Source organism: Pseudomonas sp. P39-UII1, assembly GCF_039672635.1.
In the GTDB taxonomy this organism is placed as follows: Bacteria; Pseudomonadota; Gammaproteobacteria; order Pseudomonadales; family Pseudomonadaceae; genus Aquipseudomonas.
On the sequence record NZ_JBDFPP010000003.1, the window covers coordinates 169,058 to 281,761 of the forward strand.

Annotated in this window: 109 protein-coding genes (2 of these 109 only partly in view); 42 read left to right on the plus strand and 67 right to left on the minus strand. The window is 59.1% G+C overall.

The annotated features are described in order from the left end of the window. Positions 1-317 carry the start of an FAD-dependent oxidoreductase gene (locus ABEH27_RS05935; protein ID WP_346612667.1) on the minus strand. Its footprint begins 832 nt before the window's first position, so only the first 317 of its 1,149 coding nucleotides appear in the window; the start codon lies at positions 315-317; its stop codon lies beyond the left edge, outside the window. A 32-nt stretch (positions 318-349) separates the two neighbouring features. Then, complete coding sequence (locus tag ABEH27_RS05940; protein WP_346612668.1) at positions 350-517, minus strand: rubredoxin; 168 nt, start codon at positions 515-517, stop codon at positions 350-352. Between the two features lie 127 nt (positions 518-644). Here ABEH27_RS05940 and ABEH27_RS05945 point away from each other — a divergent pair, with 127 nt between their 5' ends. Together ABEH27_RS05945 and ubiA are read left to right on the plus strand one after the other, a co-directional pair. After that, positions 645-1,199, plus strand: coding sequence for a chorismate lyase (locus ABEH27_RS05945; RefSeq protein ID WP_346612669.1), 555 nt, complete (start codon positions 645-647; stop codon positions 1,197-1,199). Then, entirely contained in the window at positions 1,199-2,095 is an 897-nt protein-coding gene (gene ubiA, locus ABEH27_RS05950; RefSeq protein WP_346612670.1) for a 4-hydroxybenzoate octaprenyltransferase, read from the plus strand. The genes ABEH27_RS05945 and ubiA overlap by 1 nt, the downstream gene beginning before the upstream one ends. 114 nt (positions 2,096-2,209) lie before the next feature. On the opposite strand, the gene ABEH27_RS05955 is transcribed toward ubiA, so the two are convergent. Beyond that, positions 2,210-2,581, minus strand: coding sequence for a hypothetical protein (locus ABEH27_RS05955; RefSeq protein ID WP_346612671.1), 372 nt, complete (start codon positions 2,579-2,581; stop codon positions 2,210-2,212). 174 nt (positions 2,582-2,755) lie between these two features. Here ABEH27_RS05955 and phoB point away from each other — a divergent pair, with 174 nt between their 5' ends. The 3 genes from phoB (at position 2,756) to ABEH27_RS05970 (ending at position 6,258) form a co-directional block, all read left to right on the plus strand. Beyond that, a complete protein-coding gene (phoB, locus tag ABEH27_RS05960; RefSeq protein WP_003253341.1) occupies positions 2,756-3,445 on the plus strand; it encodes a phosphate regulon transcriptional regulator PhoB in 690 nt (229 codons plus the stop codon). A gap of 48 nt (positions 3,446-3,493) precedes the next feature. Beyond that, a complete protein-coding gene (gene phoR / locus ABEH27_RS05965) occupies positions 3,494-4,801 on the plus strand; it encodes a phosphate regulon sensor histidine kinase PhoR (protein ID WP_346612672.1) in 1,308 nt (435 codons plus the stop codon). Positions 4,802-4,917: 116 nt separating this feature from the next. After that, positions 4,918-6,258, plus strand: a complete 1,341-nt coding sequence (locus ABEH27_RS05970; protein ID WP_346612673.1) for a hemolysin family protein — start codon at positions 4,918-4,920, stop codon at positions 6,256-6,258. 39 nt (positions 6,259-6,297) lie between these two features. Here ABEH27_RS05970 and ABEH27_RS05975 read toward each other — a convergent pair whose 3' ends face one another. From ABEH27_RS05975 to ABEH27_RS06060, 18 genes are all read right to left on the minus strand, one after another. Then, positions 6,298-6,597, minus strand: a complete 300-nt coding sequence (locus ABEH27_RS05975; RefSeq protein WP_346612674.1) for an addiction module antidote protein — start codon at positions 6,595-6,597, stop codon at positions 6,298-6,300. Then, positions 6,594-6,896, minus strand: a complete 303-nt coding sequence (locus ABEH27_RS05980) for a type II toxin-antitoxin system RelE/ParE family toxin (RefSeq protein WP_346612675.1) — start codon at positions 6,894-6,896, stop codon at positions 6,594-6,596. The genes ABEH27_RS05975 and ABEH27_RS05980 overlap by 4 nt, the downstream gene beginning before the upstream one ends. 41 nt (positions 6,897-6,937) lie before the next feature. Beyond that, positions 6,938-7,840 (minus strand): M23 family metallopeptidase, encoded by a 903-nt coding sequence (locus tag ABEH27_RS05985; RefSeq protein WP_346612676.1) that lies wholly within the window; start codon positions 7,838-7,840, stop codon positions 6,938-6,940. A gap of 238 nt (positions 7,841-8,078) precedes the next feature. Then, positions 8,079-8,972, minus strand: a complete 894-nt coding sequence (locus tag ABEH27_RS05990) for a response regulator (protein WP_346612677.1) — start codon at positions 8,970-8,972, stop codon at positions 8,079-8,081. Between the two features lie 165 nt (positions 8,973-9,137). After that, positions 9,138-9,908, minus strand: coding sequence for a phosphate signaling complex protein PhoU (gene phoU, locus ABEH27_RS05995; protein WP_346612678.1), 771 nt, complete (start codon positions 9,906-9,908; stop codon positions 9,138-9,140). A 79-nt stretch (positions 9,909-9,987) separates the two neighbouring features. Then, positions 9,988-10,821: a phosphate ABC transporter ATP-binding protein PstB gene (pstB, locus tag ABEH27_RS06000; RefSeq protein ID WP_346612679.1), complete on the minus strand. Its 834-nt coding sequence runs from the start codon at positions 10,819-10,821 to the stop codon at positions 9,988-9,990. A gap of 72 nt (positions 10,822-10,893) precedes the next feature. Next, on the minus strand, positions 10,894-12,564 hold the full coding sequence (gene pstA / locus ABEH27_RS06005) for a phosphate ABC transporter permease PstA (RefSeq protein ID WP_346612680.1): 1,671 nt from the start codon (positions 12,562-12,564) through the stop codon (positions 10,894-10,896). A 17-nt stretch (positions 12,565-12,581) separates the two neighbouring features. Beyond that, a complete protein-coding gene (locus ABEH27_RS06010) occupies positions 12,582-14,870 on the minus strand; it encodes a phosphate ABC transporter permease (protein WP_346612681.1) in 2,289 nt (762 codons plus the stop codon). Between the two features lie 138 nt (positions 14,871-15,008). Further along, positions 15,009-16,007 (minus strand): phosphate ABC transporter substrate-binding protein PstS, encoded by a 999-nt coding sequence (locus ABEH27_RS06015; protein ID WP_346612682.1) that lies wholly within the window; start codon positions 16,005-16,007, stop codon positions 15,009-15,011. Positions 16,008-16,171: 164 nt separating this feature from the next. Then, positions 16,172-17,686, minus strand: a complete 1,515-nt coding sequence (locus tag ABEH27_RS06020) for an S-type pyocin domain-containing protein (RefSeq protein ID WP_346612683.1) — start codon at positions 17,684-17,686, stop codon at positions 16,172-16,174. 27 nt (positions 17,687-17,713) lie between these two features. Next, entirely contained in the window at positions 17,714-18,226 is a 513-nt protein-coding gene (locus tag ABEH27_RS06025; protein WP_346612684.1) for a DUF6392 family protein, read from the minus strand. Between the two features lie 67 nt (positions 18,227-18,293). After that, a complete protein-coding gene (locus tag ABEH27_RS06030; protein ID WP_346612685.1) occupies positions 18,294-18,449 on the minus strand; it encodes a bacteriocin immunity protein in 156 nt (51 codons plus the stop codon). 135 nt (positions 18,450-18,584) lie between these two features. After that, a complete protein-coding gene (locus tag ABEH27_RS06035) occupies positions 18,585-19,097 on the minus strand; it encodes a DUF6392 family protein (protein ID WP_346612686.1) in 513 nt (170 codons plus the stop codon). 358 nt (positions 19,098-19,455) lie between these two features. Beyond that, complete coding sequence (locus tag ABEH27_RS06040; RefSeq protein WP_346612687.1) at positions 19,456-19,968, minus strand: DUF6392 family protein; 513 nt, start codon at positions 19,966-19,968, stop codon at positions 19,456-19,458. Between the two features lie 67 nt (positions 19,969-20,035). Continuing rightward, positions 20,036-20,290: a bacteriocin immunity protein gene (locus tag ABEH27_RS06045; protein WP_346612688.1), complete on the minus strand. Its 255-nt coding sequence runs from the start codon at positions 20,288-20,290 to the stop codon at positions 20,036-20,038. Positions 20,291-20,320: 30 nt separating this feature from the next. Beyond that, the gene (locus ABEH27_RS06050) at positions 20,321-20,833 is read right to left on the minus strand and encodes a DUF6392 family protein (RefSeq protein WP_346612689.1); all 513 of its coding nucleotides are present in this window, start codon (positions 20,831-20,833) and stop codon (positions 20,321-20,323) included. Continuing rightward, positions 20,830-21,732, minus strand: a complete 903-nt coding sequence (locus ABEH27_RS06055; RefSeq protein ID WP_346612690.1) for a hypothetical protein — start codon at positions 21,730-21,732, stop codon at positions 20,830-20,832. The genes ABEH27_RS06050 and ABEH27_RS06055 overlap by 4 nt, the downstream gene beginning before the upstream one ends. Before the next feature lie 201 nt (positions 21,733-21,933). Further along, positions 21,934-23,223, minus strand: a complete 1,290-nt coding sequence (locus tag ABEH27_RS06060; RefSeq protein ID WP_346612691.1) for an MFS transporter — start codon at positions 23,221-23,223, stop codon at positions 21,934-21,936. A 361-nt stretch (positions 23,224-23,584) separates the two neighbouring features. Between ABEH27_RS06060 and ABEH27_RS06065 the strand changes: the two genes are divergently transcribed. Both ABEH27_RS06065 and ABEH27_RS06070 read left to right on the plus strand, forming a co-directional pair. After that, complete coding sequence (locus tag ABEH27_RS06065) at positions 23,585-23,983, plus strand: acyl-CoA thioesterase (RefSeq protein ID WP_012274860.1); 399 nt, start codon at positions 23,585-23,587, stop codon at positions 23,981-23,983. A gap of 71 nt (positions 23,984-24,054) precedes the next feature. Then, positions 24,055-24,951 carry a D-hexose-6-phosphate mutarotase gene (locus ABEH27_RS06070; protein ID WP_346612692.1) on the plus strand — a complete coding sequence of 299 codons (897 nt, stop codon included), beginning with the start codon at positions 24,055-24,057 and terminating at the stop codon, positions 24,949-24,951. Positions 24,952-25,093: 142 nt separating this feature from the next. Here ABEH27_RS06070 and ABEH27_RS06075 read toward each other — a convergent pair whose 3' ends face one another. The 5 genes from ABEH27_RS06075 to ABEH27_RS06095 all read right to left on the minus strand — a co-directional run bounded on the left by ABEH27_RS06075 (position 25,094) and on the right by ABEH27_RS06095 (position 28,769). Next, entirely contained in the window at positions 25,094-25,627 is a 534-nt protein-coding gene (locus ABEH27_RS06075; protein ID WP_346612693.1) for a DUF3299 domain-containing protein, read from the minus strand. Between the two features lie 48 nt (positions 25,628-25,675). Then, the gene (locus ABEH27_RS06080) at positions 25,676-25,921 is read right to left on the minus strand and encodes a GlsB/YeaQ/YmgE family stress response membrane protein (RefSeq protein WP_027592121.1); all 246 of its coding nucleotides are present in this window, start codon (positions 25,919-25,921) and stop codon (positions 25,676-25,678) included. 108 nt (positions 25,922-26,029) lie between these two features. After that, positions 26,030-27,112 carry a 5-(carboxyamino)imidazole ribonucleotide synthase gene (locus ABEH27_RS06085; protein WP_346612694.1) on the minus strand — a complete coding sequence of 361 codons (1,083 nt, stop codon included), beginning with the start codon at positions 27,110-27,112 and terminating at the stop codon, positions 26,030-26,032. A gap of 10 nt (positions 27,113-27,122) precedes the next feature. Continuing rightward, complete coding sequence (gene purE, locus ABEH27_RS06090) at positions 27,123-27,614, minus strand: 5-(carboxyamino)imidazole ribonucleotide mutase (RefSeq protein ID WP_003253304.1); 492 nt, start codon at positions 27,612-27,614, stop codon at positions 27,123-27,125. A gap of 240 nt (positions 27,615-27,854) precedes the next feature. After that, positions 27,855-28,769, minus strand: coding sequence for a LysR substrate-binding domain-containing protein (locus tag ABEH27_RS06095; RefSeq protein WP_346612695.1), 915 nt, complete (start codon positions 28,767-28,769; stop codon positions 27,855-27,857). A gap of 182 nt (positions 28,770-28,951) precedes the next feature. Between ABEH27_RS06095 and aspA the strand changes: the two genes are divergently transcribed. The 4 genes from aspA (at position 28,952) to ABEH27_RS06115 (ending at position 33,887) form a co-directional block, all read left to right on the plus strand. Further along, complete coding sequence (aspA, locus tag ABEH27_RS06100) at positions 28,952-30,376, plus strand: aspartate ammonia-lyase (protein ID WP_041168153.1); 1,425 nt, start codon at positions 28,952-28,954, stop codon at positions 30,374-30,376. A gap of 156 nt (positions 30,377-30,532) precedes the next feature. Beyond that, positions 30,533-31,525: an AraC family transcriptional regulator gene (locus ABEH27_RS06105; protein WP_346612696.1), complete on the plus strand. Its 993-nt coding sequence runs from the start codon at positions 30,533-30,535 to the stop codon at positions 31,523-31,525. Positions 31,526-31,740: 215 nt separating this feature from the next. Continuing rightward, entirely contained in the window at positions 31,741-32,781 is a 1,041-nt protein-coding gene (locus tag ABEH27_RS06110) for a histone deacetylase family protein (protein ID WP_346612697.1), read from the plus strand. Between the two features lie 2 nt (positions 32,782-32,783). After that, on the plus strand, positions 32,784-33,887 hold the full coding sequence (locus ABEH27_RS06115) for a polyamine ABC transporter substrate-binding protein (RefSeq protein ID WP_346612698.1): 1,104 nt from the start codon (positions 32,784-32,786) through the stop codon (positions 33,885-33,887). 124 nt (positions 33,888-34,011) lie between these two features. Here ABEH27_RS06115 and ABEH27_RS06120 read toward each other — a convergent pair whose 3' ends face one another. Then, positions 34,012-35,541 carry a PLP-dependent aminotransferase family protein gene (locus tag ABEH27_RS06120; protein ID WP_346612699.1) on the minus strand — a complete coding sequence of 510 codons (1,530 nt, stop codon included), beginning with the start codon at positions 35,539-35,541 and terminating at the stop codon, positions 34,012-34,014. Positions 35,542-35,631: 90 nt separating this feature from the next. Between ABEH27_RS06120 and ABEH27_RS06125 the strand changes: the two genes are divergently transcribed. From ABEH27_RS06125 to ABEH27_RS06135, 3 genes are read left to right on the plus strand one after another with little or no spacing between them, the layout of a single operon-like run. Next, on the plus strand, positions 35,632-36,261 hold the full coding sequence (locus ABEH27_RS06125) for an FMN-binding negative transcriptional regulator (protein ID WP_346612700.1): 630 nt from the start codon (positions 35,632-35,634) through the stop codon (positions 36,259-36,261). A 12-nt stretch (positions 36,262-36,273) separates the two neighbouring features. Then, entirely contained in the window at positions 36,274-36,720 is a 447-nt protein-coding gene (locus ABEH27_RS06130) for a GNAT family N-acetyltransferase (RefSeq protein WP_346612701.1), read from the plus strand. Positions 36,721-36,726: 6 nt separating this feature from the next. After that, complete coding sequence (locus tag ABEH27_RS06135; RefSeq protein ID WP_346612702.1) at positions 36,727-37,398, plus strand: GNAT family protein; 672 nt, start codon at positions 36,727-36,729, stop codon at positions 37,396-37,398. A gap of 78 nt (positions 37,399-37,476) precedes the next feature. Here ABEH27_RS06135 and oadA read toward each other — a convergent pair whose 3' ends face one another. Together oadA and ABEH27_RS06145 are read right to left on the minus strand one after the other, a co-directional pair. After that, positions 37,477-39,285, minus strand: a complete 1,809-nt coding sequence (gene oadA, locus ABEH27_RS06140; protein WP_346612703.1) for a sodium-extruding oxaloacetate decarboxylase subunit alpha — start codon at positions 39,283-39,285, stop codon at positions 37,477-37,479. A gap of 11 nt (positions 39,286-39,296) precedes the next feature. After that, on the minus strand, positions 39,297-40,712 hold the full coding sequence (locus tag ABEH27_RS06145) for an acetyl-CoA carboxylase biotin carboxylase subunit (RefSeq protein ID WP_346612704.1): 1,416 nt from the start codon (positions 40,710-40,712) through the stop codon (positions 39,297-39,299). 203 nt (positions 40,713-40,915) lie between these two features. On the opposite strand from ABEH27_RS06145, the gene ABEH27_RS06150 reads away from it, so the two are divergent. Beyond that, the gene (locus ABEH27_RS06150) at positions 40,916-41,863 is read left to right on the plus strand and encodes a LysR family transcriptional regulator (protein WP_346612859.1); all 948 of its coding nucleotides are present in this window, start codon (positions 40,916-40,918) and stop codon (positions 41,861-41,863) included. On the opposite strand, the gene ABEH27_RS06155 is transcribed toward ABEH27_RS06150, so the two are convergent. Together ABEH27_RS06155 and hexR are read right to left on the minus strand one after the other, a co-directional pair. Continuing rightward, a complete protein-coding gene (locus ABEH27_RS06155; RefSeq protein WP_346612705.1) occupies positions 41,805-42,023 on the minus strand; it encodes a hypothetical protein in 219 nt (72 codons plus the stop codon). The genes ABEH27_RS06150 and ABEH27_RS06155 overlap by 59 nt on opposite strands. Positions 42,024-42,136: 113 nt before the next feature. After that, the gene (gene hexR / locus ABEH27_RS06160; protein ID WP_346612706.1) at positions 42,137-43,003 is read right to left on the minus strand and encodes a transcriptional regulator HexR; all 867 of its coding nucleotides are present in this window, start codon (positions 43,001-43,003) and stop codon (positions 42,137-42,139) included. A 103-nt stretch (positions 43,004-43,106) separates the two neighbouring features. Between hexR and zwf the strand changes: the two genes are divergently transcribed. The 5 genes from zwf to ABEH27_RS06185 all read left to right on the plus strand — a co-directional run bounded on the left by zwf (position 43,107) and on the right by ABEH27_RS06185 (position 48,868). Continuing rightward, positions 43,107-44,549 carry a glucose-6-phosphate dehydrogenase gene (zwf, locus tag ABEH27_RS06165; protein WP_346612707.1) on the plus strand — a complete coding sequence of 481 codons (1,443 nt, stop codon included), beginning with the start codon at positions 43,107-43,109 and terminating at the stop codon, positions 44,547-44,549. 140 nt (positions 44,550-44,689) lie between these two features. Further along, positions 44,690-45,007 carry a hypothetical protein gene (locus ABEH27_RS06170; RefSeq protein ID WP_346612708.1) on the plus strand — a complete coding sequence of 106 codons (318 nt, stop codon included), beginning with the start codon at positions 44,690-44,692 and terminating at the stop codon, positions 45,005-45,007. Positions 45,008-45,143: 136 nt separating this feature from the next. After that, positions 45,144-47,333 carry a DNA helicase II gene (gene uvrD, locus ABEH27_RS06175; protein ID WP_346612709.1) on the plus strand — a complete coding sequence of 730 codons (2,190 nt, stop codon included), beginning with the start codon at positions 45,144-45,146 and terminating at the stop codon, positions 47,331-47,333. Positions 47,334-47,491: 158 nt separating this feature from the next. Next, positions 47,492-48,346 (plus strand): TIM44-like domain-containing protein, encoded by an 855-nt coding sequence (locus tag ABEH27_RS06180; protein WP_346612710.1) that lies wholly within the window; start codon positions 47,492-47,494, stop codon positions 48,344-48,346. A 114-nt stretch (positions 48,347-48,460) separates the two neighbouring features. Then, positions 48,461-48,868 carry an SMI1/KNR4 family protein gene (locus ABEH27_RS06185; protein WP_346612711.1) on the plus strand — a complete coding sequence of 136 codons (408 nt, stop codon included), beginning with the start codon at positions 48,461-48,463 and terminating at the stop codon, positions 48,866-48,868. Positions 48,869-49,000: 132 nt separating this feature from the next. Here ABEH27_RS06185 and ABEH27_RS06190 read toward each other — a convergent pair whose 3' ends face one another. Beyond that, entirely contained in the window at positions 49,001-50,761 is a 1,761-nt protein-coding gene (locus ABEH27_RS06190; RefSeq protein ID WP_346612712.1) for a cation:proton antiporter, read from the minus strand. A gap of 322 nt (positions 50,762-51,083) precedes the next feature. Between ABEH27_RS06190 and ABEH27_RS06195 the strand changes: the two genes are divergently transcribed. Next, the gene (locus ABEH27_RS06195; protein WP_346612713.1) at positions 51,084-51,569 is read left to right on the plus strand and encodes an acyl-CoA thioesterase; all 486 of its coding nucleotides are present in this window, start codon (positions 51,084-51,086) and stop codon (positions 51,567-51,569) included. Here ABEH27_RS06195 and pdxY read toward each other — a convergent pair. Then, positions 51,566-52,438, minus strand: coding sequence for a pyridoxal kinase PdxY (gene pdxY / locus ABEH27_RS06200; protein ID WP_346612714.1), 873 nt, complete (start codon positions 52,436-52,438; stop codon positions 51,566-51,568). The genes ABEH27_RS06195 and pdxY overlap by 4 nt on opposite strands. Positions 52,439-52,558: 120 nt before the next feature. On the opposite strand from pdxY, the gene ABEH27_RS06205 reads away from it, so the two are divergent. After that, positions 52,559-52,951, plus strand: coding sequence for a DUF3301 domain-containing protein (locus ABEH27_RS06205; protein ID WP_346612715.1), 393 nt, complete (start codon positions 52,559-52,561; stop codon positions 52,949-52,951). Here the strand turns inward: ABEH27_RS06205 and ABEH27_RS06210 are convergent, their stop codons facing one another. Genes ABEH27_RS06210 through zigA form a run of 3 tightly spaced genes read right to left on the minus strand, consistent with a single transcriptional unit; the run spans position 52,952 to position 55,794 of the window. Beyond that, positions 52,952-53,923: a CobW family GTP-binding protein gene (locus tag ABEH27_RS06210; protein ID WP_346612716.1), complete on the minus strand. Its 972-nt coding sequence runs from the start codon at positions 53,921-53,923 to the stop codon at positions 52,952-52,954. A 39-nt stretch (positions 53,924-53,962) separates the two neighbouring features. Further along, positions 53,963-54,589 (minus strand): DUF1826 domain-containing protein, encoded by a 627-nt coding sequence (locus ABEH27_RS06215; RefSeq protein WP_346612717.1) that lies wholly within the window; start codon positions 54,587-54,589, stop codon positions 53,963-53,965. After that, the gene (gene zigA, locus ABEH27_RS06220; RefSeq protein WP_346612718.1) at positions 54,586-55,794 is read right to left on the minus strand and encodes a zinc metallochaperone GTPase ZigA; all 1,209 of its coding nucleotides are present in this window, start codon (positions 55,792-55,794) and stop codon (positions 54,586-54,588) included. Before zigA ends, ABEH27_RS06215 begins: the two co-directional genes overlap by 4 nt. A 112-nt stretch (positions 55,795-55,906) precedes the next feature. Here zigA and ABEH27_RS06225 point away from each other — a divergent pair, with 112 nt between their 5' ends. Beyond that, positions 55,907-56,287, plus strand: coding sequence for a glutamine synthetase (locus ABEH27_RS06225; RefSeq protein WP_346612719.1), 381 nt, complete (start codon positions 55,907-55,909; stop codon positions 56,285-56,287). Positions 56,288-56,314: 27 nt separating this feature from the next. Then, positions 56,315-57,202 carry a GTP cyclohydrolase FolE2 gene (gene folE2 / locus ABEH27_RS06230; protein ID WP_346612720.1) on the plus strand — a complete coding sequence of 296 codons (888 nt, stop codon included), beginning with the start codon at positions 56,315-56,317 and terminating at the stop codon, positions 57,200-57,202. A gap of 4 nt (positions 57,203-57,206) precedes the next feature. Here folE2 and ABEH27_RS06235 read toward each other — a convergent pair whose 3' ends face one another. Then, positions 57,207-57,734, minus strand: a complete 528-nt coding sequence (locus ABEH27_RS06235) for a DUF3617 domain-containing protein (protein WP_346612721.1) — start codon at positions 57,732-57,734, stop codon at positions 57,207-57,209. A gap of 131 nt (positions 57,735-57,865) precedes the next feature. Between ABEH27_RS06235 and cls the strand changes: the two genes are divergently transcribed. Continuing rightward, on the plus strand, positions 57,866-59,305 hold the full coding sequence (gene cls, locus ABEH27_RS06240) for a cardiolipin synthase (RefSeq protein WP_346612722.1): 1,440 nt from the start codon (positions 57,866-57,868) through the stop codon (positions 59,303-59,305). Positions 59,306-59,341: 36 nt separating this feature from the next. On the opposite strand, the gene cfaB is transcribed toward cls, so the two are convergent. Further along, a complete protein-coding gene (cfaB, locus tag ABEH27_RS06245) occupies positions 59,342-60,532 on the minus strand; it encodes a C17 cyclopropane fatty acid synthase CfaB (RefSeq protein ID WP_346612723.1) in 1,191 nt (396 codons plus the stop codon). A gap of 199 nt (positions 60,533-60,731) precedes the next feature. Between cfaB and lpdA the strand changes: the two genes are divergently transcribed. Then, entirely contained in the window at positions 60,732-62,132 is a 1,401-nt protein-coding gene (gene lpdA / locus ABEH27_RS06250; protein WP_346612724.1) for a dihydrolipoyl dehydrogenase, read from the plus strand. Positions 62,133-62,201: 69 nt separating this feature from the next. Here the strand turns inward: lpdA and glmS are convergent, their stop codons facing one another. The 21 genes from glmS to rpmH form a co-directional block, all read right to left on the minus strand. Continuing rightward, on the minus strand, positions 62,202-64,037 hold the full coding sequence (glmS, locus tag ABEH27_RS06255; RefSeq protein ID WP_346612725.1) for a glutamine--fructose-6-phosphate transaminase (isomerizing): 1,836 nt from the start codon (positions 64,035-64,037) through the stop codon (positions 62,202-62,204). 2 nt (positions 64,038-64,039) lie between these two features. Continuing rightward, on the minus strand, positions 64,040-64,816 hold the full coding sequence (locus ABEH27_RS06260) for a DeoR family transcriptional regulator (protein ID WP_346612726.1): 777 nt from the start codon (positions 64,814-64,816) through the stop codon (positions 64,040-64,042). Between the two features lie 160 nt (positions 64,817-64,976). Next, positions 64,977-66,344: a bifunctional UDP-N-acetylglucosamine diphosphorylase/glucosamine-1-phosphate N-acetyltransferase GlmU gene (gene glmU, locus ABEH27_RS06265; RefSeq protein ID WP_346612727.1), complete on the minus strand. Its 1,368-nt coding sequence runs from the start codon at positions 66,342-66,344 to the stop codon at positions 64,977-64,979. Between the two features lie 124 nt (positions 66,345-66,468). Further along, a complete protein-coding gene (locus tag ABEH27_RS06270) occupies positions 66,469-66,888 on the minus strand; it encodes a F0F1 ATP synthase subunit epsilon (protein WP_016489909.1) in 420 nt (139 codons plus the stop codon). Between the two features lie 43 nt (positions 66,889-66,931). After that, positions 66,932-68,308 carry a F0F1 ATP synthase subunit beta gene (atpD, locus tag ABEH27_RS06275; protein ID WP_016489910.1) on the minus strand — a complete coding sequence of 459 codons (1,377 nt, stop codon included), beginning with the start codon at positions 68,306-68,308 and terminating at the stop codon, positions 66,932-66,934. A 27-nt stretch (positions 68,309-68,335) separates the two neighbouring features. After that, complete coding sequence (atpG, locus tag ABEH27_RS06280; RefSeq protein WP_016489911.1) at positions 68,336-69,196, minus strand: F0F1 ATP synthase subunit gamma; 861 nt, start codon at positions 69,194-69,196, stop codon at positions 68,336-68,338. A 48-nt stretch (positions 69,197-69,244) separates the two neighbouring features. Further along, positions 69,245-70,789: a F0F1 ATP synthase subunit alpha gene (gene atpA / locus ABEH27_RS06285; RefSeq protein WP_021785310.1), complete on the minus strand. Its 1,545-nt coding sequence runs from the start codon at positions 70,787-70,789 to the stop codon at positions 69,245-69,247. A gap of 21 nt (positions 70,790-70,810) precedes the next feature. Further along, complete coding sequence (locus tag ABEH27_RS06290) at positions 70,811-71,347, minus strand: F0F1 ATP synthase subunit delta (RefSeq protein ID WP_003253191.1); 537 nt, start codon at positions 71,345-71,347, stop codon at positions 70,811-70,813. A 12-nt stretch (positions 71,348-71,359) separates the two neighbouring features. Further along, a complete protein-coding gene (locus tag ABEH27_RS06295) occupies positions 71,360-71,830 on the minus strand; it encodes a F0F1 ATP synthase subunit B (RefSeq protein WP_172225118.1) in 471 nt (156 codons plus the stop codon). Positions 71,831-71,886: 56 nt separating this feature from the next. Further along, positions 71,887-72,144: a F0F1 ATP synthase subunit C gene (gene atpE, locus ABEH27_RS06300; RefSeq protein WP_003097235.1), complete on the minus strand. Its 258-nt coding sequence runs from the start codon at positions 72,142-72,144 to the stop codon at positions 71,887-71,889. Positions 72,145-72,287: 143 nt separating this feature from the next. Then, positions 72,288-73,157, minus strand: coding sequence for a F0F1 ATP synthase subunit A (atpB, locus tag ABEH27_RS06305; protein WP_016489912.1), 870 nt, complete (start codon positions 73,155-73,157; stop codon positions 72,288-72,290). 16 nt (positions 73,158-73,173) lie between these two features. Beyond that, complete coding sequence (locus ABEH27_RS06310; protein WP_012316950.1) at positions 73,174-73,581, minus strand: F0F1 ATP synthase subunit I; 408 nt, start codon at positions 73,579-73,581, stop codon at positions 73,174-73,176. A gap of 149 nt (positions 73,582-73,730) precedes the next feature. Beyond that, the gene (locus ABEH27_RS06315; protein WP_346612728.1) at positions 73,731-74,603 is read right to left on the minus strand and encodes a ParB/RepB/Spo0J family partition protein; all 873 of its coding nucleotides are present in this window, start codon (positions 74,601-74,603) and stop codon (positions 73,731-73,733) included. Positions 74,604-74,612: 9 nt separating this feature from the next. Then, positions 74,613-75,404: a ParA family protein gene (locus tag ABEH27_RS06320; RefSeq protein ID WP_016394317.1), complete on the minus strand. Its 792-nt coding sequence runs from the start codon at positions 75,402-75,404 to the stop codon at positions 74,613-74,615. 18 nt (positions 75,405-75,422) lie between these two features. Beyond that, positions 75,423-76,073: a 16S rRNA (guanine(527)-N(7))-methyltransferase RsmG gene (rsmG, locus tag ABEH27_RS06325; protein ID WP_346612729.1), complete on the minus strand. Its 651-nt coding sequence runs from the start codon at positions 76,071-76,073 to the stop codon at positions 75,423-75,425. Continuing rightward, the gene (mnmG, locus tag ABEH27_RS06330) at positions 76,070-77,962 is read right to left on the minus strand and encodes a tRNA uridine-5-carboxymethylaminomethyl(34) synthesis enzyme MnmG (RefSeq protein ID WP_346612730.1); all 1,893 of its coding nucleotides are present in this window, start codon (positions 77,960-77,962) and stop codon (positions 76,070-76,072) included. Before mnmG ends, rsmG begins: the two co-directional genes overlap by 4 nt. A gap of 512 nt (positions 77,963-78,474) precedes the next feature. Next, positions 78,475-79,845 (minus strand): tRNA uridine-5-carboxymethylaminomethyl(34) synthesis GTPase MnmE, encoded by a 1,371-nt coding sequence (gene mnmE / locus ABEH27_RS06335; RefSeq protein ID WP_346612731.1) that lies wholly within the window; start codon positions 79,843-79,845, stop codon positions 78,475-78,477. Positions 79,846-79,931: 86 nt separating this feature from the next. Beyond that, positions 79,932-81,614, minus strand: a complete 1,683-nt coding sequence (yidC, locus tag ABEH27_RS06340) for a membrane protein insertase YidC (protein ID WP_346612732.1) — start codon at positions 81,612-81,614, stop codon at positions 79,932-79,934. Between the two features lie 2 nt (positions 81,615-81,616). After that, entirely contained in the window at positions 81,617-81,862 is a 246-nt protein-coding gene (gene yidD / locus ABEH27_RS06345; RefSeq protein ID WP_080516506.1) for a membrane protein insertion efficiency factor YidD, read from the minus strand. Continuing rightward, the gene (gene rnpA, locus ABEH27_RS06350; protein WP_346612860.1) at positions 81,855-82,259 is read right to left on the minus strand and encodes a ribonuclease P protein component; all 405 of its coding nucleotides are present in this window, start codon (positions 82,257-82,259) and stop codon (positions 81,855-81,857) included. Before rnpA ends, yidD begins: the two co-directional genes overlap by 8 nt. A gap of 13 nt (positions 82,260-82,272) precedes the next feature. Beyond that, a complete protein-coding gene (rpmH, locus tag ABEH27_RS06355; RefSeq protein WP_003253163.1) occupies positions 82,273-82,407 on the minus strand; it encodes a 50S ribosomal protein L34 in 135 nt (44 codons plus the stop codon). 598 nt (positions 82,408-83,005) lie between these two features. On the opposite strand from rpmH, the gene dnaA reads away from it, so the two are divergent. The 9 genes from dnaA to ABEH27_RS06400 all read left to right on the plus strand — a co-directional run bounded on the left by dnaA (position 83,006) and on the right by ABEH27_RS06400 (position 96,009). Then, complete coding sequence (gene dnaA / locus ABEH27_RS06360) at positions 83,006-84,541, plus strand: chromosomal replication initiator protein DnaA (RefSeq protein WP_346612733.1); 1,536 nt, start codon at positions 83,006-83,008, stop codon at positions 84,539-84,541. A 40-nt stretch (positions 84,542-84,581) separates the two neighbouring features. Beyond that, positions 84,582-85,685: a DNA polymerase III subunit beta gene (gene dnaN, locus ABEH27_RS06365; protein WP_346612734.1), complete on the plus strand. Its 1,104-nt coding sequence runs from the start codon at positions 84,582-84,584 to the stop codon at positions 85,683-85,685. A gap of 15 nt (positions 85,686-85,700) precedes the next feature. Further along, positions 85,701-86,804, plus strand: coding sequence for a DNA replication/repair protein RecF (gene recF / locus ABEH27_RS06370; RefSeq protein WP_346612735.1), 1,104 nt, complete (start codon positions 85,701-85,703; stop codon positions 86,802-86,804). A gap of 4 nt (positions 86,805-86,808) precedes the next feature. Further along, positions 86,809-89,229: a DNA topoisomerase (ATP-hydrolyzing) subunit B gene (gyrB, locus tag ABEH27_RS06375; RefSeq protein ID WP_346612736.1), complete on the plus strand. Its 2,421-nt coding sequence runs from the start codon at positions 86,809-86,811 to the stop codon at positions 89,227-89,229. A gap of 838 nt (positions 89,230-90,067) precedes the next feature. Continuing rightward, complete coding sequence (locus ABEH27_RS06380; protein ID WP_060515839.1) at positions 90,068-90,706, plus strand: TnsA endonuclease N-terminal domain-containing protein; 639 nt, start codon at positions 90,068-90,070, stop codon at positions 90,704-90,706. Further along, the gene (locus ABEH27_RS06385; protein ID WP_346612737.1) at positions 90,687-92,645 is read left to right on the plus strand and encodes an integrase; all 1,959 of its coding nucleotides are present in this window, start codon (positions 90,687-90,689) and stop codon (positions 92,643-92,645) included. Before ABEH27_RS06380 ends, ABEH27_RS06385 begins: the two co-directional genes overlap by 20 nt. Continuing rightward, on the plus strand, positions 92,642-93,601 hold the full coding sequence (locus ABEH27_RS06390; protein ID WP_181718135.1) for a TniB family NTP-binding protein: 960 nt from the start codon (positions 92,642-92,644) through the stop codon (positions 93,599-93,601). The genes ABEH27_RS06385 and ABEH27_RS06390 overlap by 4 nt, the downstream gene beginning before the upstream one ends. Before the next feature lie 75 nt (positions 93,602-93,676). Then, positions 93,677-95,593: a TniQ family protein gene (locus tag ABEH27_RS06395; protein WP_346612738.1), complete on the plus strand. Its 1,917-nt coding sequence runs from the start codon at positions 93,677-93,679 to the stop codon at positions 95,591-95,593. Positions 95,594-95,649: 56 nt separating this feature from the next. Next, on the plus strand, positions 95,650-96,009 hold the full coding sequence (locus ABEH27_RS06400; protein ID WP_346612739.1) for a histone-like nucleoid-structuring protein, MvaT/MvaU family: 360 nt from the start codon (positions 95,650-95,652) through the stop codon (positions 96,007-96,009). 425 nt (positions 96,010-96,434) lie between these two features. On the opposite strand, the gene ABEH27_RS06405 is transcribed toward ABEH27_RS06400, so the two are convergent. Beyond that, a complete protein-coding gene (locus ABEH27_RS06405; protein WP_346612740.1) occupies positions 96,435-96,746 on the minus strand; it encodes a hypothetical protein in 312 nt (103 codons plus the stop codon). Positions 96,747-97,070: 324 nt separating this feature from the next. On the opposite strand from ABEH27_RS06405, the gene ABEH27_RS06410 reads away from it, so the two are divergent. Further along, on the plus strand, positions 97,071-97,994 hold the full coding sequence (locus ABEH27_RS06410; RefSeq protein ID WP_346612741.1) for a hypothetical protein: 924 nt from the start codon (positions 97,071-97,073) through the stop codon (positions 97,992-97,994). Positions 97,995-98,199: 205 nt separating this feature from the next. Then, positions 98,200-98,463, plus strand: a complete 264-nt coding sequence (locus ABEH27_RS06415) for a hypothetical protein (protein WP_346612742.1) — start codon at positions 98,200-98,202, stop codon at positions 98,461-98,463. A gap of 132 nt (positions 98,464-98,595) precedes the next feature. Here the strand turns inward: ABEH27_RS06415 and ABEH27_RS06420 are convergent, their stop codons facing one another. The 4 genes from ABEH27_RS06420 to ABEH27_RS06435 form a co-directional block, all read right to left on the minus strand. Further along, positions 98,596-98,724 (minus strand): hypothetical protein, encoded by a 129-nt coding sequence (locus tag ABEH27_RS06420; protein ID WP_003253468.1) that lies wholly within the window; start codon positions 98,722-98,724, stop codon positions 98,596-98,598. A gap of 285 nt (positions 98,725-99,009) precedes the next feature. Continuing rightward, entirely contained in the window at positions 99,010-99,552 is a 543-nt protein-coding gene (locus ABEH27_RS06425) for a hypothetical protein (protein ID WP_049696546.1), read from the minus strand. A 185-nt stretch (positions 99,553-99,737) separates the two neighbouring features. Then, the gene (locus tag ABEH27_RS06430) at positions 99,738-101,135 is read right to left on the minus strand and encodes a hypothetical protein (protein WP_346612743.1); all 1,398 of its coding nucleotides are present in this window, start codon (positions 101,133-101,135) and stop codon (positions 99,738-99,740) included. Positions 101,136-101,215: 80 nt separating this feature from the next. Next, a complete protein-coding gene (locus ABEH27_RS06435; RefSeq protein ID WP_346612744.1) occupies positions 101,216-101,617 on the minus strand; it encodes a hypothetical protein in 402 nt (133 codons plus the stop codon). Between the two features lie 313 nt (positions 101,618-101,930). Here ABEH27_RS06435 and ABEH27_RS06440 point away from each other — a divergent pair, with 313 nt between their 5' ends. Continuing rightward, positions 101,931-102,974: an ATP-binding protein gene (locus ABEH27_RS06440; RefSeq protein ID WP_346612745.1), complete on the plus strand. Its 1,044-nt coding sequence runs from the start codon at positions 101,931-101,933 to the stop codon at positions 102,972-102,974. 134 nt (positions 102,975-103,108) lie between these two features. Next, on the plus strand, positions 103,109-105,412 hold the full coding sequence (locus ABEH27_RS06445) for a S8 family peptidase (RefSeq protein ID WP_346612746.1): 2,304 nt from the start codon (positions 103,109-103,111) through the stop codon (positions 105,410-105,412). Between the two features lie 107 nt (positions 105,413-105,519). Here the strand turns inward: ABEH27_RS06445 and ABEH27_RS06450 are convergent, their stop codons facing one another. After that, positions 105,520-105,879: a hypothetical protein gene (locus tag ABEH27_RS06450; RefSeq protein ID WP_346612747.1), complete on the minus strand. Its 360-nt coding sequence runs from the start codon at positions 105,877-105,879 to the stop codon at positions 105,520-105,522. 430 nt (positions 105,880-106,309) lie between these two features. Between ABEH27_RS06450 and ABEH27_RS06455 the strand changes: the two genes are divergently transcribed. Together ABEH27_RS06455 and ABEH27_RS06460 are read left to right on the plus strand one after the other, a co-directional pair. Continuing rightward, positions 106,310-106,603, plus strand: a complete 294-nt coding sequence (locus ABEH27_RS06455) for a hypothetical protein (protein WP_326431792.1) — start codon at positions 106,310-106,312, stop codon at positions 106,601-106,603. A 1,951-nt stretch (positions 106,604-108,554) separates the two neighbouring features. Then, positions 108,555-109,406: a hypothetical protein gene (locus ABEH27_RS06460; protein ID WP_346612748.1), complete on the plus strand. Its 852-nt coding sequence runs from the start codon at positions 108,555-108,557 to the stop codon at positions 109,404-109,406. 685 nt (positions 109,407-110,091) lie between these two features. On the opposite strand, the gene ABEH27_RS06465 is transcribed toward ABEH27_RS06460, so the two are convergent. Next, positions 110,092-110,517: an RcnB family protein gene (locus ABEH27_RS06465; RefSeq protein ID WP_346612749.1), complete on the minus strand. Its 426-nt coding sequence runs from the start codon at positions 110,515-110,517 to the stop codon at positions 110,092-110,094. A 122-nt stretch (positions 110,518-110,639) separates the two neighbouring features. Then, positions 110,640-111,932 carry a sigma 54-interacting transcriptional regulator gene (locus tag ABEH27_RS06470; RefSeq protein WP_346612750.1) on the minus strand — a complete coding sequence of 431 codons (1,293 nt, stop codon included), beginning with the start codon at positions 111,930-111,932 and terminating at the stop codon, positions 110,640-110,642. A 222-nt stretch (positions 111,933-112,154) separates the two neighbouring features. Between ABEH27_RS06470 and ABEH27_RS06475 the strand changes: the two genes are divergently transcribed. Next, positions 112,155-112,704, plus strand: partial view of an MBL fold metallo-hydrolase gene (locus tag ABEH27_RS06475; RefSeq protein WP_346612751.1) — the 5' portion only. It continues 335 nt past the right edge of the window; 550 of the gene's 885 nt are visible here — the first part of the coding sequence; it begins with the start codon at positions 112,155-112,157; its stop codon lies beyond the right edge, outside the window.

A 112,704-nucleotide genomic window follows, 5' to 3' on the forward strand; every position in this document is an offset into this window, starting at 1 on the left:
GCCAGCACCAGGTCGCGGTACTCCACCGCCTCTTCACCGATCCACAGCCGCTTGTGGCCGGGGTCGATGCCGCTGATACGGGTGTGCGTGCGGACCTCGGCCTTCAGCTGCGCGGCCATGGCGCCCGGCTCGGCCATGCACAGGCCGTCTGCGTCCTTCTGCTTGGCAAAGCCTGTGGAGAGCATGGGCTTTGAATAGGAGCGGCCGTCGTCGGCGGTAATCAGCAGCAGCGGCGTCTCGCCATCAAGCTTGCGAAATTCACGGGCCAGGTTGTAGCCGGCCAGGCCGGTACCGATGATCACCACGGGGGACGTCATGTCGTGCTTTCCTCTGTTTAACGGAAGTGCGATCAGCCGATGGCGATCATTTCAAAGTCGCTTTTGCCGACGCCGCAGTCGGGGCACAGCCAGTCTTCAGGCACATCTTCCCAGCGGGTGCCCGGCTCGATGCCATCGTCCGGCCAGCCTTCGGCTTCGTCATAGATCAGGCCACAGACAATACATTGCCACTTCTTCATCGATTCTGGTTCCTCGGTGTTCAGGCTTTGTTATTCGGGCTCGTGGCCCGTTCACGGGCATTATGCAAGCAGTCGAGGCAATCATGCTAAGCTCGCCGCCTCTCTGGCTGTAACAAAGCATACCGACGTGTCGTACGAATCCCCGCAAGCAGCCGCTGTCGCGTGGCTGCCGTATTCACAGCTGGCGAATATCGACCAGCCTACTCTCGACTGGCTGTTCGACGAAGGTTCCCTGACTCGCCGCCTGACCCGCCTGTCCCACGACCACTTCAGCGTCACGCCCTTGTTCGAAGGCTGGCAGCCGCTGCGCGATGACGAATGCCTGGCGCTGGGCATCGTACCGGGCGCAGAAGGCTGGGTGCGCGAGGTGTACCTGCGCGGCCATGGCGAGCCTTGGGTGTTCGCCCGCAGCGTGGCCAGCCGCAGTGCGCTGGAGCGCGGCGGGCTGGACCTGGAAACCCTGGGCAGCCGTTCGCTGGGCGAACTGCTGTTCTGCGACCAGGCGTTCGTCCGCCACCCCATCGAGGTGTCCACTTATCCACAGCGCTGGTTGCCTGCCGAAGCAGCCCATGAAGGGTTATGGGGGCGGCGTTCGCGCTTCGAACGCGACGGCCTCGACCTGCTGGTGGCCGAAGTCTTCCTGCCGGCATTGTGGCGAGCGGCCAAGGAGGATAACCGCTGATGTACCTGCAACTGCTCAAATCCCTCAACCGCGTGCACCCACGCGCCTGGGACTTCGTCCAGCTCAGCCGCATGGACAGGCCGATCGGTATCTACCTGCTGCTGTGGCCGACCCTGTCGGCGGTGTGGATTGCCGGGCAAGGTTCGCCCAGCCTGGCCAACGTGCTGATCTTCGGCCTCGGCGTGGTGCTGATGCGCGCCGCTGGCTGCTGCATCAACGACTTCGCCGACCGCAAGGTGGATGGCCACGTCAAACGCACCGCCGACCGCCCACTGGCCAGCGGCCGGGTCAAACCGCGCGAGGCATTGGCGCTGTTCGCCATCCTGGTGGCCGTGAGCTTCCTGCTGGTGCTGTGCACCAACAGCCAGACCGTGTGGCTGTCATTCGGTGCGGTGGCCCTGGCGTTCTGCTACCCGTTCATGAAGCGCTACACCTATTACCCGCAGGTGGTGCTGGGCGCCGCGTATTCCTGGGGCATTCCCATGGCCTTCACCGCCGCCGGCGGCGAGCTGCCGGCCAGTGCCTGGCTGCTGTACATCGCCAACCTGCTGTGGACGGTGGGCTATGACACCTATTACGCCATGGTGGACCGCGACGATGACCTGAAGATTGGCGTGAAATCGACCGCGATTCTGTTTGGTGATGCCGACCGGAGCATCATTCTGACCCTGCAGCTGCTGTCGCTGGGTTGCTTGCTGCTGGCGGGTAGCCGCTTCGAGCTGGGTGGCTGGTTCCACCTGGGGCTGCTGGGTGCGGCGTTGTGCTTTGCCTGGGAATACTGGTCCACGCGCAAGCTGGACCGCGAGTCGTGCTTCAAGGCGTTTCTGCACAATCACTGGGCGGGGCTGCTGGTGTTCATCGGGGTAGTGCTCGACTACACACTGCGTCAAGGCTGATGGCCCTATCGCCGGCAAGCCAGCTCCCACAGGTACAGCGCTGCCTGCGAGGCCTGCACAAAAACTGTGGGAGCTGGCTTGCCGGCGATGGGCCGCGAAGCGGCCCCGGCAGGCTCAAGGCTTGGCGACATGCCAGACGTCTTTCACCCCGTCACCGGTCATGTCACCGGCTTTCTTGTCCTTGACGAAGGTGTACAGCGGTTTGCCATCGTAGGCCCACTGCATCGAGCCGTCATCGCGCGTGACATGCGTCCACTTGTCTTTCGGCGCTTCATCATCCTTCTTCACAATCAGTGGCGGCCAGTTCTTGGCGCAATCGGCATTGCACACCGACTTGCCGTTAGCGTCCTTGTCGAAGGTATACAGCGTCATGCCGTCGTGATCGACCCACATGCCGTCCTTCTCCATGGCATGGTGGGCCGACGCCACCCCTGGCAGCGCCAGCGCAGCGAAAAGGGCCATCCAGCTCAGCGTGTGTCGTGTCATTGGAATCACCATAAATTCGGGGGTGGAGAGTGTTCAGGTTGCCGCCGCGGCGGCCCTTTCAAGCCTAGCCCAGTCATGCAATGTCGCCAGAACGGCCAACCCTCTGTCACACAGCTGCAATAATTCCGTTATCTAATGCGGGCCAGACACGATATTCCAGGAGAGGTTTAGAGCATGGTTGGCAGAAACATTCTGATCGTCGACGACGAAGCACCTATTCGCGAGATGATCGCCGTTGCCCTGGAAATGGCCGGCTATGACTGCCTGGAAGCCGAGAACTCGCAGCAGGCCCATGCGATCATCGTCGACCGCAAGCCTGACCTGATCCTGCTCGACTGGATGCTGCCCGGCACCTCCGGCATCGAACTGGCCCGCCGCCTCAAGCGCGATGAGCTGACCGGTGATATTCCGATCATCATGCTCACCGCCAAGGGTGAAGAGGACAACAAGATCCAAGGCCTGGAAGTCGGTGCCGATGACTACATCACCAAGCCGTTTTCGCCACGCGAGCTGGTAGCGCGCCTGAAGGCCGTGCTGCGCCGCACCGGCCCCAGCGACAGCGAAGCGCCGATCGAAGTCGGTGGCCTGCTGCTCGACCCGATCAGCCACCGCGTGACCATCGACGGCAAACCGGCCGAAATGGGCCCCACCGAGTACCGTCTGCTGCAGTTCTTCATGACCCACCAGGAGCGCGCCTACACCCGCGGTCAGTTGCTCGACCAGGTTTGGGGCGGCAACGTCTACGTCGAGGAGCGCACGGTCGACGTGCACATCCGTCGCCTGCGCAAGGCGCTGGGTGAAGCGTATGAAAATCTGGTACAAACCGTCCGGGGCACTGGCTACCGCTTCTCGACCAAAAGCTGATCGAGCACCTGAGCGCAAGCCTGCACGTCGTTGTACAAGGACCGTCAATTGAACCAGAACTGGCACGCGACCCTGATTCGCCACTTGTTGCTGCTGATCACCGTCTGCCTGATTGGCGGCCTGGTCAGCGGCTATTACGGCTGGAGCCTCGCCATCGGCCTGGGCTTCTACCTGGGTTGGACCCTCAAACAGCTGCTGCGCCTGCACGACTGGCTGCGCAACCACAAGCCCGATGAAGCACCGCCCGATGGCTATGGCCTGTGGGGCGAGGTATTCGACAGCATCTACCACCTGCAGCGCCGCGACCAGCGCGTACGCGGCCGCTTGCAGGCGGTGATCGACCGGGTGCAGGAGTCCACCGCCGCCCTGCGTGACGCGGTGATCATGCTCGACAGCGACGGTAACCTGGAGTGGTGGAACCGCGCAGCCGAAACCCTGCTGGGCTTCAAGACCCCACAGGATGGCGGCCAGCCGGTCACCAACCTGGTGCGCCACCCACGCTTCAAGGAATACTTCGAGTCGGAAAACTACGCCGAACCGCTGGAAATCCCCTCCCCGATCAATGACCGCATGCGGGTGCAGCTTCACCTCACCCGCTATGGCAACAACGAGCACCTGATGCTGGTGCGCGATGTCACCCGCATCCATCAGCTCGAGCAGATGCGCAAGGACTTCGTGGCCAACGTCTCGCACGAGCTGCGTACGCCGCTGACGGTGATCAGCGGCTACCTGGAAACCCTGCTGGATAACGTCGAGGACGTGAACCCGCGGTGGAGCCGGGCGCTGCAGCAGATGAGCCAGCAAGGTTCGCGCATGCAAACGCTGCTCAACGACCTGCTGCTGCTGGCCAAGCTGGAAGCCACCGACTACCCCTCGGACAACCAGCCGGTGCCGGTCGATGCGTTGCTGGCCGCGATCAACAACGACGCCCAGGCGCTGTCCGGCCCCCGCAACCAGCGCATTACCCTGGAGACCTCGCCCGGCCTGCGTTTGAAGGGCAGCGAGTCGGAACTGCGCAGCGCGTTCTCCAACCTGGTGTTCAATGCGGTGAAATACACCCAGGACGCCGGCAGCATCCGCATCCGCTGGTGGGCCGACGAACAGGGCGCCCACCTGTCGGTGCAGGACTCGGGGGTCGGTATCGACGCCAAACACCTGCCACGCCTGACCGAACGCTTCTACCGCGTCGACTCCAGCCGAGCCTCCAACACCGGGGGTACCGGGCTGGGGCTGGCGATCGTCAAGCATGTGCTGATGCGCCACCGCGGGCGCCTGGAGATCAGCAGCGTGCCAGGCCACGGCAGCACGTTCACCTGTCACTTCCCGCTGGCACAATTGGCCAACGACAAGGGTTGATGCCAAGGGCCACTTTGCTTTTGTCGCCCCAGCCGCTACATTGGATCCCCTGTGCCAGCAAACGCTGGCACTTTTCTTTCTACCTTTTCTAAGACGGACCCCGTAAAAACTCCATCATGGACCCTTCCCCTGGTATCAGCCTCACCTCGCTCTTCGCCGATTTCGGCATGATCCTTTTTGCCTTGTTCCTGGTGCTGCTCAACGGCTTCTTCGTTGCCGCCGAGTTCGCCATGGTCAAGCTGCGCTCCACGCGCGTCGAGTCCATTGCCGAACAACACGGCTGGCGCGGCAGCATCCTGCGCAAGGTACACAACCAGCTCGACGCCTACCTGTCGGCCTGTCAGCTGGGCATCACCCTCGCCTCGCTGGGCCTTGGCTGGGTCGGTGAACCGGCATTCGCCCACCTGCTCGAACCATTGCTGGCCTATTTCGGGGTCGATACCCCCGAACTGATCAAGGCCGTGTCGTTCTTCGTCGCCTTCTTCGTCATCTCGTACCTGCACATCGTGGTCGGCGAGCTGGCGCCCAAGTCCTGGGCGATCCGCAAGCCCGAGCTGCTGTCGCTGTGGACGGCCGTGCCGCTGTACCTGTTCTACTGGTTGATGTACCCGGCCATCTACCTGCTCAACGCCAGCGCCAACACCATCCTGCGCATTGCTGGCCAGGGCGAGCCAGGCCCGCACCACGAGCACCACTACAGCCGCGAAGAGCTCAAGCTGATCCTGCACTCCAGCCGAGGCCAGGACCCAAGCGACCAGGGCATGCGTGTGCTGGCCTCGGCCGTGGAAATGGGCGAGCTGGAGGTGGTCGACTGGGCCAACTCCCGTGAGGACATGGTCAGCATCGACGCCCATGCACCGCTCAAGGAAATCCTCGCCTTGGTGCGCCGCCACAAGTTCAGCCGCTACCCGCTGTACGACGCCGAGCGTGAAGAGTTCACCGGGCTTCTGCACATCAAGGACCTGCTGCTGGAGCTGGCCGAGCTGGAACACCTGCCGGAAACCGTCGACCTCGAAGACCTGGCCCGTCCGCTGGAGCGCGTGTCGCGGCATATGCCGCTGTCGCAGTTGCTGGAGCAGTTCCGCAAGGGTGGCGCGCACTTCGTGCTGGTCGAGGAAGCCGATGGCAAGGTGATCGGTTACCTGACCATGGAAGACGTGCTGGAAGTGCTGGTGGGTGACATTCAGGACGAGCACCGCAAGACCGAGCGCGGCATCCTCGCCTACCAGCCGGGCAAGCTGCTGGTGCGTGGCGACACGCCGCTGTTCAAGGTCGAGCGCCTGCTAGGCATCGACCTTGACCACATCGAGGCGGAAACCCTGGCCGGGCTGATTTACGAGACCCTCAAGCGCGTGCCTGAAGAAGAGGAAGTGCTGGAGGTCGAGGGCCTGCGCATCATCATCAAGAAGATGAAAGGGCCGAAGATCGTGTTGGCCAAGGTGCTCAAGCTCGATTGACGCAACCGGGCCGCATCGCGGCCCCATGGATAATGCTGGTCAGTGTGCAGGTTTTATGTGCTTGCGGGTCGTCAGGTCCAAACCAACCGCTCGCATCACCGCCAGCATTGTTTTCAAGGTGGGGTTGCCCTTTTCCGAGAACGAACGGTAGAGGTGCTCCCGGGAAACGCCTGCCTCATTCGCTATGGCCGACATTCCCTTAGCGCGAGCGACCACACCAAGAGCCTGCGCGATGTAGGCTGCATCACCCGTTTCGAAAGCGTCCTCCATAAACACGGCGATTGATTCTGCGTCCGTCAGCGCTTCGGCTGGATCATAGTCATAGAACTGTTCTTTCATTCGTCGTCACTCCACTGGCTGGCCAGGGTTTTCGCTGTCTCGATATCGCGTGCCTGGCTGCTCTTGTCTCCACCACACAACAACAATACCAGCTGATGTCCACGCTGCTGGAAATACACGCGGTAACCGGGGCCGTGGTGGATACGCAGTTCACTAATGCCTTGACCCACAGGCTGAACATCACCTAGCAATCCATGCGCCAGACGAAAAATACGTGCGGCGATGACAGCCCTTGCCTGCTTGTCCCGAAGCTTGCGTTCCCAATTCCTGTAGGTGGCAGTTTGTTTGATGCTCTTCATACAGCACTTGTAGCTTATAAATCACACACGAGCAAGTATCCTCAAGGGTTGCCGGCCGTGAAGTCCGGCAGCCCGCCGATCGGCCGGTCGAACTGAAAGGGTATCGACTCCAGCGCCAGCCCGACGTTGCGCTGCACCACGAAGTGCAGGTGTGGCCCGCTGCTGTTGCCGGTATTGCCCGACTTCGCCAGCGCCTGCCCCAACGCCACCTGCTGCCCCTCGGCTACCACTACCGAACCGCGCATCAGGTGCAGGTACACGCCCATGGTGCCGTCCGGGTGCAGAATGCGCACGAAATTGCCTGAGGGGTTGGTGCCTCGCCCGGTCTGGTTGTTCTCGACTTTCACCACCATCCCGCCCCGCGCCGCAATGATCGGTGTGCCTTCCGGCATGGCGATGTCCATGGCGTAACGGCCCTTGGGGCCGAAATGGCTGAAGCGGCCGTTGGGCCCCTGGCTGAGCCGGAACGGCCCGCCTTTCCACGGGAAGGGGTAGCGATAGGCCTGCGAACGCTGGCCAGGGTCGCCCATGGCGTATTGAAAGTTGCTGGCATACTTCAGCGGCCCGCCGGGCGCCGCCAGCACCGAGCTGAGCACCTTGGTAGAGCGCGGCCCGACCACGGCACGTATCAGCCGCGGGCCATTGCCGCCGAAGGCATTGGCCAGCTGGTCGATGCGCAGCTCGACCTGCATGGGCACGTAAAGCTCGTTACGCACCACGAAGCGAACGCCGCCGGGGAACGGCTCGGTCTGCAGGCGCACCTGGCGGTCCAACCGCTCGAACATCGGCTCGCGCAGCTCGAAGGCTTTTGCGCCTGGGCTGGGCCGCTCGGAATAGGACGCCACGCCGAAATTGTCGGTGGTCTTGTAGATGGTCATGCCCAAACTCGACGCCGAGGCCGAAAGCAAGGCACACAAAAGCAGCAAGCGGGCGATGGCGGGCATGATAGTGGCTTTTTGACAGATGACGTTCTGTCGAAGCCTAGCAGCGGGATTTGCGCAGCGGTATGACAGTTGGTCGGATGCCGGCTCCCAGAGGGTAGCCACAGACTTCAGGCCCGCAAGCGCGCCGCATACCCTGTAGGAGCGGCTTCAGCCGCGAAGCAGGCGCCGCGGTGAATGGCACCGGCTTCGCCGGTGTTCGCGGCTGAAGCCGCTCCTACAGGATCCCCGGAAGGCCAGATCAGGCGCCGGGGGTGAAATGCTTCTGCGCCGTACCACGGGCGATCAACCGCGACAGGTAATCGAGCTTCTGCGCATCCTGATCGACGAACTTGAACGTCAGCTGCAACCAGTCGCTGTCAGGCTTAGGCTCCAGCGCTGCCACGGCATGCAGGTAACCATTCAACCGCGCCACCTCGGCGCTCTCGCCCTGCTCCAAGTCGAGCACCGCCCCTTCCAGCACCTGTGGCAGGTTGGCACTGCGACGCACCACCAGCAGCGCCTCCTTGAGGCTCAGGGCCTTGATGACGCAAGGCTGGGTGCCGCTGGACAGGCGCAACTGGCCTTGGCCACGGCCGGACTGTGCAGCAGCGGCTGCAGTCTGCGGCTGCGGAGCGTTGATCAACGGTTTGGCCGCTGCAGGTGCCGCAACCTTGACCGCTTCAGGCTTGCCACCAGTCAGCGCGCTCAAGGAGTCGTTGGCAAATGCCGAGTTGACCCGCGCCGGGCCGCCTGCCATCAGGCTGTCGAGCTTGCCGATCCTGGTCAGGGCCTTTTTTACCTTGGTCAGCAGCTGCTCATTGGTGAACGGCTTGCCGACGAAGTCGGACACGCCGGCCTGGATGGCCTGAATCACGTTCTCCTTGTCGCCACGGCTGGTCACCATGATGAACTGCAGGCTCTTCATCTCTGGCTGCTGACGGCACCAGGTGAGCAGCTCCAGGCCGGACATTTCCGGCATCTCCCAGTCGCACAGCACCAGGTCGAACTGCTCTTTGCCCAACAGGGTCATGGCCTTGCGGCCATTGACCGCGTCTTCGATGACCATGCCGGGGAAGGCATTACGCAGGCACTTCCTTACCAGATCACGAATGAACGGCGCGTCATCCACGACCAGCACATTGACTTTACTCATCGATACTCCTCTTGAACCCGGACTAGCCTACCGTCGATTGGTGGCCATTTGCCAATACCTGGGCCACGCCGGGACTTCTTTGCATCGTTCGCGGGTGCCTGCTGACTGCTCTGGCGCAAACGAAAACGCCCGGCGAAGGCCGGGCGTCGATGCTCGGGAGCAATCTTATTTATCGTCCGGTTCAGCCGGAACATTAGCGATTTCGGCCTCATCCAGCGCAGTACCCTGGACTTCTGCCTTCATGCGCTTGAGGCCCATGTGGCGCACATCGGTGCCGCGAACCAGGTAGATCACCAGCTCGGAGATGTTGCGCGCGTGGTCGCCGATACGCTCCAGCGAACGCAGGGCCCAGATGACGCTCAACACCCGCGAGATCGACCGCGGGTCTTCCATCATGTAGGTCACCAGCTCGCGCAGAGCGGTCTTGTACTCACGGTCGATGGTCTTGTCGTACTGCGCCACCGACAGCGCCAGGTCGGCGTCGAAGCGGGCGAAGGCGTCGAGCGCATCACGCACCATGTTGCGTACCTGGTCGCCGATGTGGCGCACCTCGACGTAACCGCGCGGCGACTCCCCTTCCTCGCACAACTGGATGGCGCGGCGGGCGATCTTGGTCGATTCGTCACCAATGCGCTCCAGGTCGATCACCGACTTGGAGATGCTGATGATCAGCCGCAGGTCGGAGGCCGCCGGCTGGCGACGGGCGAGGATGCGCACGCACTCCTCGTCGATGTTGCGCTCCATCTGGTTGATCTGCTCGTCGACTTCACGCACCTGCTGGGCCAGGCCCGAGTCGGCCTCGATCAGCGCGGTGACCGCGTCGTTGACCTGCTTTTCGACCAGGCCGCCCATGGCCAGAAGGTGGCTGCGCACCTCCTCCAGCTCGGCGTTGAACTGTTGGGAAATATGGTGCGTCAGGCTTTCTTTGTTGATCATCGTTTCGCTCCGCGAAGAAGCTGCAAGCTTCAAGTAGTTCGTATCGTTCCCTGGCCCCCGCTCCCACGGGGAGAGGTGCCTAGCCGTAGCGACCGGTGATGTAGTCTTCGGTCTGCTTCTTCGCCGGGTTGGTGAACAGGGTGTCGGTATCACCGAATTCGACCAGTTTGCCCATGTACATGAAGGCGGTGTAGTCCGAAACACGGGCCGCCTGTTGCATGTTGTGGGTCACGATAACGATGGTGTACTTGGATTTCAGTTCGTAGATCAGCTCTTCGACCTTCAAGGTCGAGATCGGGTCAAGTGCCGAGCAAGGTTCGTCGAGCAGCAGTACTTCAGGCTCCACGGCGATGGTACGGGCAATCACCAGACGCTGCTGCTGGCCACCGGACAGGCCCAGAGCCGAGTCGTGCAGGCGGTCCTTGACCTCGTCCCACAGGGCGGCGCCCTTCAGGGCCCACTCGACGGCCTCGTCGAGCACGCGCTTCTTGTTGATGCCCTGGATCCGCAGGCCGTAGACCACGTTCTCGTAGATGGTCTTGGGGAACGGGTTGGGCTTCTGGAACACCATGCCGACGCGGCGGCGCAGCTCGGCCACGTCCTCGCCCTTGCGGTAGATGTTGTTGCCGTACAGGTTGATGGCGCCTTCAACGCGGCAGCCGTCAACCAGGTCGTTCATGCGGTTGAAGGTACGCAGCAGGGTCGACTTGCCGCAGCCGGACGGGCCGATGAAAGCGGTCACGCGCTGCTTGGGGATATTCAGGCTGACGTCGAACAGGGCTTGCTTGTCGCCATAGAACAGGCTCAGGCCCGGTACTTCGATGGCAACGGTTTCTTCGGCCAGGCGCAGGCTCTGCTTGTCGCGGCCCAGGGCAGACATGTCGATGCCGTGGGTGTGGGATTCTTGCTGCATGGTCAACTCCATACGCTATCAATTCGTTTCAAAGGGCCGCCCGGCTGCGGGCGGCACGCTTGCAAATCAGGCTCAGTGGTCGAGCGCCTTGTACTTCTCGCGCAGGTGGTTACGGATCCACACCGCCGAGAGGTTGAGGGTGGCAATCACCATTACCAGCAGCAGCGCGGTGGCGTACACCAGTGGCCGCGCGGCCTCGACGTTGGGGCTCTGGAAGCCGACGTCGTAGATGTGGAAGCCCAGGTGCATGATCTTCTGGTCCAGGTGCAGGTACGGGTAGTTGCCGTCCAGCGGCAACGACGGCGCCAGCTTCACGACACCCACCAGCATCAGCGGCGCCACTTCACCGGCAGCGCGGGCCACGGCGAGGATCATGCCGGTCATCATCGCCGGGCTGGCCATCGGCAGCACGATCTTCCACAGGGTCTCGGCCTTGGTCGCACCCAGCGCCAGCGAACCCTCACGGACCGTGCGTGGGATGCGCGCCAGGCCTTCTTCGGTGGCCACGATCACCACCGGCACCGCCAGCAGCGCCAGGGTCAGCGATGCCCACAGCAGGCCCGGGGTACCCAGGGTCGGTGCCGGCAGCGATTCAGGGAAGAACAGCCGGTCGATCGAACCACCCAGCACGTAAACGAAGAAGCCCAGGCCGAACACGCCGTAGACGATCGCCGGAACGCCCGCCAGGTTGTTCACGGCGATGCGGATCAGGCGGGTCACCGGGCCTTGCCTGGCGTATTCACGCAGGTAGACCGCGGCCAGTACGCCGAACGGTGTAACGATCACGGCCATGATCAGGGTCATCATCACGGTACCGAAGATCGCCGGGAAGATACCGCCCTCGGTGTTGGCTTCACGCGGGTCGTCGCTGAGGAACTCCCAGACTTTGGCGAAGTAGGTGCCCATCTTGGTCAGCCCGGACATGCCGTTCGGCTGGATGGCATGCACCACCTTGCTCAGGTTGATCTCCACTTCGCGGCCGTTGCCGTCGCGGGCAACCAGGCTGTCGCGGGCGAACGCCTGGTGCAGGCCGCTGAGGCGGTCTTCGATGGCCTTGTAGCGGCTGTTCAGCTCGGCACGCTCGGCGTCCATGTCGGCCTGGGCAGCAGCGTCCAGCTTGCCTTCCAGCTCCAGCTTGCGACCGTGCAGGCGCAGGCGTTCGAGGCCATGGTTGATGGCACCGATGTCTTTCTTCTCGAGCTGCTGCAGTTCGCCGTTGAGTTGGTTGGCGCGCTTGAGGCGGGCTTGCAGCTCATTCCAGGCATCAGCGCCTTGGGCAACGACACGGCCTTCTTCCTTGACGCTGACCAGGTAGCCATAGAAGTTGCCCCACTCGCGGCGCTCCAGGGCGATCAGGTCGGCTGGGTGCTGTTCATCGACCAGCCAGTCGCCGACCACCCAGGTGAAGTCGCTGCCGTTGAGGTCGCGGTTGCCCACCTTGATCAGCTCGCGAGTCATGAACTCCGGGCCTTCGTCCGGTACCGGCAAGCCGGCACCTTTCAGACGGGCGCGGGGCACTTCTTCCTTCTGTACCACTTCACCGACCACGATATGGTCAGCCTGGCCCGGCACCTTGTAGGTTGCCTGGACCAGGTCGGCCGGCCAGAAGTGGCCCAGGCCGCGCACGGCGATCACAGCCAGCAGGCCGACGGTCATGATCACCGCCATGGCCACCGCGCCACCGCTGATCCAGACGCCGGGGGCGCCGCTCTTGAACCAGCCTTTGAGGGAATCCTTTTTCACGGATCTCTACCTTTCTATCAAAGCGACGAGTATTTCTTGCGCAGACGCTGGCGAATCAGCTCGGCCAAGGTGTTCATGACGAAGGTGAACATCAGCAGCACGAGTGCAGCGAGGAACAGCACGCGATAATGGCTGCCGCCGACTTCCGACTCGGGCATCTCGACCGCCACGTTGGCGGCCAGGGTGCGCATGCCTTCGAACAGGTTCATCTCCATCACCGGGGTGTTGCCGGTGGCCATCAGCACGATCATGGTCTCGCCCACTGCACGGCCCATACCGATCATCAGCGCCGAGAAGATACCCGGGCTGGCGGTCAGGATGACCACGCGGGTCAGGGTCTGCCACGGCGTCGCACCCAGGGCCAGGGAGCCCAGGGTCAGGCTGCGCGGCACACTGAACACGGCGTCTTCGGCGATCGAGTAGATGTTCGGGATAACCGCGAAGCCCATGGCGATACCCACTACCAGGGCGTTGCGCTGGTCGTAGGTGATACCCAGGTCGTTGGTGATCCACAGGCGCATGTCACCGCCGAAGAACCAGGTCTCCAGGTACGGGCTCATGGTCAGGGCGAACCAGCCGGTGAACAGGATCACCGGGATCAGGATCGCAGCTTCCCAACCATCCGGCACACGCAGGCGGATCGACTCCGGCAGGCGGCTCCAGATAAAGCCCGCCAGCAGGATGCCGAACGGCATCAGCACGAACAGGCTGAACACACCCGGCAGGTGACCTTCCAGGTACGGTGCCAGGAACAGGCCGGCGAAGAAGCCGAGGATCACCGTCGGCATCGCTTCCATCAGTTCGATCACCGGCTTGACCTTGCGGCGCATGCCCGGGGCCATGAAATAGGCGGTGTAGATCGCAGCGGCAATGGCCAGCGGTGCCGCCAGGATCATCGCGTAGAACGCGGCCTTGAGGGTACCGAAGGTCAGTGGCGACAGGCTCAGCTTGGGCTCGAAGTCGGTGTTCGAAGCGGTCGACTGCCAGACGTACTTGGGCTCGTCGTAGTTCTCGTACCAGACCTTGCCCCACAGTGCGCTGAAGGACACTTCAGGGTGCGGGTTCTTCAGGCTCAACGGCAGCAGCTTGCCACCTTCTTCGATGATGATGCGGTTGGCGCGTGGCGACAGGGCCAGGATGCCAGCCCCTTCGGCAGCCGGCTCCACCAGCAGCGTACGGTGTGCAGTGCTGTGGAACACACCAAGCTTGCCGTCGCTGTCCAGGGCGATGAAGCCCTTGCGGCGCTCTTCGGCATCGATCTGCACAACCGGCGCCTTGCCCATCTGGAAGGTGCGGATCTGCTTGAAGCGCGATTCGCCATCCGGGTCGCGGGCCATGAACCACTGGGCCAGGCCACCTTTGGAGTCACCCACGATCAGCGAGATGCCGCCGACCAGTTGCGCGGTGGCGGTGATCTCGGTGTCGGCGCTCTCGGACAGCTTGTAGCGGCCGTTGAGGCTCTTGTCGCGCAGGCTGAAAACGTCTGCGGTGGCACGGCCGTTGATCACGTACAGCCACTGCTGGCGCGGGTCGATGAAGATGTTCTTCACCGTCTCGGTCATCTGCGGCAGTTCGATGCGGTTCTCTTCGGTGGTGACCTCGTCGGTCATCATGTTCTCGGTGCGCGTCAGCTCGAGCACCTGCAGGTGCGCGCCGGTAGAGCCGGCCAGCAGCAGGGTATCGCCGTTGACGTTGACGCTGACGTGTTCCAGCGCACGGCCTTGGTCATCGAGCACGAAGGGCTCCTGGCCGTACGGGTAGTCGATGCCGGGGGTGATGGTCTTCTTGTTGTCCGGGTAAGTGATCTTGTAGGTGTGGTGGAACACCAGCGCCTTACCGTTGGACAGCCCCAGCACCACCATCGGGCTACCCGGCTGGTCGGTGCTGATCGAACTGACTTGCGTGCCTGCTGGCAGCGGCAGGTCGACACGCTTGAGCTCATTACCGGTCTTGGTATCGAAGAACAGTGCCTGACCCTTGTCCGAAACGCGCATGCCGACCAGGTTCTGCTCTTCAAGGGCGATCATCAGCGGCTTGCCGGCATCCTGCTGCAGCCAGGTCGGCTCCAGTGCCTTCTTGCTGGTCAGCTCGGCGCCCTGGAACAGCGGCAGCACCACGTAAGCCAGATAGAAGAAGATCAGGGTGATGGCTGCCAGCACGGCAAGCCCGCCCACCAGTACATACCAGCGGGTCAGGCGATCCTTCAGAGCGCGCATGCGGCGCTTGCGTTGCAACTCGGGCGTATTGAAATCAATCCGCACGGGAGGGGAATTTTGGGTCATTGTGGAGTTGGCCAGATCATTCATGCGCACACCCTAGCGGTCCCGTATGACAAAAACATGACAGTGCATTGACGCAAAAAAGCCCGCCGCTCAGGAACCCTGGCTTCGGACCGAGAATTCGTGGAGGAGGCCAGCAGCAGTGCCGGCCTCTTCCTCAGTTACTTACTTCTTTGCAACGTTACCGGCGTGGGACAGCCCCAGGTCAGCCAGGGTCTTGTCGACCACCTTGGCCGGCAGCGGGATGTAACCATCCTTCACCACGACCTGCTGGCCAGCTTGCGACAGCACCAGCTTGATGAACTCGGCGTCCAGCGGGGCCAGAGGCTTGTTCGGGGCTTTGTTGACGTAGACGTAGAGGAAGCGCGACAGCGGGTACGAACCGTTCAGGGCGTTGGCTTCGTTGTCTTCGATGAACTCACCGCCTTCTTTCTTGGCCAGGGCCACTGTCTTGACGCTGGCGGTCTTGTAGCCGATGCCCGAGTAGCCGATGCCGTTCAGCGAGGAGCTGATCGACTGCACGACCGAAGCCGAACCAGGCTGTTCGTTGACGTTAGGCTTGAAATCGCCTTTGCACAGGGCTTCTTCCTTGAAGTAGCCGTAGGTGCCCGACACCGAGTTACGGCCGAACAGCTGCACTGGCTTGTTGGCCAGGTCGCCGGTCACGCCCAGGTCACCCCAGGTTTTGACATCGGCCTTGGCGCCGCACAGGCGGGTGGACGAGAAGATCGCATCGACCTGGGCCATGGTCAGGCCTTTGATCGGGTTGTCCTTGTGCACGAATACGGCCAGGGCGTCGACGGCAACCGGGATGGCAGTCGGCTTGTAGCCGTACTTCTGCTCAAACGCCTGCAGCTCGACGTCCTTCATCTTGCGGCTCATCGGGCCGAGGTTGGCGGTGCCTTCGGTCAGCGCGGGTGGCGCGGTGGAGGAGCCGGCAGCCTGGATCTGGATGTTTACGTTTGGATATTCCTTCTTGTAGGCCTCGGCCCACAGAGTCATCAGGTTGGCGAGGGTGTCCGAACCGACGCTGGAGAGGTTGCCCGAAACACCGGTGGTCTTGGTGTAGGTCGGGATTGCTGGGTCGACAGCGGCTACCGCATTGGCGGTTGCTACGCCAGCGGCGGCGAAGGTAAGGGCCGCCATCAAACGCTTCAGTTTCATGCCTTGCTCCTAGCAGGAATATTGGGGGTGTTGGATGGATCGGGCCCAAGTATCTGCAGGCCGCATGAACACGATATGACTTCAATATGACAATTGGATGAAAGGCCATCACCGAATGCCAGAGATGGCCTTTTCAAAATGTTGCTGGGAGAGGCGGCCGTGCGCTATAGCTCCCGGCGGTCTCTGAACATCAAGTACAAAGGTTCTATACCCGATTCCGGTGCAAAGACCACGATGTAGTCGTCGAACTGCACCTCGGCCAGGTTCTCGAAAGGTTCTATCAGCGGGACCTTGGGCATTCTGAAGAATCCAATGCTTGGGGGTCGGGAGAGATCCGCGGGCGCGTGAACGCTACCGTTCTGCCACGCGACCGTGACAGGCGAATCACCGTCGCTGGTGAACACGTATGCCTGTTGCATGGCATTCCAAGCTGCACTGCGCACCTTTACACGCGATGGGACAACACCACCCTGAGTGAGGGTCATGATGACATGGGAGTAGCGAGTAAAAGGCTTGACGCCAGTGCTGGTGGCCCCACTGGCAGCGCGTACGGTGGAACACAAGCGCACCGGCAATGCCACTTCCGCACGCGCTTGAGCCAAAGCCACCCAGTCATGCGGCTCGCTGTCGAACAACTCAACCAGCGGAATCGTAACTGCAAAGCGCGGATCGGCACTGGGAGTACTCAGCACGAACTCGGCAACATCTACAAAAGAGCCCGGATGCTTTCCTTCCAATGAAGTCGATTGCCACTCCAGCTCAGCCACAGCCGAGCGAAAACTCTTGTTCAAATGATGCAGCTGCTCGGCTACTTCACGGCTCAAGCCTTGCGCAGTCAACACCGCAGGATGCAGGCTGGCCGTCTGTGCCGCCGCCATTAACGTAAGCGCACCATGGTCTGGGCCGGACGCACTGGCTTTGGCAAGCTGGGCGATCCGTACCTCCAGGCTTTCTATCAGCGTGGCCCCACGGTCGTACAAAGCGGGGTGACGCGCCTGCGCTGCGGCCAAGGCAACAGCATGGCGCTGGCTGCCCTGCGTGATCTCCTGCAGCACAACGGCCTGGGTCGCAGGGTCCAGAAATGAATTGGCGGCATCGCGTTGTGCACCCTCGAGGGCAAACTTGACCGACATCTGCAAGCGTTGAAGCTGGTCGACGGCGCGTTTGGCCTGATGCTGTGCCAGTACCAGGGCACGTAACGTTTCCACACTGGCGGTAAGTTCCTGCTCAGGCGCTGCCCCGGCAAGGGTGAGCTGATGCTCCAGCGTCGCCAGTTTTTGCTCTGCCTCCCCCTCTGATGAATGAATGTCGGCAACCAGTTTTCGTACCTTCTCCAGATTGCGGATGGAGGACTGGGTGGCGCGCTGTTCGCGGGTCAAGGTTTGCGGAACCGGCGGTGGTTGTAGCGTTTGGTCTTTGAAAGCTGCACGGCCGTTTTGCTGATGCCAGGCTTTGATGGTTGCAACTATATATTCGGGGGAATTTATAGCGCCGACTTCATCGGCCCCTGAGTAGAACAGAAGGTCGCTGCCGGCAGGATGGCCGACGATATTACTGAAGTGGGTGATCAACGTATCATGCGAAACTTTGTCTGTCTCTACCTGCCATATATCGTCAACCAGTCGAAGAAAAGACTGCTCTTCGTAATGGTCCAGGCTTGATCTCAAGTCCATAATCATTTCCTCATACGCATAGAGATAGAGTATTCATATTTCGACTGGGTGCTCGAATTCCTCCCTAAGGCGGTCGTAGCCCGACTTAGCAAGTGCAAAGGCTAGTCCTTCGACTTTCATATGCACATCGTAGCTGAAGAGAACCACTAACCCGGGATGGCCCTGACCCTCGAGGCTAAACTTATCCCACCCCCCAATCTGGCCCATGGGTAATGGCATTTTGAATGGGCCTTTCGACTCAACGGGGTTGCCGAATACTCTCAACGCGGCCTCTCGGGTTACACAATTGGCATACGGCTCTGGAAGCCCTTGCGAATAGACGGCCTTCGACGTGGTCGTTTCAGCGAGCGATAGAATCACGGACTCAAATCGCTTGTCTTCAGCCCAAAAGCGCAGTTCCAAACCTGGGCTGAGCGTCAAGTATACTGACCATGAGCCGGGATAGATCTCTATAAGATGATCAGACGGAACCACATCATTAGCCACAAGTTCGGGGTGAAATTTCCCAAGATTAAGAAGATAAGATTGCAGCTGTTGAGCATTCATTCGTATATTCCTTTCTGTTGATGCAATGCATGCAATTGCTGCCCAGCAGCTTCTATCCCATTGGTCTTTAAAAGCTGCACGGACGTTTTGCTGATGCCAGGCTTTGATGATTGCAACTATATCTTCGGGGGAATTTGATACCGCCGAATTCATCGATTTCCGGGTAGAACAGAAGGTTGCTGCCGGCAGGATGGCCGATAATATTACTGAAGTGGGTGATCAACGTATCATGAGAAACTTTGTCTGCCCCTACCTACCATATATCGTCAACCAGCCGAAGAGAAGACTGCTCTGCGTAATGATCCAGGCTTGATCTCAAGTCCATAATCCTCACCTCACACGCCTACAGGTAGAGTATTCATATTTCTACTGGGTGCTCGAATTCCTCCCTAAGGCGGTCGAAGCCCGACTTAGCCAAAGCAAAGGATAGGCGTTTGATATTCATATGCACATCATAGCTGAAGATAACTACTAACCCGGGATGGCCCTGACCCTCAAGGCTAAACTTATCCCACCCCCCAACCTGGCCCATGGGTAATGGCATTTTGAATGGGCCTTTCGACTCAACTGGGTTACCAAATACTGTCAACGCGGCCTCTCGGGTTACACAACTGGCATACGGCTCTGGAAGCCCTTGCGTATAGACAACCTTCGAGATGGTGGTTTCAGCGAGCGAAAGGATTACTGACTCAAATCGCTTGTCTTCAGCCCAAAAGCACAGCTCCAAACCTGGGCTGGGCTTCAAGTAAACAGTCCATGAGTCGGGATAGATCTCCATAAGATGATCAGCCGGCACCACATCATTAGCCACGAGGTCGGCATGAAACTTTCCAAGATTAAGAAGATAAGATTGCAGCTGTTGAGCAGTCATTCGTACATTCCTTTCTGTTGATGCAACGCATGCAATTGCTGCCGAGCAGTTTCTATCCCATTGGGCTTTGAAAGCTGCACGGCCGTTTTGCTGATGCCAGGTTTTGATAATTGCAACTATATCTTCGGCGGAATTTGATACCGCCGAATTCATCGATTTCCGGGTAGAACAGAGGGTCGCTGCCAGCACGATGGCCGATAATATTACTGAAGTGGGTGATCAACGTATCATGAGAAACTTTGTCTGCCCCTACCTACCACATATCGTCAACCAGCCGAAGAGAAGACTGCTCTGCGTAATGATCCAGGCTTGATCTCAAGTCCATAATCCTCACCTCACACGCCTACAGGTAGAGTATTCATATTTCTACTGGGTGCTCGGATTCCTCTCTAAGGCGGTCGTAGCCCGACTTAGCCAGTGCAAAGGATAGGCGTTTGACATTCATATGCACATCGTAGCTGAAGATAACTACTAACCCGGGATGGCCCTGACCCTCGAGGCTAAACTTATCCCACCCCCCAACTTGGCCCATGGGTAATGGCATTTTGAATGGGCCTTTCGACTCAACAGGGTTGCCGAATACTGTCAACGCGGCCTCTCGGGTTACACAACTGGCATACGGCTCTGGAAGCTCTTGCGAATAGACAACCTTCGACGTGGTCGTTTCAGCGAGCGATAGAATCACTGACTCAAACTTCTTGTCTTCAGCCCAAAAGCGCAGTTCCAAACCTGGGCTGAGTTTCAAGTATACTGACCATGAGCCGGGATAGATCTCTATAAGATGATCAGACGGAACCACATCATTAGCCACAAGTTCGGGGTGAAATTTCCCAAGATTAAGAAGATAAGATTGCAGCTGTTGAGCATTCATTCGTATATTCCTTTCTGTTGATGCAATGCATGCAATTGCTGCCCAGCAGCTTCTATCCCATTGGTCTTTAAAAGCTGCACGGACGTTTTGCTGATGCCAGGCTTTGATGATTGCAACTATATCTTCGGGGGAATTTGATACCGCCGAATTCATCGATTTCCGGGTAGAACAGAAGGTCGCTGCCGGCAGGATGGCCGACGATATTACTGAAGTGGGTGATCAACGTATCATGCGAAACTTTGTCTGTCTCTACCTGCCATATATCGTCAACCAGTCGAAGAAAAGACTGCTCTTCGTGATCCAGGCTTGATCTCAAGTCCATAATCCCTTCCTCACACGCATACCGGAGTATTTATATTTCTATTGGGTGCTCGAATTCCTCACTAAGGCGGTCGAAGCCCGACTTAGCCAATGCAAAGGCTAGCCCCTCGACATTCATATAAACATCGTAGCTGAAGATAACCACTAATCCGGGGTGGCCCTGACCCTCAAGACTAAACTTATCCCACCCCCCAACCTCGCCCATGGGCAATGGCATTTTGAACGGGCCTTTTGACTCAACTGGGCTACCAAATACTGTCAGAGCGGCCTCTCGGGTTACACAATTGGAATACGGTTCTGGAAGCCCTTGCGAATAGACAACCTTCGACGTGGTCGTTTCGGCGAGCGAGAGAATCACTGACTCAAATCTCTTGTCTTCAGCCCAAAAACACAGTTCCAACCCTGGGCTGGGTTTCAAGTATACAGTCCATGACCCGGGATAAATCTCTATAAGATGACCAGACGGGACCGCATCACTCGCCAAAAGTTCTGGATGAAACCTCCCAAGATTAAGAAGATAAGATTGCAGCTGTTGAGCATTCATTCGTACATTCCTTTCTGTTGATGCAGAGCATGCAATTGCTGCCGAGCAACTTCTATCTCATTATCCGAGAATCCGTACTCAAGCAACCCCGGCTTCAAGGCATCCAAATTACTATCAACGGCTTCCCTGATATTTGACGCATCTTTCAATTGCCTGGCTTTATTGTTCCTACCACCATAGGTTTCGCTAAACTTTCTGTGCACTTCCGCCGGGATTACTATGCTTGGCGCCGTCTCCAAGAATGGCTTGATTGCATCCATTGACAACTGTGGCCTATTCCTGGCCAAGTACCTCTGATAGGCTTTGGGTGACACAATATGGTCTACATCCATCAGGTCATTGATGCTTCGCCTGCTCAAATCCTTATACTCCCCAACTTCCAGAGACTTGGCAGGCTCATAATTGATCAAGCCCGGAGATGGCAGGTCAGTATCGCCGCCGAACCCAGGGATTATGGCCCCAGTCTCTCCCGGATTCGCGCCCGGAAGTATTTCAAGACTTGGCCCTGCCGGGTCTATCGCCCCTCCCGGAAGGACACCTGGCAACGGCGGAGCCTCTGGCAGCAGCGTTGGCCCGAGCAACTCGGCACCAGGTGCCACCAGGGGCTTCCATGTGCGCGGGGGTTGCCCCTCGACGACTGCGGCATCGAATGCCAACGCCACTCTGCTGGCGAACCAGGGTTCGAAAGGCTGGACTACCGTCAGAACGCCTTGGGTGCTCCCAGGGCTGTGGATGCTCAGCTGGTCGAGGTCATAAAGCCCTGAACCCACCCCGCCTGCAGCGAGATGACGCAGTTCGAATTCACTTCGCGAACCGGCCCAGCTTGCTTTCGGAGCTACCGGAGCAAAGCCGTTGAGAATGCGCCGCTGGTTCAGTTCATCGAATTGCCCAAGCAGCACCTGGTCTGGCGGTGGTAGTAGTTATTAGCGGGAGCGGGCTTACCCCGCGAATGGGCACGCGCAGTGCCTGGCACCGGCTTCGCCGGTGTTCGCGGGGCAAGCCCGCTCCCACCGATTTAATGAGTCAACCAATGACTTGGAAGTTGTTCTATGGACGCAATATATTGTTCGAAATAATTGCGCCCACTGGGGTTTAATTCATTATCGTTTATTGGCAAACAGATACACGCCCACAACCAGCCCGACGGCACACAGCCCCGCCACATAATAAGCCGGCGCCATTGGGCTTAACTTCAACAGCGCGGTAACCACCATCGGCGTCAACCCGCCGAAGATCGCGTAGGCCATGTTGTAAGAGAAAGACAACCCGCTGAACCGCACTACCGGCGGGAAGGCCTTGACCATCACGTAGGGCACGGCACCGACAATACCGACGCACAAACCGGTCAGCGCATACAGCGGGAACAGCAGGTCGGGGCGGGTCGGCAAGCTGTGGTAGAAGGTCCAGGAGCTGGCCAGCAGCAACAGGCTGCCAACGATGAATACGCGCCCGGCGCCGAAGCGGTCGGCCAGGCGGCCGGCTGCGATGCAGCCGAGGCTGAGCAGGACGATGGCCAGGCTGTTTGCCTTGAGCGAGTCGGTGGGGCTGACCTGGTAGAAGCTCTGCAGCAGCGCCGGGGTCATCAGGATCACCACCACGATGCCGGCCGACAGCAGCCAGGTCAGCAGCATCGACAGGACGATCGCGCCACGGTGGTCACGCAGCACCGCACGCAGCGGCAGCTCTTCGGCCAGCGCCTTGCGCTGCTGCATCTCGGCGAACACCGGGGTTTCGTGCAACCAGCGGCGCAGGTACACCGAGAACAGGCCGAATACGCCTCCGAGCAGGAACGGGATGCGCCAGGCGTAATCCGCCACCTCAACGGGGGTATAGACACTGTTGATCAGCGTGGCGACCAGCGAGCCCAGCAGGATGCCCGAGGTCAGGCCAGCCGTCAGCGTGCCGCAGGCGTAGCCAGTGTTGCGTGCCGGTACGTGCTCGGAGACGAACACCCACGCGCCCGGCACCTCGCCACCGATCGCCGCCCCCTGAATCACGCGCATCAGCAACAGCAGGATCGGCGCCCACAGGCCGATCTGTGCATAGGTCGGCAGCAGGCCCATGATCAACGTCGGCAGGGCCATCATGAAGATGCTCAGGGTGAACATCTTCTTGCGCCCGAGCAGGTCGCCGAAGTGGGCCATGACGATCCCGCCCAGCGGGCGGGCCAGGTAGCCGGCGGCAAAGATGCCGAAGGTTTGCATCAAACGGAGCCATTCGGGCATGTCGGGCGGGAAGAACAGCTTGCCGACCACCGTGGCGAAGAACACGAAAATGATGAAGTCGTAGAACTCCAGGGCTCCGCCGAGGGCGGACAGTGAAAGGGTCTTGTAGTCACTGCGGGTCAGCGGCCGCGAGGGCTGCTCGATACTGCTCGGCACGGAGGTCATCGCTCGTTCTTCTCTTGTAGGTCATGCAGGCCGCTTGGGGCGCGGCTTCTGGATTGCTGGGACAGGCGAAGATAGCAAATTGCCGAGCCGTGCCGAAAGCGATACAAAATCCATACAGATATTCATGAATGTGCGGTCGTCGCTGGGCGTTCGGCTATATATACTGGCCGCTCGTAGGAAAACGTTGCTGCCCACCTGGGATGTTGTGCGAAAACGCCGGTCTTTACTGTCAGACGGTTTCGCAGAGTTTCCCTATGGCCGTCCAGCGAAACGAAATCGGCGTAGTATGTTTCAAGCTGAATCGTTTACCCGGCCTTTGCGCCACACCAACGAAAGCGTCACGGGTCAGAGGCCCCACCGCATGATTGAGCTCGAACAAGAAGATCCTATACCGCAAGGCGATCTGGCCTTGCAGATTACTGCGTTGCCCCGCGAAACCAACGGTTTCGGCGACATTTTTGGCGGCTGGCTGGTCGCCCAGATGGACCTCGCCGGCACGGCCATGGCCAGCCGCGTCGCTGGCGGCCGGGTGGCCACGGTGGCGATCGACCGCATGGCGTTCCTGGTGCCGGTAGCCGTGGGCGCGCAGCTGTCCTTTTATACCCAGACCCTGGAAATCGGCCGCAGCTCGATCCAGATGATGGTCGAGGTGTGGAGCGACGACCCGCTTTCCAGCGAATGGCGCAAGGTCACCGAAGCAGCGTTCGTCTTCGTTGCCATCGATGGCAGCGGCCGCACCCGCTCGGTGCCTCGTCGCTGAGCCACTCGCGCGTTAAACTCATTGCACGTCACCGGGTCGAAGGCCCACAGGCAATCAATGAGACAAGCGCAATGGCTACCTTCAAGGTCGAAACCGAGCTACACGGCGAACTCAACTGCTGGCGTATTACCAGCGACCGTGCCGAACTACTGATCGCCCAGCAGGGTGCGCAGATCCTCAGCTACCAGCGTGTCGGCGAGCCGCCGCTGCTTTGGCTGAGCGACCAGGCCATCTTCCAGCAGGGCAAGTCGGTGCGCGCGGGCGTGCCGGTATGCTGGCCGTGGTTTGGTAACCTGCAGCGCAACCCGGCAGCCGTTCAAAGCATGTACCTTGGCAAGCAGGCCCCCGCCCATGGGTTGGCCCGCACCCGTGACTGGAAGTTGCTGGGCATTGAAGAAGCGGGCAGCGCACTGCGCATCGAATTCGAGCTGCCACAAGCCCAGGGTGATCTGCCGGACTGGCCGCATGACGTCGAGCTGAGGCTGACGGTGGTGATGGGGGATGCACTTGAGCTGACCCTGACCAGCCGCAACCTGGGCAACACCCCAGTCACCATCAGCCAGGCCCTGCACAGTTACTTTGCCGTCAGCGATGTACGCCAGGCGCGGGTCGAAGGTGTCGAAGGGCTGGGTTATATCGAGACCCTGGCAGACTGGGAACAGCGCCAGCAGCAGGGTGCGCTGGCGTTTACCGGTGAGACCGACCGTATCTACCTGAATACCCCTGCTCGGCTGAGCATCGTCGACCCGCACTGGGACCGGCGCATTACCCTGACCAGTAGCGGTTCGCGCTCGGCGGTAATCTGGAACCCTTGGACCGACCGGGCCAGGGAGCTACCCGACATGGCCGATGATGGCTGGCAGCGGATGTTGTGCATCGAGACGGCGAATGTCTGGGATGATGTGGTCGAGTTGAAGCCAGGGGCGAGCACTGCGCTGAAGGTCGCCATCGGCTGTGAAGTGATCTGAGCCTTGCAGTGATATCACCGGCCCTATCGCCGGCAAGCCGGCTCCCACAGGTACACTGCACTGCGTGAAGACTGCGGGGTACTTGGGGGCAGTCCAACTTGTGGGAGCCGGCTTGCCGGCGATAGGGCCAGTACAGTCACCCTCAAAGATCAGCGTCCTCTACCACCCTCACCTTCCCCGCATCCAGCGCATAGGCCGCATCGGCCAGGTCATTGCTGACCTTCTCCACCTTCAACGTCCCGCTAACCCAAAGCGGCGTGTAGATGTCGTCGATCTTCAATCCCTTTGCATAGCGCACCAGCACCAGCTGATTCGGCGGCGGCGGCGGCACGTGAATGCAGGCGCCAGGGTACGGCACCAGGAAGAACAGGGTGCTGTTGCCCTTGGCATCGCTCTCCAGCGGCACCGGGTAACCACCCAAGCGGATTTCCTTGCCGTTCATTGCCGCCACGGTCTTGGTCGAATACATCACCGCCGGCAAACCCTTGCTCTGCTTCAGGCCACCCTTGTCGGTGAACGTACCCATGGCCTCCGGCGAGTTGTGGTCGATCTCGGGCATTTGCTCGAGGGCTTTCTGGTCCGACTTTGGCATCAGCTCCAGCCAGTCGGTTTCAGGCAGCTCGGCATGGGCCAGGGTGCTGGCCAGAAGCAGGGGAATGAGGAAAAAGGCACGCATGGAAATGCTCGGCAACTCGGATGAATTGCCGAGCATTCTAACCAGTATTCAGCGTTTCTTGATTAATCCGTAGATCACCAGAAGCACCACGGCACCGACCAGCGCGCCGAAGAAGCCCGCAGCCTGCCCGGCCTGGTAGATCCCCAATGCCTGGCCACCGTAAGTGGCGAGCAGGGAGCCGGCAATACCCAGCAGGATGGTCATGATCCAGCCCATGCTGTCGTCGCCCGGCTTGATGAAGCGGGCCAGCAGGCCGACGATGAGGCCGATGAAGATGGTTCCGATGATACCCATGGCATTCCCTCTGCAGTGAAGATGGAGCAAGCCAAAGCCTAGACGGGCTTTGGCTCGTTGCCATGTTCAGAGGGCCAGCCGCTTGCAGAAGTTCGATCCAAAGCCCGATCAGTTGCTGATCAGAGCCTCTACTTCGGCAATCTTGCGCTCGAGCGTGGCCATATCACTGCAACGCAGGGTGGCGTGGCCGACCTTGCGCCCGACCTTGAAGGCCTTGCCGTAATGGTGCAGGTGGCAGTCGTCGATGGCGACGACCTTGTCCACCGCCGGCACTTCACCGATGAAGTTGAGCATGGCGCTCTCGCCGACCTTGGCAGTCGAACCCAGCGGCAGGCCGGCAACGGCGCGCAGGTGGTTTTCGAATTGGCTGCACTCGGCGCCTTCGATGGTCCAGTGCCCGGAGTTGTGTACCCGCGGAGCGATTTCGTTGGCCTTGAGGCCACCGTCGACTTCGAAGAACTCGAAAGCCATCACGCCCACGTAGTCCAGCTGCTTGAGCACCCGGCCGACGTAGTCTTCGGCCAGCGCTTGCAGCGGGTGCGCCTGGCTAGCCACCGACAGGCGCAGGATGCCGCTGTCGTGGGTGTTGTGCACCAGCGGGTAGAAGCGCGTTTCGCCGTCGCGGGCACGCACGGCCACCAGGGAGACCTCGCCGGTGAACGGTACGAAGCCTTCCAGCAGGCACGGCACGCTGCCCAGCTCGGCAAAGGTGCCAACCACGTCTTCAGGTGTGCGCAGAACCTTCTGGCCCTTGCCGTCATAACCCAGGGTACGGGTCTTGAGCACGGCCGGCAGACCGATGCTGGCAACTGCGGCGTCGAGGTCGGCCTGCGAGAGGATGTCGGCGAAAGCCGGGGTCGGAATACCCAGGTCGCGGAACATGCTCTTCTCGAACAGGCGGTCGCGGGCGATGCGCAGCGCTTCGGCGCTCGGGTAGACCGGAACGAACTGCGAGAGGAAGGCCACGGTTTCGGCCGGGACGCTTTCGAACTCGAAGGTCACCAGGTCAACTTCGTCGGCCAGCTGGCGCAGGTGGGCCTGGTCGCCATAGTCGGCACGCAGGTGATCGCCCAGCGGCGCGGCGCAGGCGTCAGGCGCCGGGTCGAGGAAGGCGAAATTCATGCCCAGCGGGGTGCCCGCCAGGGCCAGCATGCGGCCCAACTGGCCACCACCGATTACACCGATCTTCATGGGTTCAGCCTCAAGCCTGACGTGGGTCTGGATTGTCCAGCACGGTGTCGGTCTGCTCGGTGCGGAACTGCTTGAGCGCCGCGTGATACTGCGGGTATTTGGCGCCGAGGATGCTCGCCGACAGCAGCGCGGCGTTGACCGCACCGGCACGGCCGATGGCCAGGGTGGCAACCGGTACACCGGCTGGCATCTGCACGATCGACAGCAGCGAGTCGACGCCCGACAGCATCGACGACTGCACCGGCACGCCCAGCACCGGCAGGTGGGTCTTGGCCGCGCACATGCCTGGCAGGTGGGCAGCGCCACCAGCGCCAGCGATGATCACCTCGATACCGCGCCCTTCGGCTTCTTCAGCGTACTGGAACAGCAGATCCGGGGTGCGGTGGGCGGAGACCACCTTCACTTCGTAGGGAATGCCGAGTTTTTCCAGCATATCGGCGGTGTGGCTAAGGGTGGACCAATCGGACTTGGAGCCCATGATCACGCCAACCAGTGCACTCATCGTCGAGCCTCTCCTGCAAGCGCCTTCTGGCGCGCTAAAAGCAACAAGCCACGCAGGTGGACCGGCGTGGCTTGTCATACGGATTCTGAATCGACCAGGTTGGCCGAAGGCGCGGGATTATAGCGTATTCATCGGCAAACCGCCCAGCCCTCCATGCACATTGGCGGATCAAAGGCAAGCTGTCCCGCGAGACAACTTTTCAGCGCGTCCGGCGTTCTCGCCAACCCTGTGCATGAACCCTCAAACCGCCCCTTCACCCTGGGCGCTCGTCTCCAGCTTGCGCCACAGCAGCCGCACGTTGGCCTTGCGCACCAGCGCACAGCGGTACAGGCGGATTTCCAGTGGCACATGCCACTGGCTACCGCCGCAGATCGCCAATTCGCCACGGTCGAGCTCGCCGCGCATCGACAGGCGCGGCACCCAAGCGATGCCCATGCCTTCCAGGGCCATGCTCTTCAAGCTGTCGGCCATGGCTGTTTCATAGACGGTGGTATAGCGCAGGTTGCGTTGGCGCAGCAGCAGGTTCACCGACCGGCCGAGAAACGCGCCAGCGCTGTAGGCCAGCAACGGCACGCTGCTATCGCCTTCGAGGTCGAACAAAGGCTTGCCGTCGGCATCCACTGCGCATACCGGCAGCATTTCAGTGGTGCCCATGTGCAGCGAGGGGAAGATCTCGGCGTCCATCTGCAGGGCTGCATCCGGGTCGTAGAATGCCAGCATCAGGTCGCAGCCACCCTCGCGTAATGCATGCACCGCATCTCCGACGTTAGTGGCAACCAGGCGCGTGGCGATGTTCAAACCATCGTTGCGCAACTGGGCTACCCAGCGGGGGAAAAAGCCCGATGCCAGGGAGTGAGCCGCCGCGATCTGGATGACCTCGCCCTGCCCGCCTTCGAGGTGATGCAAGTGGCGGAGAACTTCGCTCAACTGGTCGACAACTGTACGCGCGGTGACCAGAAACAGCTGGCCGGACTCGGTCAGTTCAATGGGCGTGCGGGAACGATTCACCAGCGTCAGCCCCAGCGCCGCTTCCAGGCTGCGGATACGTCGGCTGAAGGCCGGCTGAGTGACGAAGCGCCGCTCTGCGGCTTGCGAAAAACTGCGGGTGGAGGCCAGGGCACTGAAGTCTTCCAGCCATTTGCTTTCCAGGTTCACGAAGCATCTCTCCCGGCGTGCACCAAAATGGAACACGCTCGATTGTCAATTGGCGTCACATCAAACACTATGCCGTTTGTGCATAGGTTAGCGTGCAACAGCATTGGCCGCAAAATCCGCTTCGGGCCTAGGATTGGCGCCATTCCGGCATGTGCCGGGTCAAAATCGAGATGATATCCATCATGTCCTCCGCTGCATCGTTCCGCGTCGAAAAAGATCTGCTTGGTACCCTTGAAGTCCCTGCTGATGCCTACTACGGCATCCAGACCCTGCGCGCTGCCAACAACTTCCACCTCTCCGGTGTTCCGCTGTCGCACTACCCGAAGCTGGTAGTCGGCCTGGCGATGGTCAAGCAGGCAGCTGCTGACGCCAACCGTGAGCTGGGGCACCTGAGCGATGCCAAACATGCCGCGATCAGCGCAGCCTGCGCACGGCTGATCAAGGGCGACTACCACGAGCAGTTCGTGGTCGACATGATTCAAGGCGGTGCTGGTACTTCTACCAACATGAACGCCAACGAAGTCATCGCCAACATCGCGCTGGAGGCCATGGGCCATCAGAAGGGTGAGTACCAGTACCTGCACCCGAACAACGATGTAAACATGGCACAGTCGACCAACGACGCCTACCCGACCGCTATTCGTCTGGGCCTGCTGCTGGGTCACGACGCGCTGCTGGCCAGCCTCGACAGCCTGATCCAGGCGTTCGCTGCCAAAGGTAAAGAGTTCGACCACGTACTGAAGATGGGCCGTACCCAGCTGCAGGACGCCGTGCCGATGACCTTGGGCCAGGAATTCCGCGCCTTCGCCACCACCATGACCGAAGACCTCAACCGTCTGCGTTCGCTGGCACCCGAGCTGCTGACCGAGATCAACCTGGGTGGTACTGCCATCGGTACCGGCATCAACGCCGACCCGGGCTACCAGATGCTCGCCGTACAGCGCCTGGCAACCATCAGCGGCCAGCCGCTGGTACCGGCTGCCGACCTGATCGAAGCGACCTCCGACATGGGCGCCTTCGTGCTGTTCTCCGGCATGCTCAAGCGTACTGCGGTCAAGCTGTCGAAGATCTGCAACGACCTGCGCCTGCTGTCCAGCGGCCCACGCACCGGCATCAACGAAATCAACCTGCCAGCGCGTCAGCCAGGCAGCTCGATCATGCCAGGCAAGGTCAACCCGGTTATCCCGGAAGCCGTCAACCAAGTCGCCTTCGCCATCATGGGCAACGACCTGGCACTGACCGTCGCCGCCGAAGGTGGCCAGCTGCAGCTGAACGTGATGGAGCCGCTGATCGCCTACAAGATCTTCGACTCGATCCGCCTGCTCCAGCGCGCCATGGACATGCTGCGCGAACACTGCATCGTCGGCATCACCGCCAACGAACAGCGCTGCCGTGAACTGGTCGAGCACTCGATTGGCCTGGTCACCGCCCTGAACCCGTACATCGGCTACGAAAACGCCACCCGTATCGCCCGCGTCGCCCTCGAAACCGGCCGCGGTGTGCTGGAACTGGTGCGCGAGGAGAAGCTGCTGGACGAAGAGATGCTCAACGACATCCTGCGTCCGGAAAACATGATCGCTCCACGTCTGGTTCCGCTGAAGGCGTAACCCGACCGCTGCAAACAGTCTCACCAGGTCGAGGGACTAGACACCTCTCAACCTTTGCAGGGCCCGAGCGCACGCTCCGGGCCCTTTTTTTTGCCTGCGCCTTCCCGGCACACAACTTGCTCCATAATGCCTCCCAGCCCCACGGGAATACCGAGCATGCTGCACAGCCACCTGACCACCCTCAACGCGGTTTCGCTGATCCTCAACCTGTTCCAGGAACAAGGGTGCGAGGCCACGGCGCTGCTGGCTGGCAGCGGCATAGGCCCGGCAGACCTTGGCCATGCCGATGCGCGCATCACCACCCAGCAAGAGTTGCAGGTCTGTGCCAACGCAGTGGCGCGGCGTGAAGACATCGGCCTGGAGCTGGGCCAGCGCATGCACGTGTCGTGCTACGGCATGCTCGGTTACGCCTTGCTCTCCAGTGCCACTTTGGGTGACGCCTTGCGCCTGGCGCTGCAGTATCCGGCACTGCTGGGAACAGTTTTCCAACTGCGCCTGGTCGACGACGGCCGACGCGTCTGGTTCAGCGCCAACGAATACCGTGATATTCCTGAGTTGGCTGCGTTCAATGCCGAGTTCTGCCTGGTTTCGCTGAAAGTCATCTGCGACGACCTCCTCGGCCGCCCGCTGCCACTGCTCGGTGCCCGCTTCGAACATGCCCGGCCTGGCTACCACGCGCGCTATACCGGTGCATTCCAGTGCCCGCTAGCCTTCGAGGCGCAAGACAACGCCTTTGCCTTCGAGCGACGCTGGCTGGACACACCGCTGCCGCTGGCCGACCCGATTACCCATAAGGCCATGAGCGAACGCTGCCGGCGCCTGAACCTGGAGTTCACCGGGCGCCAGGCCTGGCTGGGGCGGATTCGCCAACTACTGCTGCAACAGCTGGACGCGGCACCCGGCCTGGAAGGCCTGGCCCGGCAGATGAACTGCTCGTCGCGCACCTTGCGCCGGCACTTGCAGGCGCTGGGCAGCAGTTATCAACAGTTGCTCGACGAGCTGCGCTTCGAGCGTGCCAAGCAGTTGCTGAGCGATGAGCAGATGCCGATCTACCGGATTGCGGAGGCTTTGGGGTTCAGCGAGACCGCCAGTTTCCGCCATGCCTTCCAGCGCTGGAGTGGTGTGGCACCCAGCCACTTCCGCGGTTGACCTGTTCCGGCCCTATCGCCGGCAAGCCGGCTCCCACAGGTCCTGCGCTGCATTCAAGGCCTGTGCAGTACTTGTAGGAGCTGGCTTGCCGGCGATAGGGCCAGCACAGGCCAACAGCTTTGGCCACATCGATCCCCTTTTGGCCGTTTGCGTCGTTCTCCCGCGCCGAGGCGCCCGTGAAAATGGGCCAACGCCAGTACCACCGGAGAACAACAATGCTGACGATCTATTCCGATGATCACCGCCTGCACCACGGCCGCTGCGAGCTGATCGACGGCAAGCTGATGCCTTGCTTCGAAATGCCTTCGCGCGCCGACCATGTGCTCGACCAGGTGAAAAAGCGCAACCTGGGCGACATCCAGGGCCCGACCGATTTCGGCCGCGCGCCGCTGCAGCGCATCCACAGCGCCGACTACCTCAACTTCTTCGAAGGTGCCTGGGCACGCTGGGCCGCCCTGGGCCACGACGGCGACCTGCTGCCCTTCACCTGGCCAGCCCGCACCCTGCGCCAGGTCAAACCGACCGGTCTGCACGGCGAGCTGGGTTACTACAGCTTCGATGCTGGCGCGCCAATTACCGCAGGCACATGGCAGGCCGCCTACAGTGCTGCCCAAGTTGCGCTCACTGCCCAGGCTGCGATCCAGCAAGGCGCCCATTGCGCCTTCGCCCTGTGCCGCCCACCAGGGCACCATGCTGCAGCCGAGGTCATGGGTGGTTATTGCTACCTGAACAACGCCGCGATTGCCGCCCAAGCCTTCCTCGACCAAGGCCATACCAAAGTGGCCATCCTCGACGTGGACTACCACCACGGCAACGGCACCCAGGACATCTTCTACTCGCGCGACGACGTGTTCTTCGCTTCGATCCACGGCGACCCACAGGCCGAGTTCCCGTTCTTCCTCGGCTATGCCGACGAAACCGGTGAAGGCGCAGGCCTTGGCTGCAACGTCAACTACCCGCTGCCAGCCGGCAGCGACTGGGCGGCCTGGAGTGCGGCTCTGGAAGCGGCCTGCCAGCGCATTGCCGCCTATGACGCTGATGTCCTGGTGATCTCACTCGGCGTGGACACCTTCAAGGACGACCCGATCTCCCAGTTCAAGCTGGACAGCCCGGACTACCTGGAAATGGGCAAACGCATTGCCCAACTCGGCAAGCCGACCCTGTTCGTGATGGAAGGCGGCTACGCTGTGGAAGAAATCGGTATCAACGCGGTCAATGTGCTGGAAGGCTTCCAGCGCGCCCAGCCAGGAGCCTGATAATGGTCCGACTCAAGCGTCTGCTCGCCCCGTTCATCGCTGCCACCCTGTTCACTGGCGCCATCCAGGCCCATGCAGAACAACGCACGTTGCGTGTGTACAACTGGTTCGACTACATCACCCCGCAGACCTTGACCGATTTCCAGAAGGACAGCGGCGTCAAGCTGACCTACGACATCTTCGACACCAACGAAGCACTGGAGGCCAAGCTGCTGACTGGCAACTCCGGCTACGACGTGGTGGTGCCGTCCAACGTGTTCCTGGCCAAGCAGATCGAAGCGGGCGTGTTCCAGCCACTGGACCGCAGCAAGCTGCCGAACTGGCAACACCTGGACCCGGCGCTGATGAAGCTGATCGAGGCCAACGACCCGGGCAACAAGTTCGCCGTACCCTACATGTACGGCACCGTGCTGATCGGCTTCAACCCGGACAAGGTCAAGGCCGTGCTCGGCGACCAGGCGCCAGTGGACAGCTGGGACCTGATCTTCAAGGAAGAGAACATCGCCAAACTCAAACAGTGCGGCGTGGCGCTACTTGACTCGCCGTCGGAGATCCTGCCGCTGGCGTTGAAGTACCTGGGCCTGGACCCGAACAGCGACAAGCCGGACGACTACAAGAAGGCTGAGGCCTTGCTGCTGAAGATCCGCCCACACGTCACCTACTTCCACTCCTCCAAGTACATGGCGGACATCGCCAATGGTGACATCTGTGTCGCAGTCGGTTATTCCGGCAGCTTCTCGCAAGCCGCCAACCGCGCACGGGACGCGAAGAACGGTGTGGTGGTGGACATGCGCCTGCCCAAGGAAGGCGCACCGATCTGGTTCGACATGCTGGCGATACCCAAGGGGGCGGCCAACCCGGAGGATGCGCATACGTTCATCAACTACCTGCTGCGCCCGGAAGTGATCGCGCCGATCAGCGACTTTGTGGGGTACCCGAACCCGAACAAGGATGCGACCGACAAGGTCAGCCCGTCGATCCGCAACAACCCCAACCTGTACCCGACCGCGGACGCGATGGCCAAGCTGTATACGCTCAAGCCTTTGACGCGCGAGGCAGAGCGGGCGCGGACACGGGCCTGGACCAAGATCAAGTCCGGGACCTGAGCCTGAGGGCTGCTGCGCAGCCCAATCGCCGGCCAGCCGGCTCCCACAGGTTCTCTACTGTTCTCAAGGCAGTGATCTACTTGTAGGAGCCGGCTTGCCGGCGATTGGGCCGCATTGCGGCCCCCTACTTTCTCCACGCCTTGCGCAACCGCATCAACGCCTCGGCAATTTCCCCCTCCGGCACCGCCGCAAACCCCAGCACCAGCCCCGCACGGTTATCCACAGGCACCTCGCTATCCTCCAGCCAATAGCTGCTCAGCGGATTCACTTCCACCCCGGCCGCCTCTGCCCTGGCCACCAGCTCCTGCTCACGCGCAAAGTTATCCACATCCACTTTCACATGCAGCCCAGCTGCCACTTCAGGCATCGCCCCAAGCCCCGGCACATCCACAGGCCAACCGGCCTTGAGCACATTGCGCCGGCTCAACGCCGCCCGGCGCATACGGCGGATATGCCGCTGGAAGTGCCCTTGAGCCATGAATTCGGCCATCACACACTGGGTGCCCACCTCGGAATGCCGCATCGCTAACGCCCTGCCCTGGCTGAACGCCTGAACCAGGCGTGCCGGCAGCACCAGGTAGCCAAGCCGCAACGCCGGGAAGGCGATCTTGCCAAACGTGCCGACGTACAGCACCCGCCCTTGGCGGTCCAGCGCCGCCAGCGGCGCCAGGGGCGCACCGCTGTAGCGGTACTCGCCGTCGTAATCGTCCTCTACGACCCAGCCATCATGACGCTCGGCCCAGGCCAGCAGCGCCAGGCGCCGGGCCAGGCTCATGGTCACCCCGGTCGGGTACTGGTGAGCGGGTGTGACGTAGGCGAGGCGACAGTCCCGCAGTTGCTCCAGACGCGCGCAATCCATGCCCTCCCCATCCACCGCAATACCCGTCACCTTGGCGCCGGCAACGGCGAAAGTATGGCCGGCGGCGCGATAGCCAGGGTTTTCCATAGCCACACCGTCGCCTGGCTGCAACAGCAACTGTGCACAAAGGCTAATGGCTTGCTGCGCGCCACTGGTGATCACAATTTGTTCAGCCGTGCAGGACAGGCCCCGTGACCGTCGCAGGTAAGCGGCGATCAGTTCGCGCAGCGTGAACTCGCCTGCTGGGTCACCGTAGCCCAATTGCGCAGGGTCCGGATTGCGCCAGAAACCCGCCTGCAGCTTGGCCCACACGCCGAACGGGAACAGGTCGAATGCCGGGATGCCCACGCGAAAAGCACGCGGTGCACCCGGTCTTGGGAGCGGCAAATGGTGAATTTTCAGACGTTCCAACGGCTCACTGGACAGTGTGTTGCTGGATAAATCCTCAGTATTATCCGATGAAAATGTGGATAAACCTGTTGATAAACCCCGGGATAACCCTGTGGATAGTTGTGTGGATAGTTTTTCCAGCCGGCTTACATAAGTGCCATCCCCTACACGGCTTTCGATATAGCCCTCGGCATACAACTGGTCGTAGGCACGCACCACGCTGTTGCGCGAAAGCGCCAGCATGTTCGCCAGATCGCGGGTCGCCGGCAGCCGCGTGCCACTGCTCAGACGCCCATCCAACACCCGAGCACGCAAAGCCTCGTACAGCTGCTGGCTGAGCCCACGGCGGCGGTCCAGCACTAGGCCGGCGCAATCGAAAGGCAACACAAGAGGACGCACGGTCATGGCATTGGACCTATCAAAACTGTTGTTAATGGATCTTACCCTGAGCCAATAGCCTGCCTAGGATGGAGCCATTCGACAAGGAACCTGCACATGTACAACAGCAAGCCCCACCAGGAACACGACCGCGAGCGCTTGCATCAGCACATGCTCGATACCCGCCTGGCTGTGTTGGTGAGCCAAGGCGCGCAGGGACTGCTGGCCACGCACCTGCCCGTTCTGCTCGATCCCGATGAGGGCGAGTTCGGCACCGTCTACGCCCATCTCGCACGCGCCAATCGCCAATGGCAAGACCTGGAGCAAGGCGGCGAAGCGCTGCTGGTATTCCCCGGCGCCGATGCCTATGTCAGCCCCGCGTACTACCCCAGCAAGGCGGAGAACCCCAAAGTGGTGCCCACCTGGAACTACCTGGCCGTGCATGCGTACGGCCCGGTCGAGGTTATCCACGAAGCAGCGCCCCTGCTCAACATCGTCAGCCGCCTGACCGATCGCCATGAACAAGGCCGCAGCGAGCCGTGGAAAGTGGCCGATGCGCCCCGCGACTACCTCGACGGCATGCTCCGCGCCATCGTCGGCATCCGCCTGCCCATCGCCCGCCTGCAAGGCGCGCGCAAGCTCAGCCAGAACCGTTCGGCACAAGACATCGCCGGCGTGCGCGACGGCCTGAGCAGCAGCACCGATTACCTGGACAACCAACTCGCGGCGCAGATGCGCCAGCTCTGAAGGAATAGCCCCATGCCCAGCGTTACCCTGCGCCCTGTCAGCGCCCAAGACCACGCCGCCTGGCTTGCCCTGTGGCAGGCGTACCTGCGCTTTTACCAGACCGAGCTGGCCGATGAGGTCAGCCTCAGCACCTGGCAGCGCCTGCTCGACCCGAACGAACCCACCCATTCGACCCTGGCCTGGGTCGATGGCAAGGCGGTGGGGATGGTCAACTTCATCTACCATCGTTCCAACTGGAGCATCGAGAACTCCTGCTACCTGCAGGACCTCTATGTGGACAGCACACAGCGTGGCCTGGGCATCGGCCGCCAGCTGATCGAGCACGTCTACGCCACGGCCAAGGCCGACGGGTGTATCAAGGTGCACTGGCTGACCCACGAAACCAACGCCACTGCCATCAGCCTGTACGAGCAGGTTGCCGAGCGGCCGGGCTTCATCCAATTTCGCAAAGGGCTGTAGGCAGACATGGCTGACGCATTGAACTGGAAACCTGCCACCACCCCGCAGGCCGGGGCTATCGAAGGCCGCTTCATCCGCCCGGAAAAACTCGACCCCGCACGCCACGGTGACGATCTGTGGAAAGCGCTGCAGGGCCCGGATTCCGATCCCGTGCTTTGGGATTACCTGCCCTACGGCCCCTTCACCGAGCGGGCTTCCTTCGACCGCTGGCTGGAAGGTAACGCCGCCGGGCGCGATCCGCTGTACTACACCGTCATCGACCGGATCAGCGGCCAGGCCCAAGGCATTCTCACGCTGATGTCGATCGTGCCCGACCACGGGCGCATCGAGATCGGCCATATCGCCTTCGGCGCCCCCATGCAGCGCACGCCGAAGAGCACCGAAGCGGTGTACCTGCTGGCCAAGCTCGGCTTCGAACTGGGCAACCGCCGCCTGGAGTGGAAGTGCAACAATGCCAATGCCCGCTCCAAGCGTGCAGCCGAGCGCTTCGGTTTCCAGTTTGAGGGGGTGTTCCGCAAGCACCTGGTGGTGAAGGACCATAACCGCGATACGGCGTGGTATTCGATCACCGATGATGAATGGCCGCAGGTGGCCGCCGGGTTCGAGCGGTGGCTAAGCGAGGAGAATCAGCGGGCTGAGGGGCAACTGAGGACGCTTGAGGCGTGCCGCAACGGCTGAAAGCGGTGGGAGGCCGGTATAAAAAAAAGGGGAGCATCCGCCCCCCAGAGGTTAACCGCTAGTAGATGAGGGCTTCTGTCAGCCCTCGATCTCGATCAGGATCTCACCCGGCGTGACGCGATCACCCTTGGCGACATGGATGGCCACGACCTTGCCGGCGATGGCCGCCTGCACTTCGGTTTCCATCTTCATCGCTTCGGTGATCAGCACGGCCTGGCCTGCCTTGACCGTGTCGCCTTCCTTGACCAGTACATCGACGATGTTGCCTGGCATGGTGGTGCTGACATGGCCTGGGGCGCTGGCCTGCTTGCGCTTGCTGCTGCCGCCACCGACGAACTCGTTGAGTGGCTCGAACACCACTTCTTCCGGCATGCCGTCGATCGACAGGTAGAAGTGGCGCTTGCCTTCGGCCTTGACGCCCACACCGGTGATGTCGACGCGGTAGGTTTCGCCGTGCACGTCGATGACGAACTCGGTCGGCACGCCCTCACCGCCAGGGGCGGCGACTGCGCCGGCTTCAGGGATCGGCAACAGGGCTTCGGGGGTCAGCGTGCCGGCTTCGCGTTCTTCGAGGAACTTGCGGCCAATGTCCGGGAACATGGCAAAGGTCAGCACGTCCTCTTCACTGCGCGCCAGCGCGCCGATGTCGGCACGCAGCTTGGCCATTTCCGGCTTGAGCAGGTCGGCCGGGCGCACGTCGATCACGTCTTCGCTGCCGATCGCCTGGCGGCGCAGCTGTTCATTCACCACACCCGGGGCCTTGCCGTAACCGCCTTGCAGGTACAACTTCACTTCGTTGGTGATGGTCTTGTAGCGCTCACCGGCCAGCACGTTGAAGAACGCTTGGGTGCCAACGATCTGCGAGGTCGGCGTCACCAGCGGCGGGAAGCCGAGGTCTTCGCGCACCCGCGGGATTTCCGCCAGCACTTCGTTCATGCGGTTCAGCGCGCCCTGCTCCTTGAGCTGGTTGGCCAGGTTGGAAATCATCCCGCCCGGCACCTGGTTGACCTGCACGCGGGTGTCCACGGCGGTGAACTCGCTCTCGAACTGGTGGTACTTCTTGCGCACGGCATAGAAGTACAGGCCGATCTCCTGCAACAACTCCAGGTCCAGGCCAGTGTCGAACTCGCTGCCCTTGAGCGCAGCGACCATCGATTCGGTACCCGGGTGGCTGGTGCCCCAGGCGAAGCTGGAGATGGCGGTATCGATGTGATCAGCGCCATTTTCCACGGCCTTGAGCTGGCACATGGCGGCCAGGCCAGCGGTGTCGTGGGAGTGGATGAACACCGGCAGCGATTGCTCGGCCTTCAGCGCCTTGACCAGCTCGCCGGTGGCGTAAGGGGTCAGCAGGCCGGCCATGTCCTTGATCGCCACCGAGTCGCAGCCCATGGCTTCCATCTGCTTGGCCTGGTTCACGAAGGCCTCGATGGTGTGCACCGGGCTGGTGGTGTAGGCGATGGTGCCTTGGGCATGCTTGCCGGCAGCCTTCACTGCCTCGATGGCCACACGCAGGTTACGCACGTCGTTCATGGCGTCGAAGATGCGGAACACGTCGATGCCGTTGACCGCAGCCTTGGCCACGAACGCTTTGACCACGTCATCGCTGTAGTGGCGGTAGCCCAGCAGGTTCTGACCGCGCAGGAGCATCTGCAGGCGGGTGTTGGGCAAGGCATTGCGCAGCTTGCGCAGGCGCTCCCACGGGTCTTCCTTGAGGAAGCGCACGCAGGCGTCGAAGGTTGCGCCGCCCCACACTTCGAGCGACCAGTAGCCGACCTTGTCGAGCTTGTCGCAGATCGGCAGCATATCTTCGGTACGCATGCGGGTGGCCAGCAGGGACTGGTGGGCGTCGCGCAGGATCGTGTCGGTTACGTGGATTTTCTTGGACATTATTGGATTCCTCACAGGCCTGCGTGGGCGGCGATGGCGGCGGCGATGGCCAGGGCCAGCTCTTCGGGTTTGCGCTTGATCGAGTAGTTGGTCAGTTCAGGGTGGCTTTCGACGAAGCTGGTGTTGAACTGGCCGCTACGGAATTCTGGATTGCGCAGGATCTCCTGGTAGTACGCGGCGGTGGTCTTCACCCCTTGCACGCGCATGTCATCCAGGGCCCGCAGGCCGCGGTCCATGGCTTCTTCCCAGGTCAACGCCCAAACCACCAGTTTCAGGCACATGGAGTCGTAGAACGGCGGAATGGTGTAGCCGGTGTAGATGGCTGTGTCGGTGCGCACGCCCGGGCCGCCGGGGGCGTAGTAACGGGTGATCTTGCCGAAGCTGGGCAGGAAGTTGTTCTTCGGGTCTTCGGCGTTGATGCGGAACTGCAACGCGAAGCCGCGGTGCTGGATGTCTTCCTGCTTGACCGACAGCGGCAGGCCCGAGGCGATGCGGATCTGCTCGCGGACAATGTCGATACCGGTGATTTCTTCGGTGATGGTGTGTTCCACCTGCACGCGGGTGTTCATCTCCATGAAGTACACCTCGCCCTCGGCGAGCAGGAACTCCACGGTACCGGCGTTCTCGTAGTTCACCGCCTTGGCCGCACGTACCGCCAGGTCGCCGATGTAGGCGCGCTGTTCGGGAGTGAGCTGCGGGCTCGGGGCAATTTCGATGAGCTTCTGGTTACGGCGCTGGATCGAGCAGTCGCGCTCGAACAGGTGCACCACGTTGCCGAAGCTGTCACCGAGGATCTGCGCTTCGATGTGCTTTGGGTTGACGATGCACTTTTCCAGGAACACTTCCGCCGAACCGAAGGCTTTAGTGGCCTCGGAAATGACCCGCGGGAAGTTCTGCTCCAGTTCTTCACGGCTGTTGCAACGGCGAATACCACGCCCGCCGCCGCCCGAGGTGGCCTTGAGCATCACCGGGTAGCCGATGCGCTCGCCTTCACTCAGGGCTTCGTGGATGTCGGCAACGTTGCCTTCGGTACCAGGGGTCACGGGCACCCCGGCCTGGATCATGGTGCGGCGCGCTTCGGTCTTGTCGCCCATGCGGCGAATGACCTCGGCCGCCGGGCCGATGAACTTGATCCCGCGCTCGGCGCATATCTCTGCCAGTTCAGCGTTTTCCGACAGGAAACCATAGCCCGGGTGCAGGGCATCACAGCCGGTTTCGACAGCGAGGTTTACCAGCTTGCGCGGGTTCAGGTAGCCGGCCAGCGGCTCGGCACCAATGCTGTAGGCCTCGTCGGCGCGCTTGACGTGCAAGGCGTGACGGTCGGCGTCGGAATAGATCGCGACAGAGCGAATGCCCATCTCGGCGCAGGCACGCACGATCCGCACTGCGATTTCACCCCGGTTGGCGATCAGGATTTTTTTTATCACTGGAGTCTTCCCAAAGCCGTAGGAACAGTCGACCCGGTTCTACCGGTCGGCGCGTGACCAGACGTCGCTGGCCAGTCGCGTATTCACCCTAGCGCTGTAGGTCGATAAACAAAAATCAATATTTGTTAGGGGCTGTATTAGCAAAAGCTTATAGTTGAGTAACAAGGTTTTGCCGGAGCAGGTAAAAAATGCGTAAGTCATTGATGCGTATGACTTTGCGTCAGTTGCAGATCTTTAACGAAGTGTGTGATTTGCGCTCGTACAGCCGTGCGGCGGAAGAGATGGCGCTGACGCAACCCGCCGTAAGTCTACAAATCCGCCAGCTGGAGGAACTGGTTGGGCAGCCGTTGTTTGAGTATGTCGGCAAAAAACTCTACCTGACCGAAGCCGCCGAGGCGCTGCAACGGGCCAGCCGGGATATTTTCGGGCGCCTGGAAAGCCTCGACATGCAACTGTCAGACATGCAGGGCTCACTGCAAGGGCAGCTTAAACTGGCGATCGAATCCAGCGCCAAGTACTTCGTGCCACACCTGTTCGCCGCCTTCAAGCAGCGCCACCCGGAGGTCAACCTGACCCTCACGGTGGTCAACCGCGCCCAGGCGATCCGGCGCCTTTCCGATAACCGCGACGACCTGATCATCATGTCGATGGTGCCGCAGGACATGGGCCTGGAGTTTCTGCCGTTTCTGAACAACCCGATCGTCGCCGTGGCGCCGCCGGACCATGCCCTGTGCAAGCTTGAGCAACTGCGCCTGCAAGACCTGGAGCCTCATACCTTGCTGGTCCGTGAACAGGGGTCGGGTACGCGCAAGGCCTGCGAGGAGTACTTCAAGGACAAGCGCGTGCACTTCACCCAGACGCTTGAAGTGGCCTCGGCAGATGCCCAGCGCGAATGCGTGATCGCAGGCCTGGGCATTGCCCTGCTGACCCGCCACGCCGTCAATATGGAATTGGCTGCAGGGGTGCTAAGGGAGTTGCCGGTGGAGGAATTGCCCCTGTATCGCAGCTGGTGCGTGGTGCAGGCCAAGGCCAAGCGGCAGTCGCCGGTCGCCTTGGCGTTCCTGGCGTTCATCCGCAGCGAACGTGCGCTGATCAGCGCGCTTGTTGAACGTTTTTCGGGGAAGCCGCAGCTGAAGCCTGCCACACCGTGAGCTCTTGCAGCTCAGGGTAGTCCGCCAGGTCGCGGAGCAGTTGTCGTTGGTCGCAATAGCTTTCGATCGCGCGGCGGTACTCCATGCGGCGCTGATCCCTTTCCTGCTGTTTGCGAGCCTTGGCGTTTGGTAGGTACGAGCCATCGAAATCACGAGCCATGCCTGTCTCCCTGATCGAGTGCGAGGAGCTTCAGACTGGCTTCAATGGTTTACCGTTTTGCTGAGAAATGGTGACAAATCGGTGAAATTTGCAGCTGCTGCCTACACCCTCGATCAGTCGTCCATCGCCTTGATCGACTTGGGTGACAACCGCAGGCTGCGCAAGCTGCGCTTGACGCTCTTCAGGTGATTGACCAGGCTCGGCCCGCGGGCCATGGCCACGCCCATGGCCAGCACGTCGATCACCACCAGGTGGGCGATACGCGAGGTCAACGGGGTGTAGATTTCGGTGTCCTCGTGTACATCGATCGCCAGGTTGACGGTAGACAGCTCCGCCAATGGGGTTTGGCTCGGGCACAAGGTGATCAGGTTGGCGCCGCTCTCTCGCACCAGGTTGGCAGTAATCAGCAAATCCTTGGATCGGCCGGACTGAGATATGCACACCGCCACGTCACCCGGCTTGAGCGTGACCGCCGACATCGCCTGCATGTGCGGGTCAGAATAGGCCGCGGCACTCAGCAGCAGCCGAAAGAACTTGTGTTGAGCGTCAGCCGCTACCGCGCCGGACGCACCGAAACCATAAAACTCCACACGCTGCGCCTGGGCCATGGCACTCACCGCGCGCTGCAACGCCTGCGGGTCGAGGTGCTCGCGCACTTCCATCAGGGTGTGCAGGGTGGTGTCGAAAATCTTCAGGCTGTAGTCGGCAACCGAGTCGTCTTCATGGATCGCAAACTGACCGAAACTGGCGCCAGCGGCCAGGCTCTGCGCCAGCTTTAGCTTGAGGTCCTGAAAGCCCGAACAGCCAATCGCCCGGCAGAAGCGCACGATGGTCGGCTCGCTGATGCCCACGTTGTGCGCCAGGTCGGCCATCGAGCTGTGCATGACGGCAGCCGGGTCTAGCAGCACATGGTCTGCCACTTTCAATTCCGATTTGCGCAGCAGGTGGCGCGATTGGGCGATATGTTGCAACAGATTCACGGGCTGGACTCGGTTATGATCGGCTGGCCGGGATGTAGCTTTCTTGTAGTTATACTACATGGACGCCAACCCGCCCAGTTAAACGAACGTGGAGAGTGGCGGTTTGACGATTCCTTGCGACATTCTGGTGTTCGGCGGCACCGGCGATCTGGCCCTGCATAAACTGCTGCCAGCGCTCTATCACCTGTACCGCGAGGCGCGTCTGAACCCTGCCGTGCGCGTCATTGCCCTGGCCCGGCGCAACATAACGCGCAACGAGTACCTCAGGCTCGCAGAACGCCACTGCCGGGCGCAGATCGCCCGAAACGACTTCGATGAAGACGTGTGGCAACGCTTTTGCGCACGCCTGGACTACTTCCCCATGGATGCTGCGCAGAGCGCCGATTTTGGCCGGCTGGCGCGTTACCTCGGCGAACCTGGCGGGCTGGCCCGCATTTATTACCTGGCCACCGCGCCCAACCTGTTCGTGCCGATTGCCAATAACCTGCGCGTGGCCGGGCTCGCGGACCACGAAGCGCGCATCGTGCTTGAAAAACCGATCGGCCATTCGCTGGAGTCGGCCACCGCCATCAACGAAGCGATCGGCGCAGTATTTGACGAATCCCAGGTATTTCGGATCGACCACTACCTGGGCAAGGAGACGGTACAGAACCTCATGGCCCTGCGCTTCGCCAATGCGCTGCTTGAACCGGTGTGGCGCAACGGGCAGGTCGACCATGTACAGATCAGCGTCTGCGAAACCCTCGGTGTAGAGAACCGTGGCGGCTACTACGACCGCGCTGGTGCAACACGCGACATGCTGCAAAACCACTTGCTGCAGCTGCTGTGCCTGGTGGCCATGGAGCCGCCCGCGCAGTTCGAAGCCGAGGCGGTGCGCGACGAGAAGGTGAAGATCCTGCGTGCCCTCAAGCCGATCACCGGCCAGGACGTGCAGGACAAGACCGTGCGCGGCCAATACGGTGCGGGGCGAATCGGCGGTCAGGAAGTGCCTGCCTATTACTTCGAGAAAGACGTGGACAACGACAGCGACACCGAAACCTTCGTCGCCGTGCACGCCCACATCGACAACTGGCGCTGGGCCGGCGTGCCTTTCTACCTGCGCACCGGCAAACGCATGGCGCGTCGTTCGTCGCAGATCGTCATTCAGTTCAAGCCCGTGCCGCATGAGCTGTTCAGCGGCGGCCAGGTCAACCAGCTACTGATCCAGTTGCAGCCAGACGAGCGCATCAGCCTGCGCATGATGACCAAGAGCCCGGGCAAGGGCATGCGCCTGGAGCCGGTCGACCTCGACCTGAACCTGGCGCAAGTCTTCGGCCAGACCCGTCGCTGGGAGGCCTACGAGCGCTTGCTGCTGGATGTACTGGAGGGGGACTCTACCCTGTTCATGCGGCGCGACGAAGTTGAAGCGGCATGGGCGTGGATCGATCCGATCATCCAGGGTTGGGAGGATCACTTTCAAGCGCCCCGCCACTACGCCGCAGGTAGCAGCGGCCCAGAGCAAGCCAACAGCCTGCTGGCACATCAGGGCAGAACCTGGCATAGCTGAAGCCATTGCCGATTTCAGTCGTTCCCCAATGCAGGGCAACCGTTGACACAGAAGAAAGCCGTCCCGCTCCCAATGCTCCCGTGCAGTAGAGAAAGTCGCACTGCGCCTCTGGCGTAAACTCAACTGCCAAGGGATCCATCATGAGCAAAATCGAAAATCTGTATGCGTACAACCTTGAAGTTCCAGGCCAACCGACTTGCTTTGAAGTTCAGGGAACGGTGACCGTTGCCCACCCGGGTATCGAGCCTGTGCTGGTAGAACCCAAGAGACGTCACAGAGGTGGCTGGGAAGTGCTTCAGCTGAATCTGGAGGACAAGGGGGGAGCGAACCTTCAGGTTCTTACCGAGAAACCGGTATTTTACCGGCGCGAACGTGCGAGCTCGTGGAAAAGGCTGGAAATCATCCAGCCCGACGGCCCGCAGATAGTCGAGATCGGGCACCGTGTAGCCATCGACTGATGGCTGACAATGCCGGATCGCTGCGAGCGGTTTGGCATTGTGCTGCAGCCAAAACCCGATGAGCGACGTCCCATGAAGGTGAACATTTATACAGTAGGCGTTTGCCCCGTAACCGGCCTGCCCCTAGAATGGCCGGATGCACACAGATGACCTCTCCCTCCTGCTGAATTCCCTCAACGATGCCCAACGCCAGGCCGTCGCGGCCACGCTCGGGCGTCAGCTGGTGCTTGCTGGCGCCGGCTCCGGTAAAACCCGCGTGCTGGTGCACCGCATCGCCTGGCTGATCCAGGTGGAGCAGGCCTCGCCGCACTCGATCCTGTCGGTGACCTTCACCAACAAGGCCGCCGCCGAGATGCGCCAGCGTATCGAGCAACTGTTGGGCATCAACCCTGCCGGCATGTGGGTGGGCACCTTCCACGGGCTGGCGCACCGGCTGTTGCGGGCACACTGGCAGGAAGCGCGGCTGGTGCAGAACTTCCAGATTCTGGACAGCGATGACCAGCAGCGGCTGGTCAAGCGGGTGATCCGCGAGCTTGGCCTCGACGAGCAGCGCTGGCCGGCACGCCAGGCCCAGTGGTTCATCAACGGGCAGAAGGACGAAGGCCTGCGCCCGCAGCACATCCAAGCCAGCGGCGACCTGTTCCTGGGCACCATGCGCAGCATCTATGAGGCCTACGAACAGGCCTGCGAGCGCGCCGGGGTCATCGACTTTTCCGAACTCCTGCTGCGCGCCCTCGACCTGTGGCGCGACAACCCAGGCCTGCTCGAGCACTACCAGCGACGCTTCCGTCACCTGCTGGTGGACGAGTTCCAGGACACCAACGCCGTGCAGTACGCCTGGCTGCGCCTGCTGGCTGGCAGCGGCGGCGGCAGCCTGATGGCCGTTGGCGACGACGACCAGTCGATCTACGGCTGGCGCGGCGCCAAGATCGAGAACATTCACCAGTACACGGCCGACTTCCCAGACGCCGAAATGATCCGCCTGGAGCAGAACTACCGCTCCACCAGTGGCATCCTCAAGGCGGCCAACGCCTTGATCGCCAATAACAGCGGTCGCCTGGGCAAGGAGCTGTGGACCGACCTGGGCGAAGGCGAGCCGCTCACCCTGTACGCGGCTTATAACGAGCACGACGAAGCGCGCTACGTGGTCGAGACCATCGAGAGCCTGATCAAGCAGGGCAGCTCGCGCAACGAAATCGCCATCCTGTATCGCTCCAACGCCCAGTCGCGGGTGCTGGAAGAGGCCCTGCTGCGCGAACGCATCCCGTATCGCATCTATGGCGGCCAGCGCTTCTTCGAGCGTGCCGAAATCAAGAACGCCATGGCCTACCTGCGCCTGCTGGAAGGGCGTGGCAACGACGCGGCCCTGGAGCGGGTAATCAATGTGCCGCCGCGCGGCATTGGCGAGAAGACTGTCGAAGCCATCCGTGAGCACGCTCGCCACAGCCAGCTGTCGATGTGGGGGGCCATGTGCCAACTGCTAGCCGCCAAGGCCCTCAAAGGCCGCGCCGCCAGTGCGCTGGGCGCGTTCATCGAACTGATCGAGAATCTGTCGGGCAAAGTCGCGGACATGCCGCTGCACACCATGACCCAGACGGTCATCGAGCAGTCCGGCCTGATCCTCTATCACCAGGAAGAAAAGGGTGAAAAGGGCCAGGCACGGGTAGAAAACCTTGAGGAACTGGTCAGCGCCGCCCGCAACTTCGAAACCAGCGACGATGACGGTGACCTCTCGCCGCTGTCGGCGTTCCTCGGCCACGCCTCGCTGGAAGCCGGTGAAGCACAGGCTGACGAGCACGAAGACAGCATCCAGCTGATGACACTGCACAGCGCCAAGGGCCTGGAATTCCCCTATGTGTTCCTGGTGGGCATGGAAGAAGGCCTGTTCCCCCACAAGATGAGCCTGGAAGAGCCCGGCCGCCTTGAAGAGGAACGCCGCCTGGCGTATGTGGGCATTACCCGCGCCATGCGCCAGCTGTTCATGACTTATGCCGAAACGCGCCGCCTGTATGGCAGTGAGACCTACAACAAGGTGTCACGCTTCGTACGGGAAATACCGGCGGGCCTGGTTCAGGAAGTGCGCCTTTCCAACAGCGTCAGCCGCCCGTTCGGCGGCGCCAAGGCCACTGGCGCCAGCAGCCTGTTCGCCAATGCCAATATTCCGCAGACCTCGTTCAACCTCGGCCAGCGGGTACAGCATTCGGTCTTTGGCGAAGGCGTGATCCTCAACTTCGAAGGTTCCGGTGCCCAGGCGCGGGTGCAGGTGAACTTCGCCGAAGGCAGCAAGTGGCTGATGCTGGGGTATGCCAAGCTCGAGGCCATCTGAAGCCGCACCGGCCCTGTTCGCGGGCAGCCCCGCGACAGGCCGGACCTGGCTGCTTGTAACATTCAGGCAAAAGCTCGAAACATTATGTCGCTGGTCATGTGCCGGGGAACCTGTGCAACATGACGCGCGTGCAATCCACAACAGGGGATATCCCATTTATGCAACGTTTTCTTAGCATCGCACTGGCGCTCTGCGTCGGCCTGACGCTGAGCCTGGACGCCAACGCCAAGCGCTTCGGCGGCGGCAAGAGCTCGGGCTCCGCGCCTATTCACCAGACTCGCCAGGCTACGCCAACCACGCCTGCCGCCGCGCCGACCGCTCCGGGCCGCGCTCCGGCCGCCGCCAGCGGTGCTTCGCGCTGGCTGGGCCCACTCGCCGGCCTCGCCGCTGGCGGCCTGCTGGCATCCATGTTCATGGGTGACGGCTTCGAAGGCTTGCAGATCATGGACTTCCTGATCGTCGCCTTGATCGCTTTCCTGGTGTTCCGCTTCATCGCCGCGCGACGCCGTCAGCAGCAGCCGCAAATGGCCGCTCCGGGCCACGCGCCGTTCCAACGTGAAGCGCACGGCCAGCCTGCCCAGCCGTCGATCTTCGGTGGTTCGGCCGCACCTGCCGCTGCAGCTGCCCCGGTAATCAACGCCCCGGCCTGGTTCAACGAGCAGAGCTTCCTGGCCGCGGCCCAAAGCCACTTCCAGTCGCTGCAGCAGCACTGGGATGCCAACGAGATGGACAAGATTGCCGAGTTCGTGACACCGCAGATGCTTGAGTTCCTCAAGCGTGAGCGCGCTGACCTGGGTGATGGCTTCCAGGCCACGTACATCGACAACCTCGAAGTGCAGCTGGATGGCGTGGACGATCGCGCCGACCGTACCGACGCCACCCTGACCTTCCGTGGTGTGTCGAAGACCTCGCGCTTCGACCAGGGCGAAGCCTTCAGCGAAAGCTGGCACATGGTTCGTGCCCAGGGCGAGAACCAGCCTTGGCTGGTTGCCGGTATCCGCCAAAACGGCTAACCGACGCACGTTGCACAAAAAACCCCGGGCCTGCCCCGGGGTTTTTGCTTTTGCCAGACCGGCCTACTAGGGTATAACGCGCAGCGTTGTCATCAAGGTAAGAGGATACGAACCGTGGAAGAAGTGATCGAACAACTCCGTGAAGCCAATGAGCCGGTACCGGTACCCCTGGAGCTTCCCGACGAAGATCAGCTGGTCGAGGTCGAGGAACAGCTGTTCATCAACATTCCGTTCGTGTTCAAAGAGTTTCTGCTGACCGTCAGCGACGTGGTGTACGGCTCGCTGGAGCCGGTGACCGTCACCGACCCACAGTCGCATACCTATCTGCCTGAAGTCGCGGCCAGTGCCTGGGATGCAGGCGTACCGCGCGAACTGATACCGATCTGCCAGGACGGTGATGATTACTACTGCGTGGAAGAAGACGGCACCGTGGTGCTCTGGTCCGCTGAAGAAGAAATCGTTACCGAAGAAAGCTGGGAATCGGTCTGGCACTGGGCGCGTGACGTCTGGCTCGAAAGCTGATTCAAAGCCCGCCGCAGTAAGTGCTACCTCCTAGCTATCAGTGGCCGTACTATCGCCAGGCTTTCTGCGCCTGGCGACATCGCTACCGCTCCCCCCTCGGCCGACACTCAAACCTCGCGCAGAGGCATGCCCTCAGTGCGAATTCTCGCGGCTGTTCTCCAGCGTTTCCAGCAAGGCGATCTGCATGCGTGAATGCACGCGGATGAACCAGCGCCAGAGCACCGCCACCACCACCGCCGCCACTACTGCGATGATAAGTAGCAGTTCGTTGGTCGGCAGGATGCTCGCCGACAATGCAGACAGCAGCAGGAAGATCACCAGCAGCGACAGCAGCGGAATCACCTCTGCCACTACACGGCGCACGCGCTGGGTATGGCGGCCGGCCATTTCAGGCTTCACGCCCATCTCGGCCAGCAACATGGAAAGTGCTTTGAGCTTGCGGTAGGCCGCAATCAGGAACGGCAAAGAAAGCAGCAGCGCTGCACCCCAGATCATCGCCTTTTGCTGGCTGACATCGCCGACCCACTCACTGAGCCACGTGCCAATACGCCCGGCAAAATACCCACCGCTGAAGAAGATTGCGATCACCAGGGCCAGGTTCACCCCAACCTGCAGCAGGATGCGGCGGATCATCGCCGCCAGCATCGCGCTCTCACCTTGGGGCTGAATGCTGCGTAACCACTCGCCATACAGTGAAAGCACGCGCGATAGCCGGCTTGGCATAACCTTGCCGAGCTTTATCGACAGCGGGTCGGCCGCACGGATCAGGTACGGCGTTAACAAGGTAGTGATCGCCGAAACCGCCACGGCGACCGGGTAAAGGAAGTCGCTGGTCACCTGCAGCGTCATGCCCAGGGCCGCAATGATGAATGAAAATTCGCCAATCTGTGACAGCCCCATGCCTACGCGCAACGAGGTACGCCCGTCATTGCCGGCAATGAACGCGCCCATGCCGCAAGACAGCATCTTGCCCAGTACCACGGCCAGGGTGATGACCACGATCGGCCAGGCGTAGTCGAGCAGCACCTGGGGGTCGATCATCAAGCCGATGGCGACGAAGAAGATGGCGCTAAACAGGTCGCGCACCGGTTCGATCAACCGTTCGATTTTCAGCAACTGGCGCGACTCGGCCATGATCGCACCGATCAGGAAGGCGCCCAGTACCATGCTGTACTCGAGTTTTACCACCAGCAGGCAGAAGCCAAAGCACAGCCCCAGCACGGTGATCAGCAACATTTCGTTGCTCTCGAATTTCGCCACGTAGGCGAGCAGCCGCGGCACCAGCAGAATGCCGATGACCAACGCCACTATCATGAACAGCGACAGTTTGCCGACTGTGGAGAACACCTCGCCGGAACTGACCGAGCCACTGACCGCGATGCCTGAAAGCAGGGCGATGATGCCGATGCCGAGGATGTCCTCGACGATCAGCACGCCGAAGATCAACTGGGCAAAGCGCTCGTTCTTCATCTTCAGGTCGTTGAGCGCTTTGACGATGATGGTGGTCGAGGAAATGGCCAGGATCGCCCCGAGGAACAGCGAATCCATGGTGTTCCAGCCGAACCAGCGGCCAATCTCGAAACCGATCCAGATCATCAGCACGATTTCGAGGAACGCTGCAATAAACGCCGTGGCCCCCACCTTGAACAGCTTGCGCAGGCTGAACTCCAGCCCGAGGCAGAACATCAGGAAAATCACCCCCAGCTCCGCCAGGGTCTTGATCGTGTCTTCGTCGTGGATCAGGCCAAACGGTGGGGTATGCGGGCCGATGATGAAGCCGGCGACGATGTAGCCCAGCACCACTGGCTGCTTGAGCCGATGAAAGAGAATCGTCACCACCCCGGCGACCAGCATGATCACTGCCAGATCCTGGATGAAGCTGATGGCATGCATGGCGCGATACTCCTTTCTCGATGCCCGGGCAGACCGCTCCTCTGCCTAGGCAAACCCGAGCGAGCAGCAAGTACATACTGTATTGAATGCAGGAAGGCCCATGATGCATGGGCGTACTCAGGTTAACATCGCACCCCGCCGCAAAATGCCGGTGCAATATGCAGAAACAGATCGGCCGGTTAACGGCCCCTGATGGCATGATCGGCGTGACGACGGAGCGTCAGCCAACGTCCCGTACCAGGAAGGCAAAACTTCAAGAGGGGAAACAGAAGTGTCAGCAGATACCCGCCCCGATTCAGCGCAACCTCACCGTGAGCACACTATGGAACCTGGAAACGCCCAGCTGAGCATGACCGTCCTGATGACCCCGGACATGGCCAACTTTTCTGGCAACGTACATGGCGGCACCCTGCTCAAGTACCTCGATGAAGTGGCCTACGCCTGCGCCAGCCGTTATGCCGGCAGCTATGTGGTCACGTTGTCGGTCGACCAGGTGATCTTCCGCGAGCCGGTGCATGTCGGCGAGCTTGTGACGTTCCTGGCCTCGGTCAACTACACCGGCAATACCTCCATGGAGGTGGGCATCAAGGTAGTGACCGAGAACATCCGAGAGCGCTCGGTGCGCCATTCCAATAGCTGCTTCTTCACCATGGTTGCGGTCGATGACAACCGTCGCCCGGTAGCAGTACCGCCGCGCCAACCGCATTCAAGTGAAGAAAAACGCCGTTTCCTACAGGGCCAGCAGCGCCGGCAGATCCGCCAGGAGCTGGAAAAGCGTTACCAGGACCTGAAGACCGACGCGCTTTAAAACGCCAGGCGCTGCGCCTCGAAGCGCACGCGCGGATGGGCGATACGGTCTTGAGCCCGCACCAGCTGCAACTCGTAGCGGGTGCAGGCCTGGGTCTCCAGCAGTACTTCATGCACCGCCGCTGCGGTGAACTCGAACGCCTGCACCCAGCTGTCACCCAGTAGTACCCGTGCGAGGAAGAGCCCGGAGGTCAAGTCGCCTACCCCTACCGGCTGGCGCGGGAATGCCAGCAGCGGGCGGCGCAGGTGCCAGCTTTCGTCTCGGGTGACCAGCAACATCTCGAACATGTCTTCGGCACGCCCCGGATAATACAGATGCTTGACCAGCACCACCTGTGGCCCGCGCTCCAGCAGCCCACGGGCCATGCTGACGCAATCTTCCAGCGACTGCGCCCGCCGGCCGCAGAAACTGTCCAGCTCCAGCTGGTTGGGGCACAGTATGTCCGCCTGGGCCGCCGCCTCTTCCAGCAAGAACTCGCTGACCTCCTGCGGGACGATGCAGCCCTTTTCCGCGTGGCCCATGACCGGGTCGCACAGGTACAGTGCCCTCGGATTCACCGCCTTGATCCGCGCCACGCCCGCGAGTATCGCCCGGCCCTGTTCGGCGCTGCCCAAGTAGCCAGACAGCACGGCATCGCAGTGGCCCAATTCCCCGATGTTGGAAATGCCTTCCACCAGCGCAGGAATTTGCGCTGGAGCAAGCACTTCTCCTGCCCACTGGCCATACTGAGTGTGATTGGAGAACTGCACGGTGTTGAGCGGCCAGACATTGACCCCGATCCGCTGCATGGGGAACACCGCGGCGCTGTTGCCGGCGTGGCCGAACACCACGTGGGACTGAATGGCGAGCAGGTGCGGGGTACGTTTCATGCGAGCGTTTTCCAAAGCTGTTTCAAGGATTGTGCGTCGCGCAGTATGAACTCGATTGCCACCTGTACGACAGACCAGGGACGCAGTTAAGCTGGATCGACCTGTTTGGAGCATATGCAAATGTTGACCCTGGAGAATCTCTTCGTCCTGATGCTGGTGGCCACGGCAGGCGCTTGGTTATGGCACAACCATGGGCTGCGCGAAAAAGCCCTGGAGCGGGTCAAACAGCACTGCGCCAAGCTTGACCTTGAGTTGCTCGACGATGCCGTCGCGCTCAAGCGCATCGCGTTCATCCGCGACGCCAACGGCAGAAAACGCCTGGCCCGGGTGTACGCCTTCGAATTCACCGTCACCGGCGAACAACGCCACCCAGGTACGGTGACCCAGTTCGGTGCCCACAGCGTGCAGATTGAACTGGCGCCCTACCCGTTCGAAATCAATACCCCGCCACGCAGCGGCAACGTGATCGAGATGCAGCAGTGGCGCCAGGAGCACAATCGCTGGCGCAATTGATCACGCCACACGGCATTCATCTAATGCGGCTTGCAGGGCTTGCTGAGGTTGCGGCTGGTCGAAGATCAGCTCGATGCGCGTGTCCTTGCGCCAGTCACTCGCCTGCCAGGCTGGCAGGTCGCCGTCGAGGCCGTTGAAGGACTGCCAACCATCAGAGGTGTGGATAACACCCTTGGCCCGGCGCCAATGAAGCCCATCAAGGAAAGTCCTCAAGGCCTGTGGATAAAACTGCTGGCTGGGATGCCAACGCCAACCGATGCTCCAGCCCCCGTCACCTTGCTGAGCGTGACAAATTGGCCGATGAGGATCTGTCCACAGGGTAGTCAAGCCTGTGGATGGACTATCCACACGGGAATTATCCACAAAAAACGGCAAATAACGCTCTGTGGATGAAAGCGGAAGACTGGAAATTGCTAACATCCCCTGCACTGTCCAACACCCAGCAATTTCGGCAAATTCCTTATTTATCAACAACCTATGATTTTCATCAACACCTTCGCTCTTGTTGAAAATCACCAGTGAAGTCGCTTGTAATGCCTCTAGTTGTGCACAGGGCAACTGATCACCCCGAATCAGTGCTTGAGCATCCACGACCATTACCAGCGGCTGCACCGCCAGCACACCCTTCCAGGGGGCTTGCTTCAGCTGATTCAGTAACTGCAGGGGATGCCCCAGCCCCGAAGGCTCGATGAACAAGCGATCCGGTCGAGCTTTGCGCAACAGGCGGCCCAAGCCGACCTGGAACGGCGCGCCATTCACGCAGCACAGGCAACCACCCGCCACTTCCGCGATGGCGATGCCGTCTTCATCGCGGCTGAGAAGCGCCGCATCGAGGCCAACCTGGCCGAATTCATTGACCAGCACAGCCCAGCGCTCACCGGCTGGGCGCTGAGCCATCAACTGGCGAATGACGCTGGTCTTGCCAGCCCCCAGAGGGCCGGCGATGACGTGGGTAGGGATGTTCTGCAGCATGGGCCTACTTCTGGGCGGATTTCCCCCAACTATGCCCCTTCATGCCAGCCAGTCAAGGCTGAGCAGCAGGCGCCTGTCCTGGCTAGCCGGCGAGCGATGAACCAGCCCTGCACCTTCATTCCCCTGCCATTTCTCACCCTTGAGCACGGCAACATCCCCAGTTTGCAGGCTTCTAATGTTATCCACAGGCGCTGCAGCGAGGTGTAGGCCGGCACGTTCGATCGCCCCTTCATCCAGCCATTCGCTTCCGGGGCCCACGTAAGTGGTCAACAGCCGCACCGGCACGTTATCCACATGGAATCGCGGGCACATTGCACCTTGCAGCACCCGCAGTCGGAGCCCCACGCGCCGGGCACCCAGCAGGCAGGTGTAGGCCGAAACCAGCCAGCGGACGTCTGCCACGAAGCTTTCGTAGCCATGCAGGTCAGCTGTCTCCCTCAGCAAATCGGGAAGTAGCACAGGCTCATGCTCACTGACCTCGATTACTCGCTGGTCCGCCAGCGGTTGGCCGAGGCTGACGGCCAGCGTGGCGAAGTCTTCAAGCTGCGCTGGCAGGCGACGCTGCCAGACAGCCAAATTGACGCCATCCTGAAAAATGTCGGTCAGTACCTGGGCTGAGTGCCCCAGGCTCTGGCGGATATCCACAGGCCGCAAGGCAGGTTTCATGAGGCCTCCTCGGCATGCCAGGGCCCGAACGGATCTTGCAGCCGCAACCAGCTCATCGGGCCTGCCTCCATCTCCTCATCACTCAACAAGCAGGCGTCAAGCTCTGTGGATAACTTAGCAAGATCGATGTTCTGCCCGATGAAGACCAGTTCCTGACGGCAGTCGCCGCTCTCTGCTACCCAGTGTTTGAGGATCTGGGCCGTGCTCTGCTCATCCTGGGGCCAGTGCTCCCTTGGTACGAATCGCCACCAGCGCCCAGCCAACCCATGACGCATCATGCCGCCTGCTTGCGACCAACTGCCGGCCTCCTGGTATTTGCTGGCCAGCCAGAAGAAGCCTTTCGAACGCAGCAGCCGCCCGTTGCTCCAGTCCCTGTGGATAAAGTCGAAGAAGCGTTGCGGGTGAAACGGCCTGCGGGCTTCCCAGGTGGTGGCAGCAATGCCGTACTCTTCGGTCTCTGGCACATGCTCCCCGCGCAATTCCTGCAGCCAGCCTGGCGCCTGTGCGGCCAGCTCGAAATCGAACAGGCCGGTATCTAGAATCCGCGCCAGCGGTACCTCACCCATGACCATCGGCACGATCTGCGCCCGGGCATTGAGGCTGCGCAAAATCGCCAGCAGTTCCTCGCGCTCGTGCTGGCTGATCAGGTCGATCTTGCTCAGCAACAGCACATCGGCGAACTCGACCTGTTCGATCAGCAGATCACTGATGGAGCGCTCATCGTCATCACCCAACGTCTCACCGCGGCTCGCCAGGCTGTCGGCTGCCTGATAATCGCGCATGAAGTTCAGGCCATCGACCACCGTCACCATGGTGTCCAGGCGCGCCATGTCAGACAGGCTGCGCCCCTGCTCGTCGCGGAAGGTAAACGTCTCGGCTACCGGCAACGGCTCGGAGATGCCGGTGGACTCGATCAGCAGGTAATCGAAGCGGCCTTCCTCGGCAAGGCGTGCGACTTCTTCCAGCAGGTCTTCGCGCAGGGTGCAACAGATGCAGCCGTTGCTCATCTCGACCAGTTTCTCCTCAGCACGGTTGAGGCTGACATTGCGCTGGACCTCGCTGGCATCGATGTTGATTTCACTCATGTCGTTGACGATAACGGCGACCCGCAGGTTGTCACGATTACGCAGTACATGGTTGAGCAAGGTGCTTTTGCCGGCGCCGAGAAAGCCGGACAACACGGTGACAGGAAGGCGATTGGACATGGCGAAACCTCTTCAGGCGGACGCATTCGAAACGATGCATTGCATAATGTTATAAAGTAACAATACAATTTCGCCAAGCCGTACTCGTCGGAAGATTTCTCGGGAGATGGAAATGAGCCTGTCACGTGCTGCCGCGTTGCTGCTGCTCGCCGCATCTTCGCCGCTGCTGGCCATGCCACACAGCAATGGGCTGGCGCTATGCACGCGCAGTGCAACCCTGCTGGCCTGCAGGGTTGCTGACGGCAGCTATTACAGCGTGCGCACTGAGGGCAGCCATTTCTACCTGCGCGGCTTCGATAGTGCGACTCGCCGGCTGTGGGCGCAAACCAATAGCCGCTACGGCACGCTGACATTCTTTACCGGCCTGGCCAGTGACGGCGAGGCCTGGGTTGGCTACAGCCGGCGGGTGGGCTGGACCACGCTGAACCGCGTTTCAAGTTCAACTGGCCAACGTTTCAATCTGCATTGCAGCCTGGTCGGCGGATGCCGCTGACACACATTTTTATGCCTGGTATTGCTCATGACTAGCCTGACGCTCCCTGATATCGCAGCACAGACACAGCCGCACGCAACACCACTCGATTGGGTCGGCATGTGCGGGATAGCCCTGCCAATACAATTTGATGGGCGCACAGTGGCGGCCCACGCGGATGCCGGCGTGAGCCTGGTAGATGGCTCGTCACGCGGCATCCACATGTCGCGGTTGTACCTCTCATTGCAACGGTTGGAGCACCAGCCTCTGAGCGCATTGGCAATCTGTCGCTTGCTGGCAGATTTTCTGGTCAGTCACCAAGGCCTGGCTGATGCGGCGTATCTGCGTCTGACCTTTGAGCACTTGCTGAAACGGGGCGCGTTGATCAGCCCATTGGCAGGCTGGAAATCTTATCCGGTAACCGTCGAGGCACGGGTCGAGAACGAAATGTTCCACGTGGAACTATTTGTCCGCGTGCCCTATTCATCCACCTGCCCCTGCTCGGCAGCACTCGCAAGGCAATTGATCCAACAACAATTCCAAGCAGATTTTGACGAGCAGTATGTGGACCGCGATGTGCTTCTGGAGTGGCTAGGCAGCAGCAAAGGCATCGTTGCCACACCTCATAGCCAACGAAGCTTTGCAGAGGTCCACACGCGTTTGCGCGACAGTCTGGAGAGCTTGCCTGTCACCCAACTGATCGACTCAATAGAAACCAGCCTGGGTACCGCTGTACAGACAGCTGTGAAGCGAGCCGATGAACAGGCGTTCGCCTTGGCCAACGGCCAGAACTTGATGTTCTGTGAAGATGCCGCGCGGCGACTTCACATGTCGCTGCGACAGCTGGATTGGTGCACGGCGTTCAAGCTGCGTGTGGAACATGCAGAAAGCCTGCATGCCCACGACGCGGTTGCCTGCAATCAATGGCAGTGGTGAACGATCAGGTGCGCGGTTTGACTGTCCCGCAGTCGCTACCCAACCAAACGGCACGGGTGTTCATGCTGCCCTGCTGCTGGACGCCCGAAGCATTGAAGGTGCCGTTAACCTGGGTAGTGAATTCCTTGTCGCTGAGGAAAGTTGCCTGCCCGCTACCCTGAGCCTTCGGGCAGCTGAATTGAAACTTCCAGACATTACCCGTGCGGTCGGTAATCTTCTGAGTGCAACCCGACTTCGGGTCTTGCAGAGGGATGTCGTTGGTCTGCACCTGCTCCGGGGTGAGGCATGAGCGGACGCCGTTACCGCCGACAGTAACGCCCTGTTTGGCCAGCACCCCTTCCATCATTGCCCGTTGTTCTGGCGGCAGGTTCTTCAGCTGACCGAGCATGAACTGCATATCCGGCAGCGGCTTGCCATCGACCTGCATGTTGCTGGTGGTCAGCTCCCACAAGCCAGGTTGCAGCATCTGCGCATGCACCAGCGGGCTGCTCAGCCCTACAGCCAGAGCCAACAGTGGCAGACGAATCTTCATGGACGAACGCTCCTCGAAATAACCGGCTCTGTGGCCGGGCTCAGGCTTAGACGCCAAATCCGCTTTCAGGTTGCAAGGCGGGCCTGGAACGTGTTCTGTTATCCGCTGTGTATTCGGCAAGCAGGATGCGTATGGATTACCACAGCCCTTACTTCTTCGGCTACGTGCTCGGCGTCATTCACTTGCTAGGCATCATCGCTGCACTGCATGCGGTGTTCACCGTGCGTACTGCCCAAGGCGCGATTGCCTGGGCGATGTCGCTGATCTTCATCCCTTACTTCACCCTTATCCCTTACCTGGTTTTCGGCGCACGCTCTTTTTACGCTTACATCCAGGCACGGCGTCAGGCCAACCAGGAGATGCACGTGGCCATGGCCAATCTCAACTGGCGGCCGTGGGTGGAGGAAGCGCTCACTGCCCGCGAGTCCGAGAGTTATGCGGCGTTAAGGGCCATGCCAAAACTTGGACGGATGCCTTGCCTGGCCAACAATCAGGTGAAGCTACTGATCGACGGCAAGGCGACGTTCGATGCCATCTTCGCTGCCATCGGCCAGGCCCGGGAAGTGGTCTTGGTGCAGTTTTTCATCATCCACGACGACACCCTCGGCAAGGCACTGCAGCAACTGTTGCTGCGCAAAGCTGCAGAAGGTGTGCAGGTGTTCGTACTCTATGACCGGGTCGGAAGCCACGCCCTGCCCGCCAGTTACAGCCAGGTGCTGCGCAACGGCGGTGTGCAGATCCACGCCTTCGCTACCCGGCGCGGATGGTTCAATCGCTTCCAGGTCAACTTCCGTAACCACCGTAAGATTGTGGTCGTCGATGGTGTGGCCGGGTTCATTGGGGGGCATAACGTCGGTGATGAATACCTGGGTGAACACCCTCGCCTTTCGCCCTGGCGTGACACCCACGTGCAGATAGGCGGGCCGGTACTGGCCTGCCTGCAAGAGTCGTTCGCCGAAGACTGGTACTGGGCAACGCGCCAGCTTCCACCGCTGATCCTGCCCGACACCTACCCGGACAATGGTGTCCTTTGCCAGGCCTTGGCCAGTGGCCCGGCAGACCCTCAGGAAACCTGCTCGCTGTTCTTCATCGAAGCCATCCATTCCGCTACCCGGCGCGTATGGATTACCAGCCCGTACTTCATTCCCGACGAGGCCGTGTTCGCTGCCTTGCGTCTGGCTGTGTTGCGTGGCGTGGATGTGCGCATCCTTATCCCGTCACGCCCGGACCACCGGATCGTCTATGCGGCCTCCAGCCTGTTCGCGTTTGAAGCGGTGCGGGCAGGCGTGCGCATGTTCCGCTATCAGCCGGGCTTTCTGCATCAGAAGGTGGTGCTGGTGGATGACGAGGTCAGCGCCATCGGCAGTGCCAACCTGGACAACCGATCGTTCCGGCTCAACTTCGAAATTACGCTGCTGACAGTCGACCGGCAGTTTGCCGATGAGGTCGAGGCGATGTTGATCGATGACTTCGAACAGGCCAGGGAAATTACTGCAGAGGACAGCCGGGATACCCACCGTATCCAGCAACTGGGGATGCGGATCGCGCGGCTGATTTCGCCCATCCTCTGACATGACCGGGGCCGCTATTGCGGCCCCGGTCTGGTTTCAACGGTAAATGTCTTCCCGGGTCCAGGGCAGATCGTGGTGGCCGTCTGCGTAAGGTTTCACGGCCAGAATCTGGTGCAGGTTGATCCAGCCCTTCTGGAATGCATAGGCACAGCCCGCCAGGTACAAACGCCAGATGCGCAGGGTTTTCTCAGGCACCAGCGCCGCCGCCTTGTGCAACTGGTTCTCCAGGTTTTCACTCCAGTGGTGCAACGTCTTGGCGTAATGCAGGCGCAGGCTCTCGACGTCGACGACCTCCAGGCCTGCCTCGCAGATGTTCGCACTGATCATCGACAAGTGCGGCAGTTCGCCATTGGGGAACACATAGCGATCGATGAATTCACCGGCCCCTCTCCCCACCGGGCGGCCGTCGACATGCTTGGCGGTGATGCCGTGGTTCATCACCAGGCCACCTTCACGCACGGCGCCAAACAGCTTCTGGCAATACAGCGCCAGGTTGGCATGCCCGACATGCTCGAACATGCCGACACTCACCACTTTGTCGAACCGGCCATCCTGGGGCAGGTCGCGATAGTCGAGGATTTGCAGGTCAACCTGTTTGGCCAGACCTTCATCCTTGACCCGCTGCCGACCAAGCTTGAGTTGCTCCTTGCTCAAGGTAATGCCAAACACCCTGGCACCGTATTCCCGCGCGGCAAAGCGCGACAACCCGCCCCAACCACAACCCACATCGAGCAGGTAGTCGCCCGCCTGCAGGCGCAACTTGCGGCAGAGGTGGTCGAACTTGTCTTGCTGGGCCTGATCCAGGGTATGGTCCGGCTCACGGAAATATGCGCAGGAATACGCCATGTCCTGGTCGAGCCAGAGTTGATAGAACGCGTTGGAGACGTCGTAGTGGTAGGAAATGGACTTGGCGTCGGTACGCTTGTCGTGGGCCAGCCGCGGTGGCGGCGCCTCGTCCTCATCCTCGCCAGCCAGCAGGGCCACACTCAGCTCGTCACATACGCGAATGGCTTCACCGATATCGCCTTCCAGCTCCAGCTTGCCTTCCACGAAAGCAGCGCCCAGTTCATCCAGGCTGGGGTGGGTCAGCTGGCTGATCAGCTGCGGCTCCTTGACCAGAATGGTCACCTGAGGGCTGGGCCCCAGATCGAACTGATTGCCGTCCCACAGTTTGAGGCGAAGTGGCAAATGCAGGCTCTGCAGTGCCGGCGGAAGTTGCGCAAGCATGAACGACCCTCCTTCTGGGCTCGATGCATGAAATTTCGAACACCACCGAAAGAGGGTAGTTCATCCGTGCAAAGTTTCCGCTAACCGCGACCAAGGTCTAGAACCATCTGATCTTATGAATACGCGAGATTGTATACAATTTAGCGCGCGCGGCTTAACCTTGTGCCCCTCTGCGCTTCTTCATCTGGAGTAAAAACTCGTGAAATCCTATGACGTAGTGATCATCGGTGGCGGCCCTGGCGGCTACAACGCGGCCATTCGCGCCGGCCAATTGGGCCTGAGCGTCGCCTGTGTGGAAGGCCGCTCTACCCTCGGCGGCACCTGCCTGAACGTTGGCTGCATGCCATCCAAGGCGTTGCTGCATGCATCCGAGCTTTATGAGGCGGCCAGCGGCGACGAGTTCGCCCACCTCGGTATCGAAGTGAAGCCAACCCTGAACCTCGCCCAGATGATGAAACAGAAGGACGAGAGCGTGAGCGGCCTTACCAAAGGCATCGAGTACCTGTTCCGCAAGAACAAGGTGGAATGGATCAAGGGCTGGGGCCGCCTGGACGGCGTAGGCAAGGTCATCGTCAAGGCCGAGGATGGCAGCGAAACCGAGCTGCAGGCCAAGGACATCGTCATCGCTACCGGGTCCGAGCCCACTCCCCTGCCGGGCGTGACCATCGACAACCAGCGCATCATCGACTCCACCGGTGCCTTGGCCCTGCCTCAGGTGCCCAAGCACCTGGTGGTAATCGGCGCGGGCGTCATCGGCCTGGAGCTGGGGTCGGTATGGCGTCGCCTGGGTAGCCAGGTCACCGTCATCGAATACCTCGACCGCATCTGCCCGGGCACCGACGAGGAAACCGCCAAGACCCTGCAAAAGGCCCTGGCCAAGCAAGGCATGGCCTTCAAGCTCGGCAGCAAGGTGACCCAGGCCACAGCGTCGGCGGACAGTGTCAGCCTGACCCTCGAACCGGCTGCCGGCGGTGCGGCAGAAACCCTGCAGGCCGATTACGTGCTGGTCGCCATCGGCCGTCGCCCCTACACCAAAGGCCTCAACCTGGAGAGCGTCGGCCTGGAAACCGACAAACGCGGCATGCTCACCAACGAGCACCATCGCACCTCGGTGCCGGGTGTCTGGGTGATCGGCGACGTGACGTCCGGCCCGATGCTGGCGCACAAGGCCGAAGACGAAGCGGTCGCCTGCATCGAACGCATCGCCGGTAAACCCTATGAGGTCAATTACAACCTGATCCCGGGTGTGATCTACACACGCCCCGAACTGGCCAGCGTTGGCAAGACCGAAGAGCAGCTCAAGGCCGAAGGCCGCGCCTACAAGGTTGGCAAGTTCCCCTTCACCGCCAACAGCCGGGCCAAGATCAACCACGAGACCGAAGGCTTCGCCAAGGTCATCGCCGATGCCAATACCGATGAAGTCCTGGGCGTGCACCTGGTAGGCCCAAGCGTCAGCGAGATGATCGGTGAGTTCTGCGTAGCCATGGAATTCTCGGCCTCGGCCGAGGACATCGCCCTCACTTGCCACCCACATCCGACGCGTTCCGAGGCCTTGCGCCAGGCGGCGATGAACGTGGACGGGATGGCGATGCAGATCTGAGTTTCAAGCGCCTGAAACAACAAAACCCCCTTTCGGGGGTTTTGTTCTACAGCCATCAATTACCGTGGATTATTCCACAGTCACCGACTTCGCCAGGTTACGTGGCTGATCCACATCAGTGCCCTTGAGCACCGCCACGTAGTAAGACAGCAGCTGCAGCGGGATGGTGTACAGGATCGGCGCCAGCGCGTCTGCGATGTGCGGCACCTTGATCACGTGGGTGCCTTCGCCGTTGCTCATGCCGGCGTGCTCGTCGGCAAACACCACCAGCTCACCGCCACGGGCGCGAACTTCCTGCAGGTTCGACTTGAGCTTTTCCAGCAGTTCGTTGTTCGGCGCTACGGTTACCACCGGCATGTCGTTATCCACAAGCGCCAGCGGGCCATGTTTGAGCTCACCCGCTGGGTAGGCTTCCGCGTGGATGTAGGAAATCTCCTTGAGCTTGAGCGCACCTTCCATCGCTACTGGGTACTGCGCGCCACGGCCCAGGAACAGGGTGTGGTGCTTGTCGGCGAACAGCTCGGCAACCTTCTCGACGGTGCGGTCCATGGCCAGCGCCTCACCCAGACGCGCCGGCAGGCGACGCAGCTCTTCGACCAGTTCGGCTTCCACACCGGTCTCGAGCGTGCCGCGCACCTGGCCCAGCGCCAGGGTCAGCAGCATCAGGGATACCAACTGTGTGGTGAACGCCTTGGTCGAGGCCACGCCGATTTCCGGCCCGGCCAGGGTCAGCAGGGTCAGGTCGGATTCGCGCACCAGCGAGCTGATACCCACGTTGCAGATCGCCAGGCTACCCAGGAAGCCCAGTTCCTTGGCATTGCGCAGGGCGGCCAGGGTGTCGGCAGTCTCGCCGGATTGGGAGATCGATACGAACAGGGTGTCAGGCTGCACCACCACCTTGCGATAACGGAACTCGCTGGCCACTTCGACCTGGCAAGGGATGCCTGCCAGGCTTTCCAGCCAGTAACGGGCAACCATGCCGGCGTGGTAGCTGGTACCGCAAGCTACGATCTGCACGTTGCGCACTTTGCCGAACAGCTCGGCAGCCTGCGGGCCAAAGGCCTGCACCAGTACATGGTCCTTGCCCAGGCGGCCTTCCAGGGTGCGCTGCACCACGGACGGCTGTTCATGGATTTCCTTGAGCATGAAGTGGCGATATTCGCCCTTGTCAGCCGCTTCGGCACCTTCGTGATACTGCACGGTTTCGCGCTGGACTGGGTTGCCTGCCTGATCCCAGATCTTCACCTGGTCACGGCGGATCTCGGCGATATCTCCCTCCTCCAGGTACATGAAGCGGTCGGTAACCTGGCGCAGTGCCAACTGGTCGGATGCCAGGAAGTTCTCGCCCAGGCCCAGGCCGATCACCAGCGGGCTGCCACTGCGAGCGGCCACCAGGCGGTCAGGCTGCTTCACGCTGATCAGCGCCAAGCCATAGGCACCGTGCAGGCGCTTGACTGCGGCCTTGAGCGCGTCAGCCAGGTCCGGAATGGTCTTGAGGGTGTGGTGGATCAGGTGGACGATGACCTCGGTGTCGGTCTGGGAGGCGAACACATAACCCAGGCCTTTGAGTTCTTCACGCAGCTCTTCGTGGTTTTCGATAATGCCGTTGTGCACTACCGCCACATCTTCACCCGAGAAATGCGGGTGAGCATTGCCTTCGGTGGGCGCGCCGTGGGTAGCCCAGCGGGTGTGAGCAATGCCCAGCTGGCCGATCAACGGCTCGGCTGCATTGGCAGCGTCCAGTTCGGCGACCTTGCCGATGCGGCGGCGGCGCTGCAGTTCACCCTCTTGGGTATATACGGCCAGGCCAGCACTGTCGTACCCGCGGTACTCGAGGCGCTTGAGGCCTTCGATGAGGATGGCGGTGATGTTTCGTTCAGCTACGGCACCAACGATTCCACACATGTTTATTGCTCCTGGCTGATCGCGGCGCAGATCAGGTTGATGCCGCGGGCTTGAATGTGTTCGCGCGCTGCTGCGGGCAGGCGCTCGTCTGTAATAAGGGTGCTGACACTGCCCCAGGGCAGCTCGAGGTTGGGGATCTTGCGCCCGACCTTGTCAGACTCGACCATCACGATCACTTCGCGGGCCACCTCGGCCATGACTCGGCTCAGGCCCAGCAGTTCATTGAAGGTAGTAGTGCCGCGGTTCAGGTCTATGCCGTCAGCGCCGATGAACAGCTGATCGAAATCGTACGAGCGCAGTACCTGCTCGGCGACCTGGCCCTGGAACGACTCGGAGTGCGGGTCCCACGTACCGCCCGTCATCAACAGCACCGGCTCGTGCTCGAGCTCGCTGATGGCACGGGCCACGTTTAACGAATTGGTCATCACAACCAGGCCGGGCTGGCGGCCGAGTTCGGGAATCATGGCGGCAGTGGTGCTTCCGCTGTCGATGATGATCCGCGCGTGCTCGCGAATACGGCCCACGGCGGCGCGGGCGATGGCCTTCTTGTAGGCGGAGACCGGCAGTGCGGTTTCGCCAAGCATTTCTTGCGGAACCGGCACCGCGCCGCCGTAGCGACGCAATAACAGCCCGTTGGCCTCAAGGGCGGCAAGGTCCTTACGAATGGTCACTTCCGACGTCTCGAAGCGCTTGGCCAGCGCATCGACACTGACCTCGCCCTGCTCGCTGAGCATGGCCAGGATGTTGTGTCGGCGCTGGGGGGTATTTCGTTTCGACATGAGTGGTTAAGTTTCGATTCGAAAGATAATGATTGCAATCAAAACCTAATATGCGCGATTCGTCAAGCGCCGCTGGCCCCGTGCAGGAGCCGCACCACGCCCACAAAAAAAGCCGACTTATCCACATAAGTCGGCTTTCGATCGAAACAGCTGTGGGTAATCAGCTCTTCTTGATCTTCTCCGGCCGCTTCCAGCCATCGATGTTGCGCTGACGCGCCCGCGCCACAGCCAGCTGCCCAGGTTCAACCGCCTGAGTGATGGTAGAACCCGCAGCAGTGGTAGCACCGGCCTTGATATCCACAGGCGCCACCAGCGAGTTGTTCGAGCCGATGAACACGTCCTCGCCCATGACCGTCTTGAACTTGTTGGCCCCATCGTAGTTGCAGGTGATGGTGCCAGCACCGATGTTGGTGCGCGCGCCGATTTCGGCATCGCCCAGGTAGCTCAGGTGGCCCGCTTTGGCGCCTTCGCCCAGGTGGGCATTTTTGAGTTCTACAAAGTTACCCACATGGGCCTTGGCGTCGAGCACGCTGCCGGGGCGCAGGCGAGCGAACGGGCCGGCATCGCTGCCCTCGCCCATCACGGCGCCTTCGATATGGCTGTTGGCCTTGACCACCACGCCCTTGCGCAAGGTGCTGTTCTTGACCACGCAGTTGGGGCCGATCTGCACGTCGTCCTCGATCACCACCTTGCCTTCGAGGATCACGTTGATGTCGATCAGCACATCACGACCAACGGTCACTTCGCCGCGTACGTCGAAACGCGCCGGATCACGCAGGGTGACACCCTGGGCCATCAGGCGGCGGCCTTCGCGCAGCTGGTAGTGGCGCTCCAGTTCGGACAACTGGCGACGATCATTGGCGCCCTGCACTTCCATCGGGTCGTGCGGCTGCTCAGTGGCAACCACCAGGCCATCGGCCACCGCCATGGCGATAACGTCGGTGAGGTAGTACTCGCCCTGGGCGTTGTTGTTCGACAACCGGCCCATCCAGTCGGCCAGGCGTGCGGCGGGCAAGGCCAGAATACCGGTGTTGCCTTCTTTGATCGCCTTCTGCGCTTCGCTGGCGTCCTTGTGCTCGACGATCGCGGTAACCTTGCCGTCGGCGTCACGCACGATGCGCCCGTAGCCAGTCGGGTCTTGCAGGGTAACGGTGAGCAGGCCCAGTTGCTGTTCGCTGACTTTGGTCAGCAGGCGTTGCAGGGTTTCCACTTCAATCAGCGGCACGTCCCCGTACAGCACCAGCACCGTGTCGGCTGTAATGGCCGGCAGTGCCTGCGCAACAGCGTGACCAGTACCCAGTTGCTTGTCCTGCAGCACGAAATTCAGGTCGTCGGCCGCCAGGCGCTCACGGACCTGTTCAGCACCGTGGCCAATCACCACGTGAATACCCTGCGGCTGCAGTTGGCGGGCGCTGTGGATAACATGGCCGAGCATGGAATTGCCAGCGACCGGGTGCAGCACCTTGGGCAGCGCCGAGCGCATGCGGGTACCTTGGCCGGCGGCGAGAATAACGATATCGAGTGACATTGACTGGCTACCAATCCTGGGCGGTCAGTGAAATGACCGGGGGGGGGAAATTCGGAAAAAGAAAAAGGGTAGCCGAGGCTACCCTTTTACTCAATCGCAACAGAAGTGATCAGCCGTTAGCCGATTACTTGCCTTTGCGCATTTGCTGGACGGTACGCAGCTGGGCTGCGGCCTCGGCCAGACGTGCGGCGGCGGCGCCGTAGTCGAAGTCCGCGCCTTTCAGATTCAGGGCGTTCTCGGCAGCCTTGAGGGCTTCCTGAGCCTGCGCTTCATCCAGGTCTGCAGCACGTTGCACGGTATCGGCAAGCACCTTGACCATGTTCGGCTGAACCTCGAGGAAACCACCAGAGATGTAGAACACCTCTTGAGCGCCACCCTGCTTGGTCAGCGTGATCGGACCAGGCTTGAGATTGGTGATCAGCGGCGCGTGGCCCGGAGCGATACCAAGATCACCCAGGTTACCGTGCGCAACTACCATCTCGACCAGGCCGGAGAAAATCTCTCCTTCCGCGCTGACGATATCGCAATGGACTGTCATAGCCATCTGCTTGCCTCAACCTGATAGCGCCCCTTGCGGGGCGCAGGAATTACAGTTTCTTGGCTTTCTCGATCGCTTCGTCGATGCTGCCGACCATGTAGAACGCTTGTTCTGGCAGGTGGTCGTAGTCACCTTTGAGGATGCCGCTGAAGCCAGCGATGGTGTCTTTCAGGGAAACGTACTTGCCTGGCGAACCGGTGAAGACTTCGGCCACGAAGAACGGCTGCGACAGGAAGCGCTGGATCTTACGAGCGCGGGCTACCAGTTGCTTGTCGGTCTCGGACAGTTCGTCCATACCCAGGATCGCGATGATGTCCTTCAGCTCTTTGTAGCGCTGCAGAACATACTGAACGCCACGAGCGGTGTCGTAGTGCTCGTTGCCGATCACGTTCGGGTCCAGCTGGCGCGAAGTCGAGTCCAGTGGATCGACCGCTGGGTAGATACCCAGGGAGGCGATGTCACGGGACAGAACGACGGTGGCGTCCAAGTGGGCGAAGGTGGTCGCTGGCGACGGGTCGGTCAAGTCGTCCGCAGGTACGTATACGGCCTGTACGGAGGTGATCGAACCTTCCTTGGTGGAGGTGATGCGCTCTTGCAGAACGCCCATCTCTTCAGCCAGGGTCGGCTGGTAACCTACTGCCGAAGGCATACGGCCCAGCAGTGCGGATACTTCGGTACCGGCCAGGGTGTAACGATAGATGTTGTCGACGAACAGCAGAACGTCGTTACCTTCGTCACGGAACTTCTCAGCCATGGTCAGGCCGGTCAGCGCTACACGCAGACGGTTTCCTGGTGGCTCGTTCATCTGACCGTAGACCAGCGCTACCTTGTCGAGAACGTTGGAGTCCTTCATCTCGTGGTAGAAGTCGTTACCCTCACGAGTACGCTCACCCACACCAGCGAACACGGAGTAACCGCTGTGTTCCATGGCGATGTTACGGATCAGTTCCATCATGTTAACGGTCTTGCCGACACCGGCACCACCGAACAGACCAACCTTACCACCCTTGGCGAACGGGCAAACCAGGTCGATAACCTTGATGCCGGTTTCCAGCAGGTCGTTGCCGCCTGCCTGGTCAGCGAACGAAGGCGCTGGCTGGTGGATACCGCGACGCTCTTCTTCACCGATCGGGCCGGCTTCGTCGATCGGGTTGCCCAGTACGTCCATGATACGGCCGAGGGTGGCCTTACCAACTGGAACGGAAATGGCAGCACCGGTGTCGACGACATCCAGACCGCGCTTCAGGCCTTCGGTCGAGCCCATCGCAATGGTACGAACCACGCCGTCGCCCAGCTGCTGCTGAACTTCGAGGGTGGTTTCCGCGCCTTGTACTTTCAGCGCGTTGTATACACTCGGCACGACGTCACGTGGGAATTCCACGTCGATGACGGCGCCGATGATTTGAACGATACGTCCGCTACTCATAGCTGGATCCTCTGAATATTTGAACCGTTAAACCGCGGCAGCGCCGCCGACGATTTCCGAGATCTCCTGGGTGATCGCAGCCTGACGCGCCTTGTTGTAGATCAGCTGAAGCTCTTTGATCAAATCACCGGCGTTGTCTGTGGCGTTCTTCATGGCGATCATCCGGGCCGCTTGTTCAGCAGCGTTGTTCTCGACCACCGCCTGGTATACCTGCGACTCCACGTAACGCACCATCAAGCCGTCCAGCAGCTCTTTTGCGTCGGGTTCGTACAGGTAATCCCAGTGATGCTTGAGATCCTGATCCGGGGTTGCCACCAACGGTACCAATTGCTCGACCGTCGGCTTCTGGGTCATGGTATTGATGAACTTGTTCGAAACCACGGAGAGGCGATCGATACGGCCGTCCAGGTAGGCGTCCAGCATCACTTTGACGGAGCCGATCAGATCGTTGATCGATGGCTCTTCGCCCAAGTGGCTGATCGCTGCTACGACGTTGCCGCCAAAGATGCGGAAGAAAGTCGCACCCTTGCTGCCGATCACGCACAGGTCGATTTCCACGCCCTGTTCGCGGTTTGCGTTCATGTCCTTGACCAGGGCCTTGAACAGGTTGGTGTTCAAGCCACCGCACAGACCACGGTCACTGCTCACCACGATATAACCGGTGCGCTTTACAGGGCGCTCGATCATGAAGGGGTGGCGGTATTCCGGGTTGGCGTTGGCCAGATGACCGATCACCTGGCGGATACGCTCCGCGTAAGGACGGCTAGCAGCCATGCGCATTTGTGCCTTGCGCATCTTGCTGACCGCCACTTTCTCCATGGCGCTGGTAATTTTTTGCGTGCTTTTGATGCTCGCAATCTTACTGCGAATCTCTTTTGCGCCTGCCATGTATCACCTATCAGGTTAGCAAGCGGGGGCCTGAGCCCCCGCTGCGGCTTACCAGGTCTGGGTGGCCTTGAACTTCTCGATGCCGGCTTTCAGGCCTGCGTCGATTTCGTCGTTGAAGTCACCCTTCACGTTGATCTTCGCCATCAGTTCAGCGTGATCACGGTTGAAGAAGGCGATCAGTGCTTGCTCGAAGCTGCCGATCTTGGAGACTTCTACGTCAGTCAGGAAGCCACGCTCAGCGGCGTACAGCGACAGAGCCATGTCCGCGATGGACATCGGCGCGTACTGCTTCTGCTTCATCAGCTCGGTAACGCGCTGACCATGCTCCAGCTGCTTGCGGGTCGCTTCGTCCAGATCGGAAGCGAACTGGGCGAATGCAGCCAGCTCACGGTACTGAGCCAGAGCGGTACGAATACCACCGGACAGCTTCTTGATGATCTTGGTCTGAGCGGCACCACCTACGCGGGATACCGAAACACCGGCGTTCACTGCAGGGCGGATGCCCGAGTTGAACATGGCCGATTCCAGGAAGATCTGACCGTCGGTGATCGAGATCACGTTGGTCGGAACGAACGCGGAAACGTCGCCAGCCTGGGTTTCGATGATCGGCAGCGCGGTCAGGGAACCGGTTTTGCCAGTTACAGCACCGTTGGTGAACTTCTCGACGTACTCTTCCGAAACGCGCGATGCACGCTCCAGCAGACGGGAGTGGAGATAGAACACGTCGCCTGGGTACGCTTCACGTCCTGGTGGACGGCGCAGCAGAAGGGAGATCTGACGGTAGGCAACGGCCTGCTTGGACAGGTCATCGTAAACGATCAGTGCGTCTTCACCGCGGTCGCGGAAGAACTCGCCCATGGTGCAACCGGCGTATGGCGCCAGGAATTGCAGTGCGGCGGATTCCGAAGCACTGGCAACCACCACGATGGTGTTGGCCAGGGCGCCGTTTTCTTCCAGCTTGCGAACGATGTTGGCAACGGTGGAACGCTTCTGGCCGACAGCTACATAAACACAGAAAATACCGGAGTCTTTCTGGTTGATGATGGCGTCGATGGCCATGGCGGTCTTGCCGATCTGACGGTCACCGATGATCAGCTCACGCTGGCCACGGCCGACAGGGATCATGGCGTCGACGGATTTGTAGCCAGTCTGTACAGGCTGGTCTACCGACTTACGCCAGATCACGCCTGGAGCAACTTTCTCGACCGCATCGGTCTCGGTGTTGCCCAGCGGGCCTTTGCCGTCGATTGGGTTACCCAGTGCGTCGACGACGCGACCCAGCAGTTCCTTACCAACCGGAACTTCCAGGATGCGGCCAGTGCACTTGGCGCTCATGCCTTCGGCGAGGGTGTCATAGGCACCCAGGATCACTGCACCTACGGAGTCTTGCTCCAGGTTCAGGGCCATGCCGTAGACGCCGCCCGGGAACTCGATCATTTCGCCGTACATGACGTCGGCCAGACCGTGGATCCGCACGATACCGTCGGAAACCGAAACGACGGTACCTTCGTTACGGGCTTGAGAGCTCACATCGAGGTTGTCGATGCGGCCCTTGATGATTTCACTAATTTCGGAAGGATTGAGTTGCTGCATTGCTCTGCTGCCCCTTCAAACTCAAGATTTCAATGCTTCGGCCAGTTTCGCGATCTTGCCGCGAACAGAGCCATCGATTACCAGGTCACCAGCGCGGATGACGACGCCGCCAATCAGGCTGGCATCCTCCGACGCGTGCAGGCGCACTTCCTGGCCTAACCGTGCACTGAGAACCTTGGCGAGTTTGTCTTGCTGTTCTTGGTTCAACGCGAAGGCACTGGTGACTTCCACGTCCACGGATTTCTCTTGCTCGGCCTTGTACAGGTCGAACAGAGCGGCAATCTCCGGCAGAAGCAGGAGACGGTCGTTTTCCGCGGCAACATGAATGAAATTCTGTGCCTGTGCATTGAACTTGTCACCGCACACGTCAATGAACGTGGCGGCCTTTTCTGCGCTCGTCAGTCGCGGGGCCTTGAGCAGGCGCTGCATGGTGTCGTCTTGCGACACCGCAGCAGCCAGGCCGAGCATGGCTGACCAATTGGCCAGTTGCTGATGGGCCTGGGCATGCTCAAAGGCAGCCTTAGCGTAAGGTCGGGCCAACGTGGTCAGTTCTGCCATGATCGCCCTCGCTTAAATTTCAGCGGCCAGTTTGTTAACCAGCTCCGCATGCGCGTTTTGATCGATTGTGGCGCCAAGGATCTTTTCAGCACCGCCGACAGCCAGAGCACCCACTTGGGCACGCAGGGCGTCTTTAGCACCGTTCAGTTCCTGTTCGATCTCGGCCAGAGCCTGAGCCTTCACACGGTCAGCTTCGACGCGGGCCTGTTCACGGGCTTCCTCGACAAGCTGAGCAGCGCGTTTCTTGCTTTGCTCAATGATTTCGGCTGCCTGTGCTTTAGCTTCACGCAGTTGCTGACCCGCTTTTTCTTGGGCCAGCTCCAGGTCGCGAGCTGCGCGGTTGGCAGCGTCCAAGCCGTCGGCAATCTTCTTTTGGCGCTCTTGCAGAGCAGTAATGACCGGAGGCCATACGTACTTCATGCAGAAGAGTACAAAAATCAGAAAAGCAACGGATTGGCCAATCAGGGTTGCATTAATGTTCACGCCAACACCTCGCTCGGTCTTAATTCATACAGCCATCAACTCGTGAATACGAGTGATTAGCCGGCGATCTGACCAACGAACGGATTCGCGAAGGTGAAGAACAGAGCGATACCAACACCGATCATGGTTACGGCGTCGAGCAGACCGGCAACGATGAACATTTTGACCTGCAGCATCGGAACCATCTCAGGCTGACGAGCAGCACCTTCCAGGAATTTGCCGCCCAGCAGGCCGAAACCAATGGCGGTACCCAGAGCACCCAGGCCGATCAGCAGAGCAACAGCGATAGCGGTCAGACCAACTACAGTTTCCATCTTTCCTCCCGACTTTTACGTCGTATTGGTTAGGTTTTTAGTTTGAAGCGGTAAAACAAATCGTTTGGAACAGCTGCCCTTGCGGACTTTTTAAGCCCTCCCCCCAAACGAGCGGGGAAGGCTATCAGACACGCCAGGCGGTCTTAATGGTTATCTTCGTGAGCCATCGACAGGTAGACGATGGTAAGCATCATGAAGATGAAAGCTTGCAGGGTGATGATCAGGATGTGGAACACAGCCCACGCCCACTGCAGCACCACACCCAGGCCGCTGAGCCACAGCAGGCCGGAGCCGAACATCACGGCGATCAGGATGAACACCAGCTCGCCGGCGTACATGTTGCCGAACAGACGCAGTGCCAGCGAGATCGGCTTGGCGATCAGGGTGACGAATTCCAGCAGGAAGTTCACCGGGATCAGCAGGATCTGCACGAAGATGTTCTTGCTGCCGAACGGGTGCAGGGTCAGCTCACCGATGAAGCCGCCCAGGCCCTTCACCTTGATGCTGTAGAAGATGATCAGGGCGAATACGCTGAAGGCCATGGCCAGCGTCGCGTTCGGGTCGGTGGTCGACACGGCGCGGAACGGAATGTGCGGGTCACCGGAGATCAGGATGGCCAGCTGAGGAATCCAGTCGACCGGGACCAGGTCGACGGCGTTCATCAGGAATACCCAGACGAAGATGGTCAGCGCCAGCGGTGCGATCACCGGGCTACGGCCGTGGAAGGAGTCCTTCACGCTGCCGTTGACGAAATCGACCATCACCTCGACGAAGTTCTGCAGACCGCCAGGTTGGCCGGAGGTCGCCTTCTTCGCCGCCATGCGGAAGATGAACAGGAAGATCAGACCCAGCGCGACGGACCAACCCAGGGTGTCCAGGTGGAACGCCCAGAAGCCCATTGCCTTGGCTTCTGCAGCCGAATGGGCGAAGCCCCAGCTGCCGTCTGGTAGTTGACCGTAGGTCAGGTTCTGCAAGTGGTGCTGGATATAGCCCGAAGCGGTTTCTGCTGCCATGGTTGCCTCAAACGCCCTAAGGTCTCGAAAGTCTTTTATTCATCAGCAGGGGCGCAAACCAGCTGACCAAAAGGGTCAACACGAAGACGCCGAATACTGCTAACGGCGCCAGTGGCTTCACTCCTGCGAAGGTCAGTGCGAACAGCACTGCCGTCAAAATCATCTTGCCAGCCTCGCCTGCGTAAAACGACTTGACGATGGCTTGTGCCGCCCGGGCTCCGCTAAAGCGAAAAGCCTTCCAGGCGAAATACATGTTGGGTAGCCAGGCAATCAAACCTCCGCAGAGACCTGAATATCCACTGACCGCCCCTTTCCACTGCCACAACACCAACGTTGCCAGCAGCAGTACGACAAATTGAGCCAACAGTACCGGAAAAACCGCCCAGCGATGGAAAGGCAGGCGGTTTGGCGTGCGGATTTCCATCACAACTGCTCCTCGGAAGTCGACCAACAAGTCAGTATCGACTTGGCATAATTTGTGCCGACAAAATGCGCGCAGAGTATAGGGGTGGATTAACCCCTATTCAACTCTTCGGTAGTGATTTCCGACTGCGCGCTACAACGGGAATTGTTTCAGCGGATGTGAGCAAGGACGCCCTGCAACTCGTCAAGCGAATTATATCGAATAACCAACTGGCCTTTTCCCTTGTTCCCATGACGTATCTGCACGGGGGAGCCCAGGCGCTCTGCGAGCCGCTGTTCAAGGCGCTCGATATCCGGATCAGGTTTGCTCGGTTCTACCGGATCAGGTTTGCCGCTGAGCCACTGGCGCACCAGTGCCTCGGTTTGGCGCACGGTGAGGCCGCGTGCGACAACATGACGCGCCCCCTCTTCCTGCCGATCTTCTTCCAGGCCGAGCAAAGCACGGGCGTGGCCCATCTCCAGATCGCCGTGGGCGAGCATGGTCTTGATCGCTTCAGGCAGCGAGATCAGGCGCAGCAAGTTGGCCACGGTAACCCGCGACTTGCCGACGGCATCGGCCACCTGCTGCTGGGTCAACTCGAACTCCTGCTGCAGGCGCTGCAGTGCCAGGGCCTCTTCCAGCGGGTTAAGGTCCTCGCGCTGGATGTTCTCGATCAGGGCCATGGCGATAGCGGCTTCGTCCGGCACTTCACGGACCATTGCCGGGATGGTGTCCAGCCCGGCCTGCTGCGTGGCGCGCCAGCGGCGCTCACCGGCAATGATCTCGAAGCGGTTGCCATCGACCGGGCGCACCACGATCGGCTGCATCACGCCATGGGTGCGGATCGAGTGCGCCAGCTCTTCCAGCGCTTGCGGATCCATGTCCCGGCGCGGCTGGTACTTGCCACGCTGGATCAGCTCGACCGGCAGGTGTTGCAGTTCTTTCTGGTCGATCTTCACAGCCTGCTCTTCGAGCGCGCTGACGGACGGACCACTGAGCAGTGCATCCAACCCACGTCCGAGACCCCGTTTCTTAACGGCCATGCGGATTCCTTAAGTTGTCTGTGCAGTGCGTGATTGACGGCGTTGACGGCGAACCAGTTCCCCGGCCAGGGCCAGGTAGGCCAATGCGCCACGCGATTGCTTGTCGTACGCCAGCGCCGGCATGCCGAAGCTCGGTGCCTCGGCCAGGCGGATGTTGCGCGGAATGACGGTGTCGTACAGCTGCTCGCCGAAGTGTTCCTTGAGCTGCGCCGAAACATCGTTGTTCAGGCTCAGGCGCGGGTCGTACATGGTCCGCAACAAGCCTTCGATCTTCAGCTGAGGATTCAGACGAGCGGCAATGCGCTTGATGTTATCCACAAGGTCGCTGAGACCTTCCAGTGCGTAGTACTCGCACTGCATCGGGATAATCACCCCATCCGAAGCGACCAGCGCGTTGAGCGTCAGCATCGACAGCGACGGTGGGCAGTCGATGAGGATGTAGTCGTAGTTCTCGCGGATCGGCGCCAGGGCATTGCGCAGGCGGCTCTCCTTGACCTGCATTTCCAGCAGCACCACTTCCGCGGCAGTCAGGTCGCGGTTGGCCGGCAACAACTGGAAGCCGCCGTGCTCGGAGTAGTGCATGGCCTGGGCAAGGTCGCATTCCCCGATCAGCAGGTCGTAGACCGAGTGCTCGAGTTCATGTTTGTCCACGCCGCTGCCCATGGTGGCGTTGCCCTGCGGATCGAGGTCGATCAGCAGCACACGACGTTTGGTCGCGGCCAGCGATGCAGCGAGATTGATACAGGTGGTGGTTTTACCCACACCACCTTTCTGGTTCGCGATTGCGAATACCTTAGCCATTGTTGCGTGTGTTCCCAGTCATGCCTTGCGGCGCAGTATCAGCAGATGGCGCTGGCCCTGGCAACCTGGAACGGTCAGGGCCTGCTCGCTTTCCACTGTGAAGTCTGCGGGCAATGCTACCAGTTCATCGGCAGGATGCAGCCCCTTCATTGCAAGCCATTGCGTCCCGGTGTCGCCCAAGTGGCGGGTCCAGTTGGTGAAGTTCTCCATGCTGCTGAAGGCGCGGGAGATGATGCCGCTGAACGGCTGTGGTGGCTGGAAGGCCTCGACCCGGCTGTGGATAACCGTGAGGTTGTCGAGCTTCAACTCCATTTTCACCTGGGTGAGGAAACGGGTTTTCTTGCCATTGGCATCCAGCACGGTCACGCGTTTGTGCGGGTGCAGGATAGCCAAGGGAATACCCGGCATGCCACCACCGCTGCCGACATCCAGCCAGCTGTCGCGCGCGTTGTGGATAAATTCCATGACGCTGAGGCTGTCGAGCAGATGGCGCGAAACCATCTCGTCTGGGTCGCGCACCGCGGTCAGGTTGTACGCTTTGTTCCACTTGATCAACAAGGCCAGGTAGCCGAGCAGACGTTCATGTTGTTCGGCGCTCAGCTCGACACCGAGCTGGCGCGCGCCTGTGGACAACTCTTCAGCGTGTTGCGGGGTGACCAGGGAACTCAAGCGCTTTGCTCCAATTCGCGGCCAGCGCCGCGTTTTTTCAGATGAATCAGCAACAGGGAAATCGCCGCAGGCGTGACGCCTGGGATACGCGAAGCCTGGCCCAGGGTTTCCGGGCGAGTCTGGCCGAGCTTGCCCTGAATCTCCTTGGACAGGCCGGAAATCGTGGTGTAGTCGATATCCACAGGCAGGCGGGTGTCTTCGCTGGCCCGCAGGCGCGCGATCTCATCCTGCTGGCGGTCGATGTAACCGGCGTACTTGGTCTTGATCTCGACCTGTTCGGCAACCTGTGGATCGATCACCTCACCGCCGGTGGCTTCGATCAGCCCGGCGTAGTCGATTTCCGGACGGGCCAGCAGGTTGAGCAGGCTGTATTCGTGGCTCAGTGGGGTACCGAACTTATCCACAACGGCCTGGCCTTGCGGTGTGTTCGGGCGCACCCAGGTCGACTTCAAGCGTTGTTCTTCGCGCTCGATGCCGTCGCGCTTGGCGCAGAACGCCGCCCAGCGCTCGTCGTCAATCAGGCCAAGCTCGCGGCCTTTCTCGGTCAGGCGCAGGTCGGCGTTGTCTTCACGCAGAATCAGCCGGTATTCGGCACGCGACGTGAACATGCGGTACGGCTCCTGGGTACCCAGGGTGATCAGGTCGTCGACCAGTACCCCGATGTACGCCTCGTCACGGCGCGGGCACCAGCTTTCGCGGCCTTGCGCGCGCAACGCGGCGTTGGTCCCGGCCAACAGGCCCTGGGCGCCGGCTTCTTCGTAACCGGTTGTACCGTTGATCTGGCCCGCGAAGAACAGGCCGCCGATGACTTTGGTCTCGAGGCTGTACTTGAGGTCACGCGGGTCGAAGTAGTCGTACTCGATCGCATAGCCCGGGCGGACGATGTGGGCGTTTTCCATGCCGCGGATCGAGCGAACCAGCTGCAGCTGCACGTCGAATGGCAACGAAGTTGAAATCCCGTTGGGGTACAGCTCGTGGGTGGTCAGGCCTTCCGGCTCGATGAACACCTGGTGGCTTTCCTTGTCGGCAAAGCGGTGGATCTTGTCTTCGATCGACGGGCAGTAACGTGGGCCGACGCCTTCGATTACACCGGAATACATCGGCGAACGGTCGAGGTTCGAGGCGATGATTTCGTGGGTGCGCGCGTTGGTGTGGGTAATCCAGCAGCTGACTTGGCGCGGGTGCATCGCCGCGTTGCCCATGAACGACATGACCGGGATCGGCGTGTCGCCCGGTTGCTCGGTCATGACCGAAAAGTCCACCGAACGCCCATCGATACGCGGTGGGGTACCGGTTTTCAGGCGGCCGACGCGCAGCGGCAGTTCACGCATGCGGTGAGCCAGGGCAATCGAAGGTGGATCGCCGGCACGGCCACCAGAATGGTTCTGCAGGCCAATGTGGATAAGGCCGCCGAGGAAAGTGCCGGTAGTCAGTACGACGGAGTCGGCGAAAAAGCGCAGGCCCATCTGCGTGACCACGCCTTTGACCTGGTCCTGCTCGACGATCAGGTCGTCACAGGACTGCTGGAATATCCACAGGTTGGGCTGGTTTTCCAGGATCTCGCGTACCACAGCCTTGTAGATGGCGCGGTCTGCCTGTGCACGGGTGGCGCGCACGGCCGGCCCCTTGCGGTTGTTCAGGACGCGGAACTGGATGCCGCTCTTGTCGGTGGCCAGTGCCATTGCACCGCCGAGCGCATCGATCTCTTTGACCAGATGGCTTTTGCCGATGCCACCGATGGCGGGGTTGCAGCTCATGTGACCGAGGGTTTCCACGTTATGGGTCAGCAGCAGGGTTTTTACACCCATGCGTGCAGACGCAAGCGCAGCCTCGGTACCGGCATGGCCGCCGCCGATGACGATCACTTCAAAACGGGAAGGGAAATCCACCACGCACCTCGTGCCTGTTTTTGCGAATAGAGAAGGTAAGCGGACAAGTATAGGGACTTCACCCCCTCTAAAGAAACCTTATGGGCAAATTTTGACCAGGCTGTGGATGAGTGGCAGACAACAGAAATCAGAGAGAAGAAATTTAAAAAGCTTTGTTTTTATGTTTATTCTTATGCACGTCATGTTCTGTGGATAAGGTTCTGTAGCCCAATATATTCGCTGTGTACAGCAAAATTAAACCCTGTGCCTGGAGTGCCCTGAGGGCTCTGGATAAGCCGATTTAGCCTGTGGATGAAATGCCTATTTACCCACAGGCGGTTTTGTCCTCATGAAAAAAGCAGGGTTATCAACTGAGCCTATGGTGAGTTTTCCACAGGGCTCAGAGCGTAGATTTGCGGTCTTCGCTGGAAATTTTCTTGCCCAGGTACGGGTCAGGTTTCTGGATTACTCGAATTTCAGGCAAAAAAAAGCCGCTCCGTAGGGAGCGGCTGTGGATGGTTCGGCGAAAAAAACTATTTGCCGATGCAGAAACTGGAGAAGATCCGCCCTAGCAGGTCATCGGAACTGAACGCCCCAGTGATCTCGGCAAGCGCTTGTTGTGCCTGCCGCAGGTCCTCGGCCAGCAGCTCTCCAGCACCGGCCAGGGTCAATTGCGCACGGCCGTGTTCCAGGTGAGTGCTGGCCTGATGCAGGGCATCCAGGTGCCTGCGACGGGCGCTAAAGCCGCTCTCGGCGGTCTGTTCATAGCCCATGCACGCCTTCAGGTGATCGCGCAGCAACTGCAGCCCCTGGTCGTCGCCCTTGGCGCTCAAAGTGATCGTCACGTGGCCGTCGTCGCACTGCTCAAGCCCCACCTGCTCGCCACTGAGATCAGCCTTGTTACGTATCAGCGTGACCTTGCCCGGCTCGGGCCGCTGGTCCAGAAACTCAGGCCACAAGGCGAACGGGTCGCAGGCTTCCGGCGCGGTGGAGTCGACCACCAGCAACACCCGATCGGCCTCGCCAATGGCCTTGAGCGCGCGTTCTACACCAATCTTTTCCACATGGTCGTCGGTGTCGCGCAAGCCCGCTGTATCGACCACATGCAGCGGCATGCCGTCGATGTGGATATGTTCACGCAGAATGTCCCGAGTGGTGCCGGCGATGTCGGTGACGATAGCCGCCTCACGCCCGGCGAGGGTGTTGAGCAAGCTCGACTTGCCGGCATTGGGCCTGCCGGCAATCACGACTGTCATGCCGTCGCGCAGCAATGCACCCTGCCCGGCTTCACGCTGCACTGTGGACAACTCGGCGCGCACGGTATCGAGCATCGACAGGACATGGCCATCGGCGAGGAAATCGATTTCTTCCTCAGGGAAGTCGATGGCCGCCTCGACGTAGATACGTAAAGCGATCAGCGCTTCGGTAAGGCTGTGCACACGTTTGGAAAATTCGCCCTGGAGCGAGCGCAGGGCATTGCGCGCCGCCTGGCTGGAGCTGGCCTCGATCAGGTCGGCGATGGCTTCGGCCTGGGCCAGGTCGAGCTTGTCGTTGAGGAATGCCCGCTCGCTGAACTCGCCGGGGCGCGCCAGCCGGCAGCCGACCTGTACGCAACGCTGCAGCAGCATGTCCAGCACCACCGGGCCGCCGTGCCCTTGCAACTCGAGCACGTCTTCGCCGGTGAACGAGTTCGGCCCAGGGAAGAACAGCGCAATGCCCTCATCCAGCACCAGCCCTTCCTCGTCGCGGAACGGGCCGTAATGGGCATGGCGCGGCGTCAGCGTGCGGCCGGTAATGAGCTGGCCAGCCTGGGCTGCTAGTGGCCCGGACAGCCTGACGATGCCCACGCCTCCACGGCCTTGGGCAGTAGCGATGGCAGCGATGGTTTCACGCACAGTGTTCATGCTCGAAAGCCTCTACGACAAAAACGACAGATAGCAAAAACGCCCCCGAGGGGGCGTTTTTATTCACAGGCTAGCGCAGTAGCCCGTCAAGCAGCAGCTTTTTTGGTCGCTGCTTCGATACGGCGGGTGATGTACCACTGCTGCGAAATCGACAGGCAGTTGTTCACAACCCAGTACAGCACCAGGCCAGCCGGGAACCACAGGAAGAAGAAGGTGAAGATGATTGGCATCATTTTCATCACCTTGGCCTGCATCGGATCCGGCGGCGTCGGGTTCAGGCGCTGCTGGATGAACATGGTCGCGCCCATGATGATCGGCAGGATGAAGAACGGATCCTTGATCGACAGGTCGGTGATCCACAGCATCCATGGGGCTTGGCGCATCTCTACGCTTTCCAGCAGTACCCAGTACAGGGCCAGGAATACCGGCATCTGAACCAGGATCGGCAGGCAGCCACCCAGCGGGTTGATCTTCTCTTTCTTGTACAGCTCCATCATCGCCTGGGACATCTTCTGGCGATCGTCACCGAAGCGTTCCTTCAGCGCAGCAAGCTTCGGCGCAACGGCACGCATACGCGCCATCGAGCGGTAGCTGGCAGCCGACAGCGGGAAGAACAGGCCCTTGATGAGCATGGTCAGGACGATGATCGACCAGCCCCAGTTACCCAACAGGCTGTGGATATGTTGCAGCAGCCAGAAGATCGGCTGGGCGATGAACCACAGGAAGCCGTAGTCGACGGTCAGTTCCAGGCCTGGGGACAACTCCTTGAGCTTGGACTGAATTTTCGGACCGGCGTACAGCATCGCGCTGGTTTCGACCTTACCGCCAGCAGGTACGCTGATGGCTGGGCCGGTGTAGCCGATGATGTAGTTGCCCTGGCTGTCCTTGCGCGTCTGAACAACGTTGTTGTCGGACTTGGCAGGGATCCACGCAGTCACGAAGTAGTGCTGCAGCCAGGCAACCCAGCCGCCGGACACATTTTCTTTCAAACTACCTTTGTCGATGTCCTTCATCGACACTTTCTTGTACGGCTCGCCAGCTGTCCACAGGGCAGCGCCCAGGTACGTGGCAGTACCGGTTGCAGTGCTCGAAGATGGATCGCCGCTGGCGTCACGCTTGAGCTGGGCAAACATGTTGCCGCTCCAGGCCTGGCCGCTCTGGTTGTCGATCAGGTAGCTGACGTTCAGGTCGTACTCACCGCGCTTGAAGCTGAAGCGCTTGATGTAGTTGACGCCGTTGTCGCTGAACTTCAGGTCGACTACCAGTTGTTCCTGGCCGTTGGCCAGCTGGTAGGACTTCTGCTCGGCTGCATAGAGCGGACGGCCGGTAGAACGGGCATCCGGGCCATTGGCGCCGGTCAGGCCGCTCTGGGCCAGGTACACACGCTCGCCACCGTTGTCGAACAGCTGGAACGGAATGTCCGGATGGTCCTGACGGCGTGGGTACTTCGGCAGGTTCAGCTGGACGATGTCACCGCCGACTGGGTCGATAGCCAGTTCCAGCACATCGGTCTTGACCCGGATCAGATCCTTGCTGAGTGCAACGGGTGCCAGTTCGGCAGGGCTCGCCTCGCCGTTGGCGCTCGGTACATCGGCGCTGGCGCCGTTGTTTGCGGCAGGTACGCCATCGGGCAGGCCCGGAGCAACTGTGCTGGCAGCAGTATTCTGAGTCGGCAGGGCAGCCTGGCCGTAGTCATCGTTCCACTTCAGGACCATGACGTAGGACACGATTGCCAGGGCGGCGATCAGGATCGTGCGTTTAATATCCATGATTACTCGGCTATCGAAGAAGTTCGGGAGGAAGGCGCGGGGGGAACGGGATCGAAACCACCGTCGTTCCACGGATGACAACGCCCCAGGCGACGAACGGTTAGCCACCCGCCACGCAAGAGGCCATGAGTTTCAATGGCTTCTAACGCATAACAGGAGCAACTGGGGTAGAAACGACAGTGGCTGGCCATCAGAGGACTGATGGCGTAACGGTAAAACTGGATCGGAACGAGGGCCAGTTTACGCATTTTGACTGTCTACCCCTGCGGAATTGGCGTCTGCCGCTGGAGTGGGCCGGCTGCGCGCCAGGCGTTTCCAGAGCTTGCCAAAGTGTTGGTGCAATTCCGGGTTTTCTATCTCACCCAATCCCTTGCGCGCGACGATCACTATGTCCAGGCCAGCCAGCATGTGCTGGTGCAGACGGAAGGAATCGCGCATCAAGCGCTTGAGGCGATTGCGTTGAACAGCGAGCTTGACGCTCTTCTTGCCGATCACCAAGCCGAGGCGTGGGTGATCGAGACCGTTCTCGCGGGCAAGGATCAGCAGGTTTTTCCCTGGAACCTTGCCGGTTGGGGAGTCGAAGACCGCTTTGAAATGCCGGGGTGTAAGCAGTCGCTTTTCCCGACTGAAGTCCTGACTCACCACCTGTGCCGAAAAATCAAATGGCCAGACGCTTACGGCCTTTGGCACGACGACGCGACAGAACAGCGCGGCCGTTCTTGGTAGCCATACGGGCACGGAAGCCGTGGGTGCGAGCGCGCTTGATGGTGCTTGGTTGGAAAGTACGTTTCATGGCGTTGTTACCTGGGTTTGTCGACAACGGGCCGGAATGGCCCCCTTTTTAAGAGATCGGCGATTCTAGAGAAAGCAAGCCAATAGGTCAATTTCCAACCAGCCTTTCCTTATGGATGGTGCCGTGGCTCACCCCCTTCCAACGTTCGTCGGGGCGGAGCATGATCGAGCAGGCAGACGGACGACAAAATGAAAAAAAAGAAGAGACATATAAAAAGCTTTTCTGAATAACTTATAAATCTTAAGTGGATAAGTTTCTGTGGATAAACCGCTAGAGGCCATGGATCACGGGCTGTACAGAGTTTTGAAACGTTGTCCACAACCGGTGCTGCGCTTGTGTCACGGCTGAGCATAGCCTGTGGATGAAAAGGGTCATTATCCACAGGCGAGTTATCAACAGGGCTCGACCCAGGGTTGTGCATAGCCCTCAGGTACGGTTATCCACAGAGCTTATTCACAGTGCCGAAGTGTCTTTTTGGTCGCTAAATGGCTGTTTTGTCATGGCTCTGAATGTTTCCACATGTGGATAACTGGTCGCTCGACCGGTACAATGGCGGTTTGTTTTTGCCTCATCCGGCTTTCAAACTCAGGGGATATCCGTGTCAGTGGAACTTTGGCAGCAGTGCGTGGAGCTTCTGCGCGATGAACTGCCTGCCCAGCAATTCAACACCTGGATCCGTCCACTACAGGTCGAAGCCGAAGGCGACGAGTTGCGCGTGTATGCGCCTAACCGTTTCGTTCTCGATTGGGTGAATGAAAAGTACCTCGGCCGTCTGCTCGAACTGTTGGGTGAGAACGGGACCGGCATTGCGCCTGCCCTTTCCTTGTTAATAGGCAGCCGTCGCAGCTCCGCCCCGCGCGCTGCACCTAATGCACCGGTCAGCGCGGCGGTAGCTGCTTCTCTGGCGCAGAATCCTGCGCAACCTGCAGCCGCACCCGTCTTGGCGGTGGCTGGCCCAGTGTCGTCGCCGGTGGCCGAGCCCGTGATGGCCAACGACTCGGCCGAGCCGTCTTCGCGCGACACTTATGACTCGATGGCCGATAGCGCTCCGGCACCCGTCGCATCGGGTCGCACCGAACAGCGCAACGTGCAGGTAGAAGGTGCGCTCAAGCACACCAGCTACCTGAACCGCACCTTCACCTTCGAAACGTTCGTCGAAGGTAAGTCGAACCAGCTGGCCCGGGCTGCTGCCTGGCAGGTTGCCGACAACCCCAAGCACGGTTACAACCCGCTGTTCCTGTATGGCGGTGTAGGCCTGGGCAAGACGCACCTGATGCACGCTGTGGGTAACCATCTGTTGAAGAAGAACCCGAATGCCAAGGTGGTCTACCTGCATTCCGAGCGTTTCGTCGCCGACATGGTCAAGGCCTTGCAGCTCAACGCGATCAATGAATTCAAACGCTTCTACCGTTCGGTCGATGCGTTGCTGATCGACGACATCCAGTTCTTCGCCCGCAAGGAGCGTTCGCAGGAGGAGTTTTTCCACACCTTCAACGCGCTGCTTGAAGGTGGTCAGCAGGTGATTCTTACCAGCGACCGCTATCCGAAAGAGATCGAAGGCCTGGAAGAGCGCCTGAAGTCACGTTTCGGCTGGGGTTTGACGGTGGCCGTGGAGCCGCCGGAGCTGGAAACCCGCGTGGCGATCCTGATGAAGAAGGCCGACCAGGCCAAGGTCGAGCTGCCGCACGATGCGGCGTTCTTCATCGCCCAGCGTATTCGCTCCAACGTGCGTGAGCTTGAAGGCGCATTGAAGCGGGTTATCGCCCACTCGCACTTCATGGGCCGCGACATCACCATCGAGCTGATTCGTGAATCGCTGAAGGACTTGCTGGCGCTGCAAGACAAGCTGGTGAGTGTGGATAACATTCAGCGCACTGTCGCTGAGTACTACAAGATCAAGATCTCCGATCTGTTGTCCAAGCGCCGTTCGCGCTCGGTCGCCCGCCCGCGTCAGGTTGCCATGGCGTTGTCCAAGGAGCTGACAAACCACAGTCTGCCGGAGATCGGCGACATGTTTGGCGGCCGTGACCACACCACCGTGCTACACGCCTGCCGCAAGATCAACGAACTGAAAGAATCCGACGCGGACATCCGCGAGGACTACAAGAACCTGCTGCGCACGCTGACTACCTGATGGCCGTCAGCGCAGCTAATTGAAGGCAAGGGACTAGACCATGCATTTCACCATTCAACGCGAAGCCCTGTTGAAACCCCTGCAACTGGTCGCCGGTGTCGTCGAGCGCCGTCAGACCTTGCCGGTCCTGTCCAACGTACTGCTGGTCGTGCAAGGCCAGCAGTTGTCGTTGACCGGTACCGACCTGGAAGTCGAACTGGTAGGCCGCGTGCAACTGGAAGAGCCGGCAGAGCCCGGCGAAATCACTGTCCCGGCGCGCAAGCTGATGGACATCTGCAAGAGCCTGCCGAACGACGTTCTGATCGATATCAAGGTCGACGAGCAGAAGCTGTTGGTCAAGGCCGGCCGTAGCCGTTTCACCCTGTCGACCCTGCCTGCCAACGACTTTCCGACGGTGGAAGAAGGCCCAGGTTCGCTCACTTGCAACCTGGAGCAGAGCAAGCTGCGTCGCCTGATCGAGCGCACCAGTTTCGCCATGGCTCAACAGGACGTGCGTTACTACCTCAACGGCATGCTGCTCGAGGTATCTCGCAATACCCTGCGCGCAGTCTCCACTGACGGTCACCGCCTCGCGCTGTGCTCCATGAGCGCAGCCATCGAGCAGGATGAGCGCCACCAGGTTATCGTGCCGCGTAAAGGTATCCTCGAGCTGGCGCGCCTGCTAACCGACCCAGAAGGCATGGTCAGCATCGTCCTGGGTCAGCACCACATCCGTGCGACCACTGGCGAATTCACCTTCACCTCGAAACTGGTGGACGGCAAGTTCCCGGATTACGAGCGAGTACTGCCCAAGGGCGGTGACAAGCTGGTCATCGGCGACCGTCAGGCGCTGCGTGAAGCGTTCAGCCGCACCGCGATCTTGTCTAACGAGAAGTACCGCGGTATCCGCCTGCAGTTGGCCGCAGGTCAGCTGAAGATTCAGGCCAACAACCCTGAGCAGGAAGAAGCAGAAGAAGAGATCAGCGTGGACTATGAAGGCACCTCGCTAGAGATCGGCTTCAACGTCAGCTACCTGCTGGACGTATTGGGTGTGATGACTACAGAACAGGTGCGTCTGATTCTGTCCGACTCCAACAGCAGTGCGCTGTTGCAGGAAGCGGGCAATGACGACTCGTCCTACGTTGTCATGCCGATGCGTCTGTAACACGTAGCAGGCCTAATGTCCCTTAGACGTATCATGGTCACCGCGGTGCGCAATCTGCACCCGGTGACCCTCTCACCCTCCCCGCGCATCAATATCCTCTACGGCGCCAACGGCAGCGGCAAAACGAGTGTGCTTGAAGCGATCCACTTGCTTGGGCTGGCCAGGTCGTTTCGCAGCACTCGCCTGAACCCCGTCATTCAGTACGAGCAAGCGGCGTGCACCGTTTTTGGCGAAGTGCAGTTGGCCGAAGGCGGCACTACCAACCTGGGCGTATCGCGTGAGCGGGCGGGCGATTTCACTATCCGTATAGACGGGCAGAACGCCAAGAGCGCCGCTCAGCTGGCTGAGCTTTTGCCGCTACAGTTGATCAACCCAGACAGTTTCCGCTTACTGGAAGGTGCGCCGAAGATCCGGCGGCAGTTTCTGGATTGGGGAGTGTTCCACGTGGAACCCCGCTTTATGCCGGCCTGGCAACGGCTGCAGAAGGCGCTGCGGCAGCGGAACTCATGGTTGCGGCATGGTACACTTGACCCAGCTTCGCAAGCGGCCTGGGACCGGGAATTGTGCCTCGCCAGTGCCGAAATAGATGAATACCGTCGCAACTATATCAAGGCCTTGAAGCCCGTCTTCGAGCAAACCCTGAGCGAACTGGTCGAGCTGGACGGGTTGACCCTTAGCTACTACCGAGGCTGGGACAAGGACCGGGAACTCAACGAAGTACTCGCCTCTTCTCTTCTTCGCGATCAGCAGATGGGCCATACCCAGGCCGGTCCGCAGCGTGCTGATCTACGTCTTCGTCTGGCTGCCAACAACGCAGCCGACATCTTGTCGCGTGGTCAGCAAAAGTTGGTGGTTTGTGCATTGCGCATTGCCCAAGGTCACCTCGTTAGCCAGGCCCGCCGCGGACACTGTATTTATCTGGTGGATGACTTGCCGTCCGAATTGGACGATCAGCATCGCCGTGCGCTGTGCCGCTTGCTAGAAGAATTACGCTGCCAGGTGTTCATCACCTGTGTAGATCACGAATTACTGAGGGAAGGCTGGCAGACGGAAACGCCAGTTGCTTTGTTCCACGTGGAACAAGGCTGTATCACCCAGACCCACGACCATCGGGAGTGAAGGCATGAGCGAAAATCAAACGTACGACTCCTCCAGCATTAAGGTGCTGAAAGGTTTGGATGCCGTGCGCAAGCGTCCCGGCATGTACATTGGCGACACCGATGACGGTAGCGGCCTGCACCACATGGTCTTCGAGGTGGTCGACAACTCGATCGACGAAGCCCTCGCGGGGCACTGCGATGACATCACCGTCATCATCCACACGGATGAATCCATCAGTGTGCGCGACAACGGTCGCGGCATTCCGGTCGACGTGCATAAAGAAGAAGGCGTTTCCGCAGCCGAGGTCATCATGACCGTGCTGCACGCTGGCGGTAAGTTCGACGACAACTCCTACAAGGTTTCCGGCGGTCTGCACGGTGTAGGTGTTTCGGTTGTAAACGCCCTTTCCGAGAAGCTGGTACTCACCGTTCGCCGTAGTGGCAAGATCTGGGAACAGACTTACGTACACGGTGTTCCACAGGCGCCTATGGCCATTGTGGGCGAAAGCGAAACCACCGGTACTCACATCCACTTCAAGCCGTCGGCTGAAACCTTCAAGAACATTCACTTCAGCTGGGACATCCTGGCCAAGCGTATTCGTGAACTGTCGTTCCTGAACTCTGGCGTGGGTATTCTGCTGAAGGACGAGCGCTCGGGTAAGGAAGAGTACTTCAAATATGAAGGCGGCCTGCGTGCGTTCGTTGAGTACCTGAACACCAACAAGACTCCGGTCAACTCCCAGGTGTTCCACTTCAATGTGCAGCGTGATGATGGCGTGGGTGTTGAAGTCGCCCTGCAGTGGAACGACAGCTTCAACGAAAACCTACTGTGCTTCACCAACAACATCCCGCAGCGCGATGGTGGTACCCACCTGGTCGGTTTCCGTTCCTCGCTGACCCGTAGCTTGAACAGCTACATCGAGCAGGAAGGCCTGGCGAAGAAAAACAAGGTCGCCACCACCGGTGACGATGCCCGTGAAGGCCTGACCGCGATTATTTCGGTCAAGGTTCCGGACCCTAAGTTCAGCTCGCAGACCAAGGACAAGCTGGTCTCCTCGGAGGTGAAAACCGCCGTGGAACAGGAGATGAACAAGTACTTCTCCGACTTCCTGCTGGAAAACCCGAACGAAGCCAAAGCGGTTGTCGGCAAGATGATCGACGCGGCCCGCGCCCGTGAAGCCGCGCGCAAGGCTCGTGAAATGACGCGCCGTAAAGGTGCGCTGGACATCGCTGGCCTGCCGGGCAAACTGGCGGACTGCCAGGAGAAGGACCCTGCCCTTTCCGAACTGTACCTGGTGGAGGGTGACTCCGCAGGTGGTTCGGCCAAGCAAGGCCGTAACCGTCGTACCCAGGCAATCCTGCCGCTGAAGGGCAAGATCCTCAACGTCGAGAAAGCGCGTTTCGACAAGATGATCTCGTCCCAGGAAGTGGGCACGCTGATCACTGCGCTGGGCTGTGGCATCGGTCGCGAAGAGTACAACATCGACAAGCTGCGCTATCACAACATCATCATCATGACCGATGCTGACGTTGACGGTTCGCACATTCGTACCTTGTTGCTGACCTTCTTCTTCCGTCAGCTGCCTGAGCTGGTCGAGCGTGGCTACATCTACATTGCGCAGCCACCGCTGTACAAGGTGAAGAAAGGCAAGCAGGAGCAGTACATCAAGGACGACGAGGCCATGGAAGAATACATGACCCAATCGGCCCTCGAAGATGCCAGCCTGCACCTGGACGAATCGGCGCCAGCCGTTTCCGGTGTACAACTGGAAGCGTTGGTCAACGAATTCCGTAGCGTGATGAAGACGCTCAAGCGTTTGTCGCGCCTGTACCCGGAAGAGCTGACCGAGCACTTCATCTATCTGCCGGAAGTCACCCTGGAGCAGCTGGGCGACCACGCTGTCATGGAGAGCTGGTTGGCTAAGCTGCAAGAACGCCTTAACAACAGCCAGAAGTCTGGCCTGGCGTACAAGGCTACGCTGCGCGAAGACAAGGAACGAAATGTGTGGCTGCCGGAAGTGGAAATCACCTCCCACGGCCTGGCCAGCTACATCACCTTCAACCGCGACTTCTTCGGCAGTAATGACTACCGCACTGTGGTCAACATCGGCTCCAAGCTGGCTAGCCTGCTGGGTGAAGGTGCCTACGTGCAGCGCGGTGAGCGTCGCAAGGCGATTGTCGAGTTCAAGGAAGGCCTCGATTGGCTGATGAACGAGACCACCAAGCGTCACACCATCCAGCGATACAAGGGGCTGGGTGAGATGAACCCGGACCAGCTGTGGGAAACCACGATGGACCCAACCGTGCGCCGCATGCTCAAGGTCACCATCGAAGATGCGATCGCCGCGGACCAGATCTTCAACACCCTGATGGGTGATGCGGTCGAGCCACGTCGCGAGTTCATCGAAAGCAACGCCCTGTCGGTATCGAACCTGGACTTCTGATTCGGTGTAGGTTCACAGAATAGCTGCACGGTTTCACAAATAGTTGACCGGCCGGGCTCCATGCCTGGTCCCAGCTGGTCACCATCAAGCCCGCCTTTGCGGGCTTTTTTTTTGCCTGAAATTCCTGCCGAGGCGCCCTCTCCTCTCCTTCCAGAAATGTAGAAGGAAGACGTTGAGGAAGTGATCTGATGGCAGACCGAAAAATCTGAAAAGCTCATCGGGCGGATTTGAGGTGTAGAGGGAACAACGCGTATTTAAGAATTAATAAGTGAACAAGTTAAGAGTGAAATACACATACTTGTTATGTATTAATTTATATAACTTGGCATTGAGTCATCTTTTATCCGTAATTGGCCATTCAGACTTTTTGTGGATTTCGAAGAGATGTTGGAATAAGATCTATGACCAACTTTTTCCGCTTCGCTATGCGGATCTCTAGTCGAATCAACTGGTTGAAGCGAGAACCTAAGACCAGATCCAAACCGGGCCGGCGACCACGATGTGATCGTTTAGAAATAAAGAGAGTAAACCGGTTGCTTGAGATTCTGATCAGTCATGAGTGTCATGACTTAATGAGCAGAAAAGGAGACCTGAAAATGTAGAAAAACGCGATCAATCCCGAGAGGACTGACCGCGCTTAGCAAAGCAGACTTGCGTCCTGAGAACCCGCAATGTCTGCTTTTTCGAAGCGACTGTCAATCCTCTCCCATCTTTTCGACCTTAGCGAGGCTACTCGACGGCACAGTGTTGCCTGTCGAAAGGCCTCACTTCGCCCGCCCTGCGCCTTGATTTTTTGGCGCAGCGTCGGCGCTCGTTTCGAGATTTTCGGAGGTGTTTCATGACAGTACGAAAGGTGGTCACGCGGCGGTCCAACCATTACCGCGGCTACTTCCCATCGCTCAAAAATAAAAAGCCTATGCCCTGGGAGTCCCAGCTCGAAGGCGCGTTTTATCGGCTTCTTGAGCTGTCTCCTGCGGTCATCGGCTACGTCCCGCAGCCCAGTGAGGAGCGTATTCCATCGCTCCAGGGCTATTTCAAATACTACCCGGACGTACAGGTTTTCCTCGCGGATGGGCGCGAGTGGTGGTTTGAAGTGAAACCTCACGACCGACTGAAGATAGCCAGTGTCAGGCAGCGACTGGATGCCGCTGAGCGCTACTTCAGCGCCACCGCTCGTAACTTTTCGGTGGTCACTGAAAGGTTAATTGAAGCTGAGCCCCTGGCTACCAATCTTCGAAGGCTGATGTATCACCGGCGCGGTCCAGAGCTTTCGCATCAGGCGTTGGAGGAGGTAATGGTGGCCTTCAACAAATGGCCGCCTATGACCGTTGCAGATTTGCTCTGCGTGGTTGGTGAGAGGAAAGCCTGGCGCTTGTTAGGCCTTGGGGTGGTGGGCATTGACCTTGATAGGTCAATTGACACTGACTCCCCGGTCTTCCTGCAGGGGGGGCACCGTCATGCAAACCTTTTCCCTTAGGGTGAAATTGGTCGTCATCGTTCGTGGCGTACTGATGGTGCTTGAGAAGAGGCTTATCGACCGGAAGCTGCTCTTTTTCGATGAGCTTGGTGAGCCCACGAAGCTATCCGAGAAGGAGTTCTATGAGGCCTACGAGAAGCGCGAGATCGAGATCTCCGCTGATCAGCCTTATCTCGGGAAGGTTCCGTATGTACGGAACATCCCTCCAGACATCTCATGCTTCCCCAAAAAACATGGGGATGAAGCATTGCGCCGACGCAAGTATCTGGACGACTTAACTAAGCGCGGTAAATACAAGCTGCCGGGTGACGAAGACATGATCAAGACACTTAGAGATATCGCCAAAAAGATTGGGGATGCATGCGTACCCTCGGTTTCCACCATTCGACGCTGGGCCTCTAAATACATTGGCCAGAACGTAGTAAAGCTCATCCCTCAGCATGCCAAAAAGGGCCGGGCTCCCGCGATCAAGGGTGAGCTTGAAGCAATTCTTGAAGGGGTGATCAATGAGACCTACCTGCAAGACACGATTCCTGCGGTCAGCGTGGTCGTTTCAGAGTTCGAGGATCAGATTAAAGAGAGGAACAAAAGTCGTTTGCCCTCGGATCAGCTCAAGATCCCAAGCGGAATGACTGTCCGAAGGTACATCGCCAAGCTGGATCCGTACCTTGTGGATAAGGAGAGGCTTGGAAAATACGCAGCAGACAAAAAGCACCGCGTTGCGGCGGGTGTCCTACGTGTCCATGAGATTCTGGAACGGTGGGAGATTGATCACACGCTCTTGGACGTACAGCTTGTGGATGAAACCTCGGGGTTGTGTATTGGGCGCCCCTATCTGACGATCGTCCTGGACCGCTTCTCTCGTATGGTGATGGGATATCTGCTTCACCTGTCGGCGCCAAATACGGAAACCGTGCTTCGTGTGATCGAACGCTCAATCCGTCCAAAGACCGAACTGCTGAAGCGTTTTCCTAAAGTGAGAAATGAATGGTGGGCACGTGGGCTGCCGGCTCGCATCGTCCCAGACAACGCGGCGGAATTTCACGCGGGTGATCTCATCATGGGGTTCAACGAGTTGGGTATCGAGATCATGTATCCCGCTTCCAGGGCCCCTCAAAGGAAAGGTGCCGTCGAACGCTTTTTCAGCACACAGAACCTGGGGCTTATCCACAACCTCCCGGGTACCACCTTCTCGAATATCCAGCAGCGTGGCGATTACGACTCGGAGAAGAATGCATGCTTCACGCTCCCTCAATTGGAAGCGGTGGTAGTGAAATGGATCGTCGATGGTTACCACCAGACTCCTCATCGGGGGCTGGACAACAGAACACCGGCTCAAGTCTGGGGGACTAGCGAGGCGAACCATGTCATTAGCCTTCCCGTCGACCTGGATTCGTTGGAGTGCATTCTGGCCAAGCGGGCCTCGGTGAAGGTTCACCATTACGGCATCGAGGTAGCCAAAGTGGGCTACCACTCTACGGAACTTGCTGAACTCCGTATGCGTTTGGCAGACGGGGAAAAGGTAAACGTCCGCTATCGAGACGAAGCCGGGCACGTCTGGGTTCACGACCGCTTCAGAAACTTGTTCTTCAAAGTGCCCGCCAAAGATGAGCGAATGGCCGGTAAGAGCAGGGAGGTGTGGAAGGCTGCCGAGAAAGCGCTTCGAGAAAAATACAATGAGCAGCCTAGCTTCGAGGCTACGCACAGGTGCTACCAGGAAATTATGGAGGATGCAGACGAGGCCCGCCGTTCGCAGACGCTCAGAAAACGGCGCGCAGCTGCCATAGCGAAAATTGACAAGGAGGGTCGAGTGACCGAAAGCACGCCTCCACCCAAGGTACTCGCTGAAGTGGAATGGACCGGTGACTCTATTCCTAACATTCCGCCAGCAGCCTTCAAGGTTTCGGTTCGTCGCCCTGCTGGGAGTTCTAAGCCATGAACGCCATCGATCTTTCTGAGTGCTATGAGCATGGTGAATACAGCTTTACGCTCCGCGATCGTTTTATTCACAGCCCTCAAGTCGAGCGAGCGTTGACGCGACTAGGCGATATCCACGGCGATAGTCGGCGTACCAGAGCAAGTAAAGGGTTGCTGATCCAAGGTCCAAGCGGTGTGGGCAAGAGCACATTGGTCAAGGAGTACATTCGGTCACTGGAGGAATCGGAGAGCCATGACCCACAGAAGCGGGCAGTTCTGTTCGTTGAGATGCCTTCGTCACCTACGAAGAAGAACCTGGCAGCAGCCATTTTGGCGGAGTTGAAGGACCCCTTCGCTGAGGCACGAGGACATTCGGCTGAGGTTAAATTTGCACGTGTAGTCCTGCTGCTGAAGAACCTTGGCGTGGAGATGTTGGTCCTCGATGAGGCGCAGCACCTGGTCGATTATCGTCGTAACGGTGCGTATGAGGCAGCAGACTGGATCAAGAGTCTGATGAATGAAACCAATATCGCGTTTGTTCTGATTGGGCTGAAGCGCACCGAAAATCTCCTGCTAGCAAACGAGCAACTGCGACGCAGGTTTTCGGCCACGGTGGCATACGATCGCTTCACCTTCTCCGCTAATACGTCTCTTCATTTCGTGATGTTGTTGCAGGCAATCGAGGGCGAACTGCCTGTTCAAACCATCAGTTTTGTAGAGCCAGCGATGATTAAACGCTTCTACCTGGCTTCCTATGGATTGATCGACTACCTCATAAAGATTGTGGACAGGGCTGTTTGGCTGGTTCAAGTCCAGGACCTTGCCGGGATTGAACTTCCGGTACTTGCCCAGGCTTTTGAGGACGAGGTTTGGAGCTGCGCCACCGAGGAACGAAACCCCTTCAGTGCGAGCTTCAATTTCCAGCCTCTGTTCGGGAAGCGGGAGCCGTTTGAAACGTTCGAAGAGAGCAATACCTGACGGCCAAGGGCCGGGCTTATCGGCCCGGCTCTACTCCCCTGATTTTTATGTCTTCGATTTCATGGATGTGTAGGAATGTTTGGTCTTTTAATCAACCCACGACCACACCACGACGAAAGTCTTTTGGGGTACCTGCAGCGCCTGGCGAAAGCCAACGGATTACCCAGAAAGGAACTGCTCACAGCTTTTGCACGAGCAGGCGAGACCGAGGTTGCGGACTGGCTGCAGCAGATCGAGGGACCTTTGAGTTGGCCAATCGTAGCTGCTGAGTTTCGTGATCCTAAGCCTAAAGGGGTCAAGCTATGGACGACTCATCACGCTCGTTACTGTCCGATCTGTTTGGGCGAAGCCGGTTATTGGAGAGAAAGCTGGGGCTTGACCCTGGTTACGACATGTTCTGTCCACGGCACTGAACTCCACGGGCGGTGCCCCAACTGTCTGAAGGAAACCGATCCAAGCGCAATGAGTGCGAATAGTTGCCAAGCGTGTGGCACCTCATTGAGTGGGAGCAATTTTGAGATCGCACCGGCGAGTGATACAGCCGCCTGGCTCACCTCTGGCTTTGAAGATAGGTTTTACGCCGACTCGTTGCCAGCTGACGCGGGATTGGCTGCCCTCACCTACGATCAGTTTCACGAGTTGTCATCGCGTCTCGCTGTCAGAAGTTTGCCTACGGAAAGAATCCAGCCGCTGAAGGTCGCTGATTCGGGTTCGCTAGAGATATCGCGGCATATGGCAAACGCTGCGGGCGTGGTTCTCATGAACTGGCCTCTCGCATTCAGAGAACTGCTGAGTGGCCTCAAGGAAGTCCATTCCGATAGCGGCAATTGGACGCTCAGCAGGTCGTTCGGACCGATATACCACGACATCCACCGTGATCTGGATGACCCTTGTTTTGACTTTCTTCGTCGAGAGTTCGAATCATTTCTGCAGCATGCGTGGGAAGCACCGTTAGCGAAGCGAAATCGCAATTTGAGTGAGGAGACGATTGAGAGACATCGTTGGGTGTCCTTCGCTTCTGCTGCTGAAGCTTGTGGTCTCGGGGTATCAGTCGTAAAACGCCTTCATCAGCAGGGACAAATCGCCTATAGGGAAAAGGCCCCTGAAGGTCGTGTCTTTACGGTCGTGGACCTGGATCAGTTGAAGTCGATTTCGCAGCAGCTCCAGGGCGCGGTTGATATGAAACAAACCGTGAATTTGCTAAGCCTCTGTCACAAGCGGGTTAGGCAGCTGCTGGCTGGCGGTACCCTCCAGTTCTTTGGAGGAGAACCGCGCCCAGGCGAAAGGTGGCTCATTGACTGCCGCTCGGTCAACGAACTGATTGAAGATAAGCTGTCCACCAGCACTGACCAAAGTCTGGTGACGATCAACTACTTGGCCAAGCATTCGCTGCCCAAGGGTGGTGGGTTGGTCGAATTGGTTCAAGCAATCCGCGCAGGTGAACTTCGTGCCTACCGACAGGCCGAGTCTGGCCCGGTTGGTGTGGGGGCGTGGTTACTCAAGCCGCAAGAGTTTGCATCGTGGCAACAAGCCCGAACAGGGGGCAAGGGCTTAACCCTACCCGGTTTATCGGTGGTCAAAGCAGCTACGTTATTAGGTGTCAAAGAAGAATGCGCTTATGCGTTTGTTCGGCTTGGCCTGCTTTGGAGTACCAACGTCGAACACGGCAGGCGTACGCAACTGGTGGTTAAGCCCCAAGCGATCGAAAGATTCAGGCGAGGCTATATTTTGGGACCGGAGATCGCTGTGTACCTGGGAACGTCGACCAAGGAAGCGTTCAAACTCCTTTGGGAGGCTAGGTTTCGCCCGGTTGCGGGACCATCCATACCAAATGCAGCATGCCGGCAGTACGTATGGGTGAGAAGCAAAAAACTGATTGAATGCCTAATGGGTGAGGCGATGCAGAGCGACGACCCAGATGCCACCACCCTTTTATCCACGCCGATCGCTCAGCCTCGCGATAGCCGATTCAAGCATGTGGGATCAAGATAGTTAGCAAGCTCTCTTTTTTGGTTGCTAAAATCACCGAACATCATCTGGAGAATCCAATGTCCCGTCTCGCTGAATTTCGCTTACTCGAACAACAGCTCGCAGCCCAACTGGCCGAGCTGGAAGCGCTAAAAAATGACTCTTCCTTGAAGCAGGAAATGGAATTCGAAAAGAAGCTTCGCGCCCTGCTCAACGAGTACGGCTACGGTCTGCGCCAAGTGGTGATGATCCTCGATCCGCAAGCGGTGGCTTCCGCTGATATGGCCCCAAAAACCTCTCGGAAACCGCGCGAAGTGAAGGTGTACAAGAATCCACACAGCGGTGAGGTTGTTGAGACCAAGGGTGGTAATCAGCGTACGCTCAAGGCCTGGAAAAACGAGTATGGCGCTGAGGTAGTCGAGTCTTGGCTCGCCAACTGATTGCACTGCAGGCGGCTTCTGGCACGACATAAATCGTGGTGCGCCCCGAATGCGAATTCCCATTCTGGGGCGTGACGAAATTTTCTGCGGGTGGTGGTGACACACAGTTTATGCGCATTAAATAGAGGTCCACTTCAAAAAATAGACTCCAAAATGCGTAACGCTCTCGTTTCAATCTCAGTGAACACCATCGCGAGCCTCCTGACTGCGCTCGTGCTTCACTGGATCACTCCCCCTCTTACTGACCCGTCGATTCGACTAATCACTGTGTCAAGCTGCGCATCCCAAAGCGCTGCGTAGCTGAGTGATCTGTAAGCGTCCGGTCAAGTCACCTTCCGAACTCCAGCATTAAGGGAGATGGTGTCTGTGTATCTTCAAGCGGGCGCGATCACCTTTGTCGTCAGGATTTTCATGCGTCAACGAAGCTATCGGCTCCCGGCGTCACCGAAATAATCATCCTTTGCGACCAGACCAAGATCATCGATGAAATCCTGGCCATCCTCGCTGAACAGATTTTGAGTCCGCCGCTCCTGCTTGAGGTAAGCCAATGTTTGGAAGAAGCAATCCTCACACAGGTGCAGTTCATAGCGCTCCCCATCATGGGCAGTACCATAGCCCCAGTGTGCTTGTAGGGCGCCGAACTGATTCCCGCCAGTATCCAAGCGGGTGGAGCAACGGCATACATCGCACACGACGTCTATAACGGTCTCGACTTCGACTCTTCCGGTTATTTTCATCGCTGACTCCTACAAGCGCCTCTGACTTTCGCGTTCAGCATGCTACCTCCAGGACGGAGCGTAGGCTTGCCATTGTAGTCTCCATTGTGTGAATCCATAGCCGTTCTTTACCGGTCATGATCATGGAATGTAGTGGTCACTTCCATGCCAATGGCTACTCAGATCAAAGTGATCTGGCCTTTAGGGCCCGCGCAGGTCGGTCAGGCATGCTTTGGGCGGGCTTCAAACCAGTGGGTGACCACCAAAAGGGTCAGTTAGGCCTACTGCTGCCTATCCTCGCTCGTTACCATCCAGAGACCCTCTATTGATACGGTTTCAGCAAAGATGGATGTCTATAAGCTCCGCATCGAAGACACAGAAAGCAAGATCATCGACAAGGAAGGTTTCGAGGCCGAGACCTTCCGCAGAGATCCGTGGTACCAGCCTGGGAGTGCGGGCAAGCTAGCTCAGTTTGCTGTATGCCCGGCATGCGACAACCCTGTCCAGCTGGTTGGGCTGTATGAGCTACCGCCTAACGTGAAGAACCCATTCGGGAAACATGCTACTAAGAGCATTAGCGGCATCGCTCCATTTGATAGTGAGGCCCGTAACGATTGCCCGTACTTCCAGCCTCGCCAGCACAAGAAAACAGAACGAAAAACCAGGTTTGACGGCGTCCCGCGGAAGATTCTCAAGCTATTGATCGAACAGTTCGATCGCGTGGTTTACATCCTGGAGAAAGAGACCCAACTGGTCCTTTCCGAGAACGCGTTGAGAGGCATGCTGCAGCGTTACAAGGGAGAGCGTGGCTACCTCTATACCGGCGCGACGCTTCGCAATGTGCCATGGATCTTTGCTTACATGTCGGACGCCACCCGCCTGTTTGGCCAGAAGGTCAGTGGAAATGCTGAGCTGGTGAAAGCTATTGCCGCTGAGGTGCCGGGGGCGGAAATCAGCAGCGCTGGTCGGCTGGAATCGAAGAAGGTGCCTGGTTCGAAGGCGGCATATTTTGATCTCAAAATGAGTTTCATCCGCCATCGAATCGTCAAAGACAGTGAAGTGTCCGGCTTGGTCGAAAGCATGGAGTTTGTGGTGTCACAGCCTCGCAGAGGTGAGCTTGAGCACATTCACAAGGAAGTCATCAAATTCGATTCGGCTTGGTTCGAATCCCTTATCCGGATGCCGGTTGATCATCCTTATCGCAGAATGGATAGAGTGAAGATGGCCCGGGAGGAACTGGGCGATCTGCTGGAGCTGACTCAAGCCTGAGGAGGCCTGCTGTAAACCACTTTTTTCACTGTAAACCACAGTGGTTTACAGTGAAAAAAAGTGGTTTACAACGTAGCTACGACACGCGCCCTGGCCACTCCCCAGGCCAGCGCGCTCCTCATTGATTCGTTCTGCCGGGTGTCGAACACCTGTGCTGCTCGGGGCCTTGCAACGCCGCGGTGTCCTATAATTCATCTTGAGCTGAATGGAGCAAAATGTTGTGAAGCGCACATTCATTGGAATGGTCGAGGCTGGTGAGCCACTGATGAGACAAGCGCTTGAAGCTATCCGACAGGCCCACGAAGCGGAGGATGCTGGATTGCCAGACCTTGAAGTACAGCGTCTTCACCTATTGGCAGATTCGCTGTACCAGGCTGTCATTGATCGCAGAATCACAATTTCGGGCTGTCAGCGAGTATCAGCTCAACGCTCTGGGATATCAGTCTCGTCGTCCGCACTGAAGGGATAACCGATCCGGAGGTAGCTTCAGAATCCATCAAGCCAAGCGGAAGACTCACGACGCGGTCCGATTGATCAGCGAGACGGTCGGGAGGGTTTGCACACAGCCCAAAAAAAGCAGCTCCCGAGAGCTGCTTTTTTCTTACTCCCCCTTTTTGTGCTTGTGGGGTTTCAGGTCCGGATGGTCCTTCTGCTTTTCAGGGGTGACTCGCTGCCTTTTGTCCGGAGTGCCATCTTCATTGGTGCGCTTTGGGCCTGGTTTGATGCTCATGCAAAACTTCCTTTTCCGCTTGGGTTGTTGAATGCAGCTATGTAAATAGTCCAGCTTCTCTCAGCTGTCAAAGCAGGCTGGTGCAGAACCGCCTGGCCGATGATCCGGTCCACAACGAACATTCAGAGGCCAGAATAAGAGCCTCCGGCCAAGGGCTTGCAAGGGGCTGTGAAATCCAGCGCTGAGCGATACGAAGACGTCTGAACGTTCATCATGCCGAGCACGGTGTGAAACAGGTAAGAGTTCAGCAGATCGAGCGCCTACTGAGCGCCGGAGGCGGAATAGTCACAGCCTGGTGGTTGAACGCGGTACAGCTGGTGTACGCAGAGCTGGACTCATTGTTTTTTGAATGGCGCATTGCAGCACATAGAAATATAAAATCCCGGAAGAAAATACGATTGCGGACAGGGAAACCATTTCTGAATCTAAGACCCCAGAAATCATATACTGCTTAATCGTGACAGATCCCAGGATGATTCCAGTGCAGTACATGACCCCTGTGAACTGGTTTCCCAAAAAACTTAGGATACCGCTGAAAGCATTATTCGCACTCAGTAGAACTGCTTTCAGAATTGTCCACCCAAGAAGTGGCAGAAAAGCCTTAATCATGAAGGCGAATAACATCGATGATGCGAATAGTTTTATCGGCGTTTCTGCCCACGGCTTGATGGTACCGTCTATTTCAACCCCGGTATACAAGATCACATTAAGAACAAGTGCCATGACGGTGCATATGCCGAGGCGTATCATTTCCCGCTTTAGTGGGGCCATCATTATAACGGCGTGAATCTTGCGTCCGATGAATCGGTTTAGTCCTTGGGTCGACATTTCTCTTCCTATGTTTTCGGGGATGACACTGTTGTAACGTTGTAAGAAGGTCACCCTTTTACCCGAAGAGAGGTGACGCTTCAACGGTTGTGGATTGCGCAGGGGGTCATGTCCTTCCCTTACTGGTAGCTTGCTGAGTAATCCTCATCTACCTGCGTGGCAAAGATGCGTCCACCCCGTCGCCGTCAGAGCTCGGGAGGACTGGCTGCTGTCAGTAACTCATCAAGTGACGGAACCTTAGCGTTAGCACTCAGGACGAGTGTCCTGGATCGGAGTATGGATACATCATAGAAAGATTCGCACTCGACTCTTCCATTCACTTCTCTCCAGTGGGTGACTTCTGGTATCAGCTCGTTAGGCACCGGATGTAATGCCATAGGGTTATGGAAGACCTCCACTTCAGCAGACCACGGCTCGTAGCCATACTGCGGCCAGAGCTGACCGTAATCGCTGGACGCTACATCCAACAAAAATGGGATACCTTGTGATGCACCTGGAGAACGGTCGAAAAACTCACCAAACCGCAAGTATCGGTACCCGTCTAGATGAGCTCCACCTGAAATCGGCACTCGGCTGAGCTTTGGGACTGTGCAGGCATTGGTGAAAATGACCGCTGAAAGATGGGCATTTTCCCTTAGCGTAAATAGGCCGTTGGGGCGCCCTGATAGCAGAGATGTCTCTTCCTCCACAGTTATCAGCTGCATTCCACGATGCGCAGATGAGTGAACTGAAAAGCCATAGAGATAGCTGATGAGTGACTCCCTGCTCCACAGCATTGAACTGGGCGCATGGAAATCGGCTAAGGCCAGAATGAGCGGCTTACCCTCCACGTGCGGTAGGGATTCGTAACGCTTGTCCAATTTGTTTTGGATGGTCCTCGCAAACCTTTCTGCAGCCGCTCCAAAGAAGCGCTCATGTCGGTCAGCGGGTGGGAGGACCGGCGAGGCGCCAAAATGCTCATACCGCTCTTCCGGGTTGGCTGTCACTGCTTCAACCCAGGCCTCACCTCCCAGCCTATTCTCGATATGAAAATCGGGTGATTCTTTAGGCTGGGTGACCAAGAGTCCCTGCTCACGAAAAATCGCTAATAGGTGGGCCTCCCAAAGGCGGGTGTGAAAATTCTCAGTCTGGCAATCGGGAACCCAATTTCTGTCTGGGGATGGCAGTGCGAGATACAGTTGATTGAGCGCCCACGCCCCAATACGGCGGCTTGGATCAAATAGTGATTTGAACACCACGCTTGGTGTGCGCTTACCCATTCTGCTTAGAGGAGCACGTCGTCGTTCGCCTGAGGGGAGTGGAAGCGGATGGGCTTGGGTATTGAGAAAATGGCTGATTGAGGCGCGGGCTTCGGACTCGCGAGCGGTGCACTCACCATGGCTGAGGAGCACCCACACGCTATCGACACGACGCCGTAAGGTGACTACTCCGAAGCTGCCGGACTGGATATTTCGGGTTAGAGCGGCACAAGAAAGTCCGTCCTCACTAAGCCATGCCCCTACTGGCGGGCTGTCCCCAAACCCCAACCCTCGTGGAAGCGACAAAGCGATTAGATCGAACATCGGCGCAGCAATTTCTTTCATTCACTGATCTCGGCAGCCGTGAAATGCATTCCTTCATTGCCTCGGAGCGTGCCCGCCGGCGATGGCATCGGTGGAGGTACCTATTGAAGGAGGGGGCTTTGCTCCACCAGGACGTCTCGGTTGGTGAAGATGGTCTCAATGGTTGCAGCCTCGGCAGCCACATGAGTCTTGCGCGTAATCTCTTCGAGGGCCAGTTCGAGCCGGTAGTCTTGGAAATACTCGTACAGCTTTTCAGAGCTCTCGGATATCTCCTCCCCACCATTCTTTGCGAACAAGATGTGGATGATCGCTGCGAGTGGGAGGGAGATGTCGAGATCCTTCTCTTCTGCATCCGACTCCGAGTTCAAACCGTCGAAATACCTCTCCAGATGATTCTGGAGCTCCTCAAGCCAGAACTGAGATAGGTTGCTAGGTAGGGAGCTTTCAGGCCCGGCCAAAAGGACTTCATCTCTGAATCGAACGAGCAGATTGGGGTTTGCCATGGAGGACCTCACGATTAGATTTGAGAGCAACTGGTCAGCATAGTCCACCTCAAAATGACCAGCTCCTTGACGCCTATCCTGGTGCTCCTGATCCTCAGACGAGGTCTGAATGGGGGCGATCCCTCAAACTCAAATCAGGACACCGCTCATAGGAATGGAGTCGTCTCCCTTGACTCTAACTGCTACCATGGTGGCATAACGTAATCCTGCTTTGGCGAGCAGGATGCGAGTCATTGAGTCCCTCCTATCCTGAGCACCGCGTCGTCGCCATAGCCACGGATTGGGCATTTTTTGCAGAGATCAGGTAACAGAAATGGCCAGCGCCGAACAGCTCAAAGCGCTCGTGAAATCTCACATCGAACGGGATGACAGTCAGTTCTATTCCGTAGCGATGCAGGTTGCCGCGCGCGAAGCTAAATCGGGCCATGGCAAGCTGGCGACCGATCTGCGCGACATGATTGATGCTGCCAAAAGCAGTGTGAGTCTGGAAGGTCGACGCAATAGCCCTACTCCCCTTGCCAAGCCTCGCGGCGAAATGGCGGGCTTGCTGAGCGTTACCTATCCTAAAGATCGCTTCGTAGAGATGGTTCTCGACGAAACGGCATCTGCTCAGTTGCAACGAGTCTTGAAAGAACAACGAATGTTTTCTCGTCTACGAGAGCATGGGCTTTCTCCTCGCAGGAAGGTGCTGTTGGTAGGCCCCCCAGGGACGGGTAAATCCATGACTGCCTCCGCTCTAGCTGGTGAGCTCGGAGTGCCACTTTTCCTTGTCCGCTTGGACACGCTTATTACCAAGTTTATGGGTGAAACTGCGGCGAAGCTTAGGCAGGTTTTTGATGCCATAGCTGAAGTCCGTGGTGTCTATTTTTTTGATGAGTTCGACGCAATTGGTTCCCAGCGTGGAATGCCAAACGATGTTGGCGAGATCCGACGGGTCCTAAACAGCTTTTTGATGATGATCGAAGAAGACCAATCAAATAGCCTAATCATTGCCGCGACTAATCACCCCGAGATCCTTGACTACGCCTTATTTCGTCGTTTCGATGACGTCATCGAGTATCACTTACCTACTGCTGAACAAGCATCGAGTCTTATTCGTTCGCGGCTTGGCCATTTCGCACCTAAGCCCTTTTCAGCTAAAGCCATTGGGGAAAAGGCTGCTGGCTTGAGCTATGCCGAAATCCGGCGGGCGGTGGATGACGCTATTAAAGATGCCGTTATGCATGATGAAGAACGCGTCAAAGGACAGACGCTGGGCAAGGCATTGATGGACCGCCAACTGCTCAGCCAGAAATTGGCAAAACAACGTAGCAGCGAGCCATGCCGGACAAAAGAAACGCAAAGCGTGAACACTTAATACTGCCAAAAAATTCTAAGCCGAGAGATTTCACGGCACATGCCTCTAAGGGTGGCGTAAAGCCGCAGATCCCAGATTTGCCAAGGCAGCAGCATGGTGCGTCACTTCAGCATCAACTGCACGCATTGAAGCCAATGGCCGAAGCAGCTAAGAACTTTCAACAGGGGATAGATGTTGAAAGCGGCTTGGGCTTGCAAATCCAGTTCATCGGTCAACCCGATGTGGAAATGGCTTTCCAAAGCCTTGGTGATGAGCGCAAGAAAATCGAACTCCTCAGCGTACGCCAAGAGGGACACCAGACCATTGCCAACGTCTTCGTCCCCGATGGCAAGCTCGACCACTTTGAGAGGATCGTTACGGAGTACCTTCAGGAGAAGAAGGACAAGAACGGTAATCCCCGAGACCACCGTAACCTAGTCAACACGATCGAATCGATTCGCAACGCCGAGTTGGAAGCGTTATGGACAGACGATCCAGATTTGCTGCCGGACGACAAATCAAAAGAGTTTTGGTGGGAGGTGTGGCTTCCGGTACGAGGTGCGCGCCAGGCCGTTATTAACGATTTCACTAAGATCGTCGAAGGTAGTGGATGCGTAGTCAGCGAAGCACGAGCTGATTTTCCCGAACGAACTGTGGTGCTGATGAAAGGTTCACAGCGCCAATTTTCGCAATCGGTGATGGGGCTCAACTGCGTCGCTGAGCTTCGTCGAGCCAAAGAAACCGCAGATAGCTTCGATGACTTGGCCAATGAAGAGCAAATCGAATGGCTGGATGAACTGGTTGCGAGAACTGATTTCCCAGCAGTCAATCGTCGCGCTCCTAGAATTTGTTTGCTGGACTCTGGGGTCAATCGCGCTCACCCCTTGCTCAGTCCACTGATCGAGGAAGAGGATACTCACACCGTTAACCCTCAGTGGGGTAAGCACGATGAGGAGAACCACGGCACCGGCATGGCAGCCCTCGCAGCCTATGGCGATCTTACCGACTGCCTGTCATCACTTGAACGTGTGAGCATTCATCATCGGCTTGAGTCGGTGAAGCTTCTTCCAAGCCATGGGGCGAACGAGGGGAACGCACTGCTTCATGCATCGCTTTTTGCTGAAGGGGTGGCGCGACCAGAAATTAGCCACGCGGATCGATCCAGGGTCTTTAATTCAGCAGTTAGCGCCGAGGACTATCGTGACCGCGGTCGCCCATCCTCCTGGTCTTCAAAGCTGGACAGCCTAGCTGCGGATGCCGATAACGAAGGTGAGTTCCCCAGGCTGTTCATCCAATCGGCCGGGAACATTCGCGACATCAACGCCTGGATGCTTTATCCCGCGAGCTTGAGCACCAACCTGATCCATGATCCGGGGCAGGCTTGGAACGCTCTGACAGTGGGTGCCTGTACCCGCAAAATGGACACGAGACCCACGGCCTATGAACCAATAGCGCAAGAAGGTGGGCTCAGCCCCTTCACTACAACCTCTGCTACGTGGGAAAGTGCCTGGCCATTGAAACCGGACGTGGTTTTTGAGGGGGGCAATGCTGCCAAGGACCGATATGGCGCAGCGGGGATGGCGAGCCTTAATTTGCTCACCGCCAAGAATGAGTTCGAGGCAAGACGATTCTGCACCTTTAACGCTACGAGCGCAGCGTCGGCATTGTGCTCACGTATGGCGGCCCAAATTCTGGTTCAGTACCCAGCCTTGCGTCCAGAGACAGTCCGCGCCCTGATTGTTCACTCAGCGGAATGGTCGGAAGCTATGCGTGACGCTTATCTTCCTGCTCGCCCAGTGAAATCGGACTACGTAAACCTTATTCGACATGCCGGCTGGGGAGAACCGAGTCTTGAGCGTGCTCTTTGGAGTGCGAGCAACTCTCTGACCTTGGTGGTGGAAGACCAGCTCTTTCCTTATAAAAAAGGGAAGGGGAAGATCGATACGAAGGAGATGAACCTCCACAACATCCCTTGGCCAAAGGACGAGCTTGAAGCTCTGCAAGGCGCAGAGGTGGAGATGAAGGTCACCCTTTCCTATTTTGTTGAGCCGAATCCCTCTGCTCGCGGCTCCGCGTCCAAGTATCACTACCCATCACACCGCCTACGATTCGATGTTAAGCGGCCTTTGGAAGGGCCTGATGATTTTGTGGGACGCGTAAATGCGGCTGCTGAGCAAGTGAATGAAGGGATGGCGCCCAAGGATCCCGACTGGCTCCTCGGGGGGCAATACAGGCACAAAGGGTCCATTCACCAAGACATTTGGAAAGGCACTGCTGCTGATCTCGCAAGCCGTGGCTTGCTGGCTGTGTTTCCTGGAATGGGCTGGTGGAGAACCCGACCCAATCTCAACCGGTACGCGCTCCCCGCTCGTTACAGCCTGATCATCTCTATCAAAACCCCAGAGACGGACATCGATCTGTATACCGCTGTCGAAAACAAGCTGGCTATCTTGGTTTAAATATCGTTCAAATGGCTCACCGGCCGCTCTGGGTTGATCGCGGTCAGTCGAAACCGGCTGCTTTCGACCCATTGCAGGCGAGAATCACCGCTTCTGCGGTAGATTAGCTAGTCGACAAGCTCAATGTAACTAGACTCGCCCCCACCCGTCGCACCGGATAACCATCCCCAAACAAAATGAAGCGTCGTGCGCCCAAGATCGTCTTGGCCAATCTCACCGCGCGACCAGCCAGCAAGGATCTCATCCTCAGTGGTAAGGCAGTGATAAAGAAGCTCGATGGTGTTGCTGCCGGTCACCCGCCCCACTTGACTGCCCATGCGGATCCGGCCGCCGTGGTATGTGCCGGTGATGGCTCCACCGTCGACGAGATAGTGAAATATCGTTCCACTACCAGATAGCCCTTGGGAGTTGTTGGCTACCGTGAATCGACGGTTGTTCAACCGCTCGTGAATTTCGGAACTAGTCATAAGCCACATGCCCTCACTTGGAAATCCATTTCAGAAGCGCAAAGCATATACCTAGATGGCTGGGGCTTCTCTCTGAATGTCCGCAATGGGTCGATTGCAATCATCGCGAGTGACCGCTTTCGACCCGAAGCTGCCCTTCACGAAGGGCAGAAATCGGCCAAAAGCAGCCTTTCGGGGGGGGGGGAGAAAGTTCAGGTCGATTCACATTGCTTAGGATTGAAGAAAGATTTTGACTTTGAGCCGCAATATGATTCAACACCATCAAATGTCCCCCGGCGCCACTAGATGTGCTAAAAATCACCAATTGTCAGGCGTTCTTACTTAGACTAATATCTGACGCAGCTCGCGGGCTTGGTGATTTTCGCTCTGAACGGTGTACATAAGCCCGCAGTGCCGCGACTAGAGAAAAAACAATCAAATAGGAAGAATCATGACCACACCTCAATTGGGAAGACCTTTCAATTTTCCGGATCCACGAAATGTTACTGTTGGAAATCCAACTTTTTTAGCTTCGAAAGAGCTTGTCGTAGCTATCTACAATCAGTCCAATCCGACAACTAAAGTATCAAACTATTGTCAGCGTGCTAAGGAGTGGTTCATTGCTGAAGCATTTGCATTTGGCTGGTCTGACGCTTTAGAAACAGGAAATGGATTAGGTATTTTGCTGCACTTGCAATTGAGCATTCCACAGACACAACAAGGCTTGCTCCCAAAAAGCATCTAATCTGTAAAAAGCCACCTAAATCAGGTGGCCTTTTACCTAAAGTCACCACAACATCCAATACATCTATTGAGAGACCGGCTGGCGCTGCTATTATTTTTTGGATTGCTTCAAATCAAGCTTTTCAAGCGATTGAATGATTAGTTCAACAGAAAAACCTCGAATTCCTCTGTCGAGTGATGTCGGGCTTGCTCAGTCATTCGACACAGGAGACGAGACAAAAGTCCGCGAACCTCAATCATATGTTCGACTAGCACTTCGTCCGTAGTTACCCCACCATGTGCCGCTTTCGAGCGGTAATCGTATAGCTTTTTGATGCGCTGCCCCCCTCTCACTGCTTGTTGGAACTCGCCAAGCTCGGCTTTACAAGACCTCCCGCTCGATGGCTACGGCTTTTTTTCGCTATTCCTTGCTGTGATTTTGACACGCTCTCACTCTCGCCTTGCATGGCCGCAGCGCTTTTGGGCACATTGCTTTTCTCGATGTGTTGGAGCGATGTAGGGAGCTGCAATCGTCAGGTAATGTGTCACAGGATGTACTATCTCGGCTTGAGCGTTACCATCTAGTGTTCGCCTACATGCTTCCATTCGTATCAGGAGCAATTGGCACAAACGTTATTTCCGGTGCGCTACTGAAACACCATACTTATGAGCGACCATTTCGTACACTCCAGTTTCTCCAAGATCTTGCGCAAGTTTTTTTGATGCCAATCGGTCTAGTCATCGGTATTGTTGTCAGCATCTTCTGGCTCGTACTTTTGCCGATAGCTCCCGCTCGCCGCCTGCTTCGCTCCATGCTTCCAAAAACGTGGCGCTGCATATTTCTGAGAATTTTCAAACTCAGCATCATTACCCGAAATAATATTCGCTCGGTGCGCGGTAGCCTAAAGCCAGCTCCACCCCCTGACAACTTGTTCAAATCGTTCGTTTCGCTCAATCGGGACCGGCTAAAGCCGCCCCCTTAGCCTAATCATTAGTGACAGCTTTTGGCAGGGTTCGGCCGTGCGTGGGGTACCGCTTTGGGTCGAAAGCGGTCATTCACGACCGACCGCTTTTGACCTCAAAGCCCGGCTGTTGTGAGGAATCTGAGCCTTTCATCGCATGGGATTGAACGAGCTTGCCTCCTCGGGTAACGTCGTATCGGAGGACTGCAATCGCGCATTCGTCGTGACTGGGTACCAGCAAAGGCCCCCCGGCATTTTTGGCAGCAGAGAAAGCTGGTTTCTCTGAAGTAGTGACGACAGGTCTAGCCTGTCGGATTCTGAACCCAAGGTCATTAGACTGGGAGCTAAAGGATCGCTGCGACTACTCCTCAGACATATTGAAAAGGCACCCGTGGGGTGCCTTTTTTTGCGGTGCGCCAGGCATGGCGCGTTGCGCGTAAGCGCAACCCGCTTGGCTGTGGTGGCCAAGCAGGTGACTTGGAGGTGAAAGCCCTCTACACACCCGGCAAGGGGAAGTATTAGCCAGAGGCAAGGGTCTCGCGGGCGACTGCGAATCTGAAGGAAGCCCGAGGCAAAATGCTGGCCTGACGAACAGGAAGCGGATACGAGGCGGTGCAGCGGGGTAAGAAGGCCACAATCTTCAAAGCCCAATATTTGCACTGAACGCTGTGACGTAGATCCGACAGGCATAAGCAGGAAGGTCGCGCGAATTACCCTGGGAGATCTGCACGTTTGCCACTGTGCTACCGAGCGTCGAGAGGCGTCGGGATGAGCGTGTAGAAGTCAGCCGAAGCCGTAGTAAGTGGCGGTTAACCGCGCCACCAAGGGCCGAACAGGTTATGCCTGTTGGCGGCGATGCCGAATTGATCCACGTGCCGACGCAAGACTGATCCACCTCCACTCGGGAAAAATCCAGCACAGGCAATAGTTCTCAAGAAATTAGATTGGGTCAGCGACATCTCGGCCAGTGGGTCAATTCGGCATCAGCGCCAACAGTCTAGGAAACCCGGGATGATTCAGACGCTATTTTCAAAATCGTATGAATCACGTGGCCCTGAAGTGCTTCATAAAATCAAACATCTGTGTAATCCTTGCTCTAATTTATGCCTGCGGATTGCTTCTATGTTAGTATTTTGCCCCTCCTGTAACGCTGAAGTTAATGGCGATCAAGATCAGATAAACCGCTGTTCTACCTGTGAAGAGCACTTTGTGCCGGTCAAAGCGTTTTGTATGGTTAGTGGGGAGGAGCTTACAGCGTTAGTGGACGATGTGTTGTATCGCTCCAGCGCAACCAAAGCAGATGGCGCAGCTACGCTGTACAGCTCCCCGACCGACTACAAGTGCGAATGTACGTTGAAAACAGGGGTAAGAAGCTTTCGCGATGAAGGCATACAGCCGTTCTGCGGTTATTACGTCGTGAAACTCCAGTACTTCAAACAACAACGGATCTATCATGGAACCAATTCGGACTATCTAGATAGCATCGCGCGCACAGGACTGCGTGTGCCTGATGGCGTACTTATCAAAAAAAGGCAAGGGTTTGAAAGTGAAGGACTGCTCCGATATGCGGGAATTGACAAATCACCAGCAGAGCACCACGGGGACAGCATTGTGGAGCTTGATTTTAGTGGTTGGGTTGCGGTCTTGGACGTCTCGTTTAGCGGGGACAATCTCAACCGTTATCTGAAGAAACTTCCCGGTGACGTGTGCGGTATCGAGTTCTGGGAGCACGGCCGTGCGCTCGCGCTAGCCCCTCATGCCGTAATGCAAGTGGTGAATCCAAAACAGTACATGGATGCCCCGAAGCCAGGTTGGCGTGAGCAGCTCTGTCAATCTCTACGAGCTTGCGCGTTTTGGAGGTAAAAGACTTAGCTGCGGTGTTCATTCAAGCTTTCCCGCTCGATCCAGGGCAGGCTTACCGTGCCCCTCTACGACCTCGGCCCAGCGCTTGGCTGCGCTTCGTGTGCGCCTGATGCGTTTCCGTTAACCGTTCGCTGACCATGAAGTGGTGGTTCCACGGCACCCGGTGTCAGGATTGATGACGAATCGCGAACGATCCTGAGAGAGTTGGCTGCGTGCCTCCTGAGTAGTTTACAGGCCTGTTGGCCGTGCTGTTCACGGAAAATCGTATTTGTATGCGTCCCCCCTGATGACGCTCTAGTGCACAGCATTGATCACCAGGTCCGATAAGACGCTAGGGATGGTGCGGATTGCGCCGACAAGTTCTGGGGTATTTGACACAGTCTGGGCCGATTACACCCATTTGCGCATGCTCCCGATTGGCTAGGAGCTGAACTCGGTGGATCCCCAGTCAAGAAAAGCTAGGACGACTAAACCTGATCCGAGAGATCATCTATTTTGTGAGTCCGATAGGCTTTTCTCATCTTTTCTGTGACTCCCCTGCTCCGCACTCACATAAAAGGTGACTTTTTCGCAGTGTTTGCTGGGCCTCCCGTATCATCTATTTTGTGAACCTACATTCGGTAGATTGACCGCCAATAAAAAGCCCGCGCAAGCGGGCTTTTTATTGGCTGCTGATTCCAAGTCTTCAATAGCCGGTGAGAATGTTCGCGATTACCCCAGATGCAATCGCCACCAATACGTAGTCACCGTTAACGTACAACCAGCGGTGGTCGCGCGGCGGTGGCGACAGGTGGCGGGCGCGCCAGTCAGTTACCCAGTAGCGGTCATCACGGTAGTGCGGGTCCACAACATGGCCGCGTTGCCATTGCTGGTGAGGTATCGGCATACCGGGTTGCGGGCGATAGTTGGGGTTGCGGTAGCCCTGAGCGTGGCCGTTGCCGGGTTTGCCTTGTGGCTGCGGATGACCCTGCTGCTGCCCTTTATGTGGGCGACCCTGATCCTGGTGCGATGGGCCGCCATCGTGCCCCTGAGGTGGGCCAGGTTGAGCGAAGCTGGCCAGTGGTGCGCTGAGCATCAGCGTGGCGCAGAGCACGGAGAGGGTTTTTTTCATCGAATGTCGATCCTTGCAAGTTCACGCCCGGCGGTTTGATCGGGACGCCTGGTACGGTTGATACGTCAGACCATGATTCGATCAGAGTAATCCGTGCCCAGAGGTAAAGGTCCGGTAAAGAACTACGGTGCGCTCAGCCCCAAGGCTTTCAAGCGCCGATACAGGGTGCGTTCACTCATGCCCAGGTGGCGCGCCAATTCACTGCGTGGCCCTTGGAACTGCGCCAGCGCATGGGCCAGATCACTCAGGTTGTTCCCCCTGCTCAACCCGGCTGGCTGAGGGTTGATATCCTCCGGCAGGTGCTCAGGCCGGATCAGCCCGTCATCGGCGAACAATCGTGCCCGCTCCAGGATGTTGCGCAGTTCGCGAATATTGCCGGGGAACGGATGCAGTGCCAGTTGCTGCAGTGCCTCAGCCGTCAGGCTTGCGCTGGGTTTGCCAGCCATACGTTGCAACAGGCTCTGCGCGAGCAGTGGCAGGTCCTCAACCCGCTCACGCAACGCGGGCAAGCGGATCGGAAAACCGCTGATGCGGTAATACAGGTCTTCACGGAAAGTACCTGCTGCCACCATCTGCTTGAGCGGTTTATGAGTGGCTGACACCAGGCGGAAATCCGCATGCACGGTCCGTGTGCTGCCAACCGGGCGGAAACTGCCGGACTCGATCAGACGCAGCAATTTGACCTGCATCGCCAGGGGCACTTCGCCGATCTCGTCGAGGAATAGCGTACCGCCATGGGCAGCTTCGGCAAGGCCGACCTTGCGTTGGTGGGCACCGGTAAAGGCGCCCTTCTCATAGCCGAACAATTCACTCTCGAACAGCGACTCTGTCAGGCCGGTACAGTCCACCACTACCAGGGGGCCATTTGCCCGTGGGCTGCCCATATGGATCGCCCGGGCGAACAGCTCTTTGCCGGTGCCTGATTCGCCTTGGAGCAATACCGGGATCTGCGCGGGTGCTGCCCGTTGCAAGCTGGCCAGCGCAGCCTTGAACGCCGGCGCACGGCCGACCAGGCCCTGTTGCTGAGGCTGTGCCGAGGCCAGCGTGATTGTGGTCAGGCGCTCGACAAAGGCCACCACCCTACCCTGCTCATCCAGGATCGGCCGCAGTTCCACATCCACATGTTCGGGCCCGCGCGGGGTGTGGTGAATGTGCAGTACGCGCTCCGGCAGCTTACTGTCCCAGGCCTTGCGCATCGGGCAATGCTCGCCAGCCTGATCGCAAGGCACGGCGTAGTGATGGGAAACCCGGTGGCATTTCTCACCCAGCGGCGCCTGGTCGTCACGGCCGAATTGCCGGCGATGGGCAGCATTGGCGGCGAGGATGTTGTAGTCGGTGTCCAGTACGATGGTAGGCAGCGCATCGTGTTCGAGGTAGGAAACCAGAGCTAGGATGAGTGAATGGGAATCAGACATGACGGCACCGGATGGATAACCCGGCGCAGGGTAACAAGGACTGCCAAACACTGCCATTGGCTGACAGTCGACTGCCACTTCGGCTGACAGCCTGCCAGCCGCACGCCACTTAGGCCCGTTATTACTCGCCATGACGCTGGCAAATTCCTGGCATGCATCTTGATAAACCACCTGTCACCGCCTACGCCTGCACAAGGCGCGGTGGATTACTTGGAGAACGAGATGATCATCGGCAACAACTTGCACGTGGAAGCTTTCTACGACGAGGCGACCTCGACCATCAGCTACCTGGTGCTGGACCGTGAAACCAACCAGTGCGCGTTGATCGACAGCGTGCTGGATTACGACCCCAAGTCAGGCCGCACCTGCACTGCATCCGCCGATCGGCTTGTCGAGCGGGTACAGGCCTTGGGCGCCCAGGTACAGTGGGTGCTTGAAACCCATGTGCACGCCGACCACCTTTCGGCTGCGGCTTATCTCAAGGAAAAGCTCGGGGGCCACACCGCCATCGGTGCCGAAATAATCAGGGTACAGAAGACCTTCGGCGCCTTGTTCAACGCCGAGCCTGGCTTTGCCCGTGACGGCAGCCAGTTCGATGTGTTGCTGATGGATGAGGAAGGCTTTCGCATCGGCAACCTGCATGCACGTGCCCTGCATACCCCAGGGCATACGCCGGCCTGCATGAGTTACCTGGTAATGGATGCCGGGGAACAGGCGCTGTTCGTGGGCGACACCCTGTTCATGCCCGACTACGGCACCGCGCGCTGCGACT

What these genes read in the sequence shown, in the direction of transcription:
- ABEH27_RS05940 (WP_346612668.1), bottom strand. Translation starts at nt 517, where the DNA reads ATGAAGAAGTGGCAATGTATTGTCTGTGGCCTGATCTATGACGAAGCC.
- ubiA (WP_346612670.1), top strand. Translation starts at nt 1,199, where the DNA reads ATGTACCTGCAACTGCTCAAATCCCTCAACCGCGTGCACCCACGCGCC.
- ABEH27_RS05955 (WP_346612671.1), bottom strand. Translation starts at nt 2,581, where the DNA reads ATGACACGACACACGCTGAGCTGGATGGCCCTTTTCGCTGCGCTGGCG.
- phoB (WP_003253341.1), top strand. Translation starts at nt 2,756, where the DNA reads ATGGTTGGCAGAAACATTCTGATCGTCGACGACGAAGCACCTATTCGC.
- ABEH27_RS05970 (WP_346612673.1), top strand. Translation starts at nt 4,918, where the DNA reads ATGGACCCTTCCCCTGGTATCAGCCTCACCTCGCTCTTCGCCGATTTC.
- ABEH27_RS05975 (WP_346612674.1), bottom strand. Translation starts at nt 6,597, where the DNA reads ATGAAAGAACAGTTCTATGACTATGATCCAGCCGAAGCGCTGACGGAC.
- ABEH27_RS05980 (WP_346612675.1), bottom strand. Translation starts at nt 6,896, where the DNA reads ATGAAGAGCATCAAACAAACTGCCACCTACAGGAATTGGGAACGCAAG.
- ABEH27_RS05985 (WP_346612676.1), bottom strand. Translation starts at nt 7,840, where the DNA reads ATGCCCGCCATCGCCCGCTTGCTGCTTTTGTGTGCCTTGCTTTCGGCC.
- ABEH27_RS05990 (WP_346612677.1), bottom strand. Translation starts at nt 8,972, where the DNA reads ATGAGTAAAGTCAATGTGCTGGTCGTGGATGACGCGCCGTTCATTCGT.
- phoU (WP_346612678.1), bottom strand. Translation starts at nt 9,908, where the DNA reads ATGATCAACAAAGAAAGCCTGACGCACCATATTTCCCAACAGTTCAAC.
- pstB (WP_346612679.1), bottom strand. Translation starts at nt 10,821, where the DNA reads ATGCAGCAAGAATCCCACACCCACGGCATCGACATGTCTGCCCTGGGC.
- ABEH27_RS06010 (WP_346612681.1), bottom strand. Translation starts at nt 14,870, where the DNA reads ATGAATGATCTGGCCAACTCCACAATGACCCAAAATTCCCCTCCCGTG.
- ABEH27_RS06015 (WP_346612682.1), bottom strand. Translation starts at nt 16,007, where the DNA reads ATGAAACTGAAGCGTTTGATGGCGGCCCTTACCTTCGCCGCCGCTGGC.
- ABEH27_RS06020 (WP_346612683.1), bottom strand. Translation starts at nt 17,686, where the DNA reads ATGATTATGGACTTGAGATCAAGCCTGGACCATTACGAAGAGCAGTCT.
- ABEH27_RS06025 (WP_346612684.1), bottom strand. Translation starts at nt 18,226, where the DNA reads ATGAATGCTCAACAGCTGCAATCTTATCTTCTTAATCTTGGGAAATTT.
- ABEH27_RS06035 (WP_346612686.1), bottom strand. Translation starts at nt 19,097, where the DNA reads ATGACTGCTCAACAGCTGCAATCTTATCTTCTTAATCTTGGAAAGTTT.
- ABEH27_RS06040 (WP_346612687.1), bottom strand. Translation starts at nt 19,968, where the DNA reads ATGAATGCTCAACAGCTGCAATCTTATCTTCTTAATCTTGGGAAATTT.
- ABEH27_RS06045 (WP_346612688.1), bottom strand. Translation starts at nt 20,290, where the DNA reads ATGGACTTGAGATCAAGCCTGGATCACGAAGAGCAGTCTTTTCTTCGA.
- ABEH27_RS06050 (WP_346612689.1), bottom strand. Translation starts at nt 20,833, where the DNA reads ATGAATGCTCAACAGCTGCAATCTTATCTTCTTAATCTTGGGAGGTTT.
- ABEH27_RS06060 (WP_346612691.1), bottom strand. Translation starts at nt 23,223, where the DNA reads ATGACCTCCGTGCCGAGCAGTATCGAGCAGCCCTCGCGGCCGCTGACC.
- ABEH27_RS06065 (WP_012274860.1), top strand. Translation starts at nt 23,585, where the DNA reads ATGATTGAGCTCGAACAAGAAGATCCTATACCGCAAGGCGATCTGGCC.
- ABEH27_RS06070 (WP_346612692.1), top strand. Translation starts at nt 24,055, where the DNA reads ATGGCTACCTTCAAGGTCGAAACCGAGCTACACGGCGAACTCAACTGC.
- ABEH27_RS06075 (WP_346612693.1), bottom strand. Translation starts at nt 25,627, where the DNA reads ATGCGTGCCTTTTTCCTCATTCCCCTGCTTCTGGCCAGCACCCTGGCC.
- ABEH27_RS06080 (WP_027592121.1), bottom strand. Translation starts at nt 25,921, where the DNA reads ATGGGTATCATCGGAACCATCTTCATCGGCCTCATCGTCGGCCTGCTG.
- ABEH27_RS06085 (WP_346612694.1), bottom strand. Translation starts at nt 27,112, where the DNA reads ATGAAGATCGGTGTAATCGGTGGTGGCCAGTTGGGCCGCATGCTGGCC.
- purE (WP_003253304.1), bottom strand. Translation starts at nt 27,614, where the DNA reads ATGAGTGCACTGGTTGGCGTGATCATGGGCTCCAAGTCCGATTGGTCC.
- aspA (WP_041168153.1), top strand. Translation starts at nt 28,952, where the DNA reads ATGTCCTCCGCTGCATCGTTCCGCGTCGAAAAAGATCTGCTTGGTACC.
- ABEH27_RS06105 (WP_346612696.1), top strand. Translation starts at nt 30,533, where the DNA reads ATGCTGCACAGCCACCTGACCACCCTCAACGCGGTTTCGCTGATCCTC.
- ABEH27_RS06110 (WP_346612697.1), top strand. Translation starts at nt 31,741, where the DNA reads ATGCTGACGATCTATTCCGATGATCACCGCCTGCACCACGGCCGCTGC.
- ABEH27_RS06115 (WP_346612698.1), top strand. Translation starts at nt 32,784, where the DNA reads ATGGTCCGACTCAAGCGTCTGCTCGCCCCGTTCATCGCTGCCACCCTG.
- ABEH27_RS06120 (WP_346612699.1), bottom strand. Translation starts at nt 35,541, where the DNA reads ATGACCGTGCGTCCTCTTGTGTTGCCTTTCGATTGCGCCGGCCTAGTG.
- ABEH27_RS06125 (WP_346612700.1), top strand. Translation starts at nt 35,632, where the DNA reads ATGTACAACAGCAAGCCCCACCAGGAACACGACCGCGAGCGCTTGCAT.
- ABEH27_RS06130 (WP_346612701.1), top strand. Translation starts at nt 36,274, where the DNA reads ATGCCCAGCGTTACCCTGCGCCCTGTCAGCGCCCAAGACCACGCCGCC.
- ABEH27_RS06135 (WP_346612702.1), top strand. Translation starts at nt 36,727, where the DNA reads ATGGCTGACGCATTGAACTGGAAACCTGCCACCACCCCGCAGGCCGGG.
- oadA (WP_346612703.1), bottom strand. Translation starts at nt 39,285, where the DNA reads ATGTCCAAGAAAATCCACGTAACCGACACGATCCTGCGCGACGCCCAC.
- ABEH27_RS06150 (WP_346612859.1), top strand. Translation starts at nt 40,916, where the DNA reads ATGCGTATGACTTTGCGTCAGTTGCAGATCTTTAACGAAGTGTGTGAT.
- ABEH27_RS06155 (WP_346612705.1), bottom strand. Translation starts at nt 42,023, where the DNA reads ATGGCTCGTGATTTCGATGGCTCGTACCTACCAAACGCCAAGGCTCGC.
- ABEH27_RS06170 (WP_346612708.1), top strand. Translation starts at nt 44,690, where the DNA reads ATGAGCAAAATCGAAAATCTGTATGCGTACAACCTTGAAGTTCCAGGC.
- uvrD (WP_346612709.1), top strand. Translation starts at nt 45,144, where the DNA reads ATGCACACAGATGACCTCTCCCTCCTGCTGAATTCCCTCAACGATGCC.
- ABEH27_RS06180 (WP_346612710.1), top strand. Translation starts at nt 47,492, where the DNA reads ATGCAACGTTTTCTTAGCATCGCACTGGCGCTCTGCGTCGGCCTGACG.
- ABEH27_RS06190 (WP_346612712.1), bottom strand. Translation starts at nt 50,761, where the DNA reads ATGCATGCCATCAGCTTCATCCAGGATCTGGCAGTGATCATGCTGGTC.
- ABEH27_RS06195 (WP_346612713.1), top strand. Translation starts at nt 51,084, where the DNA reads ATGGAACCTGGAAACGCCCAGCTGAGCATGACCGTCCTGATGACCCCG.
- pdxY (WP_346612714.1), bottom strand. Translation starts at nt 52,438, where the DNA reads ATGAAACGTACCCCGCACCTGCTCGCCATTCAGTCCCACGTGGTGTTC.
- ABEH27_RS06205 (WP_346612715.1), top strand. Translation starts at nt 52,559, where the DNA reads ATGTTGACCCTGGAGAATCTCTTCGTCCTGATGCTGGTGGCCACGGCA.
- ABEH27_RS06210 (WP_346612716.1), bottom strand. Translation starts at nt 53,923, where the DNA reads ATGCTGCAGAACATCCCTACCCACGTCATCGCCGGCCCTCTGGGGGCT.
- ABEH27_RS06215 (WP_346612717.1), bottom strand. Translation starts at nt 54,589, where the DNA reads ATGAAACCTGCCTTGCGGCCTGTGGATATCCGCCAGAGCCTGGGGCAC.
- zigA (WP_346612718.1), bottom strand. Translation starts at nt 55,794, where the DNA reads ATGTCCAATCGCCTTCCTGTCACCGTGTTGTCCGGCTTTCTCGGCGCC.
- ABEH27_RS06225 (WP_346612719.1), top strand. Translation starts at nt 55,907, where the DNA reads ATGAGCCTGTCACGTGCTGCCGCGTTGCTGCTGCTCGCCGCATCTTCG.
- folE2 (WP_346612720.1), top strand. Translation starts at nt 56,315, where the DNA reads ATGACTAGCCTGACGCTCCCTGATATCGCAGCACAGACACAGCCGCAC.
- ABEH27_RS06235 (WP_346612721.1), bottom strand. Translation starts at nt 57,734, where the DNA reads ATGAAGATTCGTCTGCCACTGTTGGCTCTGGCTGTAGGGCTGAGCAGC.
- cls (WP_346612722.1), top strand. Translation starts at nt 57,866, where the DNA reads ATGGATTACCACAGCCCTTACTTCTTCGGCTACGTGCTCGGCGTCATT.
- cfaB (WP_346612723.1), bottom strand. Translation starts at nt 60,532, where the DNA reads ATGCTTGCGCAACTTCCGCCGGCACTGCAGAGCCTGCATTTGCCACTT.
- glmS (WP_346612725.1), bottom strand. Translation starts at nt 64,037, where the DNA reads ATGTGTGGAATCGTTGGTGCCGTAGCTGAACGAAACATCACCGCCATC.
- ABEH27_RS06260 (WP_346612726.1), bottom strand. Translation starts at nt 64,816, where the DNA reads ATGTCGAAACGAAATACCCCCCAGCGCCGACACAACATCCTGGCCATG.
- glmU (WP_346612727.1), bottom strand. Translation starts at nt 66,344, where the DNA reads ATGTCACTCGATATCGTTATTCTCGCCGCCGGCCAAGGTACCCGCATG.
- ABEH27_RS06270 (WP_016489909.1), bottom strand. Translation starts at nt 66,888, where the DNA reads ATGGCTATGACAGTCCATTGCGATATCGTCAGCGCGGAAGGAGAGATT.
- atpD (WP_016489910.1), bottom strand. Translation starts at nt 68,308, where the DNA reads ATGAGTAGCGGACGTATCGTTCAAATCATCGGCGCCGTCATCGACGTG.
- atpG (WP_016489911.1), bottom strand. Translation starts at nt 69,196, where the DNA reads ATGGCAGGCGCAAAAGAGATTCGCAGTAAGATTGCGAGCATCAAAAGC.
- atpA (WP_021785310.1), bottom strand. Translation starts at nt 70,789, where the DNA reads ATGCAGCAACTCAATCCTTCCGAAATTAGTGAAATCATCAAGGGCCGC.
- ABEH27_RS06290 (WP_003253191.1), bottom strand. Translation starts at nt 71,347, where the DNA reads ATGGCAGAACTGACCACGTTGGCCCGACCTTACGCTAAGGCTGCCTTT.
- atpE (WP_003097235.1), bottom strand. Translation starts at nt 72,144, where the DNA reads ATGGAAACTGTAGTTGGTCTGACCGCTATCGCTGTTGCTCTGCTGATC.
- atpB (WP_016489912.1), bottom strand. Translation starts at nt 73,157, where the DNA reads ATGGCAGCAGAAACCGCTTCGGGCTATATCCAGCACCACTTGCAGAAC.
- ABEH27_RS06310 (WP_012316950.1), bottom strand. Translation starts at nt 73,581, where the DNA reads ATGGAAATCCGCACGCCAAACCGCCTGCCTTTCCATCGCTGGGCGGTT.
- ABEH27_RS06315 (WP_346612728.1), bottom strand. Translation starts at nt 74,603, where the DNA reads ATGGCCGTTAAGAAACGGGGTCTCGGACGTGGGTTGGATGCACTGCTC.
- ABEH27_RS06320 (WP_016394317.1), bottom strand. Translation starts at nt 75,404, where the DNA reads ATGGCTAAGGTATTCGCAATCGCGAACCAGAAAGGTGGTGTGGGTAAA.
- mnmE (WP_346612731.1), bottom strand. Translation starts at nt 79,845, where the DNA reads ATGAACACTGTGCGTGAAACCATCGCTGCCATCGCTACTGCCCAAGGC.
- yidC (WP_346612732.1), bottom strand. Translation starts at nt 81,614, where the DNA reads ATGGATATTAAACGCACGATCCTGATCGCCGCCCTGGCAATCGTGTCC.
- yidD (WP_080516506.1), bottom strand. Translation starts at nt 81,862, where the DNA reads ATGCGTAAACTGGCCCTCGTTCCGATCCAGTTTTACCGTTACGCCATC.
- rpmH (WP_003253163.1), bottom strand. Translation starts at nt 82,407, where the DNA reads ATGAAACGTACTTTCCAACCAAGCACCATCAAGCGCGCTCGCACCCAC.
- dnaN (WP_346612734.1), top strand. Translation starts at nt 84,582, where the DNA reads ATGCATTTCACCATTCAACGCGAAGCCCTGTTGAAACCCCTGCAACTG.
- recF (WP_346612735.1), top strand. Translation starts at nt 85,701, where the DNA reads ATGTCCCTTAGACGTATCATGGTCACCGCGGTGCGCAATCTGCACCCG.
- gyrB (WP_346612736.1), top strand. Translation starts at nt 86,809, where the DNA reads ATGAGCGAAAATCAAACGTACGACTCCTCCAGCATTAAGGTGCTGAAA.
- ABEH27_RS06380 (WP_060515839.1), top strand. Translation starts at nt 90,068, where the DNA reads ATGACAGTACGAAAGGTGGTCACGCGGCGGTCCAACCATTACCGCGGC.
- ABEH27_RS06385 (WP_346612737.1), top strand. Translation starts at nt 90,687, where the DNA reads ATGCAAACCTTTTCCCTTAGGGTGAAATTGGTCGTCATCGTTCGTGGC.
- ABEH27_RS06390 (WP_181718135.1), top strand. Translation starts at nt 92,642, where the DNA reads ATGAACGCCATCGATCTTTCTGAGTGCTATGAGCATGGTGAATACAGC.
- ABEH27_RS06395 (WP_346612738.1), top strand. Translation starts at nt 93,677, where the DNA reads ATGTTTGGTCTTTTAATCAACCCACGACCACACCACGACGAAAGTCTT.
- ABEH27_RS06400 (WP_346612739.1), top strand. Translation starts at nt 95,650, where the DNA reads ATGTCCCGTCTCGCTGAATTTCGCTTACTCGAACAACAGCTCGCAGCC.
- ABEH27_RS06405 (WP_346612740.1), bottom strand. Translation starts at nt 96,746, where the DNA reads ATGAAAATAACCGGAAGAGTCGAAGTCGAGACCGTTATAGACGTCGTG.
- ABEH27_RS06410 (WP_346612741.1), top strand. Translation starts at nt 97,071, where the DNA reads ATGGATGTCTATAAGCTCCGCATCGAAGACACAGAAAGCAAGATCATC.
- ABEH27_RS06415 (WP_346612742.1), top strand. Translation starts at nt 98,200, where the DNA reads ATGGAGCAAAATGTTGTGAAGCGCACATTCATTGGAATGGTCGAGGCT.
- ABEH27_RS06420 (WP_003253468.1), bottom strand. Translation starts at nt 98,724, where the DNA reads ATGAGCATCAAACCAGGCCCAAAGCGCACCAATGAAGATGGCACTCCG.
- ABEH27_RS06425 (WP_049696546.1), bottom strand. Translation starts at nt 99,552, where the DNA reads ATGTCGACCCAAGGACTAAACCGATTCATCGGACGCAAGATTCACGCC.
- ABEH27_RS06430 (WP_346612743.1), bottom strand. Translation starts at nt 101,135, where the DNA reads ATGAAAGAAATTGCTGCGCCGATGTTCGATCTAATCGCTTTGTCGCTT.
- ABEH27_RS06435 (WP_346612744.1), bottom strand. Translation starts at nt 101,617, where the DNA reads ATGGCAAACCCCAATCTGCTCGTTCGATTCAGAGATGAAGTCCTTTTG.
- ABEH27_RS06440 (WP_346612745.1), top strand. Translation starts at nt 101,931, where the DNA reads ATGGCCAGCGCCGAACAGCTCAAAGCGCTCGTGAAATCTCACATCGAA.
- ABEH27_RS06445 (WP_346612746.1), top strand. Translation starts at nt 103,109, where the DNA reads ATGGCCGAAGCAGCTAAGAACTTTCAACAGGGGATAGATGTTGAAAGC.
- ABEH27_RS06450 (WP_346612747.1), bottom strand. Translation starts at nt 105,879, where the DNA reads ATGACTAGTTCCGAAATTCACGAGCGGTTGAACAACCGTCGATTCACG.
- ABEH27_RS06455 (WP_326431792.1), top strand. Translation starts at nt 106,310, where the DNA reads ATGACCACACCTCAATTGGGAAGACCTTTCAATTTTCCGGATCCACGA.
- ABEH27_RS06460 (WP_346612748.1), top strand. Translation starts at nt 108,555, where the DNA reads ATGATTCAGACGCTATTTTCAAAATCGTATGAATCACGTGGCCCTGAA.
- ABEH27_RS06465 (WP_346612749.1), bottom strand. Translation starts at nt 110,517, where the DNA reads ATGAAAAAAACCCTCTCCGTGCTCTGCGCCACGCTGATGCTCAGCGCA.
- ABEH27_RS06470 (WP_346612750.1), bottom strand. Translation starts at nt 111,932, where the DNA reads ATGTCTGATTCCCATTCACTCATCCTAGCTCTGGTTTCCTACCTCGAA.